This window comes from Parabacteroides sp. AF14-59 (genome assembly GCF_003479515.1).
Lineage (GTDB): Bacteria > Bacteroidota > Bacteroidia > Bacteroidales > Tannerellaceae > Parabacteroides > Parabacteroides faecis.
The window spans coordinates 230,919-322,116 of record NZ_QUHH01000005.1 but is presented as its reverse complement, the minus strand read 5'-3'; the positions used below and the strand labels follow the sequence as shown (position 1 = coordinate 322,116).

Annotated in this window: 77 protein-coding genes and 1 pseudogene (1 of these 78 running past the window's edge); 37 read left to right on the top strand and 41 right to left on the bottom strand. The window is 43.2% G+C overall.

All coding sequences use genetic code 11. The features are described 5' to 3' along the window. Positions 1 to 299: 299 nt before the first annotated feature. From menD to DWW23_RS08485, 10 genes and pseudogenes are all read left to right on the top strand, one after another. On the top strand, positions 300 to 1,961 hold the full coding sequence (menD, locus tag DWW23_RS08525) for a 2-succinyl-5-enolpyruvyl-6-hydroxy-3-cyclohexene-1-carboxylic-acid synthase (RefSeq protein WP_122352849.1): 1,662 nt from the start codon (positions 300 to 302) through the stop codon (positions 1,959 to 1,961). A 57-nt stretch (positions 1,962 to 2,018) separates the two neighbouring features. After that, entirely contained in the window at positions 2,019 to 2,843 is an 825-nt protein-coding gene (gene menB / locus DWW23_RS08520; protein WP_122352848.1) for a 1,4-dihydroxy-2-naphthoyl-CoA synthase, read from the top strand. A gap of 21 nt (positions 2,844 to 2,864) precedes the next feature. Further along, positions 2,865 to 3,947, top strand: a complete 1,083-nt coding sequence (locus DWW23_RS08515) for a YhcG family protein (RefSeq protein ID WP_122352847.1) — start codon at positions 2,865 to 2,867, stop codon at positions 3,945 to 3,947. Further along, positions 3,928 to 4,950, top strand: a pseudogene (locus tag DWW23_RS26695) (o-succinylbenzoate synthase); the annotation flags it as partial. The gene DWW23_RS08515 and the pseudogene DWW23_RS26695, both read left to right, overlap by 20 nt. Before the next feature lie 63 nt (positions 4,951 to 5,013). After that, positions 5,014 to 6,102, top strand: coding sequence for an AMP-binding protein (locus DWW23_RS26690; RefSeq protein WP_370449247.1), 1,089 nt, complete (start codon positions 5,014 to 5,016; stop codon positions 6,100 to 6,102). Between the two features lie 24 nt (positions 6,103 to 6,126). Then, the gene (locus DWW23_RS08505; RefSeq protein WP_122352845.1) at positions 6,127 to 8,091 is read left to right on the top strand and encodes a DUF3857 and transglutaminase domain-containing protein; all 1,965 of its coding nucleotides are present in this window, start codon (positions 6,127 to 6,129) and stop codon (positions 8,089 to 8,091) included. Positions 8,092 to 8,097: 6 nt separating this feature from the next. After that, positions 8,098 to 9,807, top strand: a complete 1,710-nt coding sequence (locus DWW23_RS08500; RefSeq protein WP_122352844.1) for a DUF3857 domain-containing protein — start codon at positions 8,098 to 8,100, stop codon at positions 9,805 to 9,807. Positions 9,808 to 9,928: 121 nt separating this feature from the next. Beyond that, on the top strand, positions 9,929 to 12,445 hold the full coding sequence (locus DWW23_RS08495; protein ID WP_122352843.1) for a beta-N-acetylglucosaminidase domain-containing protein: 2,517 nt from the start codon (positions 9,929 to 9,931) through the stop codon (positions 12,443 to 12,445). A 153-nt stretch (positions 12,446 to 12,598) separates the two neighbouring features. Beyond that, positions 12,599 to 13,906, top strand: coding sequence for a folylpolyglutamate synthase/dihydrofolate synthase family protein (locus DWW23_RS08490; RefSeq protein ID WP_122352842.1), 1,308 nt, complete (start codon positions 12,599 to 12,601; stop codon positions 13,904 to 13,906). Positions 13,907 to 13,930: 24 nt separating this feature from the next. After that, positions 13,931 to 15,340, top strand: coding sequence for an MFS transporter (locus tag DWW23_RS08485; protein WP_122352841.1), 1,410 nt, complete (start codon positions 13,931 to 13,933; stop codon positions 15,338 to 15,340). Positions 15,341 to 15,423: 83 nt separating this feature from the next. Here DWW23_RS08485 and DWW23_RS08480 read toward each other — a convergent pair whose 3' ends face one another. After that, positions 15,424 to 16,515, bottom strand: coding sequence for an acyltransferase (locus tag DWW23_RS08480; protein WP_122352840.1), 1,092 nt, complete (start codon positions 16,513 to 16,515; stop codon positions 15,424 to 15,426). Positions 16,516 to 16,764: 249 nt separating this feature from the next. Between DWW23_RS08480 and ispE the strand changes: the two genes are divergently transcribed. From ispE to DWW23_RS08465, 3 genes are read left to right on the top strand one after another with little or no spacing between them, the layout of a single operon-like run. Then, entirely contained in the window at positions 16,765 to 17,574 is an 810-nt protein-coding gene (gene ispE, locus DWW23_RS08475; RefSeq protein ID WP_122352839.1) for a 4-(cytidine 5'-diphospho)-2-C-methyl-D-erythritol kinase, read from the top strand. Then, positions 17,571 to 18,146 (top strand): bifunctional 2-polyprenyl-6-hydroxyphenol methylase/3-demethylubiquinol 3-O-methyltransferase UbiG, encoded by a 576-nt coding sequence (locus DWW23_RS08470; RefSeq protein ID WP_122352838.1) that lies wholly within the window; start codon positions 17,571 to 17,573, stop codon positions 18,144 to 18,146. The genes ispE and DWW23_RS08470 overlap by 4 nt, the downstream gene beginning before the upstream one ends. Before the next feature lie 16 nt (positions 18,147 to 18,162). Continuing rightward, positions 18,163 to 20,655: a prolyl oligopeptidase family serine peptidase gene (locus tag DWW23_RS08465; protein WP_122352837.1), complete on the top strand. Its 2,493-nt coding sequence runs from the start codon at positions 18,163 to 18,165 to the stop codon at positions 20,653 to 20,655. 80 nt (positions 20,656 to 20,735) lie between these two features. Here the strand turns inward: DWW23_RS08465 and DWW23_RS08460 are convergent, their stop codons facing one another. Continuing rightward, complete coding sequence (locus DWW23_RS08460; RefSeq protein ID WP_122352836.1) at positions 20,736 to 21,737, bottom strand: malate dehydrogenase; 1,002 nt, start codon at positions 21,735 to 21,737, stop codon at positions 20,736 to 20,738. A gap of 182 nt (positions 21,738 to 21,919) precedes the next feature. Here DWW23_RS08460 and DWW23_RS08455 point away from each other — a divergent pair, with 182 nt between their 5' ends. Further along, positions 21,920 to 23,734: a YgiQ family radical SAM protein gene (locus tag DWW23_RS08455; protein WP_122352835.1), complete on the top strand. Its 1,815-nt coding sequence runs from the start codon at positions 21,920 to 21,922 to the stop codon at positions 23,732 to 23,734. A gap of 75 nt (positions 23,735 to 23,809) precedes the next feature. Beyond that, a complete protein-coding gene (locus tag DWW23_RS08450; protein ID WP_122352834.1) occupies positions 23,810 to 25,372 on the top strand; it encodes a TlpA disulfide reductase family protein in 1,563 nt (520 codons plus the stop codon). Between the two features lie 76 nt (positions 25,373 to 25,448). Here the strand turns inward: DWW23_RS08450 and DWW23_RS08445 are convergent, their stop codons facing one another. Continuing rightward, positions 25,449 to 26,624, bottom strand: coding sequence for a VWA domain-containing protein (locus DWW23_RS08445; RefSeq protein WP_122352833.1), 1,176 nt, complete (start codon positions 26,622 to 26,624; stop codon positions 25,449 to 25,451). A 153-nt stretch (positions 26,625 to 26,777) separates the two neighbouring features. Between DWW23_RS08445 and DWW23_RS08440 the strand changes: the two genes are divergently transcribed. The 3 genes from DWW23_RS08440 (at position 26,778) to DWW23_RS08430 (ending at position 33,339) form a co-directional block, all read left to right on the top strand. Further along, a complete protein-coding gene (locus DWW23_RS08440; RefSeq protein ID WP_122352832.1) occupies positions 26,778 to 28,475 on the top strand; it encodes a histidine kinase in 1,698 nt (565 codons plus the stop codon). Positions 28,476 to 28,582: 107 nt separating this feature from the next. Next, positions 28,583 to 32,443 (top strand): TIM-barrel domain-containing protein, encoded by a 3,861-nt coding sequence (locus tag DWW23_RS08435; protein WP_122352831.1) that lies wholly within the window; start codon positions 28,583 to 28,585, stop codon positions 32,441 to 32,443. Positions 32,444 to 32,577: 134 nt separating this feature from the next. Continuing rightward, entirely contained in the window at positions 32,578 to 33,339 is a 762-nt protein-coding gene (locus tag DWW23_RS08430; RefSeq protein ID WP_122352874.1) for a LytTR family DNA-binding domain-containing protein, read from the top strand. On the opposite strand, the gene DWW23_RS08425 is transcribed toward DWW23_RS08430, so the two are convergent. Further along, positions 33,340 to 34,185, bottom strand: a complete 846-nt coding sequence (locus DWW23_RS08425) for an AraC family transcriptional regulator (protein ID WP_122352830.1) — start codon at positions 34,183 to 34,185, stop codon at positions 33,340 to 33,342. A 218-nt stretch (positions 34,186 to 34,403) separates the two neighbouring features. Here DWW23_RS08425 and DWW23_RS08420 point away from each other — a divergent pair, with 218 nt between their 5' ends. Next, a complete protein-coding gene (locus DWW23_RS08420; protein WP_122352829.1) occupies positions 34,404 to 34,628 on the top strand; it encodes a winged helix-turn-helix domain-containing protein in 225 nt (74 codons plus the stop codon). A gap of 47 nt (positions 34,629 to 34,675) precedes the next feature. Here DWW23_RS08420 and coaW read toward each other — a convergent pair whose 3' ends face one another. After that, a complete protein-coding gene (coaW, locus tag DWW23_RS08415; protein WP_122352828.1) occupies positions 34,676 to 35,518 on the bottom strand; it encodes a type II pantothenate kinase in 843 nt (280 codons plus the stop codon). A 91-nt stretch (positions 35,519 to 35,609) separates the two neighbouring features. Here coaW and DWW23_RS08410 point away from each other — a divergent pair, with 91 nt between their 5' ends. The 3 genes from DWW23_RS08410 (at position 35,610) to DWW23_RS08400 (ending at position 38,187) form a co-directional block, all read left to right on the top strand. Continuing rightward, a complete protein-coding gene (locus DWW23_RS08410) occupies positions 35,610 to 36,209 on the top strand; it encodes a MarC family protein (protein ID WP_122352827.1) in 600 nt (199 codons plus the stop codon). A 109-nt stretch (positions 36,210 to 36,318) separates the two neighbouring features. Further along, the gene (locus DWW23_RS08405) at positions 36,319 to 36,885 is read left to right on the top strand and encodes a Crp/Fnr family transcriptional regulator (RefSeq protein WP_122352826.1); all 567 of its coding nucleotides are present in this window, start codon (positions 36,319 to 36,321) and stop codon (positions 36,883 to 36,885) included. A 144-nt stretch (positions 36,886 to 37,029) separates the two neighbouring features. Continuing rightward, entirely contained in the window at positions 37,030 to 38,187 is a 1,158-nt protein-coding gene (locus DWW23_RS08400) for an acyltransferase (RefSeq protein WP_122352825.1), read from the top strand. A 135-nt stretch (positions 38,188 to 38,322) separates the two neighbouring features. Here DWW23_RS08400 and DWW23_RS08395 read toward each other — a convergent pair whose 3' ends face one another. The 7 genes from DWW23_RS08395 to DWW23_RS08365 form a co-directional block, all read right to left on the bottom strand. Next, on the bottom strand, positions 38,323 to 38,883 hold the full coding sequence (locus DWW23_RS08395; RefSeq protein WP_122352824.1) for a flavin reductase family protein: 561 nt from the start codon (positions 38,881 to 38,883) through the stop codon (positions 38,323 to 38,325). A 6-nt stretch (positions 38,884 to 38,889) separates the two neighbouring features. Further along, entirely contained in the window at positions 38,890 to 39,435 is a 546-nt protein-coding gene (locus DWW23_RS08390; RefSeq protein WP_122352823.1) for a flavodoxin, read from the bottom strand. A 198-nt stretch (positions 39,436 to 39,633) separates the two neighbouring features. Further along, the gene (locus DWW23_RS08385; RefSeq protein WP_122352822.1) at positions 39,634 to 40,077 is read right to left on the bottom strand and encodes a VOC family protein; all 444 of its coding nucleotides are present in this window, start codon (positions 40,075 to 40,077) and stop codon (positions 39,634 to 39,636) included. Positions 40,078 to 40,132: 55 nt separating this feature from the next. Continuing rightward, the gene (locus tag DWW23_RS08380; RefSeq protein ID WP_122352821.1) at positions 40,133 to 40,657 is read right to left on the bottom strand and encodes a DUF6125 family protein; all 525 of its coding nucleotides are present in this window, start codon (positions 40,655 to 40,657) and stop codon (positions 40,133 to 40,135) included. Positions 40,658 to 40,779: 122 nt separating this feature from the next. Continuing rightward, the gene (locus DWW23_RS08375) at positions 40,780 to 41,583 is read right to left on the bottom strand and encodes a 4Fe-4S dicluster domain-containing protein (RefSeq protein WP_122352820.1); all 804 of its coding nucleotides are present in this window, start codon (positions 41,581 to 41,583) and stop codon (positions 40,780 to 40,782) included. Then, positions 41,583 to 42,206: a hypothetical protein gene (locus tag DWW23_RS08370; RefSeq protein ID WP_147382601.1), complete on the bottom strand. Its 624-nt coding sequence runs from the start codon at positions 42,204 to 42,206 to the stop codon at positions 41,583 to 41,585. The genes DWW23_RS08375 and DWW23_RS08370 overlap by 1 nt, the downstream gene beginning before the upstream one ends. Before the next feature lie 700 nt (positions 42,207 to 42,906). Then, the gene (locus DWW23_RS08365; protein WP_122352818.1) at positions 42,907 to 43,809 is read right to left on the bottom strand and encodes an AraC family transcriptional regulator; all 903 of its coding nucleotides are present in this window, start codon (positions 43,807 to 43,809) and stop codon (positions 42,907 to 42,909) included. A 303-nt stretch (positions 43,810 to 44,112) separates the two neighbouring features. Here DWW23_RS08365 and DWW23_RS08360 point away from each other — a divergent pair, with 303 nt between their 5' ends. The 7 genes from DWW23_RS08360 to DWW23_RS08325 all read left to right on the top strand — a co-directional run bounded on the left by DWW23_RS08360 (position 44,113) and on the right by DWW23_RS08325 (position 51,914). Next, a complete protein-coding gene (locus DWW23_RS08360; RefSeq protein WP_122352817.1) occupies positions 44,113 to 45,285 on the top strand; it encodes an iron-containing alcohol dehydrogenase in 1,173 nt (390 codons plus the stop codon). 29 nt (positions 45,286 to 45,314) lie between these two features. Continuing rightward, a complete protein-coding gene (locus DWW23_RS08355; RefSeq protein WP_122352816.1) occupies positions 45,315 to 45,884 on the top strand; it encodes a flavodoxin family protein in 570 nt (189 codons plus the stop codon). Between the two features lie 95 nt (positions 45,885 to 45,979). Beyond that, the gene (locus DWW23_RS08350) at positions 45,980 to 46,417 is read left to right on the top strand and encodes a nuclear transport factor 2 family protein (protein WP_187576570.1); all 438 of its coding nucleotides are present in this window, start codon (positions 45,980 to 45,982) and stop codon (positions 46,415 to 46,417) included. 283 nt (positions 46,418 to 46,700) lie between these two features. Next, a complete protein-coding gene (locus tag DWW23_RS08340) occupies positions 46,701 to 47,906 on the top strand; it encodes a hypothetical protein (RefSeq protein WP_122352814.1) in 1,206 nt (401 codons plus the stop codon). An 80-nt stretch (positions 47,907 to 47,986) separates the two neighbouring features. Next, positions 47,987 to 49,423 (top strand): sensor histidine kinase KdpD, encoded by a 1,437-nt coding sequence (locus DWW23_RS08335; RefSeq protein WP_122352813.1) that lies wholly within the window; start codon positions 47,987 to 47,989, stop codon positions 49,421 to 49,423. A gap of 13 nt (positions 49,424 to 49,436) precedes the next feature. Then, complete coding sequence (locus DWW23_RS08330) at positions 49,437 to 50,120, top strand: response regulator transcription factor (RefSeq protein ID WP_122352812.1); 684 nt, start codon at positions 49,437 to 49,439, stop codon at positions 50,118 to 50,120. Positions 50,121 to 50,141: 21 nt separating this feature from the next. Then, the gene (locus DWW23_RS08325) at positions 50,142 to 51,914 is read left to right on the top strand and encodes an SUMF1/EgtB/PvdO family nonheme iron enzyme (RefSeq protein ID WP_122352811.1); all 1,773 of its coding nucleotides are present in this window, start codon (positions 50,142 to 50,144) and stop codon (positions 51,912 to 51,914) included. A gap of 23 nt (positions 51,915 to 51,937) precedes the next feature. Here the strand turns inward: DWW23_RS08325 and DWW23_RS08320 are convergent, their stop codons facing one another. From DWW23_RS08320 to ppdK, 16 genes are all read right to left on the bottom strand, one after another. After that, positions 51,938 to 52,192: a TIGR03905 family TSCPD domain-containing protein gene (locus tag DWW23_RS08320; RefSeq protein WP_122352810.1), complete on the bottom strand. Its 255-nt coding sequence runs from the start codon at positions 52,190 to 52,192 to the stop codon at positions 51,938 to 51,940. A gap of 88 nt (positions 52,193 to 52,280) precedes the next feature. Further along, complete coding sequence (locus DWW23_RS08315) at positions 52,281 to 52,769, bottom strand: NAD(P)H-dependent oxidoreductase subunit E (protein WP_122352809.1); 489 nt, start codon at positions 52,767 to 52,769, stop codon at positions 52,281 to 52,283. Positions 52,770 to 52,771: 2 nt separating this feature from the next. After that, a complete protein-coding gene (locus DWW23_RS08310; protein ID WP_122352872.1) occupies positions 52,772 to 54,562 on the bottom strand; it encodes an NADH-dependent [FeFe] hydrogenase, group A6 in 1,791 nt (596 codons plus the stop codon). A gap of 41 nt (positions 54,563 to 54,603) precedes the next feature. Further along, positions 54,604 to 56,397 (bottom strand): NADH-ubiquinone oxidoreductase-F iron-sulfur binding region domain-containing protein, encoded by a 1,794-nt coding sequence (locus DWW23_RS08305; protein ID WP_122352808.1) that lies wholly within the window; start codon positions 56,395 to 56,397, stop codon positions 54,604 to 54,606. Between the two features lie 23 nt (positions 56,398 to 56,420). Continuing rightward, positions 56,421 to 56,819, bottom strand: coding sequence for a ferredoxin (locus DWW23_RS08300; protein ID WP_122352871.1), 399 nt, complete (start codon positions 56,817 to 56,819; stop codon positions 56,421 to 56,423). A gap of 102 nt (positions 56,820 to 56,921) precedes the next feature. After that, entirely contained in the window at positions 56,922 to 57,809 is an 888-nt protein-coding gene (locus DWW23_RS08295; protein ID WP_122352807.1) for a serine O-acetyltransferase, read from the bottom strand. Between the two features lies 1 nt (position 57,810). Further along, positions 57,811 to 60,051 carry a hypothetical protein gene (locus tag DWW23_RS08290; RefSeq protein ID WP_122352806.1) on the bottom strand — a complete coding sequence of 747 codons (2,241 nt, stop codon included), beginning with the start codon at positions 60,049 to 60,051 and terminating at the stop codon, positions 57,811 to 57,813. A gap of 11 nt (positions 60,052 to 60,062) precedes the next feature. After that, entirely contained in the window at positions 60,063 to 60,953 is an 891-nt protein-coding gene (locus DWW23_RS08285; protein WP_233564288.1) for a hypothetical protein, read from the bottom strand. 68 nt (positions 60,954 to 61,021) lie between these two features. After that, the gene (locus DWW23_RS08280; protein WP_122352805.1) at positions 61,022 to 62,923 is read right to left on the bottom strand and encodes a serine/threonine-protein kinase; all 1,902 of its coding nucleotides are present in this window, start codon (positions 62,921 to 62,923) and stop codon (positions 61,022 to 61,024) included. A 43-nt stretch (positions 62,924 to 62,966) separates the two neighbouring features. Then, positions 62,967 to 63,770 carry a PP2C family serine/threonine-protein phosphatase gene (locus tag DWW23_RS08275; RefSeq protein WP_122352804.1) on the bottom strand — a complete coding sequence of 268 codons (804 nt, stop codon included), beginning with the start codon at positions 63,768 to 63,770 and terminating at the stop codon, positions 62,967 to 62,969. A 14-nt stretch (positions 63,771 to 63,784) separates the two neighbouring features. Then, the gene (locus DWW23_RS08270; RefSeq protein WP_122352803.1) at positions 63,785 to 64,300 is read right to left on the bottom strand and encodes an FHA domain-containing protein; all 516 of its coding nucleotides are present in this window, start codon (positions 64,298 to 64,300) and stop codon (positions 63,785 to 63,787) included. Beyond that, a complete protein-coding gene (locus tag DWW23_RS08265) occupies positions 64,297 to 64,539 on the bottom strand; it encodes a hypothetical protein (RefSeq protein ID WP_122352802.1) in 243 nt (80 codons plus the stop codon). The genes DWW23_RS08270 and DWW23_RS08265 overlap by 4 nt, the downstream gene beginning before the upstream one ends. 137 nt (positions 64,540 to 64,676) lie before the next feature. Then, positions 64,677 to 65,330, bottom strand: a complete 654-nt coding sequence (locus DWW23_RS08260) for an FHA domain-containing protein (RefSeq protein WP_122352801.1) — start codon at positions 65,328 to 65,330, stop codon at positions 64,677 to 64,679. After that, positions 65,320 to 65,718 carry a LytTR family DNA-binding domain-containing protein gene (locus DWW23_RS08255; protein ID WP_122352800.1) on the bottom strand — a complete coding sequence of 133 codons (399 nt, stop codon included), beginning with the start codon at positions 65,716 to 65,718 and terminating at the stop codon, positions 65,320 to 65,322. The genes DWW23_RS08260 and DWW23_RS08255 overlap by 11 nt, the downstream gene beginning before the upstream one ends. A gap of 325 nt (positions 65,719 to 66,043) precedes the next feature. Beyond that, positions 66,044 to 66,265: a hypothetical protein gene (locus DWW23_RS08250; protein ID WP_122352799.1), complete on the bottom strand. Its 222-nt coding sequence runs from the start codon at positions 66,263 to 66,265 to the stop codon at positions 66,044 to 66,046. Between the two features lie 164 nt (positions 66,266 to 66,429). After that, on the bottom strand, positions 66,430 to 69,150 hold the full coding sequence (gene ppdK / locus DWW23_RS08245; RefSeq protein WP_122352798.1) for a pyruvate, phosphate dikinase: 2,721 nt from the start codon (positions 69,148 to 69,150) through the stop codon (positions 66,430 to 66,432). Between the two features lie 196 nt (positions 69,151 to 69,346). On the opposite strand from ppdK, the gene rlmD reads away from it, so the two are divergent. After that, the gene (gene rlmD / locus DWW23_RS08240) at positions 69,347 to 70,762 is read left to right on the top strand and encodes a 23S rRNA (uracil(1939)-C(5))-methyltransferase RlmD (RefSeq protein ID WP_122352797.1); all 1,416 of its coding nucleotides are present in this window, start codon (positions 69,347 to 69,349) and stop codon (positions 70,760 to 70,762) included. Between the two features lie 11 nt (positions 70,763 to 70,773). Further along, entirely contained in the window at positions 70,774 to 72,168 is a 1,395-nt protein-coding gene (locus tag DWW23_RS08235; protein WP_122352796.1) for a transglycosylase SLT domain-containing protein, read from the top strand. Here the strand turns inward: DWW23_RS08235 and DWW23_RS08230 are convergent, their stop codons facing one another. From DWW23_RS08230 to DWW23_RS08205, 6 genes are all read right to left on the bottom strand, one after another. Continuing rightward, on the bottom strand, positions 72,169 to 72,693 hold the full coding sequence (locus DWW23_RS08230) for an ATP-binding protein (RefSeq protein WP_122352795.1): 525 nt from the start codon (positions 72,691 to 72,693) through the stop codon (positions 72,169 to 72,171). It abuts the gene before it with no gap. A 150-nt stretch (positions 72,694 to 72,843) separates the two neighbouring features. After that, complete coding sequence (locus tag DWW23_RS08225; RefSeq protein WP_122352794.1) at positions 72,844 to 73,587, bottom strand: PHP domain-containing protein; 744 nt, start codon at positions 73,585 to 73,587, stop codon at positions 72,844 to 72,846. After that, positions 73,584 to 73,922, bottom strand: coding sequence for a DRTGG domain-containing protein (locus DWW23_RS08220; RefSeq protein ID WP_122352793.1), 339 nt, complete (start codon positions 73,920 to 73,922; stop codon positions 73,584 to 73,586). Before DWW23_RS08220 ends, DWW23_RS08225 begins: the two co-directional genes overlap by 4 nt. After that, a complete protein-coding gene (locus DWW23_RS08215) occupies positions 73,909 to 75,288 on the bottom strand; it encodes a [Fe-Fe] hydrogenase large subunit C-terminal domain-containing protein (protein WP_122352792.1) in 1,380 nt (459 codons plus the stop codon). Before DWW23_RS08215 ends, DWW23_RS08220 begins: the two co-directional genes overlap by 14 nt. A gap of 6 nt (positions 75,289 to 75,294) precedes the next feature. Next, the gene (locus tag DWW23_RS08210; protein ID WP_122352791.1) at positions 75,295 to 75,717 is read right to left on the bottom strand and encodes an ATP-binding protein; all 423 of its coding nucleotides are present in this window, start codon (positions 75,715 to 75,717) and stop codon (positions 75,295 to 75,297) included. 14 nt (positions 75,718 to 75,731) lie between these two features. Continuing rightward, complete coding sequence (locus DWW23_RS08205; RefSeq protein ID WP_122352869.1) at positions 75,732 to 76,076, bottom strand: hypothetical protein; 345 nt, start codon at positions 76,074 to 76,076, stop codon at positions 75,732 to 75,734. 113 nt (positions 76,077 to 76,189) lie between these two features. Between DWW23_RS08205 and DWW23_RS08200 the strand changes: the two genes are divergently transcribed. Further along, entirely contained in the window at positions 76,190 to 77,563 is a 1,374-nt protein-coding gene (locus tag DWW23_RS08200; RefSeq protein ID WP_122352790.1) for an aminopeptidase P family protein, read from the top strand. Positions 77,564 to 77,787: 224 nt separating this feature from the next. On the opposite strand, the gene DWW23_RS08195 is transcribed toward DWW23_RS08200, so the two are convergent. Next, on the bottom strand, positions 77,788 to 80,091 hold the full coding sequence (locus DWW23_RS08195) for a family 20 glycosylhydrolase (protein WP_122352789.1): 2,304 nt from the start codon (positions 80,089 to 80,091) through the stop codon (positions 77,788 to 77,790). A 202-nt stretch (positions 80,092 to 80,293) separates the two neighbouring features. Here DWW23_RS08195 and DWW23_RS08190 point away from each other — a divergent pair, with 202 nt between their 5' ends. Then, on the top strand, positions 80,294 to 81,592 hold the full coding sequence (locus tag DWW23_RS08190) for a 6-bladed beta-propeller (protein ID WP_122352788.1): 1,299 nt from the start codon (positions 80,294 to 80,296) through the stop codon (positions 81,590 to 81,592). Positions 81,593 to 81,651: 59 nt separating this feature from the next. On the opposite strand, the gene DWW23_RS08185 is transcribed toward DWW23_RS08190, so the two are convergent. Both DWW23_RS08185 and DWW23_RS08180 read right to left on the bottom strand, forming a co-directional pair. Then, on the bottom strand, positions 81,652 to 82,152 hold the full coding sequence (locus DWW23_RS08185) for a thioredoxin-like domain-containing protein (protein WP_122352787.1): 501 nt from the start codon (positions 82,150 to 82,152) through the stop codon (positions 81,652 to 81,654). Positions 82,153 to 82,551: 399 nt separating this feature from the next. Next, complete coding sequence (locus DWW23_RS08180) at positions 82,552 to 83,076, bottom strand: hypothetical protein (protein WP_122352786.1); 525 nt, start codon at positions 83,074 to 83,076, stop codon at positions 82,552 to 82,554. Positions 83,077 to 83,231: 155 nt separating this feature from the next. Here DWW23_RS08180 and serB point away from each other — a divergent pair, with 155 nt between their 5' ends. From serB to DWW23_RS08165, 3 genes are read left to right on the top strand one after another with little or no spacing between them, the layout of a single operon-like run. Further along, positions 83,232 to 84,458, top strand: a complete 1,227-nt coding sequence (gene serB, locus DWW23_RS08175; protein ID WP_122352785.1) for a phosphoserine phosphatase SerB — start codon at positions 83,232 to 83,234, stop codon at positions 84,456 to 84,458. Between the two features lie 16 nt (positions 84,459 to 84,474). Further along, on the top strand, positions 84,475 to 84,777 hold the full coding sequence (locus DWW23_RS08170) for a Dabb family protein (protein WP_122352784.1): 303 nt from the start codon (positions 84,475 to 84,477) through the stop codon (positions 84,775 to 84,777). A gap of 17 nt (positions 84,778 to 84,794) precedes the next feature. After that, a complete protein-coding gene (locus DWW23_RS08165; protein WP_122352783.1) occupies positions 84,795 to 85,268 on the top strand; it encodes a C-GCAxxG-C-C family protein in 474 nt (157 codons plus the stop codon). A gap of 4 nt (positions 85,269 to 85,272) precedes the next feature. Here DWW23_RS08165 and DWW23_RS08160 read toward each other — a convergent pair whose 3' ends face one another. Continuing rightward, positions 85,273 to 85,977, bottom strand: coding sequence for an MgtC/SapB family protein (locus DWW23_RS08160; protein ID WP_122352782.1), 705 nt, complete (start codon positions 85,975 to 85,977; stop codon positions 85,273 to 85,275). A gap of 138 nt (positions 85,978 to 86,115) precedes the next feature. Between DWW23_RS08160 and DWW23_RS08155 the strand changes: the two genes are divergently transcribed. Further along, the gene (locus DWW23_RS08155; protein WP_122352868.1) at positions 86,116 to 87,297 is read left to right on the top strand and encodes an MFS transporter; all 1,182 of its coding nucleotides are present in this window, start codon (positions 86,116 to 86,118) and stop codon (positions 87,295 to 87,297) included. A gap of 86 nt (positions 87,298 to 87,383) precedes the next feature. Here the strand turns inward: DWW23_RS08155 and DWW23_RS08150 are convergent, their stop codons facing one another. From DWW23_RS08150 to DWW23_RS08140, 3 genes are all read right to left on the bottom strand, one after another. After that, positions 87,384 to 89,540 (bottom strand): alpha-galactosidase, encoded by a 2,157-nt coding sequence (locus tag DWW23_RS08150; RefSeq protein WP_122352781.1) that lies wholly within the window; start codon positions 89,538 to 89,540, stop codon positions 87,384 to 87,386. A gap of 419 nt (positions 89,541 to 89,959) precedes the next feature. Next, entirely contained in the window at positions 89,960 to 90,871 is a 912-nt protein-coding gene (locus DWW23_RS08145) for a dihydroorotate dehydrogenase (RefSeq protein WP_122352780.1), read from the bottom strand. Next, positions 90,859 to 91,198: the 3' portion of a dihydroorotate dehydrogenase electron transfer subunit gene (locus tag DWW23_RS08140; protein ID WP_122352779.1), read on the bottom strand. It continues 443 nt past the right edge of the window; 340 of the gene's 783 nt are visible here — the last part of the coding sequence; its start codon lies off the right edge, out of view; it ends in the stop codon at positions 90,859 to 90,861. Before DWW23_RS08140 ends, DWW23_RS08145 begins: the two co-directional genes overlap by 13 nt.

Genomic DNA, 91,198 nt, shown 5'->3' with positions numbered 1-91,198 from the left:
GGTTTACACATTTTCTTTTTGTGATTGTGTAAACTTTTTTCAGTACAAGTCAATATGTAGGGTTTTGACAACCTTTTGACAGAGCACCCTGTTACCTGCAGAGTATCAATCAGTTAGACGTGACAGACATCCGGCAAGAGAAATATTTGTGATTTTTCACCCCCAAACATTTGATAATAAACACTTTATAAATCATCAACAAACAATAGACAGCGGAAGGTTGATTTGATGCGTATCCTTATTATTAAATCAGATATTATGGTTACTTTTGCATATAAACTCCAATATGAGAATTTGATATGTATTCAGATAAAAAGAATATTCTTCAACTCGTTGCTCTGCTAAAAGAGTACAATATCAGCAAAGTAGTATTATGTCCGGGAAGTCGAAATTCCCCGATCGTTCATACGTTGGCAAATCATCCGTCTTTTTCCTGTTATTCCGTCACAGACGAGCGGAGCGCTGGCTTTTTCGCTCTCGGACTGGCATTGCACGGAGGAAAACCGGCTGCTATTTGTTGCACTTCTGGTACGGCTTTGCTGAACATACATCCGGCTGTAGCGGAAGCATTCTATCAGCAGGTTCCTCTGGTAGTTATTTCTGCAGACAGGCCTGCTGCCTGGATCGGACAAATGGACGGACAAACATTGCCACAACCCAGCGTATTCGGTTCGCTGGTAAAGAAAGCCGTCAACCTGCCGGAAATACAGACCGACGAAGATGAATGGTATTGTAACCGTCTCGTCAACGAGGCTTTATTGGAGTTGAATCATCATGGAAAAGGTCCGGTCCATATCAATGTGCCGATCTCGGAACCTTTGTTCCAATTCACGACAACCGAATTACCCGACGTCCGTGTCATCACCCGTTACCAGGGGCTCAACATATACGACCGGGAATATAATTCATTGATCGAACGGCTGAACAAGTACAACAAACGCATGGTGGTAGTCGGACAGATGAGCCTAATCTATCTTTTTGAAAAGAAAATATCCAAACTGATATACAAACATTTTGCGTGGTTGACCGAACATACCGGAAACAGGACCATTCCCGGTATTCCGGTTAAGAATTTCGATGCAGCGCTTTATGCCCTGCCCGAAGAGACGTTAGAGAAAATGGTCCCCGAACTGGTAATTACTTACGGAGGCCATATCGTATCCAAACGTTTGAAAAAATTCCTGCGTAACCATCCGCCCAAAGAACACTGGCATGTATCGGCAGACGGCGAGGTTGCCGACCTTTACGGCTCTCTGACGACAGTGATCGAGATGGACCCGTTTGAATTTTTAGAGAAGATAGCCTATTTACTGGAGAATAAAACGAGCGAGTTCCCCCGCGTCTGGGAAAATAATACAAAGGAATTGCCCGAACCGGAATTCGCTTACTCCGAAATGGCCGCGATCGGTACGCTGATCAAGTCGTTGCCGACTCCTTCCGCTTTACACTTAGGGAATAGCTCGACAGTGCGTTATGCCCAGTTATATACATTACCGGAAGAGGTGGAGGTTTGTTGTAACCGGGGTACGAGCGGCATAGAAGGTTCGCTTTCAACAGCCTTGGGATATGCTACAGCTTCGGACAAGCTGAACTTTATCGTGATTGGCGATCTGAGTTTCTTTTATGATATGAATGCTCTCTGGAACAGTAATTATGGCTGTAATGTTCGTATTTTGTTGCTGAACAACGGAGGAGGCGAGATTTTCCAGGCATTACCGGGCTTATCTTTGTCGGAAAAGACACACCGTTTTGTCACGGCCTCGCATAAAACGTCTGCACAAGGTTGGGCGACTGAACGGGGATTCCTCTACCAGGGAGTACATAATACCGAAGAACTGGAAGAAGCGATGAAAGCCTTTACGGAACCGAACCCGGCCAGCCAGCCGATCCTGATGGAAGTGTTTACCGAAAAAGAAGAAGATGTCCGCTTGTTGAAAGAATATTATCATAAACTAAAATAATATGCCAATCAGGAGTTACTTTCATTGGCATATTGGCAAATTAAATAATTATATATTATGTCTACACAAAGAGAATGGAAAACAATAAAGGAATACGAAGATATTCTTTTTGATTTTTATAACGGGATTGCCCGTATCACTATCAACCGCGAACGTTACCGTAATGCCTTCACGCCTACTACAACGACGGAGATGAGCGATGCACTTTATATTTGCCGTGAACGCCAGGATGTAAATGTGATCGTTCTGACAGGAGCCGGTGATACCGCTTTCTGCGCCGGAGGGGATATGAATGTAAAAGGTCACGGCGGTTATATCGGCAAAGATGGCGTGGCACGCCTGAATGTGCTTGATGTACAGAAGCAGATCCGCTCTATGCCTAAACCGGTCATTGCTGCCGTAAATGGTTTTGCTATCGGTGGAGGCCACGTATTGCATGTAGTTTGTGATTTGACCATTGCTTCGGAAAATGCGATCTTCGGACAAACGGGTCCTCGTGTGGGCAGTTTTGACGCCGGTTTCGGTTCTTCTTATCTGGCCCGCATCGTCGGACAAAAGAAAGCACGTGAAATATGGTTCCTCTGCCGTAAGTATAATGCACAGGAAGCACTCGATATGGGACTGGTAAACAAGGTTGTTCCTTTGGATAAGCTGGAAGACGAATACGTTGAATGGTCTGAGACCATGATGATGCACAGTCCGCTTGCCCTCCGTATGATCAAAGCCGGCTTAAACGCCGAACTCGACGGCCAGGCAGGCATCCAGGAACTTGCCGGTGATGCAACCATGCTTTACTACATGACCGACGAAGCGCAGGAAGGCGGTAAAGCATTCCTGGAAAAACGCCGCCCTCGTTTTGAGGATTATCCGAAGTTCCCGTAATCGATAAATAGATTAAGCTTAATGGAACAAATTTTCCGGCAACAAGAATATCGCCAGTGGCTTACGGAATTAAAACAAAATATCCGTAAAAGCCAGATTAAAGCCGCAGTCGCTGTAAACACTGAACTTATCCGTTTATATTGGGATTTAGGAAAACAAATCGTAGAGAGACAAGAAAGCACACAATGGGGCAGCGGATTCATTGAGCAGTTGAGTAAGGATTTACAGGAAGAATTTGTAGATATAAAAGGATTATCTGTTAGTAATCTTAGACGATGCAAGCAGTTTTATTTGTTTTATCATCAAACAATTTCAATTCGCGCGCAACTTGTGCGCGAATTGAGCGACCTTTCTATATTTGAAATTCCTTGGGGACATCATTTATTACTTCTTGGGAAAATCAAGTCCCCTCAAGAGGCCCTCTTCTATATCCATAAAACCATTGATAACGGTTGGAGCCGCTCTATTCTGGAATATCATATAGAGAAAAATCTGTATGCTCAACAAGGAAAAGCGATCAATAACTTTGCCGTTACTCTTCCGCAACCACAAAGCGAACTGGCTAACGAATTGCTCAAAGATCCCTATCATTTCGATTTTCTCCAATTGTCAGAAAAAGCTTTGGAAAGGGATATCGAAACAGGTTTGGTAAGCCATATTTCTCAATTTCTGCTTGAATTAGGGAAAGGTTTTGCCTATATGGGAAGACAATATACTTTGAAGGTCGGTCAGAAAGAATACAAATTAGATTTATTATTCTATCATACCCGACTAAAAGGTTATATTGTTATCGAACTAAAAGCCAAAGAATTTGAGCCCGAATATATAGGCAAGCTTAATTTTTATATATCCGCCATTGACGAACTGATACGAGATAAAGCGGATCATCCGACTATTGGTACATTACTTTGTAAAGGAAAAGATGATTATGAAGTTGAATTTTCTCTACGCGATATAAATAAACCCATCGGAGTCAGTTCCTATACATTTAGTGAATTACCCAAAGAGATACAACAAGCTCTGCCTGATGTGGGAGAGTTAAAACAACAGCTCAACGACTACATCAAAAGTAATCAGAAAAAGAATGAAAACAACGCCTTATAAAATCCGGATCATCCCCAGGGTACTGCATTTCAAACAACCGGCAGGAACATCGAGGGGTACATATACTACAAGGAAAAGCTGGTATTTATATCTTACTTCGGAAGAAGATCCCAGACGAATTGGTATAGGGGAATGTGCTCCCCTTCCTAAATTAAGTTGTGACGATCTGCCGGATTATGAACAAATACTGGCAACGATCTGCCGGCAAACGGAACGAACCGGAATGCCTGATACGGAAGCGCTCCGTCCCTATCCTTCCATCCTTTTCGGACTGGAAACAGCTTTTCGTCATTTCCGGACAGGAGATTTTGCCCTCTGGGACACCCCTTTTTCAAGGAGTGAGGCAGGTATTCCGATCAATGGCCTGATCTGGATGGGCGATTATAAAAAGATGCTGGAGCAGATCGAAACAAAAATGCAAACCGGCTTCCGTTGCATCAAACTGAAAATCGGAGCGATCAACTTTGAGGAAGAACTGGCGTTGCTAAAACATATCCGCGCCCATTTCTCTGCGAAAGAAATAGAACTGCGGGTAGATGCGAACGGCGCATTCTCTCCGGCAGATGCCCTGGATAAATTATATCGGCTATCCGAACTCGACCTGCATTCTATCGAGCAGCCTATCCGTGCTGGACAATGGGAAGAGATGGCACGTCTTACAGCACAGACACCGCTTCCTATTGCACTGGATGAAGAACTGATCGGTTATAATACCCTGCAGGAAAAAAAAGAGCTTTTGTCTGCTATCCAACCGCAATATATCATATTGAAACCTTCCCTGCATGGCGGCATAAGCGGCGGTCAGGAATGGATAGATGAAGCTGAAAAACAAAAGATCGGTTGGTGGATCACTTCCGCCCTGGAATCTAATATCGGATTGAACGCGATAGCACAATGGTGTGCCACATTCAATAATCCGTTACCACAAGGGTTGGGAACAGGGGCATTGTTTACAGACAACATAGAGATGCCTTTGTCCATCCATAAAGATTGTTTATGGTACGATGGTAACTCTTTTCCTTCCGGAGAGGTGGCAGAGAGTGTGCTAAAGCCGGAGAGAAAAGAACTGTCAACAGACCCTAATAAACAGGAATTACATCTGGAAAACGATATTATTTGCCATGCAGATAATATACAGCAATTAATTTCCGGACTCTCCGACAATACGCCGCAAATACAACGTGATCTTTACAACTTCCTGGCAGACTGGTTCAATGAATCTCCTTATATAACGGTACACACCTCCGGTTCTACCGGAACACCCAAAGCATTTACCGTTCGCAAAGAGCAGATGATGCAAAGCGCAATCCTCACCTGTTCTTTTCTCCAATTACAAAAAGGCGACACAGCCTTATTATGTATGCCTTTACAATATATTGCCGGGAAGATGGTAGTCGTACGTGCATTGGTTGCCGGATTAAAACTCATCCTGCGTACACCGTCAGGACATCCGCTGGCTGATGTAAAAACCCCGCTCCGCTTTGCTGCAATGATTCCTTTGCAGGTATACAATACACTTCGAATACCGGAAGAAAAGGAACGTCTCTACCAAACGGAAATACTGATCATCGGAGGCGGAGCAATCAACAAAGAACTGGAAACAGAGATCAGGGCATTTCCCAACACCGTCTATTCTACCTACGGCATGACAGAAACGCTCTCGCATATCGCATTACGCAGGTTGAACGGGCCGGAGGCCTCTTCTTCCTACACTCCTTTCCCTTCCGTACAACTTTCTCTGTCACCGGAGGAAACACTTGTCATCGATGCCCCTCTGGTGTGTGACGGTACTTTAGTTACGAACGACATTGCCAAGATACATCCGGACGGTACTTTCACCATCCTGGGAAGAAAAGACAACACCATCAATACCGGAGGAATAAAAGTACAGATAGAATGTGTAGAAGAAACACTTCGTTCAATAATTTCTGTTACCTTTGCGGTAACGGCTGTTCCACATCCGGGATTAGGGGAAGCAATTGTGCTATTGGTGGAAAAGGCAGCAGATACGGACGGCCTTCCTGATAAGATCGCCTCCCTCCTGCCCAGATATCAACAGCCTAAATATATCAGGCAGGTAGACGCCATCCCACTTACAGGGAGTGGCAAAACAGACCGGAAAGCCTGTCGCTTACTGGCTGCACAACTAATCTGATCATCATTTAAAAACACTATACTTATGAGGTATTTGAGACTTACCGTATTATCATTTCTCACGCTATCGTCCGCCTACGGACAGAGTGGAGAAAGTTGCCGGTTCGCACCGGACCCGACGCTTCAAAAACCGGAGGTTTATGCCGGATATGATTGCGTCAACCTCCTGGACAGTACATCCGTAACCGTACAACCAACCGGTTCTGGGTCTTTTTCTGTCTGCAAAACCATCAAGATACAGACTCCCCGCGGAGCAGTCGCCAACCGTATCATCAAATACGATTACGATCCGCTGACAGCTTTTGCCCAATTCAAGAGAGCGACCGTTTACCGTGCCAACGGAGACGTGATCAACCTGGATGTCACACAAGCCTGTGATTACGCTGCACCGGCACGTGCCATTTATTGGGGTGCCCGCCAGATCATGCTTGAAGTAGGCCAGTTGAATCCGGGTGATATCCTGGACTATGAGATCGACAAGAAAGGTTTCACCTACGCATTATTGGCAGATGGCGGTGATGACGAATCCCGTTTCATCCCTCCTATGCGCGGGCAATTTTATGATATCGTTCCTTTCTGGGTTACAGAACCGACTGTGCGTAAAGTGTACAAAGTATCCATTCCGATGGAAAAAGAGATGCAGTTCCAGTTCTATCAGGGTGACTGTGCTTCCTCTATGCGTTACGAAGACGGACGTAAAGCATATACATTCTTGACAAACGATATTATGCCGACCAAACGGGAACCCAATATGGTAGACCTGTTCGATGCAGCTCCGAAACTAATGATGTCATCCACTCCGAAATGGCAGGATAAATCATTGTGGTTCAATAAAGTTAACGAAGATTACGGAAGTTTTGCTCCATTACCCGAAGCCCAGAAAAAAGTAGACGAACTGATCAAAGGGAAGAAAACGGAAATGGAAAAGATCGCCGTCCTCACTCACTGGGTTGCCGATAATATTCGTTATTCGGGTATCTCGATGGGAAAAGGAGAAGGTTTTACACTTCATAATACCCAGATGAATTATACCGACCGCTGTGGTGTTTGTAAAGATATCGCCGGGACATTGATCTCATTCCTCCGCATGGCAGGCTTTGAAGCTTATCCGGCTATGACAATGGCGGGTAGCCGTGTGGAAAGTATCCCTGCCGACCATTTCAACCACTGTGTCGCTGTCGTTAAATTATCAAGCGGTACTTATATGCCTCTCGACCCGACCTGGGTTCCTTTCTGCCGTGAATTATGGAGCAGTGCCGAACAACAGCAAAACTATCTACCGGGCGTTCCGGAAGGTTCCGATCTTTGCCTGACTCCCGTCTCCGCTCCGGAAAACCATTATGTACGCATTCATGCAAACAACAAACTGGATGCGAAAGGTACACTGACCGGACAGTTTACTATCACTGCCGAAGGGCAGTCGGACAGTAATATCCGTGGTATGTTTACCCGTGGCTGGCAGTCGCAATGGAAGAATATGCTGGAAAGCCAGTTATTGAATGTTTCTCCTAAAGCCCGTCTGATCAGCGTTGATTACGGTAAAGACCCGAAAGACTATCAGGCTGCCCCTATTAAGATCACTTTCCGCTACGAGATACCGGAATATGCTATTGCCGGTAAAGAAGAACTGGTATTTAAACCGATGGTAATGAACAACCTGTATAATCAGGTAAAAAGCTATCTGCGCATTGACACCGACCTCGCCGAACGTCAGTATGGTTTCAAAGATGCTTGTTCCCGACTGGTTGAACTGGCCGAAACAATCCAGCTGCCCAAAGGATATAGCCTGCTGAATGAAGCTAAAAACGAAAGTAAGCAAAGCGACGCCGCCAACTTTGAAGGTTCATTAAGCCAGCAAGGCGATAAAGTGATGCTTCACCAGAAGCTCGCTTTAAAAAAACGTGTATATGAAGCGAACGACTGGGACGGTTTCCGTTCGGCCGTCAATGCACACAAAGGTTTCGGAGATTATTTAATTATTAAAAAGTAAAAGACGATGACTAGGATATTAAATAAATTCGCGCTGCTTCTCTGTCTGCTCGCCCTCACAGCATCTATATTTGCTGCATCGGAAGCTGAATACAGGAAGTTATCGAAAGCATATATTTTGAATGCAGACGGCAGCCAGGAGTTCCGCTATACTATGGAACTGACCCTTTTCACCCATACTGCCATGAACGGTACATACGGAGAAAGTTTCATTGTATACAATCCCCAATATCAGGATTTGAAGATCAATGCTTCTTACACCAAACAAAAAGACGGTAACATCGTTAAAACGCCGGATAATGCTTTTGTTGAAGTATTACCCCGCACGGCAGCCGATGCTCCGGCTTACAATAATCTGAAAGAGATGGTTGTTGTCCATACCGGACTGGAACTGGGGGCAACCATTTATCTGGATTATACCCTGACCTCCAAACCGGGTTACCTTCCGGAACTGGATATCTACGATGAGATTTTACAGACTTCCCCGGTAAAGGAATATACGATCAGCTTGTCTGTTCCTGAAAACAAACCGCTTGCCTATACCCTGGAGAATGTCAATTCCAAACCCATAGTGGCAACTGCCGACGGAATGAAAACCGTCACCTGGAAACTGAATAACTTGTCGGCCTCTTCCCGTGATCCGTTCGTATCGACTGCCAATGGAGATGTTCCATTCCTGACAGCCTCTACTTATGCATCCAACAAAGATGCCCTTCATACATTATTTGCCCAGTTCACTCCTGCTAATGATGTACAGTTGAATGCTATCGCAGAAAACCTGACAGCCGATAAAAAGAGTGACACCGAAAAGCTACAAGCGATCCTCAAACATGTGACCGAAGATGTCGGTTACAGCCAGGTACCTTTACGCGATACCGGATTCAAGATCCGTTCAATTAACGATGTATTCTACTCCGCTTACGGAACAGAAGCGGAAAAAACAAACTTGCTGAACGGTCTGTTAAATGCAGCCGGTATCAAGGCAGAAACAGCCGCATCTTATCGTGTCAATGCAGATCCTGCCAGTCTCGGATTGAATGCCATAAAGGAACTGGTTGTTATTGCTAACGCAGACGGCAAACAATACATCATGTCTCCGATGTCCAGTAAAATGGCTGCAGCCGGTTGGAACAACCAAACACCGGTCATCAGCCTGACAAATGCCGGGACCCCGGTAGCTATCAGTATACCTGACGCCGGTATAAATTATGAAGTAGCTATATCTGTTTCTCCGGAAAAAGCAGAATCGCAGGTGAAGGCTACGATCAGTGACGCCTACGTGCCTTATTACGGTGGAAACAGATCCGCGTATGCAGGAAGCGAATCATCTTCACAGCCATTGAAAGCGAACAACGGCTATGTAATGGTCACTTTACCGGATGCCCCTGTCAGTCTGGCGTACAGCAGCTATTGCCATATGAACAGTACCCGTAAAGAAAACCTGTTATTACCCTGTAAGTCGAACGAACATTATGCTTACACAGTAACGATACCGACAGGTATGGAACTCGCAACCCCTGAATCTGTAAAAACAATCGAAAATGCAGCCGGGAAAGTCGTTATTTCCGTCAAACAGAACGGTAATAAAGCAGAAGTAGAACGTTCTTTGCAACTGAACAAGCAATTATATACGCCGGCCCAATTCGTTAACTTACGCGACTTGTTGACAGAATGGGGAAATAAATCGAATAAAGTGCTGTTATTGTCAGTCGACTAAGTAAATACAAACAATAATTTATTCAAGGATGGAATGACAGAATTATCTTGTTCCATCCTTGTTTTTTTATTGAATAGTGATAACTTTACAACCTAATATTAATCACTTAAACCGTTGATCTATGCAAATACTATCAAATCTACTCTTAACACTTTTATTATGTTGCATTCCGGGGATTACTTATGCCCAAAGCCTCTCTCTGGAGCTATATCCCCAACCGCAGCATATTGTCATTTCCAACCAGCAATATATCCCTTCCCACGGATATACCTTGCAAGGTATCAGCAATCCGGACGCCGATGCAGTGAAGATATTGAAAAAAGCATTGCCTTTCGCCCAATCCGGTAAATCGTTGCCGCTGGAAATCAAAAAGCTCAAAGCAAAAACACCCGAAATGGAACGCTCCGGTGCCTATATTCTGGAGATATCCAAGAAAAAGATCACCATCGAGATCGTAGACGACCGTTCCTTGTTCTATGCAGCCCAGACATTGAAACAGTTGGTCAGCTACAATGAAGCAGGAAAACGTACACTCCCCCTCTGCACTATTACAGACTATCCCGACGTACTTTACCGGGGAACTGTCGAAGGCTTTTACGGAACTCCGTGGAGCCATGCCGACCGTATCAGCCAGCTTCGCTTCTACGGAGAGTTTAAGATGAACACTTACATTTACGGTCCGAAAGACGATCCTTTCCACAGTGCCAGCTGGCGCGAACCTTACCCTGCCGATCAGGCTAATCAGATCAAAGAACTGACAGCCGAAGCCGCGCGTAACAAAGTCGATTTCGTATGGGCAATCCATCCGGGACAAGATATCCAATGGAATGCGACCGACAGCAGTAATGTTATTTCCAAATTCGAACAGATGTACAATTTGGGCGTACGTGCTTTCGCTGTTTTCTTCGATGACATCTCCGGGGAAGGGACCAATGCAGACAAACAGGCAGGCCTGATGAATTATATCCAAGAGGAATTTGTAGAAAAGAAAAACGATATCCAGCCATTGATCATGTGTCCGACAGAATATAACCGTGCCTGGGCTCGTACCGACTATCTGGATATTCTCGGCGAACAACTCCATCCGGCTGTTCAGATCATGTGGACCGGTAACCGTGTAGTAGACGATATCACCCTGGAAGGTCTTGAATGGGTAAACAAACGTATCCGACGTCCGGCTTATATCTGGTGGAATTTCCCGGTAAGCGACTATTGCCGCGATCATTTATTGATGGGACCGGCTTACGGTCTGGATACACAAGCTTCAAACGCCATGTCCGGCTTTGTCGCCAATCCGATGGAACATGCGGAAGCATCTAAAGTGGCCTTGTTCGGTGTCGCTATGTATAGCTGGAATATTCACAATTACGACCCGCAACTGGCATGGGAAAAGGCTTGCGAATATTTAGTGCCGAAAGCATCTATCGCTTTCAAAACATTCTGCGAGAATAACAGCGATCCGGGACCTAACGGTCATTTATACCGCAGGGAAGAATCAACCCGCTATCAGGCTTTAGCCGATAATTTTCTATCCGGTTATCGGAACGGACGTTTCGGCGAAAGAGATGCGAATCAACTCGGGGCTTTGTTCGCACAGATACAGGTGGCTCCTGAACTGATCTATAACCAGGGCGACAACAAAGAACTGATCAAAGAGATCAATCCCTGGCTGATGCAATTCGAGCTACTCGGCAGATGCGGAACCAACGCATTACACATGGCGCATGCCTGGTATGAAAAAGACCGCCAGAACACCTGGCAACGTTTCCTGGCTGTCTCTGCCGTTATGGATAGCATGAAATTAATCAACCGCTCTTTCAATCAGAATCCATACCAGAAAGGCGTCAAAGTCAGTACGCGGGTACTTATGCCTCTTATTGAAGGAATATACCGGCAAACCAGCCGTAACCTGCTCTCGACAACAGAAACTCCGTCCAACGAGATCCGGGTGAGTACGGCTTCAACCATTACGAATGTAAACCAGTTGAAAAATCAACCGTGGTCGGAAGATGACGGCCTGATTGCATATGTCCCTATGCTCGAAGTCGTAAAAGTGGAACCGGACGAGTATATCGGCCTGGGATGGGAAATCCAGAAAGATGCCGAATCTTTCACATTCAACTTACCGCAAAGTAATGTGGAAGGACGTGTATTCGAATGGTCGGCAGACGGTAAAACATGGACTCCCCTCTCCGATATTCCGGCAGACCGGACCAAATTTACCGTCAACAATGTTGACCCGAAAGCCCACTTCATCCGGATGCGTAACAATTCCAGCAAACAAATGGAATTAAAGGTGGCCTCTTTCTCCGTAAAGACCAAAGAAGTTCCTGAAATCAATGAAGAACTGATGATGTACGATTTGAACCTGAATACCTACAAGACATTGAAACCGGGTGAAAAAGTAAATGTGAAATGTGAAGGTGTAGATCAGTATATCGAATTCTATCTGTCAGGCGACAACGAAAGTATGGTATCCGTTTCCGGAGAAGATAAAGAAGGTGAAACCAATATGTTGTACTGCGGATATGCCGGTTACATCAGACTGAACAAGATATCTTTTGATGATATACAAACACTAACGATCACTCCGGCAGGCAAAACTCCGATCCTGATCCATCAGATCGTAAGGGAATGATCGACTGAACAACCAATAAAAAGAGCCGTAAGTGATATAATTTACGGCTCTTTTCTTTATTTCTCGGAACATGGCACTGATATTAAAAGGTTTTCAATTCTTTGCCTGTCTGTATTTTTCTAACTACTTTTGCCAATTATAAAAACAAACAGCATGACTTACGAAGAAACGCTTCACTATCTATATACAAGCATTCCGGTATTTCAGCACAGCGGGGCATCCGCTTACAAGCCGGGATTAGATACCAGTATCGCACTGGATAATTATCTGGGTAATCCGCATAAAGCCTATAAAACGATCCATGTAGGAGGGACAAACGGAAAAGGTTCCGTCAGCCACTTACTGGCTGCGATCCTTCGTCAGTCCGGATATAAAGTGGGACTTTTCACCTCGCCTCACTTGATCGATTTCCGCGAGCGTATCCGTGTCAATGGTAAAATGATTCCCCAGGAATATGTTATAGACTTTGTTGAACGTCACCGTACCACTTTCGAACCTCTTCATCCCTCCTTCTTTGAACTCACTTCTACTATGGCTTTCGATTATTTCCGTGCCGAAAAGGTAGACTTTGCCATTATTGAAGTAGGTATGGGTGGACGACTGGACAGTACGAACATTATCACACCGATCCTGAGCATCATTACGAATATCAGCCTCGATCATACGCAGTTCCTGGGTGATACGGTTGAAAAGATCGCATTCGAGAAGGCCGGTATCATCAAACCGAAAGTTCCGGCACTCGTCGGAGAAATATATACCCAAAGTGTCGCACAGGTCTTTGCCGATGCTGCAGACAGGAACGATACGTTAGTTTACTTTGCTTCGCAGGAGGACTTGCTTAACGAATCATATCTGATGGATACGGGTGAATGGTATTTCGACTCTGTCGAATACGGACAGCTATTCGGCGAGTTGGGCGGAGTAGCCCAGGTCAGAAATGCCAAAACGGTTCTCGCAGCCCTGAATCTGCTTCACAGCCTAGACATCGATATTCCGGATGAAGCCGTTCGTGAAGGTTTTGAACATGTTGTAGAGTTCACCGGATTAATGGGACGATGGCAGGTTTTACAGGAAAAGCCGAAAGTGATATGCGATACAGGCCACAACACCGGCGGATGGCAATATCTGAATATGCAACTCAAAGAAGTGATAAAACGTTCCCGTCGTACGTATATGATCGTCGGTATGGTAAACGATAAAGATGTCAACGGCGTACTGGAGTTAATGCCTACCGATGCTTTTTATTTTTTCACACAGGCGTCTGTCGAACGGGCAATGTCGTCAACCGATATCGCAGCTTTAGGTATGATGCATGGTTTAAGCGGTGTCACCTGCGATAATGTAGCTGTAGCTGTCGAACGTGCCCTGGCAACTGCCGGGGAAGACGATACGATCTTTATCGGAGGAAGCACTTTTATTGTAGCCGATGCGCTGCCTCTTTTCATGAAAGAAAACAAATAATATAACTTAATTAAAACAAATATCATGATTGAACAAATTCATCAGAAACTGAGCGACTCAAAAGTGGCACGATGGAGCGTGCTGGCACTTGTCGCCTTTACTATGTTATGCGGGTATTTCCTCACCGATGTGATGGCACCGCTTAAACCGATGTTGGAAGAACAACTATCCTGGAATAGTACCGAATACGGCTTCTTCACAAGTGCCTACGGTTGGTTCAATGTCTTCCTTTTCATGTTGATCATCGGGGGTATCGTACTGGATAAGATGGGTGTCCGTTTTACCGGAGTCGGTGCCTGTATTTTAATGATTATCGGTTGTTCTCTTAAATATTATGCAATATCTGATTTCTTTACCATGGAAGGTGAATTGTTCGGATGGAAAGCCCAGGTTATGGTTGCGGCTCTCGGTTATGCTATCTTCGGTGTTGGTGTTGAAACAGCCGGTATCACCGTTTCCAAGATCATCGTAAGATGGTTCAAAGGGAAAGAAATGGCATTGGCTATGGGGCTTGAAATGGCTACAGCCCGTCTGGGTACGGCACTCGCTCTGTCTATTACTGTTCCGGCAGCGAAGTTTTTCGGTAGCATCTCCGCACCTATCCTGCTTTGCCTCTGTATGTTGTGTATCGGTCTGATCGCATTCCTTGTATTCTGTGTGATGGACCGTAAGCTGGATGCTTCTATGAGTGCCGTCGAACAGGCAGAAGAGGAAGAACCGTTCCGTCTGAAAGATATCGGTCTGATCATTTCCAGCAAAGGTTTCTGGTTGATCGCCCTGTTGTGCGTATTGTTCTATTCTGCCGTATTCCCGTTCCTGAAATACGCAACCGACCTGATGGTCAACAAATACAATGTAAGCCCCGACCTGGCTGGTAACATTCCGGCCATCCTGCCTTTCGGTACGATCCTGCTGACACCGTTCTTCGGAAACCTGTACGACCGTAAAGGAAAAGGAGCTACTATCATGATCTACGGTGCATTGATGCTGATCGGCGTACACCTGCTATTTACATTGCCGATCCTCAATGAATGGTGGTTTGCTACTATCGTAATGGTCGTATTGGGGATTGCTTTTTCCCTGGTTCCGTCAGCTATGTGGCCTTCCGTTCCGAAGATCATTCCGGAAAAACAGCTGGGTACAGCTTATGCCCTGATCTTTTGGGTTCAGAATATCGGATTAAGTATGGTTCCACTTCTGATCGGCTGGGTACTGGATACCTACTGCAAGATCGACAACGGTACCGGAAAACCGGCCTACGATTATACGCTGCCGATGGCAATCTTTACCTGTTTCGGTGTGTTGGCATTGATCATCGCTTTACTATTGAAGCGTGAAGATAAGATCAAACATTACGGTCTGGAACAGCCCAATATCCAGAGCGATGCCGATAAAGCACGTATCCTTGCAGAAGAAACGATTGCAGAGCCTTAATGAACTAAGGTAAACATAAAAAGTCCCGGTATTTTCTTCGAGTAAAATACCGGGACTTTTTTATACTAAACACTTACATTCTTTTAATCTCCGATTATCCATTTACTACCAGGTAGAAACGAGAGAATCTTTGTCGTTACATAACAGCTGACGAAGGTACTCACAGCAATGCTGGGTATGGCGGCAACAGTTGGCGATGCCAAAGTTTGCTTGAACACTGTTACCCATAATCCGAGCCAGAATATATGCATCAGGTACATACCATAGCTGAGTTTCGACATTTCTGTTATTAGCCGTGGAGCCTTCGGGCGTTCTATACATGTGAACATAAGGAACGTGCCCGCGGTAAGAAGCACACAGTTGATCGTACAGAAGGCCCACCCTATTTCTATTACGGGAGTAGTATGAAGTTCTCCGGGTATAGCTTGGATATAGAACGAATAGATGGTCAGTGCAGCCCCTACGACCATCAGGACGAATCCTATGGCAAGACGTTTGGTGCGATCCCAGGTAAGATGAACACGTATGTAATGTGCCAAAACAAGATACCCCAGATAACCGGAGAAATACCACAACATATGGTATTCATTCCAGAAACACTGTCCCCACACTTCACCACACCAGCGGTTGAGATATGGCATACAGGTCGTTAACAGGAACAGCCCGATAAAGAAACGTTCTTCCTTCGCCGTGGCTTTACTCAGCCAGGGTGATATGATAGGTATAAAGAGGTAAAGACTGATCAGGGGATACATAAACCATAAGTGCCCGGCCAACGTAGGGAAATTTAGCAATATTCGCGATAAGTCCTTTATGGATGTTTCTCCATCTATCTGTCCCCACAACATAGGCAAAGTGCTGTATAATATCATGAATATGAAAAACGGCGGCAGGATACGGAGACAACGCTGGCGGTAAAACTGCCACATGGTCTGTCCCTCCTTCATCGGTGCAAGAAGAAAGGCGGAGACAATCATAAACAGGGGAACTGCCATACGTGAGAAACCGTCATACACAGACACCCACAGCCGGTCTGCCTCATTGGCCAAAAAGGATTGCGGTCCCGCCATGTCTGTGGATCCGGGAGCGCCATAAAAATTTTCACTGGCGTGAACAACCATAACAAGGAAGCAGGCAAACACGCGTACATAGTCTAAAAAAACGATTCGTTTCATTTTCTTGAATTTTCGATTGGAATTAAATTAACACGCAGCGAAGATAATCAATATTTCCGTAAAATCAGTCTTTCCTCATTCTTCAAAAGTAACCTTACAATACCTAATCATTTCAACCGGATATTACGGATCTATGTAAAAGTTTTGAACTACAATATATAAAGTTACAATTTACCACGATATACAGCTTGCTTATAAAGATTATTTTGTTTACGTTTGTCTACAAAACATAATTAAAAAAATCTATCTATGATTTGTTTTCCTAATGCCAAAATAAACCTGGGTCTGAATGTCGTCAGCAAGCGACCGGACGGTTATCATAATATTGAAACTGTATTCTATCCAATACCCGTGAAAGACGCGCTTGAAATAGTAAATGCAGAAAAGCTCTCTTTCACCCAAACCGGCATACAAGTAGATGCCCCTATGGAAAAGAATCTGGTGATAAAAGCACTTAATCTGCTTAAAACACACTACGAGGTACCATCTTTGGAGATTCATTTACTGAAAGCAATCCCTTTTGGTGCCGGATTAGGCGGCGGATCAGCTGATGCAGCTTTCATGCTGAAATTACTGAACGATTTTTGTAAATTGAACATACAAAACGATGAATTGGAAAAGATAGCGGCAACTATCGGTGCCGACTGTCCTTTCTTTATCCGCAATATCCCCGTCTTTGCTACGGGGACAGGGAATATTTTTGAATCGGTTGAACTGTCACTGAAAGGTTATCACCTTTGCCTGATAAAACCTGACGTAGCGGTCTCCACTCCTGAAGCCTATTCGTTGGTGACACCGGCTGCTCCTGTCCTGTCGTTAAAAGAGATTGTCAACAGACCCGTTTCCGAATGGAAAGAGTTAATGATAAATGACTTTGAGCAAAGCGTATTCACCAAACATCCGGTCATCGGGCAGATCAAAGAGGCACTTTACAAGGCTGGTGCCGTTTATGCCTCTATGTCCGGTTCCGGTTCCTCAGTTTTCGGATTGTTTGAAGCTCCGACACAGTTAAAAAATCAATTTAGCGATTGCTTTGTCTGGGAGGGACAATTGCCATGACTGTTATAGCCGATTTCTTCGATGCTTTGGCCGACCGCTGGGACGAACTTTGTTTCCATGCACCGGAAAAGATCAATTATATACTGGAACAGACCACTCTGCATAAAGGACTTCGCATACTCGATGTGGGATGCGGAACGGGCGTACTGGAACAGTATCTGCTGACCTATGCCCCTGTTCACATCACAGGTATCGACCTGTCTCCCCGAATGATCGAAGAGGCACGCAGGAAATATGCCACACCGATCGTGGATTTTCGCTGTATGGATATTATGGATCTGAAAGATGAAAAATTCGATTATATCATAGCATATAGCGTATTTCCCCATTTCGAATATCCGGATCAGGTGATCGATCATCTGGCAAACCTACTTATCCCGGGAGGCGAACTTGTGATCTGTCACAGTGAGGGAAGGGAAAGTATAAACGGTCATCATAACAAACAAGCCAACAGGATATCGTTCGGACTACCTCCCGCCCGGGAAGTTGCCGCCCTGATGGAACCTTATTTCCATATCGATGCGATGGAAGACAGCGACCAGCTTTATATGGTCAGCGGAATCCGAAACTAATAAATACAAATATAACATGAATAAATGTACCAGCTTATTATCTGTATTACTTGTCTCTGCTTTTACCTTACAGGCGGCAGAGGATATAAAAGTAATGCAATTCCTGCATGCCGGTCCTGTTCCGGTAAACAAACCGATCATGGCAGACAGCCTGAATGTCAATGGAAAACCCTTTGAAATCAAGAATCTGTTGAACTCAACTGTTCCCTTCGACCGGGCATTGGCAAATGCAACTGTTCTGAATGCCGATACCGCCGGAATGATCAGTTTCGATGCACCTCCAAAAGGATATGCCTTGCATTTCTTTTCTTTTTACCTGAACAGCGACCAGTATACCAAAGGGACATTGGAAGTTTCCGGTCCGGGATCATTCGACGTGTATGTAAACAACAAGAGAGTAAATGCAACCTCCGAACTGGAGATGGAACCGCATCGGTATGAAGTAGTAGTAAAATACCTGACTGCCGACAACGATACCTGTCCTCCAACGTTGAAAGCAGTTTATAAAAGTGACAAGAAAGCAAAAGTTGTTGCTTCACTGAATCCTGAGAAACGGTATACTTCCCGCGACATACTGGAAGGGACAAACTTCCGCGGAGCCAGTGTCTCCCCCAACGGTAAATATGTGTTGGTAAAATACTATACGCGCCTGGAAGGGGGGAAAAGTGAATCGTATGCACAGTTACGCGATGCCGCCAGCGGACGTATTTTGTTACAGGATAAAGGTTTTATCATGAATGCAAGCTGGATGCCCACCAGCAGCAAGATGTATTTTACACGTACCGGGTTCAATGGGAAAGAGTTGGTAACGGTCGATCCGGCAACGATGCAGGAAGAAGTGCTGGCAATGAATCTGCCGGAAGGAAGTTTCAACTTCACTCCCGATGAAAAAACGCTCCTTTTCACCGTACAGGAAGAAGGCCCGAAGGATGGTCCCGATATGCTCCGTATTCTGGAACCGAATGACCGCCTGCCGGGATTCCGTAACCGTTATTTTATCTGGCGGTATGATCTGCAATCGGGATTATATGAACAACTGACTTTCGGCCATAACAGTACATATATTAATGACGTTAGTCCGGACAGCCGTTACATGTTGTTCAGTACCAGTGAGCAAGATTATACCTCTCTGCCTCATTCACGCAACTCATTATATAAACTCGATTTGCAGACGATGGCAGTCGATACGCTTTGGGAACATGCCAAATATGTAAACGGCGGAACCTTCTCTCCCGATGGAAAAACATTACTGGTCAGCGGCTCGGGTGATGCTTTCGGCGGAATAGGCCTGAACATCAAAGAAGGGCAGATATCCAACACATATGACGGCCAGTTATTCCTGTACGATCCGGTTACACGGAAAGCGACTGCATTGACCAAAGACTTCGATCCGAATGTCACAGGTGCCCTTTGGAATAAATATGACGGCCTGATCTACATGATGACAGAAGATCAGGATTACCAACGTATCTATACCTGTAACCCGGCAAACGGAAAGATCAAACAGATCAATACATCCGAAGATGTAGTTTATAACTATTCTCTGGCAGAAACCGCTCCTGTGATGTATTATTACGGACAGAGCGTTTCTAATGCAAACCGTTTGTATGCTTATGACCTGAAAAACGGGAAAAGCCGGTTGATATATGACCTATCGGCCGAAAAACTACGGGATGTGAAACTTGGAGAGGTACATGACTGGAACTTCACGGCTGAAGACGGAACGACCATACAGGGGCGTTACTACCTGCCACCTAACTTCGATCCGGATAAAAAATATCCGATGATCGTCTATTATTACGGAGGAACTTCACCGACGAACCGTGCGTTGGAGTTCAGCTATTCCATGCACATGTATGCCGCTCTGGGATACGTTGTCTATACCCTTAATCCTAGTGGTACGACCGGATTCGGACAAGAGTTCGCCGCCCGTCATGTTAATGCATGGGGAGAACCGACTGCCGACGAAATCATCCGTGGTACGGAACTGTTCTGTAAAGAACACCCTTTCGTAAACCCGAAGAAGATCGGTTGTGCAGGTGCCAGCTACGGTGGTTTCATGACTCAATATCTTCAAACACGCACAGATCTGTTTGCAGCCGCAGTCAGCCATGCAGGTATCAGCGCCCTGAGTAGTTATTGGGGAGAAGGATATTGGGGTTATGGTTATTGTTCGGTAGCCAATACGGGTACTTACCCATGGAACAATCCGGAATTCTTTACCAAACACAGTCCGTTATTCAATGCCGATAAGATCAAGACACCGTTATTATTATTGCATGGAAATGCCGATACAAATGTTCCGATCGGAGAAAGTATCCAAATGTTCCTTGCCTTGAAACTGCTTGGCAGAACAGTGGAGTTCGTTCAGGTAGACGGCGAGAACCACGGAGTGGCTGATTATAAGAAACGTCTGGAATGGCAAAATACAATCTTTGCCTGGTTTGCCAAATGGTTGAAAGACGAACCGGAATGGTGGGATGCGATGTATCCGGAAAGAACTTTATAAACATTTTCCATTATATAAAGAAAGGGAGTGCCGATGACCGGTCACTCCCTTCTTCACATATATATCATTAAAGAAACAGCTTATTTCATGTGGGGATTCAATGTATGCCACAAATGAATTTCCGGAATAATCCCCATGCCGATTACTTCGTCACGCAGTTTACTCAAGTGTACGTAACTTTCTGCCAGTTCGGCATTTTCTTTAGCCGTTCCCTCTATCTCTTTATAGAAGATACCGTCTTTGGTAATTTCAGTTTCCATAGCCATCATGATATGGTCGAATTTACCGGTATGAACATAAGTGCCGGCAGGCCAGCGGAATGCTTCACCTCCCATAGCTGCACGGATCATTTCGATAGAAAGATAAGACGGACTCTGGAAAGAAGAGCGGCCGCGAAGTTCGATGATACGTTTTCCACCTTGTATTACTTTAACTTTCAGATCTTCCCATTGTTCGTCCGTCAGTTCCGGTGTACCGATCAGATCCAGTAACGGTTTTCCGTCTACCGTGGCAGTAGAAGCAAAAACAGCCATCTGCTCGCCATGTCCTCCATATGTACGGCAACCTTTTACCAGGTTCTGACGGATACCGAAATGCTGTGCTAATGCCGTTTGCAGACGTGTACTGTCCAATGCCGCCAGTGTACTCACCTGTGATGGTTTCAATCCGGAATATAACAGCGTGATCAATCCGGTAATATCGGCCGGGTTAAAGATCACTACTACATGTTTTACATCGGGACAATAAGAACGAATATCTTTTCCGAACTGGGCAGCGATCTCGGCATTCCCTTTCAGCAAGTCTTCACGAGTCATACCTGCTTTACGGGCTGCACCACCGGATGAAACGACATACTTAGCGCCTCTTAATGCTTCGCTGATATCAGAGGTATAAGTAATATTGGCATATTCAAATCCGGACTGGAACATTTCTTCGGCAACACCTTCCAAAGCCGGAGCAAAAGGATCATAAAGACAAATATTAGAGGTTAACCCCATCATTAAAGCTGTCTGGGCCATGTTAGAACCGATCATACCTGCTGCACCTACGATAGTGAGCTTTTCGTCTGTTAATGCTTTCATACTGTATTACTTTTTAATAATTATGTTTGCTAAGAGAACACATATCTTATTGATAATGTTTGCTGTTTCGCTTGTATTTTTCTTTTCGGTTACAAAGGTAAAGCATCCTTTTTTAATACGCCAATCATTAAATTCTATCCCCTATAAGCTGAAGTTATAGCTCAAATTCCTACCTTTGCAGCATGAAAACATTCAGACCGGAAGCATGGTTGCCCACCACTAAGAAGGAAGTCGAAGCACGTGGATGGGATTATATAGATGTAATTCTTTTTAGCGGGGATGCCTATGTGGATCATCCTTCGTTTGGTGCTGCCGTTATCGGACGTACTCTGGAAGCTATGGGACTCCGGGTGGCTATCGTTCCACAACCGGACTGGCGAGGGGATTATCGTGATTTTAAGAAGCTGGGAATTCCCCGGCTCTTCTTCGGTGTTTCACCGGGAGCGATGGATTCAATGATCAATCATTACACAGCCAATAAACGTTTACGCAGCGACGATGCCTATACGCCGGACCGTCGTGCCGGTATGCGCCCGGATTATCCCAGTATTGTCTATACTAAAATATTAAAGGAACTCTATCCGGATGTACCTGTCGTACTCGGCGGAATAGAGGCTTCTTTACGCCGGTTGACTCATTACGACTATTGGCAGGATAAACTACGTCCGGGTATTTTAGTCGACAGCCCTGCCGATCTCCTTATTTATGGTATGGGGGAATTACCCCTCAAAGAATTAATTACGCAGCTGCAGACAGGAAAACCTTTTCATGAATTAAAAGACATTCGCCAGACAGCTTATCTGGCTGATAAGGTGGAGAAAAGCACCGATGACATCGTACTCTTTTCGCATGAAGAATGTCTGCGGGATAAATTGAAACAGGCTAAGAACTTCCGCCATATCGAAGAAGAGTCAAACAAATATAATGCGTCACGTATCCTTCAGCAGGTTGGAAAACAAACTATCGTAGTCAATCCGCCTTTCCCTCCCATGACGGAAGCAGAGGTAGATGCTTCGTTTGATCTGCCCTATACAAGATTACCCCATCCGAAGTACAAAGGAAAAGTGATACCGGCATTCGAAATGATCAGGTTCTCTGTCAATCTGCACCGGGGATGTTTCGGAGGATGTGCATTTTGTACAATCTCAGCACATCAGGGAAAGTTTATAGCTTCCCGCAGTAAAGAATCTATCCTGAAAGAGGTGAAGGCTATTACGGAAATGCCCGATTTCAAAGGCAATCTCAGCGACCTGGGAGGTCCTTCGGCCAATATGTATAAGATGAGAGGCAAAGATCAGAGTATCTGCGCCAAATGCAAAAAACCTTCCTGTATCTCTCCTGTCGTTTGCAGGAATCTGAATGCAGATCATACGCCGTTGCTCGATATTTACAAAGCAGTTGACAGTATGCCCGGCATCAAAAGATCGTTTATCGGTAGTGGTGTGCGTTACGATCTGCTTCTGCACCGCTATGACGATGAAATCGTGAATAAGTCGGCACAAAGTTATACAGAAGAGTTGATTGCCCGGCATGTGTCCGGTCGTTTAAAGGTCGCTCCCGAACATACGGAAGATAATGTTCTGAAAATGATGCGTAAACCTTCTTTCGATCAATTCGGGCAATTCAAGAAGATATTCGACCGTGTCAATAAACAATACGGACTAAACCAGCAGTTAATTCCTTATTTCATTTCCAGTCATCCGGGATGTACGGAAGAAGATATGGCAAAACTGGCTATCGAAACCAAAAAGCTACATTTCCAATTGGAGCAGGTGCAGGACTTCACTCCTACACCAATGACACTGGCTACAGAAATGTATTACACTGGTTACCACCCTTATACATTGGAAAAAGTTTATACAGCCCGTACCAAAGAACAAAAACTGGCACAGCGCCAATTCTTCTTCTGGTATAAACCTGAATTTCGCCGACAAATCACACAGGCATTGCAGAAAATAGGTAAAAAAGACCTGCTCAATAAATTATTCGGGCGTTAAGCGATAATATTCCGGTCACCCTGCTTGTTTATTACGAAATATTCGTAATATTGCATTTGCTTAATTTATACAAACATGGTAAAAGCACTTTTTGCAGGTATATCGCTCATCTTTGCGGTATCCGCACAAGCACAAAACGAGTTTACAATAAAAGGGACAGTAACCGGACTAAAAGACAGTACCGTGATAATGCTCTTTCGAAGTGACGGACAGGTCATGAGTTCGATCGCTCAGGACACTGTATTTAATGAATCTTTCTGTTTCAGGGAGAAAACAGCGGAAGATAAACCGGAAGCAGTAATGCTTATGGCAAGAGATAAAGATTTCCCTAATACCTGGCTGGATGTATGGGTGGCTCCGAATGCTGTCTGTACTGTAAGCGGCAATAATAAACTGCTACGTACCTGGGATGTATCCAGTAATATCAAGGAACAACAAATACTGAACCGATATAAGCAGGCGACATTCGACGAAACCAACCTGGACCAGGAATTATCCATTGAAAGAATGAAGAAAATTTCTCTTCTACGATCCGGAAATCTATCTACGGAAGACAGTGACAAACTGAAAAAAGAAATGGCCGAAGTAGAAAAAAAACAGGATTCAGTAAGACACATTATCTCTAAAAAAGAGATTGGTATTATGCAGCAAACTCCTGTAGAAACGATTTGGATGGATAAATTACGGGGATTAAGTATGGAAATGAAATATATGAAAGATTTTCCGTACAAAAAAGAAGTATTCGCCCTGTATGAAAAACTCTCCGATGACGAGAAACAATCAGCAGTAGGCAAAGAGATTTCCGTCTATTTATATCCGCCTGTTACAGTCAAAACCGGCGATGAAATGGCCGATGCCGACCTGTATGATTTGGAAGGAAATGTACATCATCTGGCGGATTACAAAGGGAAATACCTCCTGATCGATTTCTGGAGCCGCGGTTGCGGTCCTTGTATGATGGCTTTGCCGGAAATGAAAGAGATATCCGAAACCATGAAAGACAAAGTAACCGTTATCAGCCTGAGCACAGACACTGAAAAAGGTTGGAAAGAAATTTCGAAAACGAAAGATATGTCGTGGGTAAACCTGAATGATTTCGGAGGTATGAGCGGACTGGCAGCTAAATATGACGTCAGAGGAATACCTCATTATGTTATTATCTCACCCGAAGGAATCATTTTGCATTCCTGGAGCGGATATAGCAACGGTCTGCTCAAACGTAAGCTCAACAAATGGGTAAACAAGGCTAATCGTGTCATGTCTGTAAAAAAGGATGGGAATACGACGATCATCGAATTTCCTATTGAAAAATCCAGTAATACCGAAACGGTAGAGATCAATAAAATAGAACTGACCGGCACTGAAACAGTCTTTCACATGAAGGCGTTCAATGCTCCGGGATATTGGGTCAGCATCAGCAAAGATACTTATCTGAAAAGCGAGAACGGTACGCACTTCACACTTAAATCGGCAGACGGTATTACACCGGACGAACGTTTTACCATGCCTGAATCAGGAGAACAGGCCTTTAAACTCTATTTTCCGCCCCTTCCTGCAGGTACAAAAACAGTCGATTTCATCGAAAGTGATTGCGATTCCTGCTTCAAGATTTTAGGCTTACCGCTGACAAATGAATAAGGAAACATGGCGTCCTGGGAAAGAATCACGAGGGCGCCATAAATTTTTGACGCCCTCATAAATAACAGGATTGCTCCTATTCAGCTGTATATCCTTTCACTTTTGCTACCGCAAGAATGGACTCTGTAATCGCATTACCCAGATCATCTCCTTTGTTTTCTCCTTCCTTCTTCAGTTGTTCATCGATATAAATCTGACGTTTGATAGCCAATTCACTGATTTCTTTCTGGATCAGAGACCTCTCCTGCTCTTTCTGCGTGATGAAAGTTTTCAGTTCTTCCGGAGATTTACTTCGTAGTTCTTCCGGTAACTCTTCCTTTTTTATACGTGACAAAGCATCTTTATCCTCTTTCACCTTATCGACCAGATCCCAGGAGGTGTTTTTATAGATAGCCTTGGATTTACTGACTGCCCGTTCCGTATAATTGGCCGATGAAATAGATCCCGCATTTCTATCCTGAACAGTCTGATTCACTTTACGTTCTTTTCCGACTGCACCGTAACCGATATACGTATCGTTCAACTTGTCATTACATAAAATGATCTGCGGATCGAAAGGAGTTTTGATGGCTCTGACGGTCGCATTGGCATCAATATTGAAGAACTTTCCGTTTCCTCTTAATGCTGCATCCTGCCAGAAGTCACGTATTCCGATATCTTCACTACCACAATGGATCGTGTTGACAAAAATATCCTTTTCCAGTGCCTTGGCTATTGCCGTTTTATAGGAAATACTACCTTGGGTAAACTCTTCGTTTCCGGCGATATAGACCAACTTCATGTCCGCTTTGTCATTCCCCCATTCCAGTTCTTTCACGGCACGTTGGATAACCGTACCACAATATTCCTCACTTCCGCTGGTTGTCAGGGCAAACAATTCTTTCGAGATCAGATCGAGATCGACTGTCAGTGGAGTAATCCGGCGGATATAATCACCATCGTATCGCTTATAATTGCCATATTCGTACAACGCTATTTCAATATCCGGTGTTTCTCCTTTATATTTCAGGGTGGTGAGCGTGTTGACAATATTCCACAAGCGGGACTTCGCCTGTTCGATCAATCCCTGCATACTGCCCGAAGTATCTAACAGGATGGCCACTTGTATTTTTATCTTTTTAGCAGTGACAGCACTTACGACCGGAGCACCGGCAGGTTCTGTCGACGTTTTCATGTTTCTTGCCTCCAACATACAGCCTATAGCAGCTGTTAATGTTGTAAATAAAATGCATAGTAGAACAATTCTTTTCATATTCGGAAATTTTTTAATAGGTTTATGGCTCAAAAATAAGATGTTAGAATTTAGGATTCCGGGAAGAATGGGTGAACCGGCGTTTTGAGTTGGTGAAATATAGGATATAAATGTTTTACATATGCTTACTTTACAATCTCAATCAAACATGCAATGAACAGACTGATCATATATCTGACAATATGGGTGCTTGGCAACTTTTCTACGGCTACGATGGCGCAGGATTCGATACCTCCTGTACTGAAAAGAAGTGCGAAAAGTGCCGTCATGAAACTGTCAACTTCGCTGGAAAGTGGTAAATCGGATGATTTGGTGGCAAGCGATTATGAAGCATTGGCAAAGACACTGATCGAACAGGGCGAATATGAAAAAGCCGAGAATTACCTCCTCAATGCCAGGAAACTGTATGACAAACTGAAAGACAAAGAAAAGACAGCCCGTGTGGACCGGGAGATTGGTCGTATCCAGGAAACATTGGGAAAGATAGATGCTGCCATTCTCAGTTATGCAAGTGCTGCCCACTTATCACGGAATGAGGAGTTCAGGGAGTTAAATAACAATGATGTCAACCGATTAAAGAATTTCTCTGATCCAATGGCGCAATCCCCCTATATCAAGAGCAATATAAAATTATTGAACGCATCCAACAGGCCGGAACAGCAGGAAGACCGCGTTGCCGCTTTCCATCAGATGGCAAATGTCAATCTGGTAATGAATAATAAGGAAGCCGCTATCAGCAACCTGAACAGTATATTGGATGAAGTGAAGGATAAACCGGTGGAAACGATTAAAGTACAACGGGAAATCGCTAAAGTATATGCTGCCGACAGTCAAAAAGTCAGGGCGATAGCCTCACTCCAGCAATCTTATGATATGGCATTGAAGGAAGGCCACACTATGGAAGCGAAGAAAAGTCTGGAGCAGTTGGTCGACCAGTATCGGAAAGATAACCAATCACGGAAAGCATTGGATCTGTATGCTAACTTTATGGAACAGTTGGAACCGTTAGTCAAATCGGACAGTACGTTGATCGATCAGAAATTCTTCCAGGCACATGAAGCACGGATCGCCCAACTGGAAAAGGAACGTATTCTGAAAGACGAACTGATCAAAAAGAAAAACACATTCAATTATGTATTGATAGGTTCGATCGTCTTGATCCTTATTTTTCTGGTATTCACCGTAAAAGCCTGGTACTCTATCCGGCGAAAGAATAAGAGAATCGCTCTTCAGTCGTTGCGTCGTGAGATGAACCCTCATTTCATCTTCAACAGCCTGAACAGTGTCAACCAGTTCATCGCCCAGAACAATGAGTTGGAGGCAAACAAATATCTTTCCTCCTATTCGCGTCTGATGCGGAATATACTGGAAAACTCCAATAAGGATTTTACCCCCCTCTCGACGGAGTTGGAACAACTAAAGGAATATCTGGATCTGGAACATATGCGTTTCAGCGATAAGTTTGTCTACAAGATAGATGTGGACGAATCACTCGACTCCGATCATATTGTTGTTCCCAATATGCTGATACAACCCCAGTTGGAAAATGCAATATGGCACGGCCTGCGCTACAAGGAGTCCGGCGGGTTACTGTACCTGTCCGTCAAGGCAGAAGGCAGCAGTCTTTGTGTCAAAATAGAAGATAATGGCATCGGCCTGAAAAAAAGTAACGAACTCAAAACACGTCATCAGAAAGAGCATCATTCGCGGGGACTTACCAATACCCGTGAACGTATAAAACTGTTGAATAGTTTGTATAATATGCATATTACGATCGAAATAACTGAAAAAGAAGACGACGGGAAAGATACCGGTGTGATTGTCCTGCTACGCTTCCCCCTTATTGTCTGATTATAGAACGTATTTTTATTATTCGATATATTTATTATTTTTTGCTCATAAAAATAATAACCAGTAAGTTTGTTGCTTAAATCATTTATTCGTTAAAACAGATAAACATGAATGACACTATTAGAAAAATGAAGCAAAAGAAAGTGCTTATACTCGCTCTTGCCTTTCCTTTGTTTTCTCCATTATCCATGCTAGCCATACAAAAAGCCGACAATGTATGTATAGAAATGCAGCAGGATAAAAAAATTGTCGGTGTGAAACAGATCAATCCTACAACAGTAGAAGTCTTGTTCTCCGACAATCAGAGAATGACTTATGATTTTTACGGGGAGAACATCTTCAGAATGTTCCAGGATGTCAATGGCGGAATCCTTCGTGATCCGGAAGCCAAACCGGAAGCACAGATCCTGGTTGATAACCCCAGAAAGAACATCTCTCCGCTGACGCTGAAAGAAGATAATAACACTATTTCTATCAGCACAAATAAAATGAGACTGGAACTGGATAAAAATACTTCCCTGCTGAAAGTGATCAATCTGGTCACAGATAAAGTGGCATTCGAAGAAGTAAAACCGGTTCTTTATGACAAAGGGAAAACAATCCTTACTTTGAAAGAAAATCCGGGTGAATACTTCTATGGCGGCGGTGTGCAAAACGGACGCTTCTCTCATAAAGGGAAAGCGATTGCGATTGAAAACCAGAACAGTTGGACGGATGGAGGTGTTGCCTCTCCTGCCCCTTATTACTGGTCGACCAACGGTTATGGTTTTATGTGGTACACATTCAAACCTGGTAAATATGATTTCGGTGCAACGGAAAAAGGAACCGTAATGCTGTCCCATGATACCGATTATCTGGATGCGTTCTATATGGTCAGTGATGGTGCAGTATCTTTGTTGAACGATTTCTATCAACTGACGGGAAACCCAGTCTTATTACCGAAGTTTGGTTTCTACCAGGGACATTTGAATGCCTATAACCGCGACTATTGGGTAGAAGATGAAAAAGGAATCCTTTTTGAAGACGGTAAACGTTATAAAGAAAGTCAGAAAGACAATGGCGGTATCAAAGAATCATTGAACGGGGAAAAGAACAATTACCAGTTCTCTGCCCGTGCCGTAATCGACCGCTATAAAAACCATGATATGCCGCTCGGATGGTTGTTGCCTAATGACGGTTACGGTGCCGGATACGGACAGACAGAGACTTTGGACGGAAATATACAGAACCTGAAAAACCTGGCTGATTATGCCCATAAGAACGGTGTGGAGATCGGACTCTGGACACAATCGGACTTGCATCCGAAGGCAGAAGTCAGTGCCCTGTTGCAACGTGATATCGTAAAAGAAGTGCGTGATGCCGGGGTTCGTGTCTTGAAAACAGACGTGGCATGGGTTGGTGCCGGTTATTCATTCGGCCTGAATGGTGTATCCGATGTAGGCCACATCATGCCTTATTATGGAAATGATGCCCGTCCTTTTATCATCTCTTTGGATGGTTGGGCCGGAACGCAACGGTATGCCGGCATTTGGTCAGGCGACCAGACAGGTGGCCAGTGGGAATATATCCGTTTTCATATCCCGACATATATTGGTTCCGGATTGTCCGGACAACCGAATATCACTTCTGATATGGACGGTATCTTCGGCGGAAAGAACCTGGCGATGAACACCCGTGATTTCCAATGGAAGACATGGACACCGATGGAGTTGAATATGGACGGTTGGGGTGCGAATGAGAAATATCCGCACGCCCTTGGCGAACCGGCGACCTCTATTAACCGTTGGTATCTGAAAATGAAATCGGAGTTGATGCCTTATGCCTATAGCATCGCTAAAGAAGCGGTGGATGGCAAGCCGATGATCCGTGCGATGTTTCTGGAATATCCGAATCCTTATACCTATGGTAAAGCGACAGAATACCAGTTTATGTACGGCCCCTACTTTCTGGTCGCTCCTATCTATCAGGAAACGCAGGCTGACGAAAAAGGAAATGATATCCGTGATGGTATCTACCTGCCGGAAGGTGTTTGGGTCGATTATTTCACCGGAGAGAAATATGCCGGTAATTGCGTGGTCAATAACTTCGCTTCCCCACTGTGGAAACTGCCGGTCTTTGTAAAAAGCGGTGCTATCATTCCGATGACAAATCCGAATAATAATGTAGCTGAGATCAATAAGAACCTGCGGATCTATGAAATCTATCCGGACGGTTACAGCTCATTTACGGAATATGACGATGATGGTATTACACAGGCTTATCTGAATGGTGAAGGCGTAACGACACAGATCGAAGCAGAAGTAGGCAATAAGAATAATGTAACTGTCACGATCCAGCCGTCTACCGGAGATTTTAAAGGTTTCGTGAAGGAAAAAGCGACAGAACTCCATTTCAACGTTTCCGAAATGCCGAAAAAGATCGCTGCTAAAATAGGTAAAGACAAAGTTAAACTGACAGAAGCCCGTTCAATGGACGAATATCTGAAAGGTGAAAACGTTTATTTTTACGATGCGGCTCCTAACCTGAATAAGTTTGCGACGAAAGGAAGCGACTTTGAAAAGGTAACGATCACCAAGAACCCGCAGTTGCTGGTAAAATTAGCGGCAACAGATATTACGGAAAATATGACGACAGTTACTTTCGAAGGCTACAAATTCGATATGGGCAACAGCCACCGTGTTTCAACCGGAACGCTGACAGCACCTACCGCACAGGTTACAGAAGAGAACACAGAAGCCTATACGTTGAAACCGACATGGAGCAAAGTAGCTGGCGCCGACTTTTATGAAATTGAATTCAACGGTATGCTGTACACGACTATCAAGAATACGGAATTGTTGTTTGACGGACTGGATGCTGAAACAGATTATACATTCAAAATCCGTTCGATTAACAAAGACGGTTATTCCGATTGGGCTTCTTTCAGCGTAAAAACAAAATCCAATCCGCTTGAATTTGCCATTAAAGGCATCCGTGGCGAAGTGACGGCGGAAGAACAGGGAGGCTTTGAAATATTCCGCCTGTTCGACTTTGCAGAACTTGGCGACATGTTCCATACAAAATATCGCAAGAACGCTATTCCGTTCGATATAATCATTGACCTGCGTACAGTCAACCAGTTGGATAAATTCCATTACCTGTCCCGTCAGGACGGTGGAAACGGTACCATGCTGAGAGGCTTCGTATCTTATAGTATGGACAAGGAAAACTGGACACCGGTCGATTCCTTCAAATTTGAACGTAACGGCGATGTAAAGATATTCGAATTCAAAGAAAAACCGAAAGCGCGCTACATCAAGCTGAATGTAACGGAAGGTGTCGGTAACTACGGTTCAGGGCGCGAATTATATGTATTCAAAGTTCCGGGAACAGAAAGCTATCTGCCGGGTGATATCAACAATGATAAGAAGATCGACAATAATGACCTTACTTCTTATATGAATTATACCGGTTTACGCAAAGGTGACAGCGATTTCGATTATGTAAGTGCCGGAGATATCAACCAGAACGGTTTGATCGATGCGTATGATATTTCCGTTGTCGCTACCCAACTGGATGGTGGCATCGAAGAACAGGGCACGGAAAAGGCAGCCGGTACGATCGAGATCAGCACTCCTAAACAGAGTTACAACAAAGACGAAATCGTTGAAGTAAAGGTGAAGGGTATAGACTTGAAAGCAGTCAACGGATTGAGCTTTGCTCTGCCTTACGACCAGCAAGATTACGAATTTGCAGGTATAGAGCCATTGAACCTGAAGGTCATGGAAAATCTGACTTACGACCGTCTGCATACAAGCGGCCAAAAAGCCTTGTATCCAACATTCGTGAATCTCGGCGATAAGGAAACACTGGAAGGAACAGCCGATTTATTCATCCTGAAGTTGAAAGCAAAACGTAAAGTCAAATTCAACCTGAAAGCCATTGACGGCATACTGGTAGATAAAGACTTAAATATGTGTAAGTTCTAAGTAATCTTAGATAAAGCATCCCGATCCCTTGTTCCGGACATTTATGCCGGGGCAAGGGATTTTTTATGACCGATTATATTATCTTTGTCAGAGTGAAATCAGTTAAATTGTTGAATGACCAAGAGAACGCTGATATGGAAATGCTGCAAAAAATAAGAAGTGTGATCGTTGAAGACGAATCGGCTGCCCGTGAAGCGCTGAAAAATTATCTGGCGAAATATTGTCCGGCAGTCGAAGTGATCGGGGAAGCTCACGACTGTAAATCTGCCGTTCCCCTGTTGCACGAACTGGAACCTCAATTAGTATTCCTTGATGTGGAAATGCCCTACGGTAATGCGTTTGATGTGCTGGAAGGTTGTAGGGACCTTTATTTTGAGACCATCTTTGTCACAGCATTTTCTGAGTATTCGCTTCGTGCGCTCAACCAGAGTGCTGCCTACTATCTGCTAAAACCTGTCAGCATCGAAGAACTGATATTAGCCGTAAACAAGGTACAACAGCATATCATAAACAGGGAAATATTCAACCGGAACAAAATACTGGTCGAAAACCTACGGGAACCCAAACCTGAGAAACGCCAGGTTATCCTCCCCACCCTTGAAGGATTTGAAGTAATCAGGATGGAAGATATCATCCGGTTACAGGGTAACGGGAATTTTACCGATATTTATTTAAAAGATAAAAGCAAGAAGATGGTTTGCCGCTTTCTGAAGCATTTCAGTGAAATACTCCCATTCCCGTTTGTCCGTGTACATAAATCACATATCATAAATTTCCATTGCATCAAATCTTATCATAAAAGTTCCGGGGGCTATGTTGTACTTGATGATGGTACAGAGATAGAAGTCTCTACCAGTTATAAAGATGATTTCCTTCGTTTGCTGAAATCTCAGTAATTAGCTGTTGCGATACTCCTGAGGAGTCATGCCCGTATGCCGTTTGAAATACCGGTTAAAGAAAGACATATTATTGAATCCTAACGAGAAAGCAATCTCTTTGATAGGGAGTTCCGTCGATTTGAGTTGCGCTTTGATATCCATCAGCACGATCGCCGTTATTATCTCCAAAGCCGTTTTTCCCGTTTCTTTCTTGATGGTCGAACAGAAATGTGAGACGGTCACACCGAGTTGTTCCGCATAAAAGGCGACATTGCGTTGTGTCGTATAATGCGACATGACTAATTTGATAAACTCACGGCACATCTCCTTGCCGCGTGTTCGTAACTGGTTTTTCCATTTCCCGTGATTCTTGTATAATTCGGCTGTTCCTTGTATGAAAATGGTGAATACGGATTTGATGATATCTTTATTCTCCAATGTACAGGGAAAAGAATAAGCATGGATCAAAGGCTTGAATAAATCCATATACAGTTGGGTAATGTCTGCCGACAAACTGATAACAGGTTCTTCCGCCAACATGGGAAGTAACCGGATCGTTGTTAAGATCAGGTTGTTATTATCCATAAATTCCTGTGAAAAGCAGGCATAAAAGAAATGGGTATCCGCCGATACCTCATTGATCTGCACAAAACAATCAGGTGTCAAGGTGACGAAATCATATTCCTTTATGTTATGTTCGGATAAATTGATGGTGACTTTAACAGAACCTTTAACACATAGAGCAAAAAGCGCAGCTTTCATTTTGCATGAAAAATGCACGTATCGATTCAGCATATCTCCGGATATATTGTCACCAGCAATAAAGTCCGCAGGAATGTCAAATATTTGTATGTTTGCCCCCATATTTCATCGATTTATGATTTTCAAAGATAGCATATTTGATTTTTCTACAATAATAATCGCAAAAACAGAACATAGAAACCCAATAATAGGAATTGACCATTCTTTTCAAATCAGTGTACTTTGCAAACGATTAAACAAAGAAAGAAAAAATGAACCGAAAGAGTTCTCTTTTGTTTTAATACAAAGAGGACATGTATCACATCTAATAAATTATAATTATGGAACTAGAGAAGATCGGAGAAAATGCCGGAAAAATCTGGCATGTGTTGAATGAAGGAAGAGAACTGACAATACCAGAACTTAGCAGACGGATTGACCAAAGCCACGAAGATACGACAATAGCTATCGGCTGGCTGGCACGTGAAAACAAAATCTACATACAGCGTAAAAACGGGCAGATATATGTAAGTAACGGCGTTTTACAAGGTCTTTACTTCGGATAAAACAGGAACTCCGGAAAGTCGTATTTAACTTTCCGGAGTTTTTTTATTCAGCTGATGTTGAGATAATTTCTTTTATTTATATAGGTCAGTGCCGCCCCGATCGCTGTCCGGTATTCTGCATAATCTGGTATGTGGAAACGCCCTCCGTACATATCTTCAAGACGGGGGAATATATCCTTGCACTGAGGTAGTTTGGTCAGATTCCCAATCAAAACAAAATCGTGTATATCACTATTTAAAGCAGCTAGGATCACCGACTGGCCGATACATTGCAGTACCATATAAATAATACCCAGCGCGACATCTTCCTGCGAAGCATTTGCATCTGCTTTGCCAAATGTAGATGCTGTTGCGTCTAACGGTAAACCAGGCAAAGGTATATTACAGATATCTTTAATCTGCAGGTTTATATTCGTGATATTCCCTTTCAAAGCAAGTGTAACCACCTGATGGAAATCCTGCGTTTTCAATAATAGCCGGGATAATCCCAGCACTGTTCCTCCTCCGATACCGATTCCGCCGATATGCTCTATTTTCGTTCCGTCCACTTTTACGAAAGAAGTACCTGTCCCCATGCTGACAACAATCAGTTTATCCAGTTGTGTCATATACTGTGCTCCCAACCCATTTGCCAGAAACTCATCCGTTTTGGCTGTCGGCAAGCCATACAAAGGTTGGTTGATAGATGCACTTCCCACACCGGTAAGCATCACTTGCTCAATGGCAGAAAGAGGAATGTCATTGTCATACAGATATTTTCCAAAAGCGCCGAACAAGGATGTTACCGGGTCGGTTGCCCTGACAAACATCGGATTCCTGATCTCCTTACCGTCTATGCCAACGATCTTGGTTGTGCTCCCTCCCACGTCTATACCAATTACTATACCCATAACTTTTTTGTTAATATCGGGATCAAAGATACGTCTTCTCATTGAAATTTAGTATCTTCACGGGAGAAACTTAAAAAAAGGAGGACCACATATGTTTGCAGAATTTAATTTCCAACAAATGATCAGTGCTTTTATTGTGCTTTTTGCAGTAATCGATATAATTGGCTCCATTCCTATCATTATAAATCTGAAGGAAAAAGGTAAAGATGTAAATGCTTTAAAGGCTACGATCATTTCTTTTGTCCTGATGATCGGCTTCTTTTATGCCGGAGATTTTCTGCTGAAACTTTTCCATGTGGATATAGAGTCATTTGCCGTAGCTGGTGCTTTTGTCATCTTCCTGTTGTCGCTGGAAATGATACTGGATATCGAGATATTTAAAAACAACGGACCGATCAAAGAAGCCACATTGGTACCCCTCGTATTCCCTTTGCTGGCAGGGGCAGGGTCATTCACTACACTCCTTTCCTTAAGGGCCGAATATGCCAACATCAATATTGTAGTAGCTTTGATACTGAATATGTTGTGGGTATATTTCGTTGTCCGTATGACCAAACAAGTGGAACATCTGCTAGGGAAAGGAGGCATCTACATCATTCGTAAATTCTTTGGTATCATCCTGCTGGCTATCTCCGTCAGGTTGTTCACTGCTAACATAACTCTACTTATCGAGGCTTTGCACAATCAATAAAAGTAAATATCTATCCGTTTCACAAATAAAAGCAGGTAATTAATGACTTAATGTAAATACAATTTGTTAGTTTTGATCCGGTAATGATAAATTAAGTGATTATCCAGCAGTGAAAAATATAACAACAAGAATAAAAGAAATATACCCGGTTTCAGATGAGGCATTGGAGGCTCTTCTATCCTGTATGCACGAAGAAATCTATCCTAAACATACAATCATTGTGCGTTCCGGCTCTGTTGATCATAATGTCTATTTTATTGAAGAAGGGATCACCCGCTCCTTTTTCCTGCATGATGGAACGGAAACAACCACCTGGTTCAGCGAGGAAGGCGATATAACTTTTGGAATGGGGTCTTTATACTATAATCAACCCTCGGCTGAAAGTGTGGAGACACTTGAACGGTGCAAAATCTATGTCATCCCCATTTCTCGTCTGAACGAATTATATGAAAATTACATCGATATCGCCAACTGGGGGCGTATCGTACACCAGCATGGATACAACAATCTGACCCATATCTTTGTGGATCGGTTACAACTATCCCCGAAAGAACGCTACGATCGTTTTATGAAATATTTTCCCCGGCTGATCAACCGTGTCAAACTGAAATATGTAGCGGCTTTTCTGGGAATATCCATTTACACGTTAAGCCGGATACGTTCCCAAAAGATATAACTGCATTTTTTGCCATAGAGCAAAAATTGAATTTAGCAGGAAACGTACTTTTGCCTTTTCAAACGGATAAGAAAATTGAAAAGGCTTTTTTATGCCGGATACTTACAAGTAGATAGATAAATTAGAAACTTATATTTTAATCTTATGGAAAACAAAACTCTTCCTAATGCAGGCAACCATATTGTCTGGCTGGATGTAATGCGATTCGTCGCGATGTTCACTGTCGTATGTTGTCACTGCGCCGATCCTTTTAATTTTTACACAGGAGAAATACCCGATAATATCGGAGAGATAAAATTCTGGGGAGCTGCCTACGGAGCATTTCTCCGTCCCTGTGTTCCTTTATTCGTAATGATCACCGGAGCATTGCTTCTGCCGATAAAAGGAGAAGCCTCTGTTTTCTATAAAAAACGTATTCCACGTGTGTTATGGCCGTTCCTGATCTGGTCGGTTCTGTATAATCTGTTCCCTTGGTTTACTGGGGTGTTGGGACTTAACCCGGATGTGATACTTGACTTTTTTCCCTACTCCGGTGAAGAAGCTACCCAGCAATCTTTGAGTGTATCGTTGAAGAACATCGCTGAAATACCACTCAATTTTTCCCTGCTGGATGTGCATATGTGGTATATCTATCTGTTGATCGGTTTGTATCTGTATCTGCCTATCTTTTCCGCCTGGGTTGAGAAAGCTTCCGACAAGGCCAAGCTCTGGTTCCTGGTAGCTTGGGGAATAACGACACTTCTTCCTTATTATTATGAATATGTATCGCCGTACTTATGGGGAACCTGTTCCTGGAACTCATACGGTATGTTATATTATTTTGCCGGTTTCAACGGTTATCTGATGCTAGGGCATTATCTGCGTAAACTAGAATGGCCTGTCGGCAAGATACTGGCGATCGGTATCCCTATGTTCGTTATCGGTTATGCCGTTACATTCTTCGGATTCCGCCATGTAACCTCATTACCGGAATTCAGTGACGAATTATTGGAATTGTTCTTCACTTATAACTCGTTGAACGTCGTTATGATGACAGCTCCAATCTTTATGCTGGTCAAGAAAGTGAATATAAAGTCGCTGACTGTACAGAAAGCACTGGCAAACCTGACACTTTGCGGTTTCGGAGTTTATATGGTGCATTTTTTCTTCACCGGCCCAAGTGTGATCGTGATGCGTACGATCGGCATTCCGGTGTGTATGCAAATCCCGTGTGCTGCGGTATTGGCATTCAGTGTTTCATGGGCAATTGTTTACCTTATCTACAAAGTAGCCGGTAAAAAGGCTAAATATATTGTAGGATAAATCTAATAAGAATCCTTATTTTTCAGCCCCGGACGAAAAGCCGGGGCTTTTTGTTAAAAAAAAGTTAGTTTCCGGTGTAAATCAACGATTATGATTACCACTTTACTTTCTTTTACCGGTTCAACAATTCAATTCCTATTTCAATTTCTTACCATCCGAAAAAGCATTACCCACCTTTTTACCCACTTCCAGGTAATCGTTATTGAACGGGTCGAATATAATGGGAGATACTTTGGATACATCCACTTTACCGCTTTCGTCGAGAACGCGCTCATCTACGCTTACGTTTATTATTTCACCTCGCAAAATACAGGTCTCTGGGTTATAGTCCTTCAATTTACATTCCAGCACTACAGACAATTCGTCAATCAACGGTGCATCCACAAACTCCGAACGGGTAGCATGAAAACCTGCACGGGCGAATTTATCCGGAACTCTATTACCGGAAACAATACCCACGTAATCACAGGCAACCACCTGCCCAACTTCTGCCATACTCACGGTAAAAGCTTTACGCTTCAGGATATTTGCTGTTGTTTTATGTCCCCCACTGATACAAATACTAATTTCATGCATTTCGCTGATACCACCCCAGGCGGCATTCATAGCATTGGGAGTACCGTTTTCATCATAAGCAGCGATAATAAACACCGGCTGCGGATAAGTAAAGGGCTTTGACCCAAAATTCTTTCTCATAATAATTTATTTTTTAGTCCATTTCTTAATATCTTCCTTTGTCGCACCATTCAAAAGTCGGCCCTTCTGCCATTTCAAATCAGGATAGGTTTCCTGCAGCTCTTTTTCTGCATTAGAAATACTGCTGCTACCCGATGTTGCAAACGGAATAATTGTCTTGCCTGCAAAATCATTGCTCTCAATAAAAGTATTGATGATTCTCGGAGCAGAATTCCACCAAATAGGGAAACCTATATAAACGGTATCGTAATCTGCAAAATTCTCAGGTTTGGAATTCAATGCAGGACGTGATTTGGCATCTGACATCTCTACACTGCTACGCGAGGATTTGTCATGCCAATCCAGGTCAGCAGCGACATATTCTTTTTCAGGTTGTATTTCGTAGAGCGTTCCACCTGTAACTTCTACAATCAACTTAGCAGCTTTCTCCGTTGTTCCTGTTGCCGAAAAATAAGCGACCAATGTCTTATCACTCTGCGTCTGTGCATTTATGGGGATACATAACATCATGATCACTGCCATAATCATACCTTTAACTTTTATTGTTGTCATATGCAATTCTTATTTTTATTGTTATGACACAAAATTACAGAATAGTATCCAATATAAAAGTATATAAATCACTGATTATCTAACCCAAATTACTGGTAAATTTAAATGCATGAACCCCATAGCAGCATCACTATAGGGTTCATTAAATGTCATTCGTCCGGCTCACTTACATAAGCCGTTTCTTTTTAGCAATATCTCTTATTGAAATTTCTTATCCTCTTCGAGGAGTTCCTGGCTACATTGCTCCACAGCCAAAGGGGTAAAGAGTTCTATAAGATTTTCTTCGGGATCGCGCAGGTACAGGGTACGCATTCCCCAATCGGGCATATCCGTAGGTTCACTGATAAACGTCACGCCTTTTACTTTTAGGGCGGCAAAGGTTTCGTCTACGTTATCTACACAGAAAGAGACCATTGATTTTTCGCGCATCGCTACGGGCTGCTGTTTATCGGCATTACCTACCGATGGTGCCATCCAGTCAGATACAAAAAGGGCGAAGCCTTCTATTCCTTCGGCTACTTTAAAACTGGCATATCCGCTATTTTCATCTCCCCAGGCTGGTTCTAATCCAAGCTGTTCGGTGTAGAATCTGAAGCATTTAGCGAAGTCTTTTACTAATAATCTTACATTACTGAATTTCATTGTTTTCTGATTAATGGTTTGTAATTAGATTCTTATAATCAAGATACAAATATAGTCAATCAGACGAATTACTGATCGTAAACCGCCAGCAACAAGCACATGACTGGTCTGTTACATCTGGGAAACAACTAACCATTTCTGTAACGATTCTTTCATCGATTGCGCTGGCAAAGCCGGCATGTTCGATAAAACCGACCGGCGCACAAGGGTGATAAGGCATTCCTTTATCTTTTCGGGCTGATTGTACTCTGCAAACATTCACCCGGTAGATCAGCGACTCGCCCTCCCTGAAAAGATCCACAGAAAGATTTGCCAAAGCCGAAAACCGAATAGCTAACGCTTTCTCAAGTCCGTCGAGCCCCGGCTTTTCAGGAAGGTTCAGAAAGTTCTTAATTCTTAATGCCTCGGTACGGGTAAACCTCGTCCACGCTTGCTTATCATGCAACATAGCGTCATCCATCCCACATTCCGCTTCCACGGACTGAAACCACACTCCGTCAAGAGCATAAATATTCCTGGCATATATTCTTACCAGATCTTTTAATTCTTCTTTCGTCAATAGGTCAAGCAGATCTGTCATAATTTTTCGAACTAAAAAGATGTTTCAATTAAATACTAATTCCGACACATCAAAAGTAAACAAAATTCAAATGAATATCATAAACAAGACGGGAAAACGGAACGAACAGCGAAGGCAGGACATTATTTTGACCAATAAGCCGTTTGAAGTTTATCACATGACATTTCACGGAACAAGATTCTTAGTCCATTGCGGAAAGATTCGTTAATGAAAATAGCATCCGAAGGACAGTCTTTTTCACATTTACCGCACATGATACAATCCATTTCACCCGTTGGAAGTATAACTTTCTTATTTTCGTCTGTCGAAAAAACATTCAGCGGACAATTCTTTACACATTTGCCACAGGATATACAACTCGTTATATTCAATAAGACAATATTGCCAATCACCTTATTTAGACCATCCGTACGAAGATTCAACCCTTCAAAATCTGACGAGACAGCATATTTTTTTCTAAAGTCAGTTAACGGATGGACTTTCTTTCTTATCCTCGCAGCAAACAATTTAGCCTTTAATAAGTCTTTCTCATCCGGTCTGTTTTTATTATATCCATCCATGCCGACCCACGGACCGGTACGATCAAAACCGACACATGAAAATTCCCCTAAGAAAACACCCTCTTTTTCCTCGATCAAGGCTTTCAGCTTTTTATGATAACCTCCCAATATGGGCCTGCACCTAGTCGAAAAGATAAATATCTTTTGTCCTTTTATGGAGATATTTTTCATTAACGAAATGATCTCTTTATTATGCGATGCAAAATTGATCCCCGATCCGAAGCCTATCAGATCAAATGCGGATATATCGGACTGTACAGCCTCAATAGGGGTTAATACTGTAGCTTTCAGCTCTTCAGCCATTGCTTTCGCAACCTTCATCGTATTACCGAGATAAGTCGATGAAACTATGATAAGTGTTTTCATTATTTGATAGTTATTATTGTTTCCGGAGTTCCGGGAGGACCATGTACCCCCTTGTATCTAATAAATTGCCTGGTAGAACAATCGATATAATAGTCACTTCCAAAGAATTTTGCCAGCATGCCTGTCAGATGAATATTGATTCGTTGCTCCTGTGTTCCGTTATTATTTATAATTTCTTTTGCATCTGCCTGCATTTCATACAATTTCAGGTTGTCAGGACGGATGCATTCAAATTTGAAATTTGATTTATCCTTCATGGAATAACCTAGATTGAAACCAATATTCTGATACCAGGGATAGCCTTTTGAAGTATATGTTTTCGAAAATGTTTTTGATTTGAAAGCTCCTGTCATCTTGTAAACTCCATTTTCCAGGACAACTTTTATATCTGTATTTTCAGCAGGATTCGAGTATTCCCATGAAAGAGTTTTATAATTTAGAGTCATCACATAACTGTGAATATCATTTCCCTGAACTGTTTTCAGATAAATATGATTATCTTTTTTACTTTCAGTCCATCTGATAACCGATTTTTCGGCACCACAAGAATAGTTATATTCTACCGTTTGGGAATAAGCCTGACAAAATAACAGGGCAAGTAATATGAATATTAATCTTTTCAATTCTACAATTTTATTTTTATCAATCATTGTCTGGCGACAAATATATCTTACCAAACGGTAACATACAAAGTCTACAAAAATATCTTTTCTTCATTACTCTTCCTCCATTTTATTCGGATTAATCAAAAAGATAAAGATAAACATTCATAGCTTTCAGAATGTTCGATTTCTACCGATCAGGCTAACAGCCGTTTTCATTCAAACACATGTTCCAGAAGGATACCCCCACCTCATCACCCTGTTTTCATCCCTTTATCACCACCCCTTTCGGAAATCATTGCAATGATTCTTCCCTATCATCACAATGTCCCGACTAAGTCATCACAATGACTTCGCGCACTTATCACAATGAAGTGGGATAATCATTGTGATGAAAATTTTAACACTACAAAATATTGGGAAATTATCCTCTAATTTATACTCTAGGATTGGCTAGATACACCTTTCAGAAGGTTGGAAGCTCTTTGGAGGCAGATCATTTTCGGTTGACAGATTGTAGAAGTTTTCACCATATCTCTATCATCTACTCTAAAATCATTATGATAATTACATTATTCCCTACTAAAATGTACATTTTATCTCTTACAAGAATCCTTACGTCAAACCTTAACTTCTGCTGAAGTACAAAAAACAGTTCCTTACATCCTCTATATCCAAATAGAACAGGGAATTAAGGGGATAATTATCAAAATGACAACTTTTAATTTTGCGAATAACGGTAATCACTAGGTGCAACACCTGTTATTTTCTTGAATATAAGACTGAAATACTGCACATTCGGATAACCCAGTTGGCGGGCTATGATGGCAGGTGTGGCATCGGATTTCAGTAACATCCGTTTAGCAACCTCCAACCGTTTGAATTCGAAATACTGTTCCAGCGTCTTGCCCGTTTCAAATTTCAGTAGGTCGTTGAAATAGGATGCAGAAAGATTGAGTCTCTTCGCAAGATAGTCGGATGCAGGCAGTTTACCGTTTTGCAATCTGCCGGAGCTTATATAGTCATCGAGCAACTGCTCCATTTTTTCCAGAATGGTCTTATTCTTATTCTCACGGGTGATAAACTGACGTTCGTAATAACGGGTACAATAGTCCAGCAACAATTCGATGTGCCGGGAAAGGATAGTGCTGCTATGTATATCGATCGAGTGATGCAGTTCTTCTTCTATATTCCAGAGACAGCAGGTGACTTTTTCCGTTTCACGCTGTGACAGGTGCAATGCCTCTTCCTTGCGATAGTGGAAGAATGTGTAATTCTCTATGTGGTTCTTCAGTGTGGTCTGAAACAGCAAGTCCGGGTGAAACACCAGCAGGTAGCCTTTGCCGGGCAGGGTTTTCTCCTCACTCATACGGAAAATTTCACCGGGGGTAAGAAATACCATTGTTGCATTGGAATAATCATAGTATTTCCGTCCGCAACATGAACATTCGTCAGGGCAATTCTCTATCAGCAAGATAGCATAAAACTCAAACTTGACGGTATCTTGTTCCAACGATGGGTTCTCCAGATTGATAAGACTTACCTGCGGGTGCAACGTCTTGCAGGCCAGGCAACAGTTACAATCATATACAGTCTTAAAATCCAATGTATTTTTCTTTTCCATATCCTACTTACAGATTATTCAGTGTACAGTATTCGTATCTCGATTACAAAAATACCGGATACTTCCGTCACTTTTACAACCCAAATTACGGATTGTATAACCTTGTTTACGGATTACATAAACTTATATATTACGTCTGCATCATAAATCTGTAATTGGGGTTATAATATCTGTAATTTATCTACCAATGCCAGGTATAAATCCACCTAACTTTGCAACATCCAAAGAAGAGAATAAAAGAACAATTCTTGAATGGTAATTTGAAATAGTAGATGTTTGTATATAAATAAAATTGAAAAAACAATGTTAGGAAATTTCAGTTATTCCAATCCCACGAAACTGTATTTCGGAGATGATGCTCAGAAAAACCTGAGCGAGGAATTAAAGCATTACGGTACAAAAGTACTTCTGACGTATGGTAACGGCTCCATCAAGACAAACGGCATTTACGACGAGGTAATATCCGCATTACGTACAGCAGGAAAAGAGGTTATAGAATTGTCCGGCGTCATGCCTAATCCCACGACGGACAAACTGTATGAGGGGGCGAAAATAGCATGGGAGAATGATGTAGATTTGATCCTGGCCGTCGGAGGCGGATCGACGATCGACTATGCCAAGGCAATAAGTGTTTCAGCATGGTATGATGGTGATCCGTGGGAAAAATTCTATCTCGAACAGGAAGATCCCGACAGTAGTCAGCGTATCATTCCAGTGGGTTCCGTATTAACGATGGTAGGTACCGGTTCGGAAATGAACGGCGGTTCGGTCATCACCAACCATGAAACGAAACTCAAAATTGGCAAGGTATTCGGGGAAAGCGTCATACCGAAATTCTCCATACTCAATCCGCGCTATACGTTCTCCGTACCGCAACGGCAAATGGTGGCCGGATTCTTCGATATCATGAGTCACATCATGGAACAGTATTTTTCCGGAGAAGACGATAACACTTCCGACTATCTGGCGGAAGGTCTGATGCGCTCGCTCATACACAGCAGCAGGATAGCGGTGAAGAATCCGCAAGACTATGAGGCACGTTCCAACATTATGTGGACTTCTACATGGGCTTTGAACACGCTTATCGGCAAAGGCAAGAGTCAGGACTGGATGGTGCATATGATAGGCCAGGCTATCGGGGCATATACCGATGCCACCCACGGCATGACTTTATCGGGTGTTTCCATAGCTTATTATCGCCATATCCTTCGATACGGATTGAATAAATTCGTTCGCTTTGCAACAGCGGTATGGGATATACCGACAGCAGGCAAAACGGATGAACAGCTTGCACAGGAAGGTGTGAAAGCCCTGCTGGACTGGATGAAAGAAATCGGTGTGGCTACGGAAATTACATCGCTAGGCGTTACCGAAGAAATGCTGGAAGGTATTGCCAATGCTACATTCATTATGAGCGGCGGTTTCAAGGTGCTTACGCGGGAGGATATTCTTTCTGTCTTGCATGAAAGCTTATAACGGTTAGAAATTATAAATAACATAAGAATATGGCAAAGAAAGTTTTGATTTTATCATCCAGCCCGCGTCGCGGAGGGAACTCCGATATGCTTTGTGATGAATTTATGCGTGGTGCAGTGGATAGTAACAATGAGGTGGAGAAAGTTTTTCTCCGGGATAAGACGATACATCCTTGCTTGGGGTGTAGTGTATGCAGCCAATACCAAAAACCGTGTCCGCAAAAAGACGATGCTGCCGAAATCATAGACAAAATGCTACGGGCAGATATTATTGTTATGGCTACTCCTGTTTATTTCTATGCGATGAGTGCACAGATGAAAATGCTGATAGACCGTTGTTGCGGTCCTTATACGGAAATGAGAAACAAAGAGTTTTATTTCATAGCTACCGCAGCAGAGGATGATCCAGAAATAATGGAACGTATCGTAACTAACTTCAAGGGTTTCCTAGATTGTCTGGAAAATCCGACAATAAAAGGTTCTGTTTTCTGCGGAGGTGTATGGCATGTCGGAGAGATTAAGGGTAATCCTGCTCTGCAAGAGGCGTATGAGATGGGCCGAAAATGCAACGCAGCAAGAGTCACAAGAGGCGTTGGGTAGCGGTGTACATTTGAACGCAAGTAGCATTACGTTGGAACTCCTGACATACTGTTGTCACAAACGTGCCTTACCTTTGTCCAATAAATTTTTATACAATGGAAAATAAATTGAATAAAACAGGTAAAGTGGATAGAAATCATCCTGCATTCAGAGAAAATGCGAAACCTTTTTTTAGTATTGTAATGGACGGACTTATGGGAGAAGTCGATGGAGAACATTTTTGGGATGCAGTCGCAGAAGATGCTATATTCGAATTTATGTATAATGTTCCGGGGTTTACTAATAAAATTGAAGGACGTAAAGCCTATATGGATTGGTTCGAAGGATATAGCATGGAATTGAAATATGCGGACAATCTCAGAGTTTACAAAGATATAGAACAGGGAGTTATTACTTTGGAATATCAAGTACACGGAACTTCCCCTTATAGCCAAAAGCTGTATGATAACCGCTTTTGCTCTATCGTAACAATTAAGGATAGGAAAATAGTTCATTGGCGCGACTATGCCGATTCTCTTGCTATGATGAGCTAATAATCTGATATTTTTTGGGGGGTACATCGAATGAAATTTCACTTACAACCATTGTTCAAAAGGTCATCTTCCGAAGATAATTTTCTAAACAGATAAATATCAAAAAAGGTTACGACAAAGCCCAAAAGAATATAAAAGAAAAACTGGATTGATTTCGTCGGAATAAACAGAAACAGGGAGCTCTTGAAACTTATTCCCGATTTTAAGAAAACTCCCCCTGTTTATTTGTCTATATTGATTATTGTGTATATGTTTGTCATTAAATACATAATACTTATACGTCATGAAAAAGCTCATCTTAGCGGCAATTCTCTGTTTCTGCTTTTCTATCCAGCAACAACATGCTTGCACCTCTATCATTATCTCAGGGAAAGCGACACCCGACGGACGCCCTTTGATGTGGAAACATCGTGATACCGGTGCCCCTTACAATCATATTGCCTATATTGACGAAGGTGGTTATCGTTTCCTGGGACTGGTGAACAGCGATGATCCGGACGGGGCTGTATGGACGGGTAGTAACGAAACAGGTTTCTCCATTATGAATACGGCTTCCTATAATCTAAAAGACGATGACGTAAAAGAAATGGACCAGGAAGGACTACTGATGCGCCAGGCACTGAAAGTATGCAAAACCGTACACGACTTTGAGCACCTGCTCGATACCCTTCCCCGCCCTCTACGTGTAGAAGCCAACTTTGGTGTGATCGATGCTTATGGAGGCGCTGCCTATTATGAAACAAATAATAAACACTACTATAAAAAAGATGTCAACGATGCCACCCTGGCCCCGGAAGGATATCTGATCTATACGAACTTTTCTTTCGAAGGCCGCACCGATGAAGGATTGGGATACATCCGTTATGATAACGCCCGAAAGATATTCAAACAAATGGAAAAAGAAGGATTTACCCCGGAACGCATCTTCCGGGAAGCCTCCCGTTCATTTTACAACAGTCAGCTCGACATAGACCTGAAAAATCCGGAGCAGAGCCCGAATAATCATTCTGGATGGTTTGTAGAACAGGATTTCATTCCACGAGCTGAAAGTACGGCTTCTATTGTGATACAAGGAGTAAAACCGGGTATGCCGGCAGAGCACACCATCATGTGGACTGCATTAGGATATCCTCCTGTTTCGGTAGCCCTGCCGCTGTGGGTAAAAATGGGAAAAGACCAGCCCGCCCTGGTACAATACGATACAGCCCTAAAGACTGCCCCTCTCTGTTATTATTCCTCCCGCCTGAAAGACAAAGTGTATGCGATCCATCGTGGCAACGGGCAAAAATATCTCCACTGGCAACTTCTCTGGAATAATGAAAAGACCGGTTATATCCAGCAATTACAGCCGGTAGAAACACAGGTCTTCAAGCTATTCGAAACTGCTTCATCCAGCCATGACATACTGGATACGGAGAAAACAAAGGATATCTATAAGCAAGCAGAATCAATCATTTCTGCCGCCTATAGGCAACTCGGGGCTTATTAAAGAAGTGTTATTTAGTCTTACCATAACCCGTAGATTCTGAAACTTATCCTTTATTTTTGTCGGAAAGAAGAAAATAAAAGATGAAAACGAAACTACGTTTTAAGATTATTGCTGCACTGATCTGTTTGTCACTGGCTGCATTATTGTTTTCACAGGGATACTGGTTGAAGGGACTCTACGATTCAACCTGGGAACAAGTAAACGGAAATATACAGGATGCCATGCGTATGGCTGACTACAAGGAGCTATTCATCCGTATGGATTCACTGAGTGAGAATAAAGGATCCGGAACAATCACCTCCGAGATTAAACTTTCGAAGGATAGCACAGAAGAAATTTCACGAAACGGATTAATGGATACATTTTCCATAAAAGCAGATAAGAACCCCTTCAAATATAACGAAGCAGCCGAATCGCTCAACGAATACCTTGACCTGCTGACCTCACTGGAAGGTCAGATACAAGAGGCCTTGCACGTAAAACTCGATTCATTGATACCTATCGACTATATCCTGTACGATACTCTACTCGTCATGGAACTCAAACAGTACGATATTTCCGTTCCCTATAAACTGGAAGTAATTCAGATGAAGGACAGCCTGCCCGAAACCATTATGACATTCCGGTCAGTCGAGACGTTCGACAATAAAGGAGTACAATTCAGCTATCCGATCAAAAGCGTAGAACCGGAACTATATTACCAACTAACATTAAAAGCCCCCTCCCAACTGGTCTTCAAACAAATGGCAGGCATCCTCATTTCATCTCTTCTGCTGGTCATCCTGATTCTGATCGCTTTCATCTACCTACTTTATACGATCCTCAGACAAAAGACGATCGAAGAGTTGAAAACGGATTTTACCAACAATATGACACATGAACTAAAAACCCCGATATCCGTCGCCTATGCTGCGAACGATGTTTTACTCAACTACGACAGCCATATCAGCGAGAAACAGAAGAAATACCTGGGTATCGTCCGGGAACAACTAACACAATTAAGCGGCTTGGTCGAACAGATACTCACCCTCTCTGTGGAGAACCGCAATACCTTCCGGCTGAAACAGGAATCGATCCGCATAGCCGATATGATTGCCCCGCTCATTGAACAACACAAGCTGAAAGCAGGAAAAAAGGTCGATATCACAACAAATATACCAGAGAACATTGCAGTATTTGCCGACCGTACGCATTTCTATAATATATTGGGTAACCTGATCGACAATGCGGTAAAATATTCCGGCGATAAACCTGCAGAAATATCTGTCAGTGCGGAGATGCTGCCGAACGAGATCCGCGTATCCGTTACTGACAACGGTATCGGTATCAGCGATACCAATTTGCAACACATATTCGATAAGTTTTACCGGGTCCCCAGCGGCAACCTGCACAATGTAAAAGGTTTCGGACTAGGGCTATATTACGTAAAAGACATGATGTCGAAACATGGGGGATCAGTGACCGTCAAGAGTCAACCGGGAAAAGGCACGACATTCACCCTCCATTTCAAAAACTAAAAAAGAAAAAACTATGGCAAAGATAAAAGTATTATTAGTAGAAGACGAACCGACACTGGCAATGATCATCAAGGATACGCTGGATGGTGAGGAGTTCGATATTGTACTGGCTGCCGACGGCGAAGAAGGGCTGGCGCTTTACAAAGAAATCAAACCGGATATTATCGTGACCGACATCATGATGCCTAAAATAGACGGCTTTACCCTGATACGGCATATCCGCAAAACAGACAGCCAGATACCTGTCCTCTTCCTCTCCGCCCGTTCTGCCGCCAACGATGTTGTCGAAGGTTTCGAGCTGGGCGGCAACGACTACCTGAAAAAGCCTTTCGGCATGGCGGAGCTGATCATCCGTATCAAAGCCCTACTGAATAAGATCACAGTACGCAAGGAAGAAAAAATAACTTTCAACCTCGGTCAATATACATTCGATGCAGTTACGCAAACATTATTATATTGCGGCGAGAAACAACTCCTGAGCAACCGCGAATCGGAAATACTTAAACGGCTTTGCGAAAACAAAGACCATGTATTGCCGATGAAAGACGTACTGCTCGACCTGTGGGGAGACGACTCTTTCTTCAATGCCCGCAGCCTGCACGTCTTCATTACCAAACTGCGACATAAACTATCGAAAGACGACTCGATAAAAATCCTGAATGTCCGGGGAATAGGCTATAAACTGATCATCGACTGAATCACCTTATAAACGATCCGTATGCAGACTAAACTATTTCTATCCGTACTATTTACCTGTTTCAGCCTTTTTCTGACGGCTAATAACGACCGGTATGTCATAGAAGCACACATCGGCGGAGTGAAAGATGGCACGGTATTCTTCCTCAAACAGTTCGACAACCAGCGTATCATCAACTCCATGAGGATCGAAAAAGGAAAATTCCAGATGAAAGGGACACTGACCGACGTTCCCCAACACTTATGGCTATGCACAACGATAGACGACGAGTTCCATTACTGCGACCTGCTCATCGACAAAGACACATTATACGTGGAAGGCCATCTCTCCGACTTTCCTAACGGACTGCATTTCAAAGGAGCCGACACCCACATGGGATATGCCGTTTACCTGGAAGAGACGCACGACCTTAACCAAAGGATCGACAGCCTGAATGCCGTCTCGATGGTACAACACGAACTAGGTGCCATCGGTAAAAAACGTTCTGACGGCAAAGAAAAAAAGAAGCCCGCCTTCCTCCAATCCCTAAGCAATCTGAATGCTAAACCGGTACGGGGAAGCCAGGAACTGGATGTAGATATCGAACTGCATGCCGCCCAGCAGAAAAGAGATTCGATCCGAATTGCTTTCATCGGAGATAATATGGATAAATATGCGGGCCAGTTCCTCCTGACCCGCATCATGAAAAAGCTGTCGCCCGATTCACTCAGGCAGTTCTACCGCCTGATCCCGGTAGAGATGAAGAAAACAAAATTCGCCCGCCTGATCAGTAACCAGATCAACCCTTATGCCGATAATTGCATCCGGCAGGCAGACAACCTGCTCTCTCTTAGCGGTACCCCGATTAACATGTACAAATATACCGAAGAGGCTTACAGACTCTATGAACAGGGCGTACGGCTGGACCCGGAACGTACCGACGGATACATTGCACTGGCAACCATGTACGAACGGTTGCTTCCTTTGAAAGGGAACGAAGCATACGATATCTCTATCTCCTACCTCAATAAATTCATTGAAAGCGATGTAAGGGAAGAAGACCGGAATGAGGCCCGGAAACGGATGAAAGAGATTGAATTTCGAAAATGGTTATCAACCAACATCAATCCGGAAATGATCGAAGTGAAAGGAAGTACTTTTAAGATGGGCTCGACCTATAAAGAAGATAACAATCCGGTCCATGAGGTGAAAGTAAACAGTTTCTCCATCAGCAAATATGAAATTACCAACTTCCAGTTCGCCCAGTTCCTGAAAACATACGAAAGTAATGTAATCAAAGAAGGTTCTGACATCGGACAACCTTTATATTTTGAATGTAACTGGGGAATCCAAAACGGAAAACCGGTCCCCGGCTACGAAGCCAACCCAGCCATTTACATCACCTGGTACGGAGCTAATGCTTATTGTCAATGGGCAGGCGGACGTTTACCCACAGAGGAAGAATGGGAATATGCTGCTCGCGGCGGCATGTATGGCAAACGGGACCATTTATATAGCGGCGGCATGGAACTCGACAGCCTCGGATGGTATGCCGGAAACTCGGAAGGCAAACCGCACCCTGTCGGTATGAAGAAACCGAACGAACTGGGAATCCATGATATGAGCGGGAATGTATGGGAATGGTGTTCCGATACATTTGAAAAAGACGACAAACTATATGCTGTCGTACGCGGCGGCACCTGGTTTAACGAACGGGCAACCTGCCGGCCTACCTGTCATTACTATATCTACCCGGGAAGTAAACACTTCAACAATGGATTCAGGTTGGTAAAAGATATCCCCCTAAATCCGTAAACCGGTCGAATGTACGCCGGCAATCAGCTAAGTTTTCGTAATGCCTGTGCCAACTGGTCCGGGCAGGACGTACCCCGTTCGCGGCAGTCGATACCTTCCAGGCGCTGTATAGCTTCGGGCACAGCCATACCGATCAACAGCTTGCTCAGTCCCTGCGTATTACCCTGGCAACCGCCCACGATCTGTACACCGGTAATAATGTTATCTTCAGCATCTACAATCATCATTTTTGAACATACTCCCCCAACCGGAGTATAAGCGACACGTTGTTTATTCATCTCCTTTTTACTCTTTTTATATTACGGGCGACAAAGGTAACAATAAACTGTGTTATTTAATATGAATAGCTCATAATCTCGAATTGTATTACTCTTCGCGAATATAATACTCAGACAGAATATCCCGCACTTTTTCCGGAGTAATTCTACCGTACACCTTACCTCCTATTGTAACTACAGGTGCCAGTCCACAGGCCCCCACACAACGCAGGCAATCTAAAGAGAATAATCCGTCTAACGTAGTCTCTCCTACTTTAATTTCAAGCTGACGCTGGAATTCATCCAGCACCTTTTCTGCTCCGCGCACATAGCAGGCGGTTCCCAAACAGACGGAGATCGGATATTTTCCTTTCGGCGTCATGGTAAAGAAAGAATAGAAAGTAACTACACCATATACCCGGGATACCGGGATATGCAACTCGGCCGCTACTATTTCCTGTACTTCTCGAGGAAGATAACCGAATATTTCCTGTGCTGCATGTAAAATGTTGATCAGTTCACCGGAGTCATTATCATGCTCTTTACATACGGCCTGCAACTCTTTTATCTTTGATTGGGGCAAATGTATCTTTTCCATGCTTATTCGTCTTTATCGGTTTCCAAAAACATATTGACTACTTCTTTACGGTCGAAGTAATGAGTATGCAGTAACTTATGCGCCTTCGGTCCGCAAGGTTCACCCAGGTATTCTTTATATAATTGCTGAATATATGGGTTTTCATGACTCTTGCGAATCGGTTTGTTTTCGTCCTCATTGTAAAGAGCGGCAGCACGTTTACGCAGAACATCCATTCTACCTTGATGGAACGGCTGACCGCCACCTCCGATACAACCACCCGGACAGGCCATAACTTCGATAACGTGATAAGGTGATTTCCCTCTTTTCACTTCTTCTACTAATTTACGGGCATTCCCCAGACCATGGGCGATACCGATTTTGACAGGGACACCGTCGAAGTTGATCGTTCCGCTGCGGATACCTTCCAGTCCTCGTAATTCCTTAAATTCAATTTTTTCCAGCGGCTTCCGGGTATATAGCTCGTAGGCCGTACGGCAGGCTGCTTCTATAACACCTCCAGTCGTTCCGAATATAACGCCTGCACCGGTCGATTCACCTAGAGGATGGTCGAAATCACTGTCAGGAAGTTCATTGAAGTTGATATTGGCATAACGGATCAAACGAGCCAGTTCGCGGGTATAGATCGATATATCGACATCCGGATTACCTTCGACGGCAAACTCCGGACGGCTGGCTTCATATTTCTTGGCCAGACATGGCATAATGGATACTACAACTATATTTTTACGATCCACTCCCAGCTTTTCTGCAAAATAGCTTTTAGCTATAGCTCCAAACATCTGCTGCGGACTTTTTGCTGTTGACAGGTTGTCGCGTAATTCAGGAAAGTGTTGTTCTACAAAACTCACCCACCCCGGACAACAACTGGTCATCATCGGTATTTTCACCTCCTGATCTCCCGAAAGGTATTTGCCCAGTCTTTGAAGAAGCTCCGTACCTTCTTCCATGATGGTCAAATCGGCGGCAAAGTCGGTATCGAATACATAATCAAAACCTAACTGACGAAGGGCAGATACCATCTTTCCTGTTACCAATGTTCCCGGTTCACAGCCAAAATCACGTCCGAGTGCCGTACGCACTGCCGGAGCAGTTTGTGCGATCACGATCTTGGTCGGATCGGCCAATGCGTCCAGTACCGGCTGCTGGGTATTACGGCCACTAAGTGCATTCACCGGGCAGACTGAAACACACTGCCCGCAATAGGAACAGGTGCTACCGGCTATGTCCCGTTCAAAGGCAGTAGAAACAGCAGCGTTGAATCCACGATGAACAGCGGTCAAAGCACCTACCGTTTGTATGCTGTTACACATGGTTTCGCAACGACGGCACATGATACATTTGTTCATATTCCGCACAATGGAAGGAGAACGGTCGATCTCAAAAGTAGACTGTTCACCCTGATATCTTATTTCACGAATACCGAGGTCGTGAGCGATGGTCTGCAATTCACAATATCCGTTACTGCTACAGGTAAGGCAACCGGCCGGATGATTGGACAGGATCAGTTCCATCACTGTTTTCCGTGCATTCATTACGCGGGGTGTATGGGTTCTGACCACCATTCCTTCCGTACATTCCATCTTGCAGGACGGGGCCAGGTTGCGGCGTCCCTCGATCTCCACCACACAGATACGGCAAGCTCCGGGATTGTTTTCGTAATTCAAATCTTCGAGTTTCATGTGGCAAAGTGTCGGGATACGGATTCCCATGCTCTTTGCTGCGTCGAGAATAGTTGTCCCTTTGAGGACTTCCACTTCTCTGTTATCTATTGTTAGTTTTATCTTTTCCATATTCTTCTCCGTCAACTGTCAATTATCCACTGTCAACTTATTTAGTGTACATAAATAGCATCGAACTTACATTTCTCTATACATGATCCGCAACGGATACAAATTTCCGAGTCGATCGTATGAGGTACTTTCCGGCTACCGGTGATAGCATGTACCGGACAGATGCGGGCACACATGGTACAACCTTTACATTTCTCCGGATTGATAAAATACTGGGTCAGTTCGCGGCACTGGTGAGAAGGACAGCGTTGTTCGTCGACATGTGCCAGATATTCATCGTAAAAGTTATCCATGGTAGAAAGAACGGGGTTGGGTGATGTTTGTCCCAAACCGCATAAAGCAGTATCTTTTATTACCATAGCGAGGTTACGCAGTTTATCCAGATCTTCGATGTTCCCTCTACCCGAAGTTATCTTCTGCAGCATTTCATGCAAACGTTTATTTCCGATACGGCAAGGGGCACATTTGCCACACGACTCTTCTACCGTGAAATCGAGATAGAACTTGGCCATTGCTACCATGCAATCGTCTTCGTCCATCACGATCATTCCACCCGATCCCATCATGGAACTGGCTGCGATCAGATTGTCATAATCGATCGGTAGATCCAGATGCTTCTCTGTCAAACAGCCACCGGAAGGGCCACCGGTTTGTACGGCTTTGAATTTCTTTCCGTCTTTTATTCCTCCTCCGATACCGAATATTACTTCGCGGAGTGTTGTTCCCATCGGAACTTCAATCAATCCGACGTTGTTCACTTTGCCGGCCAGGGCAAAAACTTTCGTGCCTTTGCTCTTTTCCGTACCTATGCTGCTGAACCATTTGGCTCCTTTCAGCAGGATAACGGGAATATTGGCGTAAGTCTCTACATTGTTCACGTTCGTCGGACAACCTTTATAACCACTTTCACTGGGGAAAGGAGGTTTGACCGTGGCTTCCCCACGTAATCCCTCCATACTATGGATCAGCGCCGTCTCTTCTCCGCAGACGAAAGCACCGGCACCATAACGTATCTGAATATCAAAAGAAAAGTCTGTACCGAAAATGTTATCACCCAAGAATCCGTAATCCTTCGCCTGGTCTATAGCAATCTTCAGACGCTCTACTGCCAATGGATATTCGGCACGGATATAGACAAGTCCTTTGCTGGCACCGGTACAATATCCGTTGATTGCCATTGCTTCGACAATAGAGTGCGGATCGCCTTCCAGGATGGAGCGGTCCATGAATGCTCCCGGATCGCCTTCGTCGGCATTACAGACTACATATTTCTGTGGTGCCTGTACTTTACGGGTAATCTGCCATTTCAATCCGGTAGGGAAACCACCACCGCCTCTGCCTCGCAAACCACTATCCATAATCTCTTTGATCACTTCTTCAGGTGTCATTTCGGTCAGCGCTTTCCCCAGGGCGATGTAACCGTCACGAGCAATATATTCGTCTATATTTTCAGGGTTGATGAAACCGCAGTTACGTAAGGCTATACGTAACTGTTTTTTATAAAAATTGATATGTTTGGAGTCGAGTATCAGTTCGTTCGTTTCCGGGTTTACATAGAGTAAACGCTCTACTTTACGACCTTTTATCAGATGTTCATTGACGATATCATCCGCATCTTCGGGAGTAACCTGCACGTAAAAAGTATTATCCGGGATCAGTTTTACAACCGGACCTTTCTCACAAAAGCCGAAACAGCCTGTCCGGATCACCTGTACACTTTCCTGTAATCCGTTTTGCCTGACCGCCTCTTTCAGGTTTTGTAGTATAAGTTCGCTCTGTGATGCACGGCAGCCTGTACCGCCGCACACTAGGATATAGTTGCTATATTGTGCCATTATGTAAGAATTTGTATTGGTTTTTATTCTGGGCCGACCGAGTTATAGTTGACAGGTATAATGTCGTCTATCAGAATACCTTCTTTGATATAGCTGGTTATGATCTCATCTACTTTGGTTTTATTGATGCGACCAAATACGATCGGTTCTTTGCCGGGGACTGTGATCTCGACAGTAGGCTCTGCATAGCAATATCCCATACAGCCAGTTTGAGTCACTAGGGCATCTACATGTTCCCGATCAAGGGCTTCAATAAAATAGCTCATTACTTCTTTGGCTCCGGCAGCAATACCACAGGTCGCCATAGCGACCTTAATCTGAACCATTTGCTCGGGATTATTACTTTTCTCACGTAAATCAAGAGAGGTACGTAAGGATTCACGCATCTTCCGCAGATCATCTAACGTTTTTACTTTGTTCATCATCGTACACATTTAAGGCATTATTACCACATAGGTATGACACAAACATACGTATTTCTGTTTGATTTACGGGCGTGTTTTGTTCTAAAAAAAACAAAAGATTTATTTGTCTTCAACAGCTCGCGTCTGAAGAACTTTGGAGTTTGGTGGGACACTATGAGTTAACCAGATATTACCCCCTATCACCGAACCTTTTCCGATCGTGATACGACCGAGAATAGATGCATTGGAGTAGATAGTAACATAATCTTCAATGATCGGATGACGGGGAACATCGATAGGTAGTCCTTCTTCATCCAACGTAAAGTTTTTGGCTCCTAAAGTGACTCCCTGATATAGACGGACGTGGTTACCGATAATAGCAGTTTGTCCCACAACAATACCCGTTCCATGATCGATACTGAAATATTCTCCTATCTGTGCTCCCGGATGAATATCGATACCAGTCTCGGAATGGGCCATCTCGGTTATAATACGCGGCAGGACAGGTACTCCCAGCTTTAATAACTCATGAGCTACCCGTTGATGAAGGATTGCATGTACGGCGGGATAACAAAAAATTATTTCACTAAGACTCTTCGCTGCCGGATCTCCATCCAGTATTGCCTTTACATCTGTAGAAAGCAAATACTTTATATGAGGAATCTTATTAATAAAATCAATCGCTATCCGGGAAGCGCGATCCTTCGAGTCGCAACAACGATCCACTTCAAAACACAGTCCATTGTATATCTGTTCCTGTAACAGGTCGTATATTTTCTCCAGATATACACCTGTATAATATTGGATTGAATCTACCTGTGCCTCCTGCTCCGATCCAAAGAATCCCGGAAAAATCACTTTCCGTAGCAATAACATCACCTCCCGAAGAGAATGTACAGAAGGTGATGGCTTCTGATGCAGCGGAATATATTTATACTCCGGCAGATCGGAAGCCGATAAACGTTCAACGTTTTTTTGTATCTGGTTTAAAATATCAGTTCTGTTCATCTTATTTCTGTTCTTGTGGTACATCCCACAAAGGATCATAAATCTTCAAATAAGAATAGTAATAATTGATCAGGAAAATGTATATAGTATCATCCAACAGGAATATCCTATAATCGACAGGTGGGTTATCCAGTTTTCTAGGGAAGCTGGACATTTTTGACCACTCTTTCGTTGCCAAACTAAAACGCCAGATAATGCCGCCATTATCTACATAATATAAGCAATCCTTGAACAAAATACCAGAACAGACATTTCCCATACCGGTTGGTGCATCAGCCAGCTTAGTCCAATCCCCCCAGTTACCAAAGGTATTAAGCCACAATCCCCGTTCATATGAATTATCTTTAGAGATACTTCCCAAACCAACAAATACACTATCTCCGGAAGTGATAGAAACTCCAGACTTTATAGGGACAGGAAAATTACCGCACCCAATCCATTCTTTATTGACCATATCATAACGATATATAGTGTCCTGCACTTCCATACTGCTTTTACTTTCAGGAACCGTTACAGCTCTTTCACCTCCAATCAAAATGATTGAATCTTTATAAACAAAGCTAGTTGGGAAAATACATTCCATTTTGCTATCCATTGAAGCAAATGAAGACCAAGTATTATTCTCGTAAGTATATAATTCTGTAAACCATTTTGAATTTGTCCTTCCCCCGACAGAATAAACATGATCATCCTGGGTACAGACAGAAGCTCCATACACATTTTCATTGTAAGAAGACAATGCTGCCCATTTGTTCACACTCGGACTATAACCGTATAGTTCTTTAATATATCCGGTACCAGAATATCCTCCCAGAATATATATCTGACTGTTTACACAGAAGGTAGAAAATTCAACTCGTCCGCTTCCGGGGAAAGTAGCCAGATCTTCTCCAAAGATGGAAGGGGTAGTAAATTTTTGAATCTCATTACTTGGAGCCGAACCGGATTCATTGGTCGCATAAGCTCTGACATAATATTCCTTTCCTCCTTTTATATTCTCAAGAGTAACGGTAAACTTATTATTTTCATCCAGATCAGCAATCGTAAACTCCTTTTTCCCCTCATAGCTTTTCGGACCAGGAGTCTTAGTAGATGAAGAATAATAAACCGCTAATTCGCTTACAGGCGTTTTTCCTTCACTTTGCAGTTCCCCACCAATCGTAACAACTCCGGCACTTATGACATAAGTAGAAGATTCATTGAGAAATATGGTCGGAAGGTCTCTCTTTGTCACCACTCTGATCGTATCATTACTATACCGTGTTCCGAATGCATTTGTTGCATAAGCAATGACATAGTAGTTTGTTGCAGCACTCAGATTTTTGATCGTAGCTTCGAAGAAATTATCAGCATCCAATGAGAGGGCCCTGACCGTATCGTCTTGTTCAATATTGGGCCTTCCTGGTGTTCTATTATCTGTCCCCCAACAAAAGCCGAACTCTTTCACTGCAGAATCTCCTTCACAAACCAGTTCCGCTCTTAAAATTGCATAATCATATCCTGCATCTTCCTTAAGACTGATACTTCCTAATTGAGGAAGACCATCTTTTGTTGTGAATTTCACTTTGCCATCAGAACTAAATGTTCCGAATTTATTCTTTGCATAGGCTTCCACGAAATATTCAGTATTAGGCTCCAATCCTTCAATTGTATATACTAAAACACTATCATCCCGAAGTTCTACACCCTTTTCCTTATTGAATGTTGTATCTTTTTCAGCATTAAATAAACGGAAACCATAGTCTTCATATTCCCCCTCTCCTTTTTCAGCAATGATGCCTTTTACATTCACAGAAGTGGCATTAATAGCTTCATCCTCTATTGTCGTTGTCTTTACTCGACCAGTTCCACGATTTGTATTAACCTTAATTGTATCTCCATAACTGGTACCAACACCATTAATTGCATAAGGACATATCATGTAAGTTGCACCATCTATCAGTTCATCTATAGTTAAACTATATGTTCCTTTGCCTTCTTTTTCCTTATCAGTTTCTTTTTGAATATTAGTACTGTTCTCCTCCCAATATTGGAATCCACGTTCAGTAACCGGAGAACCATTTTCTTTCTTTATAGTAGCTTTAGCAACAATCGTTGTTGCCGTCTTTGTGATATCATCTCCACTAAATTTTTCAAACTCAGGTTTCAATGCATTCTGTAATCCGGTATTCATATCCGGATCTTCCAAACAACCCGATAATAGTAAAGAAAATATAGTTAATAAGAAGTATAATTGTTTCATAATCTTATCAGTTAAAAGAATAAACCTAAACCTGCATTCAGATCCACATATTTAAAATTCAAGGTATTACATCCGGCACTAACAAATATTGAACCGAACTTTACCATAAAGTCTAAATCAGCGATCACACCTTCATACGAATGATCAATATTCTTTGCCCAATACGTATTTTTTATATTGATATCATCCCAACTGGTAGCATTATATTCACACAATAACTCCCGTTTTCCATATCCTAAACCGACAGAAGTATACAACCACGGCGTACATTTAACAACAAGACCGGCAGAAGCTGTTAAGCAGTTTACTTTTTTCTTATTGGTGAACTTTAAAGCTGTATTTTCCGGATAACTGATAAACTCATCTGTTCCTTTACATTTATCCGTATAATTATCAAATGACATATTCGTCCTGAACCGTGCATACCAACCGAACCTTTCTCCTACGCCACCTACAGTTAAGCCGTAAGGAGCCTCGATAGAGAATGCATAACCAACAAAAAATTTCATGGGTTCTCTGGGCTTTTTCTCCTGGTGGGGGATATAAGTTATCGATTCCACCGGCCTGCGAAGTTCTTCCAGGCGATTACTCCAACTTCTGGCACGTTCTTCATTTGCCAAAGTACCTATTCCTTCTTTATAATAAAGAATCAGTTGCGATATGGCAGTCGAATCGCTATCTATTGTAGCTTTATCTCTCAGACAGTCGAAGCACTTACTCATCAACCCACTAATGGATGAACGTATCTTCTTATTCTGTTTCCAAATGGTAGTCAGTTGCTCAATACTATATGAATCACATTGCATGACACCTTCTTCATACCACATCGTTGCCTTCCTATAATCCTGGTGCCGCATAGCTTCATCACCTTTTTTATTATAGTCTGGTTGTAACTGTGCCATCAAATGTTCTGGCTGTAGTACAATTATAAATAAGAAAATAAGTATTTTAAGTATCTTCATAAACACCATTAATAATAACTCGATAAACGTTCACTAATCAGTCCCCCTTTTGTATCATAAATGTCATACAATTCATCTTCTCTTAAAAACGCACTGTAACCTTGCTGTGTCCGGTATGCCGCCAAATATTTGCATTTGACCCGTTCTCTTGCATTGGCATCAATGGCTCCGTACTTCTTCGTATCCTTTTTCTGAACGATCATAAGATCACCAAATGGTTTTATTTCTTCATATTGTGCTTTTCTACCGGCAAGGAGTATTTCCTCCTCTTTGACTTTACATTTTCCTATAAGGTCAATAAGTTCATCCGTCGTTTTGAGCTTTGCAGCCTTACTGAAAGCAATACCTGCTTCCGAAATTTCTTCCGTAGCTTTTGCAAAATCGGCTGCACCATTAGAAACCTGCGCCTCTGCCATTTTACTTTTACCGGAAGTAATCAATGTTTCAAACTCCGCATTGATCTCTTCTTCCGAAGGAACAGATGGTGTAACAACTGTTTTCTCAATATCTTTAACCGTTGGCTCCTTTGGAGGTTTCGCCGTTTCTGTTCGTGAAGTCGTCACTTCAGACTTAACAGCGGGTTTCTCTTGCGAAGTCTGCCGGTTATCGACAATTTTCTCATCTGAACCATTTTGGGGTTCTTCTTCAGCAACTGCCGACGTATTGTTCTTTTCAATAATATCAGTAGCCACCGTTTCAGAGACCGGATCGCTATTTCCTTTCGGAGCAGCATTCAGAACTTCAACAACAGGAGGTACAGGTTTGTTTCGTTGCACCAACAACACCCATGCAGAAGCTATACTTGCAAATATAATAATAAGTAAAGATATTAACGTTACTTTTCTTTTTTTCTTTTTAGGTATTGAAGGCTGATCGACATTATTCAATACCGTTTCATCTCCTTCATCCGTTTTGGATTGGGGTAAACGTGTTGTAAATAAAATCGTCGTTTCATCTTCCTCAAAATATTCCGGAGAAGATATATCTTTTTTTATTTCCTCTTCCTCCGCTTCTGGGAAGTCCAAAGCTGCCAACATCTCCGACACCGATTGAAAACGGTCAGCAGGAACAATTTCCATTGCCTTGATTATTGCAGCTTCTGTCTTGGGAGAAATAGCCGGATTTAATTCTCTAGGAGCTGGCAACGGACGAGTTGCACGGAGAATAGATTCTGTCGGTATCTTGCCGGTCAACAGGTTATACATAGTTGCGCCCAGGGAGTAAATATCCGGGCATGGCGAAAAATTTTGTGTACCCTCATTATCATACTGCTCTATAGAGGCAAAACCTTTCGATAAAGTCAGCATGGTCGTACTCGTCTCCTGCTGTTCAATATCATATCGTTTACTCACACCAAAATCGATCAGGCGTGCTTTCCCACTTTGGTCGATCAGTATATTACTCGGTTTTATATCCAGATGGAGAACATTTTTCTCGTGAACAAACTGAAGAGCCTCTCCTATCTGATGCACATATCTGAGCACCCTCGCTTCCGGCAAGACGCCTTCCTTGTCCATCATATATTTCAAACTATTACCGGAAATATACTCCATAGCAATATAGGCCGTGTTATTTTCTTCAAACACTTCCAATACATTGACAATATGAGGGTGATGAACATCCGATAAAATCTTAGCCTCTTTAATCAGTTTCTCTTTAAACTTCTCAAAAAGCGCCCTTCCTGTTTCTGAATGAACTTTAACTTCAAAAGAATCAGGATCTCTATAACAGTAATCTTTAAAAAAATATTCTTTTACACATATAGGAACTTCTGTTTTGATCGTTCCCAATGGTCCTTTAACCTCAGTAAACCAGACGCCTTTGTAAGTTATACCAAAGCCGCCCTGACCAACTACATGAGTAAGCCGATATTTTCTATTTTGAAGAAGATGTCCGTTTGGCAAATTCATAACTTATTGCGTATCTCTTTTTAATCTGCCAAAATTACGTTATTTATATAAAAGAATAAAGGAAAGAGAGAATATTTTGTTTTATTCCGATAGATTCACCAACGTTTTGAACCGGTAAAATATAAAAAGAAAAGTTATCCCTGGTCTTCCCGCAACAGGATGCCATAATGGCATCTTTTATATCTTCCGGGTTATTATGGGTTGAGAAAATATAAGAAAGGTCCTCATTTTTCAACCGTTCCAATACACCATCCGTACACATGAAAAAATAATCGCCAGCCTGTATATCTTTTAACAGGATCACATCTGCTTCCGTCGGATGTTCCGTACTTTGTATGGCACGAACAATAACATTTTTTTGCGGATGGGTCGATGCTTCTTCCTTAGTTATCTTTCCCAATTTGACAAGTGAATTGACTAACGAGTGGTCTTCAGTCTGATAAAGGATCTCTCCCTGGCGGAATTGATAAATCCGGCTGTCCCCAACATGCGCTAATGTCACACCGGATGTCCCAACTGAAACCATCGTCAGTGTCGTAGCCATACCTTTGGCCTCCGGATGGGTATTTACGTAATCGTCGAAACGAGCTTCTGTATATCTGATAGCTTTATTTATAAATTCTTCTGATGGTTCATCGTCCAGGAATGTAGAAAAGAAAGTCTGGAAAGATTCACAAGCCAGCGAACTGGCAATCTCTCCTTTCTCTGATCCGCCGACACCATCGCAAACCAGAAATAATTTCTGATTGGAATTAACCATTTCCGGTAACGGATAGATTGAATCCTCGTTGTTTTGTCTACCGCCTTTTTCACAAACGGCCCAAGGCTTGCCAATCGTTATATTCATAGCACGAACAGATTTTATTCATTAAAGCGAAGAACAGTATGCCCGATAACGATCTCGTCATTATTCTTCAGCACCACTACTTCTCCATTTTCAAGGTAATTGCTATTATATAACGTATGGTTTTTACTATTATTGTCAGAAAGATAATGTTTATACCCTCCTTTCGGGTCTTTTTTAACTTCTATTCGTATATGTTCCCGGCTCATTGATTTATCGGCCGTCAGAATCCCAATAGTAGCATTCGATGCATTGGATTTTCGACCGATGATTGCAATACCTTCATAGAGGGGAAAAGATTGTTCGGGGGTAACGGCATCGCCAACAACCAAAAGCTGACCTGTGCTGTTTGAAACGGGATGGACCAGGATTGTATCCTGATCGCAATCTGCTCCTTGCTTTCCCAGTTGAAGCAAAGAGACAGGAATCGATTGTTTACACTTCGGACATTTAAAAGAAGTGAGATCGAGGGGAAGTTTCCCCTCGTCTACCTTTAATCCTACGTGACAATGTGGACACTTGACTGAAATCATAACATGAACGATATATCAGCTCCGTCAATATCAGTAGAGAAAGCGTCATGTACATCTGTGTCAGACAATATTATAGTGTCATCAGATAATGTAATAAAATCTGAAACATCCATATTATCATCATCAATCATAACGATACCAGATAAATCGTTTTCCCCATCCACATCTACTACTACCGCATCACTAAATACGGAGTCGTCACTGTCTAGTGTAACGAATGTGTATTCCTCCTCTTGCATACTGGTTTGAATTAAAATTATTCTTTCTGGAAACAAAAGTAGAAAAAGTAACGGATTAAATTAACATGTAATTTCCTCTTATAATCAAAGGTTTGGGTTTTATGTACAAACTGTCCGCTTTTGAGATACGAAACAACTTATTCGCTGACCCACTTTGCTTTACAGGAAGAAACCGGGCATTGCTTTCTGTTCCTCAGGGATTCCCAAGGTATTTCTCCCAAAAAAGTACCGCATTTGGGACATACATAGTCTATTTTAAATTGATTTGCAATGTCTTGCAACTGTTGAGGTGTCTTGGATGCCTGTTTGGCTCCCATATAAATACCGACGGTAGGAGCACAAATTGTAATGAAAAGACTTATCCCTAAAAACTCAGGACTCCCTTTACCTAAAAAACCGATCACAACACCTATTATACCGGGTAAAGCAAAAGGAAGGGATTGAAATAATCTGGTTTTAAACTGATTAGCCGACTGTATCTTCACTTTTGCTTGAACATAATCATCATACACTTTCTTTAAAGCGGCAAATTCTTCGCTATAGTCATTATTATACTTCAGCGCTTCAGACAAATTCAGGACATAACCTGTTCCCAAAATGATCTTATCTGTCGGTGTAACACGTTTTTTGACGATCTGCGAACCATTGACAAAAGTTCCGTTGGTAGAGCCGAGATCTTCTAACAACCAACAGCCATGATCCTCACGCATCAGACAAGCATGGTGTCTGCTAACATGAGGATCATTCACTATAAAATCATTATCTTCAGCTTTACCGATTTTAATTTTCATCTTTTAATTCCTTTGGTTCTTCCGGTTTGCCCATCTCCTTTTCCAGCGATTCTTTTAGCACTTTCAAAGGATCTTTAGATATTATAAGCTCTCTGGGTTTGCCCTCTTCCGTCAACAATAATAGTTTTTGCTTAGGTAAATTGATCTGCAGAATATGATTTTTATTGATGATATGACTTTTTCCAACTCTCATTAATATCTTGTTGCATCCTGCCACCTGCTTTTCTAATATCTCTTCTATTTTACCGATATTAATTGCAAACGTAAACTGGATTCCATTGGATAATAGTAATTTAGTGTAATTTCTATCAGCTTCAAAATAGAGTATCTGCCCTATCTTTATTCGTAACAACTCATCCCTCGTCTTAATTATTAAATACCGCTCCATACGTTGATATTGTTTTTTTAATTTTCATCGAGTAACAAATATACGGTATTTTATCTTTATTCCGGCTATATTTTACAAAGAAATATAAATGTAAAGGGAAAGCCGTGCTGATAAAATTCCTCTTTTATTCTTGAATATTAAGAAGTTCGATAAAAATAAGTTATCTATTAAATTTCAATAGCTCACCCCATACTGGCCTAAGCTGGAAACTTCTCATTGAATATTTGGCATCAACCGGACACCAGACATGACCTGTTTAATATAAAAAAAGGGTATTCCATTGCAGAACACCCTTCTCCATTTAAGGTATAAAACCTCAATTCGATTAATTCTTCATTTTTTGATTAATTGCACGAACTAAACGCGTCTGAATTTTCATTAACGTAGCAACATCTTCATTTTCGAAATCAATATCAGAAATTTTCACTTTCTGTTCTACAACTTCTTCTGTTTCTTTTTTAGAACCATTTTCAATGTCATTAACCAGCTCGTCTAGTTGAGCTTTAATTTTCCCGATCCTTTTTGAATAATTTACTTTTCGTGCCATATAAATTTTTCTACATTTATGAATAATAAAAAATCATTAATACAAAAGTAATTATATTTTGAGAATAATGAAATAAATGATATAGAATACGAACTATTTTAAAACGAATTAAGAAGGATATCCCAAAAGAATACCCTTCTTAATTACTTTATTTACATTTTATGTTAATCTTCGATTGCAGCTTGTGCGGCAGCGATACGAGCGATAGGCACGCGGAACGGAGAACAAGATACATAATTCAGTCCTACTTTATGACAGAACTTCACTGAAGAAGGTTCACCGCCATGCTCACCACAAATACCACATTTCAGATCCGGGCGGATTGCACGTCCTTTTTCTGTTGCCATCCGAACCAGCTGGCCTACTCCATTCTGGTCTAATACCTGGAACGGGTCTACTTTCAGGATCTTCTTTTCCAGATAGATCGGTAAGAAAGAGGCAATATCGTCACGTGAATAGCCGAATGTCATCTGAGTAAGGTCATTTGTTCCGAATGAGAAGAACTCAGCAGAAGAAGCGATACGATCAGCAGTCAAAGCAGCACGAGGAATTTCGATCATTGTACCTACCTTAAAGTCGATACGGTCTCCTACTTCGGCAAATAACTTTTCTGCGGCATCACGGATTACTTTTTCCTGTTCTTTGAATTCGTATAAGATACCTGTCAGAGGAACCATAATTTCCGGTTTAGCTACGATACCTTCTTTCTTCAATTCCAGCGCAGCACCTAAGATAGCGCGTGTCTGCATTTCTGTAATTTCAGGATATGTATTACCCAGACGGCAACCACGGTGGCCCAACATCGGGTTATGTTCGCAAAGCGATTCTACACGCTGCTGGATTTCCTTTACAGAAATACCCATTGTTTCTGCCATTTCTTCCTGACCTTTCAGATCGTGAGGAACGAACTCGTGCAAAGGAGGATCGAGCAAACGAACAGTGACAGGCAGATCATGCATAGCTTTGAAAATACCCTTGAAGTCAGCCTGCTGATAAGGCAGGATCTTCTTCAATGCATTCTTACGTCCTTCAGCATCTTCTGCCAGGATCATTTCACGCATAGCTTTGATCTTTTCACCTTCAAAGAACATATGTTCCGTACGGCATAATCCGATACCACTTGCACCGAATGCACGGGCTATTTCAGCATCATGCGGAGTATCTGCATTGGTACGAACCTGCAATTTGGTGTATTTGTCGGCCAACTTCATCAGTTCTGCGAAATCGTCAGAAAGCTCAGCTGCAGTTGTTTCAATTTTGCCTTCGAATATTTCACCGGTAGAACCGTTGATAGACAGGAAGTCACCTTCTTTCAGCGTAATACCTCCTACCTCTATCGTTTTCTTCTTATAATCGATATTCAAACCGCCAGCACCTGACACACAGCATTTACCCATACCACGGGCAACTACAGCAGCATGAGAGGTCATACCACCACGAGCTGTCAGGATACCTTCAGCCACAGCCATACCAGCCAGGTCCTCAGGAGAAGTTTCGATACGAACCAATACCACGTTCTTTCCGGCAGCATGCCATTCGGCAGCGTCATCCGCAAAGAATACGATCTGGCCTGTCGCAGCACCTGGAGATGCAGGCAAACCTTTTACCAATACTTTCGCTTTCTTCAAAGCTGATTTGTTAAATACCGGGTGAAGCAATTCATCCAGTTTATTCGGTTCGATGCGTTTCAAAGCTGTCTTTTCATCGATCATTCCCTGATGCAACAGATCGATAGCGATCTTCACCATAGCAGAACCGGTACGTTTACCGTTACGTGTCTGAAGGAACCAAAGTTTACCTTCCTGTACGGTAAATTCCATATCCTGCATGTCGCGGTAATGATTTTCCAGTTTTGTCTGCAGTGCATCCAGTTCCTTATAGATTTCCGGCATTGCTTCTTCCATTGAAGGGAATTTAGCAGCTCTTTCTTCTTCCGGAATACCGGCACGTTCAGCCCAGCGCTGTGAACCGATCTTCGTGATCTGCTGCGGAGTACGGATACCGGCAACAACGTCTTCACCCTGTGCATTGATCAGGTATTCACCGTTGAATAGGTCTTCACCGTTACCGGCGTCACGAGAGAAACATACACCTGTAGCAGATGTATCACCCATGTTACCGAATACCATCGCCTGAACAGAAACAGCTGTTCCCCATTCTGCCGGAATACCTTCCATCTGGCGGTACAGGATAGCACGTTCGTTCATCCAGGAGTTGAATACGGCACAGACTGCACCCCACAATTGTTCGTAGGCACAAGTCGGGAAGTCGCTTCCTGTTTGTTTCTTAACAGCGGCTTTGAACTTTGTCACCAATGTTTTCAGGTCGTCGACAGTCAGTTCGTTGTCCAGCTTCACCCCTTTGGCTTCTTTCACCTCTTCGATGATCGCTTCGAACGGATCAATGTCTTCCTTACTGGTCGGTTTCATACCCAGAACCACATCACCATACATTTGTACAAAACGGCGATAAGAGTCCCATGCAAAACGAGCGTTGCCTGTTTTACGTGTCAACCCTTCTACTACCTCGTCGTTCAATCCCAGGTTCAGGATGGTATCCATCATACCCGGCATAGAAGCACGTGCTCCGGAACGGACAGAAACCAACAGCGGGTTTTCCACATCTCCGAACTTGGAGTTCATTAACGTTTCTATGTTAGCAATAGCTTTTTCAACGTCCGACTTCAGTAACTCTACCACTTTGTCTTTGCCCAGTTCATAATATTCCGAGCAAACTTCTGTTGTAATTGTAAATCCCGGAGGAACCGGAACGCCAATTAAATTCATTTCGGCAAGGTTTGCACCTTTACCACCCAGCAGATTTCTCATATCTGCTTTACCTTCGGCTTTTCCATTTCCGAATGTGTAGACTCTTTTTCTTTCCATATGTCAGACTGTAAATATATGTTTATTAGATTTCAGTTTTGCTATCTCTACATTGCAATGCTGCAAATATATGCTATTTAGAAGTACACAGGATACAGAAAGTTAAAGATTTTTATATGTTTTAGAACTATTCTTTACTATTCGTATCAGCTAAATATGTACATTTGCGTGGCGAAAATTTTAAACACAGATAAAATTGGCAAGAAATAAGAAGCAGTTACCCTTGCTTGAAAAGGTAACAATTACAGACGTAGCCGCTGAAGGTAAGGCGATTGCACGTGTAAATGAGAAAGTAGTGTTTGTTCCTTTTGTCGCTCCCGGCGATGTAGTAGACATCCAACTTACCCGTAAAAAGAATAGTTATGCCGAAGGGAAGGCTGTACACTTCCACGAATACTCTACAGAACGAGCCACTCCGTTTTGCGAACATTTCGGCGTATGCGGTGGTTGCAAATGGCAACATCTCCCCTATGAAGCCCAGTTAAGATACAAACATAAGCAGGTTATAGACAACCTTACCCGCATCGGAAAGATCGAGATGGAAGAGGTTTTGCCTATATTAGGTTCCGAACGTACCACCTTCTACCGGAATAAACTCGAATTCACCTTCTCCAATAAGAAATGGCTGACGGAAGAAGAAGTGAAGTCAGGAGCCACTTTCGATTGTATGAACGCTGTCGGTTTCCATATCCCGGGAATGTTCGACAAGGTACTGGATATACACAAATGCTGGTTGCAGAATGATATTTCCAACCGCATCCGTCTTTGTATCAAAGAGTATTGCTTGTCACACGAAGGCTATCCTTTCTTCGATCTAAGGAATCAGGAAGGGTTTATCCGTACATTGATGATCCGTACCGCTTCAACGGGCGACCTGATGGTGGTAGTCGTATTCTTCCACGAAGATAAGGAACGCCGCGAAGCCTTGCTCTCGCATGTGGCAGAACAATTTCCGGAGATCACCTCTTTATTATATGTAATAAACGAGAAATGCAACGATACGATCACCGACCAGGATGTTCTTGTGTTCCGTGGCAAAGACCATATCATTGAAGAGATGGAAGGGCTGCAATTCAAAGTAGGTCCCAAATCTTTCTACCAGACGAACAGTGAACAGGCTTACAACTTATATAAGGTAGCCCGCGAGTTTGCCGGACTGACCGGCAATGAAATGGTGTACGACCTTTATACGGGAACCGGAACGATTGCCAACTTCGTTTCACGCCAGGCAAAGAAAGTAATCGGTATCGAATATGTGCCCGAAGCAATCGAAGATGCCAAAGTCAATTCTGCCCTGAACAAAATCGACAACACATTATTCTATGCCGGTGACATGAAAGATATCCTTACGACAGATTTCATAAACCAACATGGCCGTCCGGATGTTATTATTACCGATCCGCCTCGTGCCGGAATGCATGATGATGTAATCAACACCATCCTTTTTGCCGAACCGAAGCGTATCGTATATGTAAGTTGTAACCCGGCAACACAGGCCCGCGATTTAAGCCTGCTTAGCGTGAAGTATAATGTGAAGAAGGTACGCCCCGTCGATATGTTCCCACATACACACCACGTGGAAAATGTTGTCTTACTGGAAAAGAAAGAATAACATATATAATAATGTATAGGAAAATCATCTCCCTTTTGTGCTTAACTTTGCTTTTGAGTAGCTGTTCCAGCAATAAGCAAGAGCAAAAGGAAGACGATTTTGTCTATACCGACCTGCCCCAACTGAAAGCGGAGGGCGAGATCACGGCCGTGACACTTTACAGCTCCACTTCCTACTTCCAGTATAAAATGGAACCGATGGGGTATGAATACGACCTGATCAAAGACTTCGCCCGCTCCGAAGGGTTGAAGCTGAACATCAAAGTCGCTGAAAACGCGACCCGTTTGATCGAGATGCTGGAAGCCGGTGAAGCCGACGTTGTTGCCTACCCTATCCAGATGAGTAATAACCTGAAAGAGAATTATCTTTACTGCGGGCGCGAAGAGTTGACCAGCCAGGTGTTGGTTCAGCGTGCCAACAAAGGAGATACGATCCTTAAAGATGTGACTCAACTGATCGGGAAAGAAGTGTACGTAAAGCCGGATACCAAATACTACGAACGGCTTAAAAACCTGGATAAAGAACTGGGCGGCGGTATCCATATAAAAGACATCAAGAAAGATACGGTAACGACCGAAGACCTGATCGCCATGGTTTCGCAGGGCGAAATACCCTACACCATCAGCGATGATAATATCGCCCGTCTGAACAAGACTTATTTCTGGAACATCAACGTATCACTGAAAGTCAGCTTCATGCAGCGTTCTTCCTGGCTGGTTCGTAAGACAAGTCCGAAACTGGCAGAAGCGATCAACGCCTGGGCATCCGACAAATCGGGAAACCATGTCTACCGGGCATTGGTGAAACGTTATTTCGAGCTAGGCAAGCAACCTCTTACCGCCGACCTGCCTCCGGTAAAGAACGGACATATTTCTCCTTACGACGAGCTGTTCAGAAAGCATTCCAAAAACATCGGCTGGGATTGGCAGCTTATCGCATCTATCTCTTATCAGGAGTCTCATTTTAACCCATCGGTCGTTTCATGGGCTGGAGCGGAAGGATTGATGGGGATCATGCCTAATACAGCCAAGGCACTCGGCGTCACTCCGCACGAACTGAAAGACCCGGATGTCGGCATCCGTACCGGCGTGGACTGCCTGCGCAAATTCCGTCAGGGCTTTTCTGAAATAACCGATCCGCAGGAGAAGATCAAGTTTACTCTGGCCTCTTACAATGCCGGTATCGGACATATCTACGACGCCCAGCGTCTGGCGGAGAAATACGGGAAAGATCCGAAAGTCTGGGATAACAACGTAGCCGAATATGTCCGCCTGAAAAGCGATCCCGAATATTACAACGACCCTGTCTGCAAGCATGGATATTTGCGTGGTTCGGAAACGTATAATTATGTGCGTGAAGTGATGCAACGTTTCGAATACTACAAGACAAAGACCAAACGTAGTTGATCAGGACAGATTGGCGGCGATCATCTCCCGGATGGCGAGTATGACTTTCGGATAGCTTAACGGGATATCTTCAAAGACGCTTCGCAAATCCTCCGAACTTATTTCAAATAACAATTCCTCTTTCCTGTAAGAAAAACAGACATTAATCCCCGGATTCCCGCTTATCAGCATAGCAACCGTTCCGGGCAGATCACCCATAGGCGGACAGTCGATATTAGAAGTAATGAAGCAAGCCGTTACCGCCGTTCCTTTTCCCGGCTCCGATGTGATGCTGACATGACCGCCGGTTTGTTCTGCATTCTGAATAAGGAAAGGGATTCCCAGTCCCACTTTCCGGGTTGTCCGGGTCGTATAGAACGGATTGGTTATCCGGGAGACCGTTTCTGCATCCATACCACAACCGTTATCCGTAATACGGACAGTCGTATGGTCTTCATGAATCGTTATTTCCAACGAAATACGGGTGGCGCCTGCACGAACACTGTTCGAGGCAATATCGGTGATATGGAATGTAAGCGTGTTCATCCTGATATTTATTTCCTGACATAGTGAATTTTAAACTTTTTTCTCCTCTATTTTATAAAAGGAAAGCTAGCCTTACGTATTTGTATAGATAACCTTACTTATACGTATAGTATGCTTTACATTTATGTATAGTTTATCTTATTCTTTTAATTATGCGGAGGAAAAAACTAAATGTTCCTGAGTTTTAGCATAAGCCATCCTGATGTTTTCGAATAAAGGTGCAGAAGCCCGTATCAGGCATGGATTACTTCCGATCTGTGACGGGTAATGGGCATCGGAAGCCGGATAAGAGGTGTAGTTCGACAAATACTTTTGTTTGTCCACAAGCCTTGCAAACCGGGACGCATCCGTATATTCAATCGCATCCAAAGGCAATGCCGGGTCAATGAAACCAAGCTGGCTGATCAGGCTGAAAGACGGGCGTTCCACATGAGCAGCAATAAACAGACCGCCCAGTTCCTTTACAAATGCCGCTACCTGATTCACATTGCGGTCGAGCGCAGAGAGCAACAAATACGGGACCTCCCCTATTATTTCGTCCTGCCGGTTCACCCACACCTGGTCACCGAACCGTTCAGGGTCGTTCGGAACAGGCGGCAAATACATCTCCAGATATTGCTGAAAAGCAACACGCGCCTCTTCCGTTCCCAAAAGAACCACACAATGCGCCTCCTCACGGGTACAAACCTCGGCCCCGGCAAAAACCGTCAATCCGGCTTCGGCCCCCAGTTTTTGTATCTCAGGACATTGCAGGGTACTGTTATGATCCGTTACGGCAATAATATCCAGTCCCCGGGTAAGTGCTGTTTCGACAATGACCGTGGGGCTCATTTCCAGGCTTCCGCAAGGGGAAAGACAAGTATGAATATGCAGATCAGCCCGGTAAAGATTCATCCGTTCTGCAGGAGTTGATATATTTTACCACTGACGACGAATGCGGAAAGCGGCGTCCCCAGTAAAGGAACCCCTTCTTCTATCCCTTTCTGCAACGTTTCTTCATCCGGTGAAGCACCGTTCACGATCAAAACAGCCGCCGCATCTTTCAAGGTTGAAACGGCAACGATGTTCTGATGGGTTTGCATGGTGATCCATAGCATCCCTTCTTCCATATGCCCCATTACATCACTCAACAGATCGCTGGTATAACCGCCTTTAACGACGGCATCCAGATTCTCTTCACCGCAGAAAACGGTGAGTTCCAATTCTTTTACAAGATCACTGACCTTCATATTTGGCTCCTTTCTTATAACAGTCTTTATTTAAACGATCCTTCCCCCATATTTTTTCTACCAGGCGGAAAGCATGCTCCTGGTCCAGTTTGCCATGTTTCTCCATATTACGCTGCATAAAAATACAGTCACTGAACTGGGCTTCGTGACGGACAATATCTTCCGCCAGACTTTGACAGTTCGGATTTCCGCATGCACCGCAATCGATTCCCGGAAGATAACACATCAATCTCCGTACCTGCTCCATCTTTTTCAGCACTTCTTCAATGCTGCCGTCGTAAAGCAGTTTCGGATTAGCCGGAAGCGGACGGATCGTGATATGTTGTTTCAGGTAAGCTAATGCCCCCAGCCGTTCAGAAGCATAAATAAGCGGGGCCTTATCCCGTTTCATCGAACGCTTCATGATCCGCTCGGCAGTCAGGAAGCGGTTGGCTACAGCCAATACGCCTCCGGCACAACTGCGGTCACAGGCACGCAGTTCGAGAAAATCCACATTCCGGACCTCCGTCGTCGTCTCCATCCGTTCCAGAAAGTCGATCACGTTGTGTATTTCGTCGATAGCCAGGCAACGGCCGGAGAAATGCTTTGCCTCCCCTCCCGTCTGGCTCCATCTCATTTCTTTCTTGGTCAGGGCAGGCGGAAGGACACATTCGGGCTTGTAGCCTTTCGGACGGTTTTGCAGGATATGATATACCTTATTATATAGGGTATCCATATTGATCACACCGTTAATGGTGGATGAATAGCCATCCGCACTTTTCAATGCGGCAATCTTGGCGGCACAAGGCGTCACGTAAAAGAGTCCGATCTGTCCGGGCTGATAACCTTCTTCCGTCAACACCTGATGATAATAGGTGGCAGTCGCATTGACCGGACTTTTCACCAAAAGAATATTATCGACCAACGCCGGGAAACGAATCTGTATCAACCGCACGATTGCCGGACAGAAAGAGCTGATTACCGGCTTCTCCTCCGCCTGTTCCATCTGCCGGAGCATCTCCCGGTGGATCATATCGGCAGTGAATTCGACCTGGTACACATGGGTGAATCCCAACTCATACAGGGCACTGAATATCTCCTCTTCCGTCGTATATTTGGAAAACTGGCCGATAAATACGGTCGGAACAAGCGCCACCCGGCATTCATAGTCGAATATCTTCTGGAAGTCGTCCTGCTCCACATAGATGGCTTCCGCCGGACAGGCTTTCAGGCATTCCCCGCAATCGACACACCAGTCTTTGCGTATCACGGCTTTACCGTCACGGATACGGACTGCACGGGTCGGGCATTTGGTCATACAATGCGTGCAACCGATGCAACGTTCCTGGTTTATTTTAAGTGCATGATAAAACTTCGTCTCTTCCATGGTGTTTTACTCCTTCTTCCCGAACCAGGTGACCATGCGTACGGTTGTGCCTACGCCGACCTCGCTCTCTATATTAAGTTCGTCTACATTCTTTTTCATATTGGGCAATCCCATTCCCGCACCGAACCCCATTTCCCGCACAGCAGGCGAAGCGGTCGAGAACCCTTCCTGCATGGCCTGCGGAATATCGGGGATGCCGGGACCTTCATCCTTCAACAGCAAAGAGATCTTATCGGCATCGAGTTCCGCCAGTACCTTTCCCCGCCAGGCATGGGCAACCACATTTACCTCGGCTTCATACAGGGCGACAACCACCCTCTTGATGATGCGGGGATCGATGGACAGCTGTTTCAGTATCTTCTTGACCTGGCTGGACGCATATCCGGCTTTCGAGAAATTTCCTCCTTCTAATTCAAACCTCAGTTGCATACTTTCTCCTTTCTTTAATAGACCGGTACGAGGCCGCTGCAATACAGTTCGCCCACCGTATGATACATGGAATGTTCCGTTTCGAGTAAGATCATGTTATTCTCGGATGCCAGTTGCAGCATCTCCGGAGTAATCCTTTTTCCACGGACGAAAAGGATACAGTCGACATCTGCCATTTCCGCCGTACGGATTGTTTGCAGGTTACAAAGTCCGGTGATAAGAATGACTTCATTACAGTCCAGTGTCAGCACGTCGCTCATCAGGTCGCTGGCAAAAGCACATTGTACATCATGGTCTAGCTTGTCGTTTCCGCACGCCACGACCGCATCGGTAAGTTCTTGTATTTGCTGAATCTTCATAATCGCATGCAAGGTTTAATTCGTGATGGCAATGTAAGAAATATTTTTTAATAGATGTCCGTTAGTCTATATTAATTACTATCTTTGGTAGCAATAAATAAAATTCTAATCTTATGTTTAGTAAAGAAACCTATATCGCCCGCCGGGCTAAACTAAAACAGACGATAGGCTCAGGTCTGTTACTTTTCCTTGGAAATGATGAGTCAGGAATGAACTATGCAGACAACACGTATCACTTCCGCCAGGATTCTACTTTCTTGTATTTCTTCGGACTGCCGTATGCCGGACTATCCGCCATCATTGATATAGACAACGACAAAGAGATCATCTTCGGTGACGAACTGACCATCGACGCAATCGTATGGATGGGCACGCAACCGACTTTGAAAGAAAAGAGCGAAGCTGCCGGTATCACGGAAGTACGCCCGTTCAAGGAAATTGAAACCTATCTGAAAGCGGCTGGGCAGAAAAGCCAGCGTATCCATTACCTGCCGACATATCGTGCAGAACATCAGATCAAGCTATTCCAGTGGTTAGGCATCGTACCGGGAACCGAACAGCCTTCCGTCCCTTTCATCTTCGGTGTCGTTAACCAGCGTAATTATAAGACGGCGGAAGAAATCGTCGAGATCGAAAAGGCTTGTGTGGTCACTGCCGATATGCACCTGACTGCCATGCGTACGGTCCGCCCGGGAATCCGCGAAAGCGAAGTGGCTGCTGCCGTGGCAGAAGTGGCTTATGCCAACGACTATCAGCTCTCCTTCCCTATTATCGCGACAATCAACGGACAGACATTGCATAACCATGATCACAGTAATATGATCAAGAGCGGCGATATGTTGTTACTCGATGCCGGTGCCGAAACGGAGATGGGCTATGCAGGCGATATGTCGTCTACTATTCCGGCCGATTCCAAATTCACCACCCGCCAGAAAGATATTTATGATATCCAGGTAGCTGCCCATGAAGCTGCTGTTGCCGCCCTTCGTCCGGGTATTCCTTTCGTCGATGTGTATGAGCTGTCTTGTAAGGTCATTATGGAAGGTTTGAAAGATCTTGGTTTCGTAAAAGGCGATCCGATGGATGCTGTAAAGGCTGGTGCACATGCCATGTTCATGCCTTGTGGCCTGGGACATATGATGGGACTGGATGTACATGATATGGAAAACCTGGGTGAGGTATATGTGGGTTATGACGGACAACCGAAGAGCACTGAGTTCGGCCGTAAGTCTCTCCGCCTGGGACGTAAACTGGAACCGGGATTTGTTCTTACGATCGAACCGGGGGTTTACTTCATTCCAGAACTGATGGATTTATGGAGAGGCCAGAATAAGTTCACTGAATTTATCAATTATGAAAAGCTGGTAACTTATAAAGACTTCAGCGGTATCCGTAACGAAGAGGATTATCTGATCACGGAAGACGGAGCACGTTTGTTAGGTAAGAAGATTCCTTTGCATACGGAAGAAGTAGAAGCACTGCGATAGTCGTTCTCACTGTGAGAATGCTTCAAAAAAAGCTGGCGAAGGCCGCTCACCGTAAGAATCCTTCAAAATCATAAAAAAGACATTTCCAAGCGTGAGAAAAGCTCGGAAATGTCTTTTTTATTGTTTCTCAGCGTGAGAATCTTTCAAAAAATACTTTTGAAGCTTTCTCGGTAGTGAGAAAGCTTCCCGGGATCATATTGAACATTTCTCACAGTGAGAAATGTCTAAAATGCAAATAAACTATCGTTAACCGGTAATTCTTTTCCGTCAGCTGTCAGCACCTTCATCTGAAGCATTCCGCCGTTATGATCGAAATATTTTACTTCTATCGGATGAAGACCTTTTGCCAACGCCTTTTGTCCGACAACTTCGCGAGGTGAATGAGGACCGTCATTATCGACAACCAGTTCTCCGTCGACTTTCAGCGTACTGCCGTCATCAGACAACAGGTTAAAGGTATAAATACCATCTTCCGGAGCATTGAAATAACCTGTTACGACCAAGCCGATATTTCCTTTCACTTCTGCCGGAATAGTCACTTCGGATATTTCATAAGTACCGTTTACCGGAGCCTTTTCTATCTCGTCGCATGCACTGCCTCTGAACTCATGCCATACAGCCTGCAAACCTTTCTTTGAAGGGGTTGCTTCTGCTGCCGGTGCATATTCGCTCTTGATAAACCGTGTCTTTACGATGTCGCCTTTCTTTCCGTTCGGGCGGAATGTACGGAAAGTAAAGTCTGTCGTCTCCGTTACTTTGACCGGTTCTTTATATTGAGGAGATTCCAGAGTCGGAGTACTTCCGTCGGTTGTATAATGGATCTCCGCACTCGGATCGAGACAAGTCACCGTCAATGTACCTTCACCGACAAACGCATTGGTATTATTGAATCCTTCCAGATCCGGAATACGATAATTCACATCCATGATGTTCAGACGCGGGAATTGCTTAACCATCCGTTCTTTAAAACCATCCCAGCTTTTTACGGAAGGATCGCTCCAGGCTAGTTCCGCCATAGCCATCATACGGGGCATGATCATATACTGTGCCCGTTCGAAAGAAGGGATATATTCGCACCAGAGATTTGCCTGAATACCCAGGATCAAGGCCTTCTGCGCATCACTCAACGATTCGGGCATCGGATTGTAGTTGTAAACACCCGGCAAAGAGTTTTTATCCTGCTGATAATCGAAATAGAAGTTTGCATTCGGGGAAAGAATAGCATGGTTTCCCTGTGCGGTTGCTTCCGGAACAGCGTTCGGAGACCAGGTACGCCACCACATGATCGTTGCCGTCGGAGACAATCCGCCTTCCAGGATCTCATCCCAGCCGATCATTTCTTTTCCGTTATCGTTGAAGAATTTCTCCATATTATGAACGAACCAGGATTGCAATTCTTCTTCCGTCTTCAGTCCGTTATCTTTCATCCGCTTCTGGCAATCCGGGCATTTCTTCCAGTTGGCTTTCTCTACTTCATCCGCTCCCAAATGAATATATTTATAAGGGAAAAGCGGGATTATTTCGCTATACACATTCTTACAAAATTCAAGGGCAGAGTCTTTTCCGGGACATACCGGCGAAGAAAACATGGTTCCCCATCCTGTCTGGTTGAAACAGGAAACGCCTGAATAATTGCTTACGGCAGCCAGCATATGGCCCGGCATATCCACTTCCGGGATTACGTCGATACCTCTCACACCGGCATATTCTACGATTTCCTTAATATCTTCCTGAGTATAGAAACCACCGTACAGAGTATCGCCTTGTACAATCTGCAATTTCTCAGCAGGTAATTCATAATCCGGATTATCCTGTGATTTTGCCAATCTCATACATTCCCGGTCATGATTGTTGAAGGTACGCCAAGCTCCTTTTTCAGTCAACAGCGGATATTTCTTTATTTCAATACGCCATCCCTGGTCATCGGTCAGATGCCAATGGAATTTATTCAATTTGTAGAGAGCCATCATATCCAGCAGCTCTTTCACTTCTTCTTTAGTAGAGAAATGACGAGAAACATCCAGCATCAACCCTCTCCATCCGAAACGGGGTGCATCCGTGATCTGAACGGCCGGAACACTCCAGGTAATATCGTTCACCACTTCCGGCGATTCGATCTCTGCCGGCAAAAGCTGGCGAAGCGATTCGATACCGGAAATAACTCCACCATAAGTATTTCCCTTAATCTGCACTTTACCGGAAGAAACATCCAGCGTATAAGCTCCTTCATTCTGGCCGGCAATATCACTTACCGCCAAAGATATATCACCGTCTCCCTCACGTACATTATATATATAGCCGGTTGCACGCGATAAAAGGCCGGAAAGATAATTTGCTGCCGGTAATAACTGCTTATCGGCAACACCGATAGTCATACCATTCTTCAGGATGAACTGTCCATTCACATTCTTGATCTCTTTCGGAACGGGGATCAGGGAAACATCATGTGCCGCAGGCGTCGTGGGCGAACATGCACTCAGCATTAAAGCTCCGGTCAGGGAGCAAGCTGCAAGAAATTGTTTGTACATTTTTATGTGTTTATTTGTTTGGTAATAAATTAGAAAACAAAAATACAATAAAAATCCGTTTCGCCCTTATTTTGAAAGGAGATTACATGTTTGATTCGAATAACATTTTACACTGTTTCGCGGATATGTTACGAATAATTCGTAATAATGTCGTATCTTTGTTCATAACAGCTTCTAATGTTATCCTATAAATTTCGTTGCCATGGAAAAGTTAATCTATCTCTTTTTTGTCGGTCTTCTGCTCTCCTGTTCCGGCGCCCCCAAACAATCAGAGGCAGAAGAGAAACCTGTCGACAACATCATCCGCCTGGCCGATGCAATCGACCATATACGGAAAGTCGATCTGTCGGAACTGGTAGACAGCATCACCTATCTCCCATTGGAAACCCGTAAAGAATGTTTGCTCAGGAATACCAGCTGGTTTAACTACTCTCCTCCTTATATCATATGCAACCGGACAGTTTTCGACCTGAACGGCCGGTTTATCCGGACCATCGGCCGGATCGGACAAGGACCGGGCGAAGACCCTACGCAATATATGGGTTCTATCTTTACAAAAGGACATTTTTATAGCTATGGACACAAGTTGATAGAATATGATGAAAATGGGAAATTTACCGGAAAAGAAATACAACTGTTGTCAAAGGGCAAATCAGAGTTTGACATACCTGAACAACTGGGCAGAATAGGATGGGTTGATGATTGGGCACCGGCCGGAAATAATATCTCGGTATTTAACCAACCGGATACAGTCTATACAATAGACCGCGACTTTAACACATTGAAAGCAGAGCGGGCTATCTCTCCTTCCATTCCTAAAGTACAACTGAACAATGTAGGTTATACAGGTATAAAACGTGCTTACACCTGCAACTCAGACAGTGCCCTTTTTTATAATTACTACAACGACACAATATACCGGGTGACGGAAAACGGCCTGGCTTCCCGGTGGATCATAGACCTGGGTGACTATAAAATACCTGACGAAGTATCGCTGATACGGCAAAACGAGCTTTTCACCGATGCATTAATGTGTATCCATAAATCCAGGAACAGCGTAGACAGAAGTGCCGCCGTCAAGAATTGTCTTGACAATTGCGAATTAACGCGTCTGACAAAAGGGAAGAAAATGGTCAATGCTGTTTACGATACAGATAATTATATATTTATTATCTGGAATGAATTCGTAGTAAGTCCGGCTTTACGGGGACTGGAAGATCAGGTCTATCCACAAATCGCCTATTATAATAAACGGACAGGTGAAACCATAGCCATAGAAGGAAAAGGATTTATCGACGATATTCATCACAAAGAGACTTTCTTCCCCCGTTTCGGTATCTATGACAATAAACTGTTTGCTTATTTCTGGCCCTACGAGCTACATGAATATATAGATGAAAAGCAGGCCGCCGGCAATAAGGTGGATCAAGCGTTGCTCGATTTATCAGGAAAGGTGGATGACGAAGATAACCCGATCTTTATGATCGCTCATCTGAAATAACAAAAAAGAGCTGTTCCTCGTTGGGCGAAACAGCTCTTTTTTAATAAATAATCGACAGATTAAATTCTATTCAAAATTTCAGTCAGTTTGTCCGGAGTAACATTTTCGGCTATGATAACCCCTTTGTCGTCGATCAGAAAATTCTTCAAACCTTTCTTCAGGTTAAACTTTCCATACAACTCTGACTTTTTACCAAGTTCTTCATGAAATTGCTTTGTATTGCTCAGTCTGTCCGCTTTTACCGTCTCGGTAAAGATCGATTCTTTCTCATCGAAAGATACAGAATACATAGCAACTCTGTCCGAACTTAACTTGTTTATCTCATTCCATAATTGAACGTTACGGGCCCGCGATTCAGCATCGTAAGCTGCCCAGAAATTCAGCAATGTGTAACGTCCTGAATGATTTTGGAAACTGAAATTGCTTTCGTTTCCCAAAGACTCTATTCTCGGAGCCAGATCACCGGGATTGGTACCCACGGTAGGTCTTGCTTCTTTTGTACCGGACGACATTATTGTAAATGCTACCGCTACAATGAGAACATAAGCTCTTACCTTCATAATTTAATATTTACGTTAAACTTAATCGGAACATACCCTTCAACACTCTACTCGCCGGTCTGCGGTCGGCTTTCCTCTGCATATCTTTATGTCCGACTCCTGATTTTCAGGAAATAAACAAGTGCTTTTCCTTCGCTAAGGAGCCACTTTCTTGTTTTTAACGCTGGCAAAGATACAGGCAAATTACCTATCCTTCCAAACGATATAACATAAATCGACTGAAATGCAAGATTTTTTATATGTTTTATCGCATAAAAATCCACTAAAACGGTTGTTTTATAACATAAATTTAGTTTTCGCTATATACTAAAATCAGGTTAATAAACTCAATAATCATGTATATTAGATAGATATGGGGATAAAAAAAGCCCGATACGGAGTGCATCGGGCTTTTCCCTGTTATTCTTTATCGTAAGGGGAAGGCATCGGCATCCCTTCCTTGATATATTCATCATAAACGACCGTCGGATGGTCCTGCAACGATGTTCTGTTATATTCTTCCTTGAAATTATCACGACGGAAATTTTTCAATTTGAGGTTTTCAGAACTATAAGTCCGCAACGTTTCCTTTCTGTTACCGGTCAATGAACTCTCTATAACGACAGAATCCAATATGTTCAACTTGGGAGTCAACGTAGGAAGCAGTGTCTGTTCCAGCAATCCCCGATAAGCTCCGATATATTCACACCAACAAGAATCACCCCGTTTGAAAATACGGTAGGTATAATTAGACCATGCCGTACGGATATGAATCTCATGTTCCCAGATCTCTACACAGGCTTCCGAATCATAATTAGGATCTTTGATCGTAACTCTTTCAAGGCTGTGCGTTTTTTCCACTACTTTTGTTTGCCATTTGTCTGAATGCCGTACTTCGGCAATAATCTCAGGCAGCTTTTCCTTAACTTCAAACTGAATCTTCATCTCATTTGCCTGCCAGTCAGGACTTATTAAGGTTGCCAGGTTCTAAATTAAATATAACGTCTCTGTAAAAATAACAATTTCATTTGAATTTTTGTTTATCCGGATGCCTGAATTTGCATATAACTTGTTTACCTTTGCCTTATAAAACAAAAAACATGGGACAAAAAGACGAAATTATACTATTAAATATAAATGGAGCCGATCGTCCGGGTGTCACTGCCGCCCTTACTGAGATCTTAGCTAAAAATAATGCGGCGATTCTCGATATCGGTCAGGCTGACATTCATAATAACTTGTCATTGGGTATTCTTTTCCAGAGTTGCGAAGGTAATTCGGGAGATATCCTGAAAGAGCTACTTTTCAAAAGCTATGAGCTGGACGTAAATATCCGTTTCAACCCGATCACGGAACAGGAATACAGGAAGTGGGTCGATATGCAAGGAAAGAACCGGTATATCATCACCATTCTGGGACGAAAGCTGACTGCCAGACAAATTGCAGGAGTGACCCGTATTGTTGCTGATCAGGGAATGAATATCGACGACATCAAGCGCCTGACCGGACGTATCCCTCTGGATGAAGATGCCCGTACTCCGAAAGCCAGTGTCGAGTTCTCTGTGCGTGGTACTCCTTGCGACAAAGAATTGATGAAAGCGGAATTTATGAAGCTTTCTTCCGAACAGGTAATGGATATTTCTTTTCAGGAGGACAGTATGTATCGCCGTATGCGTCGTCTTATCTGCTTCGATATGGACTCGACGCTTATCGAAACGGAAGTGATCGACGAATTGGCCGTTCGTGCCGGTGTCGGCGACCAGGTAAAAGCGATTACCGAATCGGCTATGCGCGGAGAAATCGATTTCAGCGAAAGCTTCGCCCAGCGTTGTGCATTACTGAAAGGACTGGACGTCTCTGTCATGCAGGAGATCGCTGAAAACCTTCCTATAACGGAAGGGGTCGACCGTCTGATGCGTATCCTTAAAAAGGTCGGATTCAAAATCGCTATCCTTTCGGGAGGATTCACCTATTTCGGCAATTACCTGAAACAAAAATATAACATAGACTATGTATATGCCAACGAGCTTGAAGTCGAGGACGGCAAATTGACAGGCCGATACGTCGGGGATATTGTCGATGGTAAACGGAAAGCCGAATTACTTCGGTTGATCGCACAGGTGGAAAACGTAGATATACGCCAGACCGTTGCTGTCGGAGACGGCGCAAACGACCTGCCTATGATCAGCATAGCCGGATTGGGAATTGCTTTCCATGCCAAACCGAAAGTAAAAGAAACCGCCAAACAGTCAATCTCCACGATCGGACTGGATGGCATATTATATTTCCTGGGATACAAAGATTCCTATTTGGACGAACAAATGTAATTAATTAAAAGCGTTTATGGTAAGACACATTGTAATGTTTAAACTGACGGAGTTTGCAACTCCTGCCGATAAACAGGCAAAAATGCAGGAAATCAAAACGGGGCTGGAAGCTTTGATCGATAAGATCGATATATTGCGTATGATCCGTGTCGATTTCAATATCAACCCGGAAGAAACATGGGATATTATCCTGACAACAGAGCTCGATTCGCTCGAAGATGTAAAAACATATGCCAATCATCCTGAACATGTAGCTGTATCGAAAGGAATTATCGGCCCGGTAAAAGCCGACAGGGCATGTGTTGACTACGAATTCTAATACTTAATACTTCCTTTATGAAGGAATTTGATATTGAAGAACGTGTAAAACTCGCCGTTCAAAACTTTGAATCGGGGTTTAACTGTGCACAATCCGTATTCCTGGCCTATTCGGATGTTTTCGAACTGAATCTGGATATGGCGAAGAAAATGTCTGTCTCTTTCGGTGGCGGCGTAGGCCGGATGCGGGAAGTCTGCGGGACGGTCAGTGCTATGGCTATGCTTGCAGGATTCAAATATCCGGTACTGGATCAAAATGATCAGGAAGCCCGGACAAAGAATTATGGAATGGTGCAAAAAATGGCTGAATTGTTTAAGGAACAGCATGGTACGATTATCTGCCGGAGTCTTTTGCCAGCCGCAGAAGCCAGCCAGACAACTCCTGCCCCTTCTGCAAGAACAGCGGAATATTATGCCAAGCGCCCTTGCAGCAAATATGTGGAAACGGCAGCCCGGATAGCAGGCCGGATGCTGAAAAACGAATTGGATTGATGGCTCAGGCCATCAATCTTATTTGAGAGACATACCCCAACGTCCTGATCTCGCTGAATAAATTCATATAAGAAGACTGCGCCTTGACATTCACTTTATAAGTGATAATCGCTTTATTCTGCTCATAGATCGATTCGAACGAAACACTGACAATATAAATATTCTTTGATTCCAATATCTTACGAACCGCTTTCAGGTCAGGTGTTGCTGTTGTACAAATAATAGTCAGGATCTTATTCACTCCGTTCAGGAACATTCTTTTTTCAAGCTTTTCAAGGCTGACCAGGATAACCAATGTAAGACCTGTCCCTATCAATGCCGGTACATACATCCCCGCTCCCACGGCCAGACCGATCACGGCCACTACCCAGATACAGGCAGCCGTTGTCAATCCGTGAATGCTTCCGTGACTTTGCATGATCGCCCCGGCACCAAGAAAGCCGATGCCGGTAAGCACCTGTGCAGCAATACGTCCCGGATCTCCATTCAGAAAGTCAGGATAGCATTGCGGTATCCAGATGGAAATGAGCATAGCGGCAGCCGATCCCATACAGATCAGTGTAAATGTACGCATTCCGGCTTCACGGCGGCGAAATTGACGTTCTATACCGATAATAGCACCCAGAAAGAAACTGACAAGTAGTTTGACAGCTGCGGTTGAGGGTGTTATAGTTGTATTTTCCAATATATCATTAAGATGTTCAAACATATATTTTCCTGTTTTAGTTATTGGCAAATATAACCAATTATTTGAATATCTCTATATGCCGGAGGCAGCTTCCATACAAAGAAAAAAGGTTCTATATCTCAATTTTTTAAGGTAAATTTGCCGGTTCAAACGCAAAATATGAAACAGACATTGAAAGAAAACGGAGGTCTGCCAGCTTCGATACTCTGGACATTATCTATCGTAGCCGGTATATCGGTAGCCAATCTTTATTATAATCAACCGCTTTTAAATATGATACGGCGCGATCTCGACGTATCCGAATTTACAACCAACCTGATCGCAATGGTTACCCAGATCGGTTATGCGTTGGGACTGTTGTTTGTGGTACCGCTAGCCGACATGTTCAAACGTAAAAAAATTATTATAACCAACTTTACCCTTTTGGTGCTATCGCTGTTAAGCATTGCCATGGCCCCCAATATTCATATTATCCTGATCGCTTCACTGGTCACAGGTGTTTGCTCGGTAATTCCGCAGATATTCATTCCTATCGCCGCCCTCTATTCCAAACCGGAAAATAAAGGACGTAATGTCGGACTGGTCGTTTCGGGATTGTTATCCGGGATATTGGTATCGCGGGTGATCAGCGGATTAGTCGGAGAATTGTTCGGATGGCGTGAAATGTACTACATTGCAGCCGGACTGATGATCGTCTGTTGTATTGTCGTGATCACCGTACTACCGGATATACGTCCGACTTTTAAAGGTAAATATGCTGAATTGATGAAATCCTTGCTTTCCCTCGTAAAAGAATTTCCGGCGTTGCGTATTTATGCTGTCCGGTCCGGACTGGCTTTCGGCTCTTTTCTGGCGATGTGGTCATGCCTGGCATTTAAGATGGGGCAAGCCCCTTTCTTTGCCAATAGCGATGTTGTCGGTATGTTGGGACTTTGCGGGGTTGCCGGAGCCATGTCGGCATCGCTTGTCGGGAAATATGTAAAGAAAGTAGGCGTCAGATGTTTTAATTTCTGGGGATGCGGATTGATATTGTTATCCTGGTTATTACTTTATTTCGGAGGTAGTTTTTATACTTCCATCATTGCGGGTATAATTATTATCGATATCGGCATGCAATGCATCCAGCTCAGTAACCAATCGAGCATTTTCGAGTTATGTCCGACTGCATCGAACCGGGTAAATACCATATTCATGACCACTTATTTTGTTGGCGGCTCACTGGGAACCTTTCTTTCCGGGACAGCCTGGCAATTGTTCGGTTGGGCCGGGACAGCCGGTGTTGGGGTCTTACTCTGCTGTGCTTCCCTGTCGGTCACTTTACTATCAAAAAGGAAAATATAAATAATATAGTTTATAGTGAAAACAAAAAACGGAGAGGCTTAACTTGTCAACCTCTCCGTTTTTGCTAAAGAATGAATATGTTTCACTTATATTTTTGAGATCTCAATAACCCGGCTAGCCAATTGTCTGCCGGAAAATACCGGTATACCTACTTTCATCAGGTATTCACCGGAATAAGTCTTTCCATTACATCTCAACACCGATTTAGTGTTCGGTAGTAAATTAATCTCCTTTATCTCGTACTGAGCGTCCGGATTCAACCCCTGTAAACGCACTGACTGTAAATTTTCAGCATATCGCGGATGGATATCGAAAGCAAAAAGAACAGCTTTATCTACTGCCTCATTTACATACATTACAGCTGAATGATTTCCATCATAAGGGGATACGAGACGGTACAGATCACCTTCCATAATTTCCTTATTCAAACGGTTGAAGTTTTTCACAGCTCCTTTGCAATATTCCTGTTCCGCCGGGGTCATATCATGAATACGGATATCGAAACCCAACTTACCCATCATCGCAACATCCGTACGGAACTTCACACCAGCCCCTTTGTTCCAGCTTGTTACATGCGCTGCCATTGTCTTTGACGGGAAGAAATGAGAATATCCCCACTGGATAAAGATACGTTCGATAGGGTCTGTGTTATCACTCGGCCAGAACTCGGTAAAATATTTCAATCCTTCATAATCCGTACGTCCGCCACCTCCGGAGCAGAGCATCATCGGCAGATCCGGATATTTTGCTTTTACACGTTCCAATACATTATATAAACCTCTCACATGTTCTATGTACAAATGAGATTGTTGATCTTTTAAATAAGGGGAATAAATGTTGGTGATCGGACTATTACAATCCCATTTAAAATAAGCGATACCCGGATATTTTGTCATCAGATTATCCACAATACCAAATACATAATCCTGAACTTTCGGATTACTGAGGTCCAATACCAATTGATTTCTGAAATAATATTCTTCCCTGTTCGGCAGATGAATTACCCAGTCTTTATGCTTTTCATACAGTTCGCTCTTCGGATTTACCATCTCCGGTTCGATCCACAGACCGAATTTTATCTCTTTACCGGTTGCTTCTTTCACCAATTTCCCAATGCCATTCGGTAGTTTTTCTGCTGTTTCATCCCAATCACCCAAGCCCTGGCGGTCGCTGTTACGCGGATATTTGTTGGCAAACCATCCGTCGTCCAACAGGAACATATCGACTCCAAGCGATTTCGCTTCATCCATAATATCGACCAACTTGTCTTCATTGAAATCAAAATAAGTAGCCTCCCAGTTATTCAACAATGTCAAACGTGATTTATCACCGTCTTTCACCTGGTATTTACGAGCCCATCTGTGAAAATCGCGGCTTGCTTTCCCTTTTCCTTCCGCGCTGAAAGTAAATATAAATTCAGGAGTTCGGAATATTTCTTTCGGTTTTAATGAATATTCTGATGCATAGTTATTTATGCCTGAAAGAATACGTAAATTATTCAGGTTATCGACTTCAAAGGTAAACCGGAAATTCCCTGTCCAACCAATTGTCCCGAAAAGTACTTCACCCTCATTTTCTTTTGCCTGTTCGTCCAAAGCCAGTAAAAAGAAAGGCGAGTTGAACATATTTGCACGACTTCCCAGCTTCGTATCCAAAACTTTTTTACCGAATGAAAGCTGTTGTTCCGTCATATTGACTTCGTGTGCCCAGTCACCGGCAAATTCCGTGAGAAAATACTTGCCGCTGTTCAGATGCAACATAGAAGAAGCATAATTATAGAGCGTAACCGGCTTTTTTTCCTGATGGGATATTTCTGTATATGTCTTGATGATGTTTTCTTTGGCATAAGCTATGAAATAGAGGTCTACCATTACAGGATAAACTTCATCTTGCAGCTTAATGACAGTTTCTGTTGCTCCCGGCTGCAACTCCCGGGTTTCGGAAGAGATATATTTCAGTAGCAGGGAAGGATTGCCGTCATTATGCAATACGCGGATAGCTGGTTCGAAATAATCTTCCATACCATGCGCAATATAGGCTTCATCACCCATCGGCAACTGGTCGATATCACTGCTGAAACGAAGTTTTTGCCCTAAATATGATTGGTATAAACGACCGTTATCACCTACTTTATAGATCAGGCTAATATTTTCCGTTGTAATAGGAATAACTGTTTTGTCACTGGCTTTCAACGATATAGATAAAATCGTCAATAAGATTAAAAGAAATAATTTGTTCCTCATACTATTATTTTACTTGGTTTACAATAAATACATTACATACTTAGAAATCGAAAAACAACTATCATACTATCATTTTCAAGTATAAATACCTATAAATCTAAGTTTTACATAATGATAGTTCTTATTTTCAACTATCATTTAACTATCATACAACTATCATAGTTTCCGGATATAATCAACGAAATCATTCGTGTGGCAAGTTCTCCGACGATACTTGTGCTTTCCATAAACCCTATTGTCTTTTTTTACAAAGGTCAGTAGTTAAACTGATCGACACCCGGATCTCAAAGAGGTTGACACCCAGGTGTTGACCCTAATAACACCCGGGTCTACCGATCGGTAGCATCCGGATGTTACAAGCAATAAACAACTTCCTTCCGTAAAAAAAGCAAGGAAGTTCTTCTGTTTAATAGTAAGTCTTATACTTCCAAAGCCCCAATAAGCTCTTTTACAGACTTAAAACCATGCCTGTCGAGGTAATCGTTCATACCATCGATCACTTTTACCGATACAGTCGGATCAATAAAGTTATAAGTACCGATCTGTATAGCAGTAGCTCCGGCCAGCATAAACTCGACGGCATCTTTCCAGTTGGAAATACCACCTAAACCGATGATAGGAATCTTCACAGCCTTGTACGTTTGCCATACCATACGGAGAGCAACCGGCTTTACACAAGGACCGGAAAGGCCACCGGTTATTGTAGATAATATAGGTTTACGCTTCTCTGCATCGATAGCCATACCAAGCATGGTATTGATCAGCGAAACAGAGTCTGCACCTTCAGCTTCGACAGCTTTTGCTATCTCGGTTATGTCTGTTACATTAGGAGAAAGTTTTACAATAAGGGTCTTAGGATAAACCTTGCGGACAGCCTTCACGACTTCGGCAGCACCACAGGTTGTCACCCCAAAAGCCATACCGCCTTGCTTCACATTCGGACAGGAAATATTCAGTTCGATAGCGGGAATTTTATCCAATTCCGCTATTTTCTCTGCACATTCCACGTATGTTTCAACAGACGATCCGCTCACATTTACGATCATATTAGTATCGATATCCTTAATAGCGGGATAGATATTATCGACAAAATATTGGGCACCTTTGTTCTGCAGACCGACGGCATTCAACATTCCGGAAGGAGTTTCTGCCATGCGGGGATACAGGTTGCCTTCGCGTGGCTGGATAGTTGTTCCTTTTACAAAAATACCGCCCAGTCTCGAAATATCCATAAAGTCAGAATATTCGACTCCGTATCCAAATGTTCCCGATGCAGTCATTACCGGATTCTTCAACGGCAAATTACCTATGTTTACATTTAACTCAGCCATGTCAATTTTTCTATATTAAATACGGGACCTTCAGTACAAACACATACATGACCTTCTTTCGTATTCTCCACACAGCACAGGCAAGCACCTATACCACAGGCCATTGTATTTTCAAGCGAGACTTCGCATGTGATCGATTCAGCAGCTGCATATTTGGCAACAGCTACCATCATAGGCTTCGGTCCACATGTATAAATTCTATCAAAATGAACGTTTTTCAATACGGAATGGTTTGTTACATAACCTTTTTCTCCGAGAGAACCATCTTCGGTAGTTATGTGAACAGTTCCGATCTTCGTAAACTCATCCAGTTGCAATACATCATCC

Coding starts and splice junctions, on each gene's coding strand:
- DWW23_RS08410 (WP_122352827.1), top strand. CDS start 35,610: ATGTTTGCAGAATTTAATTTCCAACAAATGATCAGTGCTTTTATTGTG.
- DWW23_RS08380 (WP_122352821.1), bottom strand. CDS start 40,657: ATGACAGATCTGCTTGACCTATTGACGAAAGAAGAATTAAAAGATCTG.
- DWW23_RS08385 (WP_122352822.1), bottom strand. CDS start 40,077: ATGAAATTCAGTAATGTAAGATTATTAGTAAAAGACTTCGCTAAATGC.
- DWW23_RS08205 (WP_122352869.1), bottom strand. CDS start 76,076: ATGAAGATTCAGCAAATACAAGAACTTACCGATGCGGTCGTGGCGTGC.
- DWW23_RS08235 (WP_122352796.1), top strand. CDS start 70,774: ATGTATAGGAAAATCATCTCCCTTTTGTGCTTAACTTTGCTTTTGAGT.
- DWW23_RS08275 (WP_122352804.1), bottom strand. CDS start 63,770: ATGAATATAACGATTGGCAAGCCTTGGGCCGTTTGTGAAAAAGGCGGT.
- DWW23_RS08165 (WP_122352783.1), top strand. CDS start 84,795: ATGAAGGAATTTGATATTGAAGAACGTGTAAAACTCGCCGTTCAAAAC.
- DWW23_RS08265 (WP_122352802.1), bottom strand. CDS start 64,539: ATGCAAGAGGAGGAATACACATTCGTTACACTAGACAGTGACGACTCC.
- DWW23_RS08350 (WP_187576570.1), top strand. CDS start 45,980: ATGGAAAATAAATTGAATAAAACAGGTAAAGTGGATAGAAATCATCCT.
- DWW23_RS08340 (WP_122352814.1), top strand. CDS start 46,701: ATGAAAAAGCTCATCTTAGCGGCAATTCTCTGTTTCTGCTTTTCTATC.
- DWW23_RS08470 (WP_122352838.1), top strand. CDS start 17,571: ATGACTGTTATAGCCGATTTCTTCGATGCTTTGGCCGACCGCTGGGAC.
- DWW23_RS08455 (WP_122352835.1), top strand. CDS start 21,920: ATGAAAACATTCAGACCGGAAGCATGGTTGCCCACCACTAAGAAGGAA.
- DWW23_RS08430 (WP_122352874.1), top strand. CDS start 32,578: ATGGAAATGCTGCAAAAAATAAGAAGTGTGATCGTTGAAGACGAATCG.
- DWW23_RS08255 (WP_122352800.1), bottom strand. CDS start 65,718: ATGGAGCGGTATTTAATAATTAAGACGAGGGATGAGTTGTTACGAATA.
- DWW23_RS08150 (WP_122352781.1), bottom strand. CDS start 89,540: ATGAGGAACAAATTATTTCTTTTAATCTTATTGACGATTTTATCTATA.
- DWW23_RS08360 (WP_122352817.1), top strand. CDS start 44,113: ATGTTAGGAAATTTCAGTTATTCCAATCCCACGAAACTGTATTTCGGA.
- DWW23_RS08220 (WP_122352793.1), bottom strand. CDS start 73,922: ATGAAGGTCAGTGATCTTGTAAAAGAATTGGAACTCACCGTTTTCTGC.
- menB (WP_122352848.1), top strand. CDS start 2,019: ATGTCTACACAAAGAGAATGGAAAACAATAAAGGAATACGAAGATATT.
- DWW23_RS08290 (WP_122352806.1), bottom strand. CDS start 60,051: ATGAAACAATTATACTTCTTATTAACTATATTTTCTTTACTATTATCG.
- DWW23_RS08435 (WP_122352831.1), top strand. CDS start 28,583: ATGAATGACACTATTAGAAAAATGAAGCAAAAGAAAGTGCTTATACTC.
- DWW23_RS08180 (WP_122352786.1), bottom strand. CDS start 83,076: ATGAAGATTCAGTTTGAAGTTAAGGAAAAGCTGCCTGAGATTATTGCC.
- DWW23_RS08250 (WP_122352799.1), bottom strand. CDS start 66,265: ATGGCACGAAAAGTAAATTATTCAAAAAGGATCGGGAAAATTAAAGCT.
- DWW23_RS08260 (WP_122352801.1), bottom strand. CDS start 65,330: ATGAAAATTAAAATCGGTAAAGCTGAAGATAATGATTTTATAGTGAAT.
- DWW23_RS08300 (WP_122352871.1), bottom strand. CDS start 56,819: ATGAACAAAGTAAAAACGTTAGATGATCTGCGGAAGATGCGTGAATCC.
- DWW23_RS08330 (WP_122352812.1), top strand. CDS start 49,437: ATGGCAAAGATAAAAGTATTATTAGTAGAAGACGAACCGACACTGGCA.
- DWW23_RS08325 (WP_122352811.1), top strand. CDS start 50,142: ATGCAGACTAAACTATTTCTATCCGTACTATTTACCTGTTTCAGCCTT.
- DWW23_RS08485 (WP_122352841.1), top strand. CDS start 13,931: ATGATTGAACAAATTCATCAGAAACTGAGCGACTCAAAAGTGGCACGA.
- DWW23_RS08450 (WP_122352834.1), top strand. CDS start 23,810: ATGGTAAAAGCACTTTTTGCAGGTATATCGCTCATCTTTGCGGTATCC.
- DWW23_RS08285 (WP_233564288.1), bottom strand. CDS start 60,953: ATGGCACAGTTACAACCAGACTATAATAAAAAAGGTGATGAAGCTATG.
- DWW23_RS08400 (WP_122352825.1), top strand. CDS start 37,030: ATGGAAAACAAAACTCTTCCTAATGCAGGCAACCATATTGTCTGGCTG.
- DWW23_RS08210 (WP_122352791.1), bottom strand. CDS start 75,717: ATGCAACTGAGGTTTGAATTAGAAGGAGGAAATTTCTCGAAAGCCGGA.
- DWW23_RS08145 (WP_122352780.1), bottom strand. CDS start 90,871: ATGGCTGAGTTAAATGTAAACATAGGTAATTTGCCGTTGAAGAATCCG.
- DWW23_RS08170 (WP_122352784.1), top strand. CDS start 84,475: ATGGTAAGACACATTGTAATGTTTAAACTGACGGAGTTTGCAACTCCT.
- DWW23_RS08490 (WP_122352842.1), top strand. CDS start 12,599: ATGACTTACGAAGAAACGCTTCACTATCTATATACAAGCATTCCGGTA.
- ppdK (WP_122352798.1), bottom strand. CDS start 69,150: ATGGAAAGAAAAAGAGTCTACACATTCGGAAATGGAAAAGCCGAAGGT.
- DWW23_RS08270 (WP_122352803.1), bottom strand. CDS start 64,300: ATGATTTCAGTCAAGTGTCCACATTGTCACGTAGGATTAAAGGTAGAC.
- DWW23_RS08305 (WP_122352808.1), bottom strand. CDS start 56,397: ATGGCACAATATAGCAACTATATCCTAGTGTGCGGCGGTACAGGCTGC.
- DWW23_RS08355 (WP_122352816.1), top strand. CDS start 45,315: ATGGCAAAGAAAGTTTTGATTTTATCATCCAGCCCGCGTCGCGGAGGG.
- DWW23_RS08335 (WP_122352813.1), top strand. CDS start 47,987: ATGAAAACGAAACTACGTTTTAAGATTATTGCTGCACTGATCTGTTTG.
- DWW23_RS08320 (WP_122352810.1), bottom strand. CDS start 52,192: ATGAATAAACAACGTGTCGCTTATACTCCGGTTGGGGGAGTATGTTCA.
- DWW23_RS08185 (WP_122352787.1), bottom strand. CDS start 82,152: ATGAAGGTAAGAGCTTATGTTCTCATTGTAGCGGTAGCATTTACAATA.
- DWW23_RS08280 (WP_122352805.1), bottom strand. CDS start 62,923: ATGAATTTGCCAAACGGACATCTTCTTCAAAATAGAAAATATCGGCTT.
- DWW23_RS08505 (WP_122352845.1), top strand. CDS start 6,127: ATGAGGTATTTGAGACTTACCGTATTATCATTTCTCACGCTATCGTCC.
- DWW23_RS08295 (WP_122352807.1), bottom strand. CDS start 57,809: ATGAACAGAACTGATATTTTAAACCAGATACAAAAAAACGTTGAACGT.
- ispE (WP_122352839.1), top strand. CDS start 16,765: ATGATTTGTTTTCCTAATGCCAAAATAAACCTGGGTCTGAATGTCGTC.
- DWW23_RS08465 (WP_122352837.1), top strand. CDS start 18,163: ATGAATAAATGTACCAGCTTATTATCTGTATTACTTGTCTCTGCTTTT.
- DWW23_RS08480 (WP_122352840.1), bottom strand. CDS start 16,515: ATGAAACGAATCGTTTTTTTAGACTATGTACGCGTGTTTGCCTGCTTC.
- DWW23_RS08515 (WP_122352847.1), top strand. CDS start 2,865: ATGGAACAAATTTTCCGGCAACAAGAATATCGCCAGTGGCTTACGGAA.
- DWW23_RS08495 (WP_122352843.1), top strand. CDS start 9,929: ATGCAAATACTATCAAATCTACTCTTAACACTTTTATTATGTTGCATT.
- DWW23_RS08460 (WP_122352836.1), bottom strand. CDS start 21,737: ATGAAAGCATTAACAGACGAAAAGCTCACTATCGTAGGTGCAGCAGGT.
- DWW23_RS08225 (WP_122352794.1), bottom strand. CDS start 73,587: ATGAATCTTTACCGGGCTGATCTGCATATTCATACTTGTCTTTCCCCT.
- DWW23_RS08310 (WP_122352872.1), bottom strand. CDS start 54,562: ATGGAAAAGATAAAACTAACAATAGATAACAGAGAAGTGGAAGTCCTC.
- DWW23_RS08155 (WP_122352868.1), top strand. CDS start 86,116: ATGAAACAGACATTGAAAGAAAACGGAGGTCTGCCAGCTTCGATACTC.
- coaW (WP_122352828.1), bottom strand. CDS start 35,518: ATGGGTATAGTAATTGGTATAGACGTGGGAGGGAGCACAACCAAGATC.
- DWW23_RS08420 (WP_122352829.1), top strand. CDS start 34,404: ATGGAACTAGAGAAGATCGGAGAAAATGCCGGAAAAATCTGGCATGTG.
- DWW23_RS08445 (WP_122352833.1), bottom strand. CDS start 26,624: ATGAAAAGAATTGTTCTACTATGCATTTTATTTACAACATTAACAGCT.
- serB (WP_122352785.1), top strand. CDS start 83,232: ATGGGACAAAAAGACGAAATTATACTATTAAATATAAATGGAGCCGAT.
- menD (WP_122352849.1), top strand. CDS start 300: ATGTATTCAGATAAAAAGAATATTCTTCAACTCGTTGCTCTGCTAAAA.
- DWW23_RS08365 (WP_122352818.1), bottom strand. CDS start 43,809: ATGGAAAAGAAAAATACATTGGATTTTAAGACTGTATATGATTGTAAC.
- DWW23_RS08375 (WP_122352820.1), bottom strand. CDS start 41,583: ATGAAAACACTTATCATAGTTTCATCGACTTATCTCGGTAATACGATG.
- DWW23_RS08195 (WP_122352789.1), bottom strand. CDS start 80,091: ATGTACAAACAATTTCTTGCAGCTTGCTCCCTGACCGGAGCTTTAATG.
- DWW23_RS08390 (WP_122352823.1), bottom strand. CDS start 39,435: ATGACAACAATAAAAGTTAAAGGTATGATTATGGCAGTGATCATGATG.
- DWW23_RS08215 (WP_122352792.1), bottom strand. CDS start 75,288: ATGGAAGAGACGAAGTTTTATCATGCACTTAAAATAAACCAGGAACGT.
- DWW23_RS08440 (WP_122352832.1), top strand. CDS start 26,778: ATGAACAGACTGATCATATATCTGACAATATGGGTGCTTGGCAACTTT.
- DWW23_RS08160 (WP_122352782.1), bottom strand. CDS start 85,977: ATGTTTGAACATCTTAATGATATATTGGAAAATACAACTATAACACCC.
- DWW23_RS08315 (WP_122352809.1), bottom strand. CDS start 52,769: ATGGAAAAGATACATTTGCCCCAATCAAAGATAAAAGAGTTGCAGGCC.
- DWW23_RS08395 (WP_122352824.1), bottom strand. CDS start 38,883: ATGAGAAAGAATTTTGGGTCAAAGCCCTTTACTTATCCGCAGCCGGTG.
- DWW23_RS08500 (WP_122352844.1), top strand. CDS start 8,098: ATGACTAGGATATTAAATAAATTCGCGCTGCTTCTCTGTCTGCTCGCC.
- DWW23_RS08190 (WP_122352788.1), top strand. CDS start 80,294: ATGGAAAAGTTAATCTATCTCTTTTTTGTCGGTCTTCTGCTCTCCTGT.
- DWW23_RS08200 (WP_122352790.1), top strand. CDS start 76,190: ATGTTTAGTAAAGAAACCTATATCGCCCGCCGGGCTAAACTAAAACAG.
- DWW23_RS08425 (WP_122352830.1), bottom strand. CDS start 34,185: ATGGGGGCAAACATACAAATATTTGACATTCCTGCGGACTTTATTGCT.
- DWW23_RS08230 (WP_122352795.1), bottom strand. CDS start 72,693: ATGAACACGCTTACATTCCATATCACCGATATTGCCTCGAACAGTGTT.